Consider the following 113,818-nt stretch of genomic DNA (forward strand, 5'->3'; position numbering starts at 1 on the left):
CTTCCCCGCTGTCTCCAACACCAACTCAGCGAAATTGAACTCTCCGTGAAGATGCGGAGTACCCGCGGTCAGACGGAAAGACCCCGTGCACCTTTACTACAGCTTTGCAGTGGTGCTAGGGATCTCATGTGTAGGATAGGTGGGAGGCTAGGAAACCCGGGCGCCAGCTCGGGCGGAGCCATCCTTAAAATACCACCCTTGAGGTCTCTGGCATCTAACCGCGCTCCGTCGATCCGGAGCCGGGACCCTGCATGGCGGGTAGTTTGACTGGGGCGGTCGCCTCCCAAAGTGTAACGGAGGCGCGCGATGGTGGGCTCAGAGCGGTCGGAAATCGCTCGACGAGTGCAATGGCATAAGCCCGCCTGACTGCAAGACAGACAAGTCGAGCAGAGACGAAAGTCGGCCATAGTGATCCGGTGGTCCCACGTGGACGGGCCATCGCTCAACGGATAAAAGGTACGCCGGGGATAACAGGCTGATGACTCCCAAGAGTCCATATCGACGGAGTCGATTGGCACCTCGATGTCGGCTCATCACATCCTGGGGCTGGAGCAGGTCCCAAGGGTTCGGCTGTTCGCCGATTAAAGTGGTACGTGAGCTGGGTTTAGAACGTCGTGAGACAGTTCGGTCCCTATCTGCCGTGGGTGTCGGAGTTTTGCGAGGATCTGTCCCTAGTACGAGAGGACCGGGATGGACATACCTCTGGTGCACCGGTTGTCACGCCAGTGGCATGGCCGGGTAGCTAAGTATGGACGGGATAACCGCTGAAAGCATCTAAGCGGGAAACCCACCTCAAAACCAGAACTCCCTTGAGAGCCGTGACAGACCATCACGTCGATAGGAGGCATGTGGACGGGCGGCAACGCCTGAAGCTGAGCCTTACTAATCGCTCGATCGGCTTGATCCTTCCCAGCAGGATGCCCGCGCGCAGCGGCAAGCCCTGGGCGCACGAGCCAACACCGCAAGACCAAGAACGCAGACGTCCTCACTTAACGAAACCCGCCCGTCCGGTCCGGATGGTTCGCGTGTGCCTTGGTGACCTGGTGGTCATGGCGAGGCTCCCAACACCCGATCCCATTCCGAACTCGGCCGTGAAACGCCTCAGCGCCAATGGTACTGCGTCTTAAGACGTGGGAGAGTAGGTCGCCGCCAGGTCACCACGGCACACGCCAAGCCATCAAGGACTTGGATGGATGGGTTTCAATCGCTTGACAATCGGCTTCATGAACGGCAAGGCCGGCGCTTTCCCCCAACGGGAAGCGCCGGCTTTACGTTGTATTGGGGTGTTGCGGCCGGCCCCCTCCCTAGCCCTCCCCCGCCACCGGCGGGGGAGGGGACTGGTTGTTGGGACGGTGGTCGAGCTGGGTCAGGATCGTCTGAGCCTCCGTCAGCAGGGCGTCGCGGACGCGGATGTATTGGTCGAGGGAGGTCCCGGATCGTTGCCGCGCTCGCAAAGCGGCGATCTGGATGTCGAGCGCGTCGAGATCGCGGTCGATGCATTTAAGCGCGTCGCGCGCCCGTTGCTCTTCCTGCGCGTTCATGGCCACTCCTCCCGTGTCTGGTCTGGATTTCCGGCGAATCGCATCCGAACGAGGTACGGCTTTTCGTTTCGGTCTCCCTGGCACTGCTTTTGCTGAACGAGTTCCGTTCACGAGCGTCCGCTCGGCAAGCTGAGAGGGAGACTACGATGGCGTCACGCGGAATCAATGCCGGTTTGGTGATTACGGTCGCTCAGAGTGCCATCGATTTTCTGTGGTCGCATTGGGACGGCTCGTCCAAATCCGTCCGCTCGGCGCTGATGGCCTCGGAATTCTGGACACTGCAAGCCTATGGCCGGCATGGCCAGTGGGTGCAGTCGGTCACCCGCGACGCGCTGGTCGAGTTTCTCGGCAACTACATCGACCGGCGCATGGAGGTCGGCGACAGCGAGGACCGGGCGGTCGCCACCGCGGTTTACCGTCTCACGGGCAAGACGGTGGGTGCGGTCTGAGCGCAAGCCAAGGATTGGGCTGCCTGTTTTTTGTCCGGATGCCCATGGGGTGAGCAGTACTTCCCATGGGCGTCCGGGAAGCGGATGTCACTCGGGGTCGGACCACAGCTTGCCGCCGCTGGCCCAATCGCTCTTCTTCACGTCGTGGAAGATGACATCGACCGCCTCCGGGCTGCAGCCGAGCACCGCGACCGAGGCGTCGGTGAGCGCCTTGGCGTAGGCGCGCTTCTGCTCCAGCGTGCGGCCCTCGAAAAGCTGAACGTTGATCAGCGGCATAGTCGTTCCATCCCCTCTGTTGCGGACCGCGGTCCGGAAAGCTCAGTTCCTGTAGTCCGGGCAGCGCCGGTCCAGGCATCGCAGCAGCGCCAGCCATTCCAGTTCGCCTTCGGGCTCCGGATCGGCGGTGAGCTGCCGATAGGTCTTGTCGCACAGCTCCGGCGGCGGCGACACCAGTTCCGCGCCGGCCGCCTGCGCGGCGAGCTGCATCCGGCACGCCTTGTCCAGCATGTCCATCAGGCAGAAGGCCTCCGCCACCGTGCGCCCGGTCACCAGACTGCCGTGGTTGTGGAGCAGCATCGCCCGGCGGGTGCCGAGATTGGCGACGAGGCGGACCTTCTCGCTGTCGGTCAGGGCCAGCCCTTCGTACCGATGGTAGGAGAGGTCGCGGTAAAAGCGCAGGGCGTGCTGGGACAGCGGGAGGAGCCCGTCCTTCAGCATCGACACCGCCACCGCCGCCTCGTTGTGGAGATGCATGACGCAGCGCGCGTCCTCGCGCGCCGCATGGACGGCCCCATGGATGACGAAGCCGGTGGCGTTCACCGGGTGGGGGCTGTCGCCGATGATGGCGCCATGGATGTCGATCTTTACGAGGTTGGAGGCGGTCACCTCGTCGAAGGTCAGGCCGAAAGGGTTGATGAGGAAGCGCCCCGGCTCCCCCGGCACGGCCAGCGAGATGTGGGTGTAGATCAGGTCGTCCCAGCCGCGTTCGGCGACCAGACGGTAGGCGGCGGCGAGATCGACCCGCGCCCGCCATTCGGTGTCACTGATGCCGGTGTCGGCGATGCGCGGTCCGGCATGGACGAATGATCCGCTGGTGTCCGTCACGGTCGGCTCCCGGTCTGTGCGATGAGCGGGAGAGCGTCGCATGGCGCGGCGTGGTTGTCCAAGAGTGGTGCTGGGACTATTCCGGATTTCGGAAATCACTGGCCCGGCTTGGTTGCGGTCCCTTAGACTGTGGGGCTTTCCGCCGCCGAGTGCACACCGATGACCATCACCGCGCCAGTCTCCACCCCGTCCGACCGCAGCGCGCCGGAAGGGGGCCGAATGGAGGACCGGGCGAAGCCCTCCATCCTCGTGGTGGACGACGAGGAGGGCATTTGCAGCTTCCTGTCCCGCGCGCTGGAGCGGCGCGGCTGGCGGGTCGAGGTGGCGGGCAGCGCCGAGGAGGGCGCTCAGAAGCTGGAGCGCATCCACGCCGAGGTGATCATCCTCGACGTCGCCCTGCCGGGCCGCTCGGGGCTGGACTGGCTGAAGGAACTGATGGCCGGCGGCTACGCCGGCGAGGTGATCCTGGTCACCGCCTTCGCCGATATGGACACGGCCATCGACGCCTTGCGCTCCGGTGCCGCGGATTTCGTGCTGAAGCCCTTCCGGGTCGAGCAGATCCTGAATTCCATCGACCGCTGCGTCGAGCGCACCCGGCTGACCCGCGAGAACTATGTGCTGCGCCGGCAGCTGTCGAAGAAGGACAATGGGCGCGACGAGATCGTCGGGCGGTCGGACGCCATGGTGCGGCTGCGCTCGCTGGTGCAGCGGGTGGCGCCGACCCCGTCCACCGTGCTGATCCAGGGCGAGTCCGGCGTGGGCAAGGAACTGGTCGCCCGCGCGCTGCACGACCTGTCGCCGCGCGCCGACCGGCCCTTCGTGGCGGTGAACTGCGCGGCGATCTCCGCCGACCTGATCGAGGCGGAGCTGTTCGGCCACGCCCGCGGCGCCTTCACCGGGGCCAAGGACGCACGCAAGGGGCTGTTCTACTACGCCCACGGCGGCACGCTGTTCCTGGACGAGATCGGCGAGCTGTCGCTGACCCTGCAATCCAAGCTGCTGCGCGTGCTGGAGGAGCGGCGCATCCGCCCGGTCGGCAGCGAGCAGGAGGTGCCGGTGGACGTCCGCGTGGTCACCGCCACCAACCGCGACCTGAAGGCGGAGGCCGCGGCGGGGCGCTTCCGCCCGGACCTGTTCTACCGGCTGGAAGTGATGACGCTGACCATCCCGCCGCTGCGCCAGCGCGCGGTGGACGTGCCGGAACTGGCCGCGCTGTTCATGCGCTTCCTGCCGGCGCGGCTGGCCGTGCCGCCGCTGACCCTGACGCTGGAGGTGACGCGGGCGCTGATGTGCCATTCCTGGCCCGGCAACGTCCGGGAGCTACGGAATTTCGTGGAGCGGTCGCTGCTCCTCGGCGAATTCCCGCTCGACGATCTGGACACCGCCAACGCCGCAGCGGTGGAGGCCGGCCTGGCCGCTGACCCCAGCCTGTGCGCCGCCGCGGTGGCCGGCAACCCGCCCTGCGCCCCCTGTCCGGTCCGCCACGTCCGCATGGACGGCGACAGCGACGTGCTGCCGCTGGCCGAGGTGGAGAAGCGCCACATCCTGACCGTGCTGGCGCGCTGCGACGGCAGCAAGGCGCGCGCCGCCGATCTGCTGGGCGTGTCGCGCAAGACGCTGGACCGGAAATGCGTGGAATGGGGGGTGTGACGCCCCAGTCCCAGGAGGCTCGCCCCAACCCGCCCCGGCCCAACATGCTGAAGCGGCTGGCGGCGGCCTACGCGGAGTCGGTGCGGCTCAAGCTGCTGGCGCTGGTGCTGGCGCCGCTGCTGGTCGGCGCGCCGGTTCTGCTGATGATCGTCTGGGCCTGGGGGACGCAGGGCTATGACCAGCTTCTGGTCAACAAGGTCAGCTCCGACCTGGGGACGGCGCGGCAGTTCTTTGACCGGGTGCAGATGTCGCTGCGCAACGGGCTGGAGGGGGTGGCGACTTCCCACCGGCTGGCCCTTTTATTGGAGCGTGGGGTGCTGGAGCGCGGGACTCCCGCCGACCTGCGCCGGCTGCTCGACGAGGAGGCCGAGGAGCACGGGCTGGACTATCTGCTGCTGCTCGACGCCGGGGGCATGGTGCGGGCGGGCGGGTCCTTCGCCGTCCCGGCGGACCGCAGCGGCTGGTCGGTGGTGCGCGAGGCGCTGCACGGCTACGCGCAGCACGGGCTGGAGGTCTTCGCCCCGGCAGAGCTGGAGGCGCTGGACCCGGCGCTGCGCCGGGCCGCCCACACGCCGCTGGTGCCGACCCGCGCCGCCCGGCCCGATCCGCGCAATGTCGAAAATCAAGGGGCCGAGGACCGCGGACTGGTGGTCCAGGTCGCCATTCCCTTCGACGGGCCGGACGGCCGTCTGCTCGGGGTGCTGGAAGGCGGGGTGCTGCTGAACGGCAACCAGGGCATCGTGGACCGGCTGAACACCATCGTTTATCAGGACGCCTCGCTGCCGCTGGGCAGCCAGGGCACGGCCACGCTGTTCCTGGGCGACACCCGCATCGCCACCAACGTCCGGCTGTTCGAAGGGCAGCGGGCGCTGGGCACCCGGGCGTCGCAGGCGGTGGCGGACAAGGTGCTGGACCGCGGCGAACCGTGGCTGGGCTCGGCCTTCGTGGTCAACGACACCTATGTGTCGGGCTATCAGCCGCTGGCCGACACCGCCGGGCGGCGGATCGGCATGCTCTATGTCGGGTTCCTGGAGTCGCCGCTGCGCGACACGCTGTACAAGGCTTTGGCCGGGCTGTTCCTGCTGTTCCTGCTGGTGTCGGGGCTGGGGACGCTGGTGGGTCTGCGCGGCGCGCGGGCCATCTTCCGCCCGCTGGAGCGCATGGCCGGCGTCATCGCCCGCATCGAGGGGGGCGAGGATTCCGCGCGCATCGGCCCCACCGCCAGCCGGGACGAGCTGGGCCGGCTGGCCCGCGCCTTCGACCATCTGCTGGATTCCGTGGCGGCGCGGCGGTGGGAGCTCCAGCGCTCCGCCGAGGAGCTGGACCGCAAGGTGGCTCTGCGCACCGCCGCGCTGGAGGAGGCCAACGCCACCCTGCGCCGCGCCCAGCAGCAGCTGGTGATGAACGAGAAGCTGACCGCCATCGGCGAGCTGACCGCCGGGGTGGCGCACGAGATCAACAACCCGGTCGCGGTGATCCAGGGCAACCTGGATCTGCTGCGCGAGGTGCTGGGCGACGGGATCGAGCCGGTGCGCCAGGAGGTCCGGCTGATCGACGAGCAAACCCGGCGCATCCACGCCATCGTGACGAAGCTGCTGCAGTTCGCCCGGCCCGGCGACTTCGCCGGCTACGCCGAGCCGACCGACGTGAACGGCGTGCTGTCCGACTGTCTGGTGCTAACCCGGCACAACCTGAACCGGGCGCGGGTCGTGGTGACGCTGAAGGCGCAGGCGGGCGGCCCGGTGGAGATGAACCGCGGCGAGCTTCAGCAGGTGCTGATCAACCTGATCGTCAACGCCATGCAGGCGATGCCGGAGGGCGGCCGCCTGATTCTGGACAGCCGCGACATCGGTCCGGACGACATTGGCCCCGGGGACCGGTTGCCCGGGGCGGAGCCGTTCGAAGGCGTGCTGGTGGGGGTGGAGGACACCGGCCAGGGCATCGCGGCGGGCGATCTGGCCCGCATCTTCGACCCTTTCTTCACCACCAAGAAGCAGACCGGGACGGGGCTCGGCCTGTCGATCAGCTACGCCATCGTCCAGCGCTACGGCGGGCGGATCACGGTGGAGAGCGATCCGGGGCGCGGCACCCGCTTCACCCTGTGGCTGCGGCGGCAGGCCGTCTACTCCGACCAGCCGACCGCGCCCTTCTTCGCTGCCCAGCGGATCACCGCGGGGGGCTGATTCCCCTTTACCCGGCGTCTCTTTACCCAGTGACGGCCAGGAACGGGTTGACGCCGATGCGCCGGTAGTCCTCCTCGCCCAGCAGCAGGTCGAGCGCCAGGGTGGCGAGGTCGTCGGCCACCGGGTCGAGGCCCGGCGCCTTTTCCAGGAACAGCAGCTTCAGATAGCTGTGGCAGGCGTCGCAGGCCTCCGCCCGCACCGCGCCGTTAGCCTCCGTGCCGTCCGCCCCTTCGACGAAGCGCTGGGACACGTCCTTGCCGTCGCCGCAGGCCACGCAGGACGAGCGCACATGGTGCCAGGCGGTGTGGCAGATCCCGCAATGGAGATAGCGCAGGCCGCCGCTCTCCATGCCGACCTGCAACACGCCGGCGACCGGCGCGCCGCCGCAGACCGGGCAGGCGGTGGCGGTGGCGGTGGCGGTGGCGTGGGTGGTCACCGACGCCGGGTCGAGCGCCGCGGCATGGCGCGTCCAGGCGGTTTGGAAGGCAGCGGCCAGGAAGGGCGCGGCGGCGAGGTCGCCATCCTCCAGCGCGTCGCCGGCCCAGCGCCCGGCCAGCGCCTCCAGGGTATCCGGGTCGGACGCGGCGAGCGCGGTCAGGGCCTCGCGCGCGCCGCCGGGCAGGCTGTCCAGCCGAGCGGCCAGGGCGCGCAGGTCGGTGGCCCACTGCTCCTCCGGCGGCAGGGCGGCGGGGGTGGCGGCCACCGCCGCCTGGGCGTCGGCCAGCGTGGCGACGAAGCGCAGCCAGTCGCCCATGGCGTGCCCCTCCGCCAGCGCGCGCAGGCGCGCCGCCCGCCGGGCGAAGATCGCCGCATCGGGCAGGCGCAGCGGGGCCGGCGACTGGCCCGGCACCAGACCGGCGGCGGCCATGGCGGCGGCAGTCGCTTCGGACATCGCCGCTTCGGAAATCGGAGCGTCGGAGGAGGAGGCGGTCATGGTGGCTTTCCCGGTCACGGATCACGAACAGTAGGAAGGGATAGCACAGCGCAAGAACGGTGCCAGGGGCGGAACCCATGTCCCCTCTCCCCTCCGGGGAGAAGGTCAGGATGAGAGGGCGCCCACAAGGGCGGAGACGCACCGCATGATGGGAGCACTTACGGCCTGCGGCCGCCCCCTCACCCAGCGCCTTCGGCGCCACCCCTCTCCCTAGGGGAGAGAGGGGATCGATACCCCCCGACAGATTGTCCTCCACACAAACGTTAGGGACATTTTGTCCATCGCCGCCTGGACAAAATGTCCCTCGGCGCGGTGCGGGCATGGCCGTTCCGTCCGTTCGCCCCAGCAAACGCACCGCATTCCGCCATAGGCCCCGGCTGGCACGGAAACTGCCCTTTGGGGGATGCGCCACACCGGCCGGGTCACCCCGGACGCTGCGGCGCCACCGGCTCCAGGCGCTCAAGCGCCGGGCCGGCACATCCTGACACCAGGGCCGACATCAGGGAGGTTTCATGGCCATCACACCCATGCAGGTATCACGGCGGCATTTCTTGAAGGTCACGGCGGGCGGTCTCGCCGCCTCCAGCATGGGGGTTCTGGGCTTCCTGCCGTCCGAGGCGCTGGCCGAGGTGCGCCAGTTCCGCCTCGCCCGCGCCAAGGAGATCCGCAACACCTGCCCCTACTGCTCGGTCGGCTGCGGCCTGCTGATGTACAGCCTGGGCGACGGCGCCAAGAACGCCAAGGCCGAGATCATCCACATCGAGGGCGACCCCGACCATCCGGTCAGCCGTGGCTCGCTCTGTCCGAAGGGCGCCGGCCTGCTGGACTTCATCCACAGCCCGAACCGCCTGAAGTATCCGGAGGTCCGCGAGGCCGGCTCCAACACCTGGAAGCGCGTCTCCTGGCATGAGGCGATCGAGCGCATCGCCCGCCACATCAAGGACGACCGCGACGCCAACTTCGTCACCAAGACCGCCGACGGCGTGACGGTGAACCGCTGGCTGTCCACGGCGATGCTGACCGCCTCGGCCTCGTCCAACGAGACGGGCATCCTGACGCAGAAGGTCATGCGCGCGCTGGGCATCGTCGGCACCGACGCGCAGGCCCGCGTCTGCCACGGCCCGACCGTGTCGGCGCTGGCCTCGACCTTCGGACGCGGGGCGATGACCAACAGCTGGGTGGACATCTCCAACGCCGACTTCATCCTGATCATGGGCGGCAACCCGGCGGAGGCGCACCCGGTCGGCTTCAAGTGGGCGGTCGAGGCGAAGAAGCGCGGCGCGCGCATCGTCGTCGTCGACCCGCGCTACAACCGCTCCGCCGCGGTGGCCGACGAGTATCTGCCGATCCGCGCCGGCTCCGACATCGTGTTCCTGGGCGGCGTCATCAACTGGCTGGTCGCCAACGACAAGATCCAGTGGGACTATGTCCGCGCCTACACCAACGCCGCCTACATCGTGAAGGAGGGCTACGGGTTCGAGGACGGGCTGTTCAGCGGCTACGACGCGGCCAAGGGCCAGTACGACCGCTCAAGCTGGAACTACGAGGTCGAGGCGGACGGCGTCACGGCGAAGACCGACCCGACGCTGCAGCATCCGCGCTGCGTGTGGAACCTGATGAAGGCCCACTACGCGCGCTACACGCCGGAGCTGGTCGAGGACCTGACCGGCACGCCGAAGGACGGCTTCCTGCGCGTCTGCCAGCATCTCGGCTCCACGGCGGTGCGCGACCGGGTGGGCACGATCCTCTACGCGCTGGGCTGGACGCAGCACACGGTGGGCGCCCAGAACATCCGCACCATGGCGATGATCCAGCTCCTGCTGGGCAACATCGGCATGCCGGGCGGCGGCGTGAACGCGCTCCGCGGCCACTCCAACATCCAGGGCCTGTCGGACCTCGGTCTGCTGTCCACCAACCTGCCGGGCTATCTGACCCTGCCGTCGGAGAAGGCGCACCCGACCTTCGCCGACTACATTGCCAAGACCGCGCCGAAGGCGCAGGCGCCGGGCCAGCTCAACTTCTGGGCCAACACGCCGAAATTCTTCGTCAGCCTGCTGAAGTGGTTCTGGGGCGACAAGGCGACGGCGGAGAACAACTGGGGCTACGACTGGCTGCCCAAGTGGGACAAGATGTACGACGTGCTGCAGGTCATGGACCTGATGCACAACGGCAAGGTCAACGGCTTCATCGTCCAGGGCTTCAACCCGCTGACCTCCTTCCCCGACGCGCGCAAGACGGCGGCGGACTTCGCCAAGCTGAAGTACATGGTGGTGATCGACCCGATCGCCACGGAGACCGCCTCATTCTGGCAGAACCACGGCGAGGTCAACGAGGTCGACACCGCGTCGATCAAGACCGAGGTGTTCCGCCTGCCCTCCACCTGCTTCGCCGAGGAGGACGGCGCCATCGTCAACTCCTCGCGCTGGCTGCAGTGGCACTGGAAGGGCGCCAACCCGCCAGGAGAGGCGAAGACCGACCAGGAGATCCTGGCCGAGCTGTTCATGGCCGTCCGCACCCTCTACGCCAAGGAGGGCGGCACCGCGCCGGAGCCGATCCTCAACCTCTCCTGGCCCTATAAGAACCCGCTGGAGCCGACGCCGGAGGAGCTGGCGAAGGAGCTGAACGGCCGCGCGCTCGCCGACATCCCCGACCCCAAGGACCCGACCAAGTTCCTGGCCCGCAAGGGGGAGCAGATCCCGAACTTCGCCCTGCTGCGCGACGACGGCACGACGATGAGCGCCTGCTGGATCTTCGCCGGCTGCTGGACGCAGGCGGGCAACCAAATGGCTCGGCGCGACAACACCGACGCCGGCCTGGGCAACACACCGGGCTGGGCCTGGGCGTGGCCGGCCAACCGCCGCATCATCTATAACCGCGCCTCCTGCGACCCGTCGGGCAAGCCCTGGGACCCCAAGCGCAATCTGATCGCGTGGAACGGCACCGCCTGGGCGGGCGCCGACGTGCCGGACTTCAAGGTGGACTCGCCGCCGGCCGACGGGATGAACCCCTTCATCATGAACCCGGAGGGCGTCGGGCGGCTGTTCTGCACCGACAAGCTGGTGGACGGTCCCTTCCCCGAGCATTACGAGCCGATGGAAAGCCCGCTCGGCACCAACCCGCTGCACCCGAAGGTGGTCAGCAGCCCGGCGGTCCGCATCTTCAAGGCCGACCGCGAGCGCCTGGGCACCCATGACCAGTTCCCTTACGTCGGCACCACCTACCGCCTGACCGAGCATTTCCAGTTCTGGACCAAGAGCGTCCGGCTGAACGCCATCGCCCAGCCGGAGCAGTTCGTGGAGATCGGCGAGACGCTGGCGGCGGAGAAGGGCATCCAGGCCGGCGACTGGATCCAGGTCTCCTCCAAGCGCGGCCACATCAAGGCCAAGGCGGTGGTGACCAAGCGCATCAAGGCTCTGAAGGTGGCGGGCCGCACCGTCCACCAGATCGGCATCCCCCTGCACTGGGGCTGGGAGACGGTGGCCAAGAAGGGCTTCCTGTCCAACACGCTGCCGCCCGCCGTCGGCGACTGCAACACCCAGACCCCGGAATACAAGGCGTTCCTCGTGAACGTCGAGAAGATCGGAGTGGCGTAAGTCATGGCACTGCAATCCCTCGATATCCTGCGCCGGTCCGCCACCCCGACGCCGACGCCGCAGGCCCGCAACCCGCAGGAAGTGTCGAAGCTGATCGACACCACGGTCTGCATCGGCTGCAAGGCCTGCCAGGTCGCTTGCTCGGAATGGAACGAGCTGCGCGCCGAGGTCGGCACCTGCGTCGGCGTCTACGACAACCCGACCGACCTGTCCTCGCAGGCCTGGACGGTCATGCGCTTCAACGAGGTGGAGGAGAAGGGCAAGCTGGAGTGGCTGATCCGCAAGGACGGCTGCATGCACTGCGCCGACCCCGGCTGCCTGAAGGCCTGCCCGTCGCCGGGCGCCATCGTGCAGTTCAAGAACGGCATCGTGGACTTCCACCAGGAGAACTGCATCGGCTGCGGCTACTGCATTTCCGGCTGCCCGTTCAACGTGCCGCGCCTCAGCCCGGCCGACAGCAAGGCGTACAAGTGCAACCTGTGTTCCGACCGCGTGGCGGTGGGGCAGGAGCCGGCCTGCGTCAAGACCTGCCCGACCGGTGCCATCCAGTTCGGCAACAAGGAGGACATGATCGAGGTCGCCCAGACCCGCATCACCGACCTCCAGTCGCGCGGTTACGACCAGGCGGGCCTCTACGACCCTGCCGGGGTGGGCGGCACCCACGTCATGTACGTGCTGCACCACGCCGACAAGCCGGCGCTCTACTCCGGCCTGCCGGACAGCCCGTCGATCAGCGCCGTCGTCGGGGTGTGGAAGGGCATGCTGAAGCCGCTGGCCACGCTGGGCGTCGCCGCCGCCGGCCTGTTCGGCTTCTTCCATTACATCACGGTCGGCCCGAACCGCGCCGATGACGATGACGAGGCGGATCACGGCACGCCACCGGCCCCGCCCGCTCAAGGAACCAAGCATAAGGAACGGGAGAACGCGCTGTGAAGACGTCGGAAAAGCTGATCCAACGCTACTGCGCCGCGGAGCGCATCAACCACTGGATCGTGGCGGTCTGCTTCGTGCTGCTCGCCATCTCCGGGCTGGCCTTCTTCTATCCGGCCTTCTTCTGGCTGACCGGCGTGTTCGGCACGCCGCAGCTCGCCCGCATCGTCCATCCCTTCGTCGGGGTGGTGATGTTCCTGGCCTTCGCCCGCCAGTTCTTCCGCTACGCCCACCACAACCTCATCAACAAGGAGGATGTGAAGTGGATGATGTCGGTGAAGGAGGTGATGAAGGGCAACGAGGTCGGCGACATCGGTCGCTACAACGGCGGCCAGAAGGGCATGTTCTGGGTCATGGTGCTGTGCATGATCCTGCTGCTGGTGTCGGGCGTGATCGCGTGGCGGCCCTATTTCGCAGGCTATTTCCCAATCCCGATCATCCGCGTGGCGCTTCTGGTCCATGCCGCCAGCGCGCTGGTGCTGATCGCCAGCATCATCGTCCATGTCTACGCCGCGTTGTGGGTGCAGGGCACGATCCGGGCGATGGTCGAGGGCGTCGTCACCCACGCCTGGGCCCGCAAGCACCATCCGCGCTGGTTCCGTCAGGTGACCGGCAAGGAAACCGGGCACTGATCGCTTGAGGGCGCTCTTAGCCCTCTCCCCTCCGGGGAGAGGGTGGCCAGGAGGGCCGGTGAGGGGGATGCGCATGGCGGAACATTCGGCAAAAGCGCAACCCCCTCACCCTAACCCTCTCCCCAGAGGGGAGAGGGAACATCTTCCATAAGGACACCGCCATGAGCCTCGCCACGGACTTCGCTGCGCCCTCCACCACCCATCGCATGACCGTCCTGCGGCTGGGTCCGGACGCCGCCCAGCTCTGCGACGACGCGGTGGTGGAGGAGGTGCCCGTCGCCATTGCCTACAACGGCATCGTCCATGCGGTGATGCTGGCGACCCCCGACGACCTGGAGGAGTTCGGCCTCGGCTTCTCCCTGACGGAGGGGATCATCGCCGACGCGGAGGAACTGGAGAGCCTGCGGGTGGTGGAGGGTTGCGACGGGATCGAGGTCCGCATGGAGATCCCGATGGAGCGCTTCATGGCGCTGAAGGGCAAGCGGCGGAGCATTGCCGGGCGGTCGGGTTGCGGCGTCTGCGGCGTGGAGAGCCTCCAGGCCATCGCCCGGTCCGGCCAGCCCGTTCCCTCGGGCGGGCGGCTGTCGGTGGCGGCGGTGGAGCGGGCGCTGGCCCGCTTCGCCGAACGCCAGATCCTGCACCGCGCCACCGGGGCGGCCCACGGCGTCGCCTGGGTGGACGCGGCGGGGACCATCCTGGCGGTGCGCGAGGATGTCGGCCGCCACAACGCGCTGGACAAGTTGATCGGCTGGCTGGTGCGCACGGGCGTGGACCGGCGGGGCGGCTTCGTCCTGACCTCCAGCCGCGCCAGCTACGAGCTGGTGCAGAAGGCCGCCCGGCTGGGCATCAGCGGGCTGGTCGCCATCTCCGCCCCCACCGGCATGGCGGTGCGCATGGCGGAAAGCTGCGGCGTGTCGCTGGCCGGCTTCGCCCGCGGCGATCGGCTGGTCGTCTACAGCCACGGCGACCGCTGGGTGTGAGCGGCTCCGCGGCGGACGTCGCGGGGGAGGTCGGCTTACTCCCCCTCGCCCTTATCTTCACCCTTGTCCTCGCCCCCGCGCAGCCGCTCCAGGACCTGCCGCAGATCGCCGGGGTGGAGGGGCTTGTGCAGGAAGGAGCAGCCGCGGCGCTGGCCTTCCAGAAGCGCGCTCTGGGCCGTCTCGCCGCTGAGCACCACGGCGGGAATCTCCTGCCCGTACAGGCGGCGCACCCGGTCGATCACGTCGAAGCCGGACACCTTTCCAGGCAACCGCAGGTCGGTCAGGATGACCGACGGCGCGTCGGGCAGGCCGTCCAGCACCGCGAAGACCTCCCGCATGTCGCCCGCGGCGGCGACGGTGCAGCCCCAGCTTTCCAGGATCATCTGCAGGCCTGTCAGCACCATCGCCTCGTCGTCCACGGCCAGCACGGTCATCCCGGTCAGGGGCGGCGCCGAGGCGGTGGAGGGCGGCGGGGAAACGTGGCTGCACGGCGGTTCGGCCAGCGGGCTCGCGGCTTCCAGCGAGATGGAGAAGACGGTGCCGCGCCCGATGCGCGACCGCACCTCCACCTGAAGACCAAGAAGCTCCGCCAGCCGGCGCACGATGGCGAGGCCGAGGCCGAGGCCGCGGGTGGGGTCGCGGTTGGGGTTCTGGAGCTGGTGGAATTCGTCGAAGATGGCGGTCAGCTGCTCCTCGGGGATGCCGAAGCCGGTGTCCCACACATCGATGCGCCAGCGGTTGCCGCGCCGCCGCATGGCGAGGAGCAGGCCGCCGTGCCGGGTGTAGCGGATGGCGTTGGTCAGCAGATTGCGCATCACCCGGCCGAACAGCACCGGGTCGGTCTTCACCGTGCCGGGGCACAGGCGGGCGCGCAGGCGAAGGCCCTTCTCCTCGCTTTGGGGGCGGAACTCCTCGACGAGCTGGCCCAGAAGCTCGTCCAGGGAGACCGTCTGCGGGTCCGGCGTGACCGTGCCGGCGTCCAGCGTGGAGATGTCGAGCAGCGCGTTCAGCAGCCGCTCGCCCGCCGTCATGGCGTTTCCCAGCATCTCGGCCGTGCTCAGCGCCTTCTCGTCGCTGATCTGGCTGCACAGCGCGTCGAGGAACAGGCGCATCGCCTGGAAGGGCTGGCGCAGGTCGTGGCTGGCCGAGGCCAGGAAGCGGGAGCGCGCGGCGGTGGTCCGTTCGATCTCCGCGCGCATCTCCCGTTCCATGCGGGCGACGACCCGGTCGTCGGGCGCCGCCTGGGTGGCCAGGGCCAGCACGGCGACCGTCTGCCCGTCCTGGGTCAGCGGCACGCCCTCGAACGCTGCGGGGTCGGCGTCGCCCACGGGCAGAAGCTCGATGCCGACCGGCTCCCCGGTGTCGCCGGAGAACAGCGGATCGACGGCGCCCAGCACCGCCGGCCAGACCGGCCCGAACCAGGCCGGGGCCGGCTGCCCGCCCGCCGCCGGCTCCTTGCCGAGGAGGGCGCAGAGCGCGTCGTTGGCGAAGAGAGTGGCGGCGTGCGACGGCCCGGTCAGAACGAAGGCCGGCAACGCGGCGGCGCGGCAGACGCGCAGCGCGTTCTCCACGCACTCCGTCTCCGCTGGCGCGGTGTCGATGCTGGTCCTGTTCCTGTGCCGAGGCGTCACGTCGGTCTCTCTCTACCCGCTAGAGCTGAAGGTGTAGCACCTTAACCTTTGGTGCACTGGGGATGAAAGCGCCTGAAAGCCCTATACGCCTTCTATGCGGAAGGCATTGGGGGCGACAGGCGGGCGAGGTGGTCCTCCACCATGTATTTCCGGCGGAGCAGCGCCATCAGACGGATCTTCAGGATGTCCATCGGCTGCGATTTGCCGACGAAGTCGTCGGCGCCGGCGGTCAGGCTGGCGGTCAGGCGGTCGTCGCCCTCCTGGCTGGTCAGGATGACGATCTGGAAGAACAGGCCGCGGCGCCGGCGGAAACGGTCGAACCGCTCGCACAGCTGGGTGCCGCTGGTGCCCGGCATCACGAGGTCGAGGATTACGCAGTCCAGCCCGCCGTCCTCCAGCGCCGCCACCGCCTCGTCGGCGTTGCGCGCGGCGACGACGTGGCAGCCGTCCTCCTCCAGCTCGGCGCGCAGGAACTCGCGATAGGTCGCGCTGTCGTCCACCACCAGGATGCGCGCCCGCCGCAGGATCGGACACGGTCGGCGGCGCGTTGCGCCGGTCGAGCAGCGCCATGGCCTGCTGCACCACGCCCTGGGTATCGGCGGGGTCCACCCGATGCACGTCGGCGGGAATGCCGGCCTCCGCCGCCCGTTCCGCCGAACCCAGCAGCATGGCCGGGGCCGGGCAGCGCCGCCGCAGCTCCGTCAGGGTGCGGGCGGCCTCGCCGTCGGCCTCGACCATCAGCAGGTCGAAGGGACGGCGCGACAGTTCCGCGACCGCCGGCTCCACCGTTTCGACGCAGCTCGCCTCGATGCCCTGCTCCTCCAGCATCAGCTTCAGGAGAAGTCCCTGTGTCTGCGAAGCGATGACGATCAGCGCCCTGGGTCCACTCATGAGGGGCTCCACTCCCGTCGAAACCAGTTCCAGCAAACGGGCCGCCACCTTGTCGATGGGCAGCTCCTCGGTAACGCCTCCCAGCCTGACCGCGGTCCCCGGCATGCTGTGGATGACTGCGGTGGAGGCGTGCTCCGCGATGGTGTAGGCACCCGCGCGGTGCATGTCGGTGAGGCCGCGCGCCCCGTCCTCCCCCATGCCGGTCAGCAGCACGCCGATGGCGGCGGCGCCGAAGGCCGAGGCCAGGGAGGAGAACAGCACGTCCCCGGACGGCCTCTGGCCGCAGACCGGGGCGCCGTGGACCAGCCGCATCCCGCTGGGCTCGGCGGTCAGATGAAGCTCGCCGGGGGCGACATAGACGTGACCGGGCCGATGCGGCCCGTCGGAGGCCAGCGCCACCGGCAGCGGCGTGACCGACCCCAGCCAGGAGGCGAAGCCGGCCACGAAGGGCGCGCCGATGTGCTGCACGACGAAGACGGGCAGGGGGAAGTTGGTCGGCAGCCCGCGCAGCAGCTTCACCAGCGCCGCCGGCCCGCCCGTCGAGGCGGTGATCCCCAGCGCGCGGAACTGCCGCTTCACCACGGACGGCGGCAGGGGCGGCGGCGTCGGGACGCTGGCACCCCTGCGGCGGCCGTTGGTGCCGACGGGCTCCTCGTCGCCGTTGCGCGGGCGCCCGCGCTGCCGGATCACCTTCACCTGGCTCATGATGGTGAGCTGGGTGCAGAGATGACGGGCGACGGTCTGATAGTCGGCGCGGGCCATGCTGCCCGGCTTTTCCACCACGGCCAAGGCCCCGGCCTGGAGCGCCCGCATCGGGATGTCCAGGTCGCGCACGTCGGAGGCGACGACGACGATGGGCACGGGATGCTCCCGCATCAGCCGCTCGGTCACGGCGAAGCCGTCGATCCCCGGCAGGCGGATGTCCAGCGACACCACGTCCGGCTTCAGCGAGACGACCATGCGCAGAGCCTGCTCGCCCGACGCGGCGATGCCGGCCACCTCCAGCCGCGGGTCCTCGCCGATGACGTGGGCGAGGAGCTGCTGGACGACCGGCGAGTCCTCCACCACCAGGACGCGGATCTTGCGGGCGCCGGTCACAGCAGCCGCCGGATGCCGGCCAGAAGCTCGTTCTGGTCGAAGCGGGTCTTGACGATGTAGGCGTCGGCACCGAGGTCCAGCCCGCGCTCGCGGTCCTCGTCGCTGGCGCGCGAGGTGACCAGGATCACCGGCAGGTCGGAGGTCATGGGGTTGCCCTTGACGGCCTGGAGCAGGGCGAACCCGTCCATCCTCGGCATCTCCACGTCGCTGATGATCAGGTTCACATCCTCCAGCTCGCCGAGCGTTTCGACCGCCTCGCGCCCATCCACGCACAGCGTGACCCGGTAACCATGGGCCTCCAGGATGCTCTTTTCCAGAGTTCGCGTGGTGATGGAGTCGTCCACAACCAAAATGTGCGGCCGCCGCCGCGCCGACTCATCGACCGGACGGACCAGCGGCGGCAGGGCCATGCCGGGGCGCGGCGACAGGGCGGCGGGATTCAGCACCAGGGCCGGCGATCCGTCGTCCATCAACACGGTGCCGAGGAAGCGGGCGGCGTCGATTCCCACCTCCTCCGCCGGGGTGACCACCGAGTCGCGGGTGGCCAGCAGCGCGTCCACGACCAGGGCGACCCGCCGCCCGGCAGTGCGCAGGATGACGAGCGCCAGCGGCGCACCGTTGCCCTGCGGCATGGCGCCGTCGTAGCCGAGCAAGGCGGCCATTGGCGTCACCGGAATGTCCTCCTCCTCCAGCCGGATGGTCGGGGCGGCGAGGTCGGTGAACAGCGTGTCCGCCGGGACGCGCAGCACGCGCGCCACGTCGTTGCTGGGAATCGCCAGGATGTCGTCCTGGACCGCCACGAAGACCAGCCGCTGGCTGAGCAGGCTGAGCGGCACCTCCACCGTGACGACGGTCCCGCCGCCCTCGCGCGCGGCCAGCGTCACCGAGCCCTGGAGCCGGGTGACCTCCCGCCGCACGATGGCGAGGCCCATGCCGCGCCCGGCGTATTCGTTCGCGGTGGGGGCGGTGGAGAAGCCCGGCTCGAAGATCAGGTCGAGCAGCCGTTCCTCCGGGGCCGCCTCCGCCTCGTCGGCGCCCAGCAGGCCGCGCTCGACGGCGTGGCGGGCGATGGCCGCGCGGTTCGGGCCGCGCCCGTCGTCCTCGATGCGCAGGACGAGCCGGCGCCCGACGACCGAGGCTTCGAAGCGGACGGTCGCCGCAGCGCGCTTGCCCGCGGCCACACGCTCCTGCGGGGTTTCGACGCCGTGGCTGACGGCGTTGCGCGCGATGTGCAGCACCGGGTCCTTCAGCCGTTGCAGGACCACCCGGTCGGCCTGGGTCTCCAGCCCGCGGATGTCCGCCTCGACCTCCTTGCCCTGGGCGCGGCTGATGTCGCGGATCATGCGGCCGAGGTTGCTGAACTGGGACTCCGCCGGCAGCATGCGGAGCTGCCGCACCTCGTCCTGGAATCCGCTGCCCCAGCGGCGCAGCGACCAGAGATGCCGGTCATGGGCGCGGTGCGCCGCGTCCAGCGAGGCGCCGAGCGCGCGGAACCGCCGCTCGAAGGAGGACAGGCGCAGGGCCGTTTCATCGCCCGCGAAGCTGGTGGCGCCGGCCCCCGCGGCATCATGGGAGCCGCGGAGCAGGCGGGGCCGCATGGCATGCCAGCTCCGTTCCAGGGCGCGCCATTCGCCGCGCAGTTCGCGCAGCTCGGCGACCAGGGCGGACTGGTTCTCGATCTCCGGCAGGAGGCCGGCGGCGGCGGTGAACAGCCGTTCCAGCCCGGCGGCGCGGATGCGGACCAGCGCCGCGTTTTCGGCGGGACCGGTGGTTTGGGCGCGGCGCGGCGCGGCGGTGGGCGAGGCATCACGGGCGGCATCCGCGCCCGGAGCGGCGGGGGATGGGCCGGGAGAGGGGCGGCGCTGGACCGGTTCCGGGCCGCCGCCCTCACCGCCCATGCGGGTCAGTTCGGCCAGCACCTCGGCGATGTCCACCTCGCCGCCGCCGCGGGTCGCCCAGGCCACCACGTCCTCGATGGCGTCCAGCGCGCGGCGCACCACGTCGCGGGCCGCCGCGTCGAAGGGCACCGTGCCGCGCTGGATGGCGATGAAGGCGGCCTCCAGCCAGTGGGACAGCCGCTCGACCTCCGGCAGGTCCACGGCGCGGGCGGCGCCCTTCAGGCTGTGGGCGCGGCGGTGGATCTCCACCAGATCGGGGAGGTGCGCCGGGTCCTTCTCCACGGCGCGCAGGGCCTCGCGGATGGCCGCGAGATGCTCCTTGTGCTCCAGGTCGAAGGCGGCAAGCAGGCGCGCGCGGATGTCGTTCATGCCGCCGGCACCTTCCGTGCGTCCTTGTCCGTGCCCTCGCCGCCGCGTGCCGTCGCCATGGTCACACGCGGTAGTTCCGCACGGCCTCGACCAGACCCTGGCCGAGATCGTTGAGGTTGGTGGCGGCCCCTTCGAGCTGGCGGGTGCCGGCGGCGGTCTGGCTGCTCGCCTCGCGGATGTTCTGGAGCGCCTGGATCACCTGCTCCAGGCCGATCTGCTGCTGGTTGGTCCCGGCGACGATCTGCTGGAAGGCGAGCACGCTCTCCTGCACGCTCTCGGCGAGGTCGCGGATGGTCGACTGGGTGGCGTCGGTCTGCCGCTTGCCGGCGCCGACGCGCTTCACCGCCTCCTCCGTCAGCATGACCGAGGCGTTGATGCCGTGCTGGATCTCGCTGAGGTTGGAACGGACCTGGGCGGTGGCCTCCTTCGACTGGTCGGCGAGGCTCTTGATCTCGCTCGCCACGACGGCGAAGGTCCGGCCGTGCTCCCCGGCGGCGGCGGCCTCGATGGCGGCGTTCAGGGCCAGCAGATGGCAGCGCTCGGCGATGTCGTTGACGGTCAGGATGATCTCGCCGATCGCCTGGGTGCGCTCCGACAGGATGACGATGTTCTCGGCGACCGCCTCCGCCTGCTCGCGGATGGCGTCCATCGCCTGGTTGGTGTCCTCCACCGCCTTCAGGCCGGTCTCGGAGTTGGACGCGGCGACCTGGGCGTTCTGCGCCACGTCCTGGGCGCGGCGGTTGATCTGCGCGCCGGATTCGGTGATCTCGCTGAGCGTCGCGGTCGTCTCCTCCACGGCGGCGAGCTGCTGGGCGACGCTGGCCGCCTGCTGCTGGGTCGAGGCGCGGATCTGCGCGGTCGCGGCGTGCATGCTCTCCGCCGTGGCACGGGTGGTCCTGGCCATGTTGCGCAGGTTGCCGGTCATCTCGTTCAGATGGGTGCCCAGCTCGGCCAGCTCGTCGTCGCCGGGCACCACCACCGTCTTGGTCAGGTCGCCCTTGCCCACTTGGGTGACGTAGCCGATGGCTGTGCCGAGCCGCTTGGTGACCGAGCTGCCGATCAGGATGGCGATGGCGACGGCCAGGGCCACCACGATGATCAGCGCCAGGATCGAGGAGCGCACGGCGTCGTCGTAGAGTGAGCGGATGTTCTGGCGGCCGGCCTCCGACAGGCGGCTGATGTCGCTGTGCAGGCTGGCGAGCTGGTCCGCCATGGCCACCCGCATCTCCTCCACACGGGTCAGACGCGCCAGAGCCTCGGGCTCGGTCCCGGCGGCCACCCGCTCCAACAGCGTGTTGGCTTCCTCCAGCATGCGACGCGAATGCTGGTCGAAGCTGTTGATCTGGGCGACCAGCTCGCCCCAGATGCGACGGCGGTCCTCCGTGGTGCCGTCCTCGGCCCGCGCGCCGGCGATCCTCTTGAGCTTGTCGATCTGCTCGAACATCACCGCCGAACCGTCACGATAGCGCTGGCGCAGCTGCGTGATGTCCGGCGCAGCCGCGCCTTGGACCTGGGCCAGCGCCGCGGCGTGGGTCGCCGCCTCGCGGTAACTGCGCAGGTTGCTTTCGGTCACCTCGATCTCGCGCACCGCCTCCGACACCTGGATGTCGTAGGTGGCGATGCCCATCATGACCTTCATGCCGTCCGCGAACCGCATCATCTGGAACGCCGCCAGCAGCCCGGTCAGCAGGCAGACGACCCCGAAGCTGAGCATCAGCTTGTGCTTGACCTTCAGTTTCATTCTTCTTTCATGCTCCTCAGCGTCTCCAGGATCGCCGGCACGTCCAGCACGGCGATGCGGCTCCGGGTGATGGCGGTGACGAAGGTCCCGGCTTCCGGTGGGGCCTTCAGGTCGGTTCCATCCAGCTCCATCACCGTGTCCACGGTGCGTAGGCGCAGCGCCACCGGCCGCTCGCCACCGCGCAGCACGACGGCGAAGCCGCCGCCGGCGGGAACGGCGTTGCGTCCGCACAGCCGGTCCACGTCAAACAGGCGCATCACCCGCCCGTCGATGGCGATCAGCCCCAGCAGCTCCGGCGGTGCGTGGGGCACCCGCGCCACCCGCGGCAGCGGCACGATACGGGACAGGTGGCGCAGGTCCAGCCCGTAGGACCCGTCCGCGCCGCGCCCGGCCAGCAGGGTAACCGGCGCTTCCGCTGCGGCGTCGGTCTCGATGGAGGAGGGGACGCGCGCCAGATCCTCGGCGCGGCGCAACAGCAGCGCGTCGGCCCAGGCGCCGCCCGGCGCCGCGGCGGCTTCCGCCTCCCGGCCTTGGAGGGCCAGGCGCGCGCGGACGGCGGCCCAATCGATGGCGTCTTTCACTTCGGCTGCCTCTCCGGTTCCGGTCCGGTCGTCCATCACGGCTCCTCACCCGAGAACCAGAGGTCGATCATGCTCCGCAGTTCGGCCACGGTCAGGCCGCCGCCCTCGGCCACCAGTTCCGTCGCGTCGTGGGCGGCGACGGTGGCGCGGGCGTTGCGGAAATGGCGCTGCGCCGGGGCCAGCTTGCCGCGCCGCCAATAGGCCAGCGCCAGATGGTAGTCGGCCAGCGCGAAGTCGGAATCCAGATAGAGCGCCCGCTTGAAGGCGGCGATCGGGTCGCCGACGCCCAGCTCCTCCTCCAGCAGGCCCAGCCGGAAATGGACCACGGGGTCGAGGCGGTTGCGCTCGGCCAGGGCGATGCAGGCGTCCAGCGCCGCGGCCCGGTCGCCGTCGGCCACGGCGGGATTGCCGGCCGGGGATCCCGCCGGCGGCTGCGGGGTGGGCAGGGGGGCAGGCGCCGGCTTCGCCGCAGTGGCGCGCAGCCGCGCCACGGACTCCGTCGCCGTGCTGCGTTTCCTCGCCGATTTCGGCTCCGCGGCTTTTGGCTCGGCGGGCCTCGGTTCGACGGCGACGGATGGCGTGTAGGCGGGCAGCGCCGCCGCCACGGGGACGCTGCCGGGGCGCGGCTTGCGGTAGATCGTGGCGCCGGGAACCGGCACGGGGGTGAACAGGCTGTTGACCTGCTGCCCCGTCTCGGCATGGCCGACCACCAGCCAGCCGTTGGGAACCAGCACCTCGTGCAGGTTCTCCAGCAGCCGGGTGCGCGTCGGCTCGTCGAAATAGATCATGACGTTGCGGCACAGCACGACGTCCAGCGCGCCCAGGCCCCGCGGGTAGTTGGGCAGCGGCCCGTCCACGAGGTTGAAGACCGAGAAGCTCGTCCATTCGCGGAAGCGCGGCTTGACCGCCCACAGGTCGCCCTGCCGGTCGAAGCATTCCGCCAGGACGGCCGGGTCAAGCCCGCGCACCGCCCAGTTCCCGTAGACGCCGCGCCGCGCCGTCTCGATGAAGCTGGCGTTCAGGTCGGTGCCGACGATGCTGACCTGCCAGTCGCGCAGCTGGTCGGCGAAATGCCGCTTCAGCAGGATTTCCAGTGTGTAGGCCTCCGGCCCGATCGAGCAGCCGGCACTCCAGATGCGCAGCAGGCGGCTTTCCCGGTTGCGGCGCAGGCATTCCGGGATGGCGACGGCGCACAGCGCCTCGAACTGCTCGGCGTAGCGGAAGAAGAAGGTCTCGCCGACCGTCAGCTCGTTGATGAGCGCCTGATACTCCGGCCCGGTCGGCCCCTCCCCGGCGAGCTGCGCCAGATAGGCGGCGAGGCCGAGGGTCGGCTTGTCCGACAGGCGGCGGTTGATGCGCTCCGCCAGGGCGGCGTCCTTGTCGGCGTAATAGGCGAGCCCGGTCGCCCCGATGACGGCGGCCTTGATCCGGGGAAAGACCGGGTCGCGCAGGATGGCGTCGATGCGGTTCATCGGGCCTCCGCCCCGGTCTCTGAAGCGGGGGCGGCGAGCCGGGCCAGACGCTCGTCGGCCATGGCCTGGAAGGCGGCGAGCAGCCGGCCCTCCGCCTCGGTCAGCAGGCGGGACGGGTCGATCACGGTGGCCGTTCCGGCGCCGTGGGGGATGGTCGCCACGGCGCAGCCGTTGAAGGTCAGGCCGGGGTCGGCCGCCATCCGCTCCGCGTCGGGGATCGGCAGGATGTTGAACACCCGCTCGGCCAGCAGAGCGAGCGGACGTCCGTCCCATTCGGTCAGGAACAGCGGGGCGTACAGCTCCGGCGGCGCGGCATCGAAGCCGAACAGCAGGTCGAGCCGCAGGACCGGGACGGCACGGCCCTGGTAGCGGAACAGCCCGGCGACTACGGCGGGCGCTGCGGGCAGGCGGTCGAGCCGGGGCAGCGGCAGGAATCGGCGCACGGATTCCGCCGGCAGGGCCAGGATCCTGCCGGAGACGGAAAAGATCACGTACCGTGTCGCGGATGCCGTCGCAGCCATCGCGGGCGCACACCTTCCTGATTCGGTTGTCGGCCTATGCCGGTTGCCGGGTCCGATACGCGCAGCCGGACCTTGGATTCCATTATTGGGTGACGCCGGGGAGCTTGAAACCGGCGCAGAACATGCCGCATCGCACCCGGGATGGAAATACCACCAAAGGCAAAAGCCTCAGCCCAAGGTAGCGGTATGACGCCGGTCATACCGTGGGTGCCGGAACGCTTGCTGTTTTCGCAGTTGCGGTTACAAACATCCCCGGCCGCCTGATCAGAAGCCGCCGATCAACCGCCGCCGTCCAGCCGCACCGACCAGAGGGGATCATGATCAAGGTTGTCCGAGCGAAGCTGCACTGCCTGCGCGTCACCGACGCCAACCTGAACTATCAGGGGTCGATCACCCTCGATCCGGAGCATTGCGAGGCGGTCGGGATCTACCCGCTGGAGTTCGTGGAGATCTGGAACAAGAATTCCGGCGCGCGGATCAGCACCTACGTGATCTACGGCGAGCGCGGCTCGCGCAGCTGCGTGCTCAACGGCTCGGCGGCGCGGAGCTGCCAGCCGGGGGACGAGGTCATCATCGCCGCCTCCTGGTACTGCCAGCCGACCGAACTGGCGACGCTGCGGCCGCGGGTGCTGACCTTCAACGCCGACAACAGCATCGACCGCTCGCTGACCTACGACGTGACGGCGCTGGACGGCGGGCGCTTCGATTTCGCGATTCGCGAGGGCGCCTTCCTGGAGCCCGAACCGGCCTGACCCGCCGGATCCGGCGTCCCGCAAACAAAAGAAGCGGTCTCGGGCGAGTCCTCGCGCAAAGCGAGCGCATCGGCGATTTGCGCGTGTCTTGCGAGGGATAGGCCGTGAGTCCCACTTGAACGCGCGGCAATTTTTGCCTACTCTACCTGGGTGGGAGTGCGGACAGCGAGGAGTGCGTGTCATGGGCGTCAGCGGCATAGGGGGCTATCAGCAGCAGCCTTTCACGACACCGTTAAGCAGCGGGCCGGCGGCTCTGCAGCAGACACGGGGAACCGACGCGAACCAGCAGGCCCAGAAGGCCGAAGAGGATCGCCGTCAGCAGGTCCAGGCCCAGGATCAGCAGGCGCTGTCGTCGGGCGGCAACACCACCCCGACCCGCGGACAGAACCTCAACATCACGGTCTGATCGCGCGTCGTCCAATCGGGGCCCGCCCGGCTGGTCCGGGGCAGGGCCCGCAGGGGAAAGGCGGCCAGCCATGGACATCCGAAGCGTTTCCGGCATCCAGGCGAACCGGCCGACTCCGGCATCGGCGGTTCCGACGCCGCAATCCGTGGCCGATGCCGCGGCACCGACTTCCCAAACCGCGTCCAGCGTTGCGGACCAATCCGCCTCGGCGGCATCCGATCCCGTAGTGGTGGCCGGCGGCTACATCAGCCCGGTCCTGCGTTACGACCAGGGTGCCCGGCTGGCCGTCATCTACTTCCGCGACCGGTCCTCCGGCGAAACCCAGAACCAGATCCCGGCGCAACAGGTGGTGGAGGAATACCGCCGCACCGCCAGCCGCTTGGGCGTCGCGACCGATGCGATGGCCGAAGGCCACGACACCGGCAAGGGGACCGCGGCATCCGGCGGTACTGCCACACCGGGCGGCGCCGGGCGGAGCGTCGGATCGGGATACGGAGCCACCGCGTCGAGCGGCGCCCCGTCCACCGGACTATTGCCCGCGGCGGGTGGTGGTCCGGCGGGAACCGCCCCGGCCGCCGCTCCCCGTGTCGCGGGGTCCTACGGCGCCGGTTCGCCGGGCGCCATCGTCTCCGTCACTGTCTGATCCGGCAGCTCGAAGCGGGCGACCAGCGGCGCGTGGTAGCTTTCCGGGGAATGGCTGACCGTGGCGTGGGCGACCAACTCGTCGCCCAGCGCCTCGTTGTGGATCTCGGCGGAGCGGAACCAGCCCAGCAGGGCGCGCGACACCAGCAGATGATCCAGCATCACCGCGTCGCCGCCGTGCAGCACGGTGAAGCGCCGCTCCTCCGGGACGGAGCGTTCCAGCGGCACCAGCGACCGCCCGGCAAGGTGGCCGTTGCCGGTCTCGTCGAGGTCGGCGCGGATGATGCGGACGGGGGTCTGCTCAATCTCGGCGTTGAGGTCGCCGGCAACCAGGATCAGCGCCTGCGGGTCGGCGTCGAACACCCGCTCCACCGCCAGCCGGGCCTCCAGCGCCTGCCCGGCCCGCTTGATCGAGGCGAGGTAGAAGCCCTCCGCCCAGCCGCCGACGCTCTTCCAGGTGGAGGCGTTCTTCTTCTGCCCTGGCACCGGCGCGGCGATGGGCGCGCGCAGATGCAGGTTGAAGACATGCAGCCGCCGCCCGCCGGGCAGCTCGATCTCGCCATGCAGCACCGGGCGGTCCCAGGTCACGGCGTCGCCGCCGGGCTGGGCCGGGTCGGCGGTGACCATGCGGACCTGCGGGGAGGGCACCAGATCGTGCCGGTACTGCCGCGCCGCCAGGATCGGCCAGCGGCTCACCAGCACGAGGTTGTGACGGTCGGCCAGCTTCGTCCCCTCGCCGCCGGAGGTCCGGTGGAAAGCGGCGTAGGGGCCGCCCTCCAGCAGCCGGTTCAGCGCGCGCAGGGTTCGCGGTTCCCCCTTTGCCGCGCGCTGGCCGTTGACCTCCTGAAGGCATAGGATGTCGGCGTCCAGCCGCTCCAGCTGCGGGCGCAGGACGGCGGCGCGCTCCTCGAAGGACAGGTCGCCGGTGTCGTCCAGGCTTTCCAGGTTGAAGGTGGCGATGCGGATGCTGCTGCGGCTCATGACCCCTCCCCGGACGCCCGGCCCGCCGCGGCGCGCGGGCGCGCCAGGAACAGGTGGTTGCGGTTGATGCGCCGCCGCCGCCGCCGGTGTGCGCTCAGCATCGCCGTGGAGGCGACGAGCGTGGCGTCCAGCCCGGCCTCGGCCATGCGCTGGGGAGTATCCGTACCATAAATCCGGTAGTGATAGGGATGGCCGAAGGCGGCCAGCCGCTTGGCGGGGGTGTCCATCGCCGGGTCCTCCCGCGTCGGCCCCTTGGGGTCGTAGGGGAACAGCAGGACGGCGCGGCCGGAGGGCTTCAGGACGCGGGCGATCTCGCGCAGCGCGGCGCGATCGTCGGGGACATGCTCCAGCACGTGGCTGGACAACACGAGGTCGAAACGGCCGTCCGGGAAGGGCAGGTCGGTCAGGTCGGCCTGCACGTCGGCGGCCGGGTTGAAGCGGTCCAGCGTGACGTAGCGCCGGCCGTGCCGCGCCCGCAGCAGCGGTTCCAGGCAGGGTTCGGGGGCGGTGTGCAGGATGCGCAGCGACCGGCGCAGCACGTCCGTCCGCTCCGCCAGGAAGCTCCACAGGAAGCGGTGGCGCTCCAGCGACCCGCAGTCCGGGCAGCGGGCGTTGCGCCGTCCGCCCAGGCCGAAGGGGAGGAAGCGCGCCGCCTCCCGTCCGCAGAGTGGGCAGAGCAGGGGGCCGGCGGCGGGGATCAGGCCGTGGGCGCCCTCGTAGCGTGGACGCTCGTACAGCGACTCCTGCCGGTAGACGGCGGCCTCGTCGAGGTTCTGGTCCGCGATGGCGGGCAACAGGCGGGACAATCCATGAAGCATGGGGATCAGAACAGTTCCACGTCGCCATCGATCCCGGTCTTGCGCAGCCGGTCCATGAAGGAGGTCTCGGACCGCGCGATGTCCCGCACCGTCTCCTCCCCGATCAGGCGGCGCTGGGTGCGGCCCGAGGTGGGATAGAAGCGCACCGCGCGGGCCGTCGTGCCGCCGACGTCCCAGCTCATCGTCGGGATGCCTTCGGCCGCCAGATACTCCATGACGAATTCGACGTTGCGCTGGCCGATGCCGGCGCTGCGCGGGGCGCCGTTCACGCTGGCCCCGCCGAAGATCTTGGCGCGCAGCCGGTCGCGCCGCCCGGTCGCCGCCAGCAGCCGGTTGATGAGCTGCTCCATGGCCGCGCTGCCGTAGCGCGAGGAAATGGACAGCCGGTCGCCGTTGTGGTCGGGCAGCAGGAAGTGGTTCATCCCGCCGATCGCCGCGACGGGGTCGAACAGGCAGGCGGCGATGCAGGAGCCCAGCGTGGTGGTGATGACGACGTTCGGGTCCTCGCTGACCACGCAGCCGCCGACCACGATGTTGACCACCTCCGCGCCCAACTGCCGGTCATGGTAGCGGTTGGCCGCGATGTCCGGCGTGTCGGAACCCTGCTGATATCGGCGCGCGCGCGGGCTGATCGGCATCCAGAACCTCGGTGGGACATTCGGTCGCAGTGTACAACCGACCGTCGCCCTTCGCCAAGCGTTGTGGTTGCGGACCCCCGCAGTCGGCGGCCCTTACAAGCCGGCAATCCACAACTCAAGCAGATCGGCCTGGAGCTTGCGGGCGCGGGCCAGCCAGGCGCGGGCCTCCGCCGGGATCTCGGCGATGCGGCGGTCCATCGTTCGGTCCATGGCGGCGCGCTGCGGCTCGTCGGTGACGAAGAAGGCGAAGCCGAGCGTGCGCCCGCTCGCCGTGGTCAGCGTTCCGGCCAGCGCCTTGGCGTAGGCCAGCGTGCCCGATTTGGCGCGCACGCCGGGGGGCAGGACCTTGCCCTCGTCCTCGCCGGGCAGAAGGGCCAGCACCGCCGGGCCGGCGCCGCGGATCAGCGCCATGGTCTGGGCCGGGGTGATTCGCGACGCGGTGCTGAGGCCGGAATGGTTGAGCAGCCGCAGCCCCGTCCAGTCGGTGTGCGGGGCTGCCAGCATGGCCGGCGCCGTCAGCACCGCCGCCGACTCCGGCAGCGTCCGCACCGCCGGGTCCAGCCGCCGGGCGGCGGTCAGCCCGATCAGCTCCGCCGACAAGTTGTTGGAGTAGCGCAGGACCTGCCGGGCCAAGACCTCCAGCGGCTCGCTGCGGTGCAGGGCGGCGAGCGTGGCGGTCGGCGGCGCCGCGCCGGGGACCGGGGTGGGCAGGGCGATCCCCGCCTCCGCCGCCAGCCGGCGGAAGACGTGCGCCGTCGCCAGACCGGGCCGGGTGACCGGCAGCCACAGGCTGGCCGCCATGCCCGGCTGCGGGGCGAAGCGCCAGCGCTCGCCCTCCGGTTCTCCGTTGGCCAGTTGCCCGTCCGCGGCGACGAGCGGGGTGAAGGCGGCCCCGGAACCGGCGCCCAGTTGCACCGTCACGCTGTCCAGCGGCACGCGCCCGGTGTCGGACACCGACCACGCGCTGACCCGCACCGGCTGCCCGGCGGCGGCGGGGCGCGCCCAGTCGAAGCGGAAACGGTTGAAGTTCAGCGACAGCGCCCCGACCCCGGTGTTGTAGCCGGCGGTCCAGGGCTGGCCGGCGTCGATCTCCGGCATCTCGGGCAGGGCGGAGGTGTCGTAGAGGAAGCGCCCGGTCACCCGCGTGACGCCCAGCGCGCCGAGATCGCGCAGCAGCTCAGCCAGCCCTTCGCTGGACAGGGACGGGTCGCCGCCGCCCTTCAGGATCAGGTCGCCGTCCAGAACGCCGTTTCCCAACCGCCCCGTGATGTGCAGCGTGGTCTCGAACCGGTGCTCCGGCCCCAGCACCGCCAGGGCGGCGGCCATCGCCGGCAGCTTGGCGACCGAGGCCGGGGCGAAGGGCTTGGCCGGCTGCCGCTCCGCCAGGACGGCGCCGCTGTCCGGATCGAACAGCACGTAGCCGACGTCATCGGCGGAAAAGCCGTTGCGGGCGATCGCCGCCCGGTCGTCCGGACCGGTGGCGCCATAGGGGGACGCGCAGGCCGACACTGCGGTGACGCAGGCCAGCAGGAGCAGGATGGAGAAGGTCGGAATCCGCATGGCGGCCAGTCTAGCGCAAAGCCCCGGCCGGCATCCGCGTCAATCGATGGTCGGGCCGGGGACGGGCCAGGAATCTTGCTGCGCGGAAAATCCGCTTACCGTACGATGAAGTCCTCAAAAGACGCCACGCCTCTGGGGAAAGAGCTGAAAAGCCCATGATGTCACGGCGCCGCAGCCTCACGTTCGAAGTGGTCGTCGACCAAGGCGGAAAACCCAACATCGACGGGGTCTTTCCCGACGAGGCTGCGGCCCGGGAGCGCGCGGCGTATTTGCTTCGTCTTGCGAAATTTCCGGTTGTCCGGATTTTGAAGGTGAATCAGGCGGGCAAGGAAGAGGTCATCTTCCAGAAGTCCAGCGCCGGCGGCGGGAAGCCGACCACAATCTCCACCATCGACGAGATCGACGTCGGACCCGCCAGCCTCTGCACCGACGCGCTTCAGCTCTTCTCCTACGAGAGCCGGATGCTGCTGCTGCGCCTGCTGCGCGGCTATTGGGACGATCAGGCGGTGATTCCGGCCGAGCAGCTCCACCGCTACTACCCGCTGCGCTATTTCGAGCGGGAGGCCCTGCTGTTCAACCCGGCGGTCAGCCGGCTCGCCACCCTTCAGGCGCCCTTGCTGGGGGTGAAGCCGTTCGACCGCCACGACCAGCTCATGCGGATGTTCACGCGGCTGAAGGAGATGGCCCAGGCGTCGGACACGCTGGCGCCCTTCGACGCGGCGCTGGCCCGCGGCGGGGTCGGCGGCCTGCTGGCGGCGGCGGCGGAGCGCCCGCCGGAGGAGCGCGACCGGCTGGTCACCCACGCCTTCGCCGCGGTGCTGGAGCCCTGCCGCGACTGGCCCGGCAAGGTCAAGGCGCTGCTGCGCTTCCACCGCGAGGACGGGGAGGAGGAGGCGAACCGCCGCCTGCTCGACCAGATGCTGGCGGAAACGGTGGACGGGCGGGAGCCGGTGCGCGCGCTGATCGGCTACGCGCCCGACCTGGGGGCGGCGCTGCACAGCCTGATCGCGGCGGTGCACGGCGACCTCGACGACCGGCTGCCCCACACCGACGAACTGCTGGCCCTGTCCAACGCGCTGGGCGGCGGCGGCTTCGAGGAGACGCGCCGGGCGCTGCTGCGCCGCATCCAGGGCGGTCTGGCCGGCCTGACCCCGCTGACCCGCACCGGCACCGCCGCGGAGGGCAAGGCCTTCGGCGTCATCGTCGACCGGCTGACCAATTTCGACGGCTTCCTGGGCGGCGCCGGCATGGCGGAGGCGCTGACCCGGCGCGCCAAGACGGTGTGGAGTTCCGGCGGGCAGGACGCGTCCTTCGACACGGCGGTGCAGCGTCTGGCCACCCGCCTGCCGGCGCCGGCCCAGCGCATCGGCTATCTGCTGGACCTCGCCACCAGCCCCTTCGGGCGCAACAAGCTCAGCGTCCTGATCCGGCTGGTCGCCAGCGAGTTCGAGAGCATCACCTCGGCCCGTGAGCTGGTCGCCCCCGGCGTCAGCACGGACGATGTGCGCAGCGGCCTGGGCCGCCGCCTGCGCGCCGCCGGCATCCCACGCGCGCTGGCCGAGGGGCTGATCGCCAAGATCGCGGCGATTCCGGACGCCGAACGGTCGCTCGGCATTCCCTTGCTGGCTGCTCCTGTTGGGGAGGTCGTGACGCGGGCGACCGAGGAGACGATCCTGATCGACGCCCCGAAGGCGGCGGAGCGGCTGGTCCTGTTCTGGCGCGGCCATACGCGGGCGATTCCGGAGGACGGGGCCCAGCTCGTCATCGGGCGGTCGTCGCAGTGTCAGTTCGTCCTCGACATCGCCTCAGCCTCGCGCCGGCACGCCGCGGTGTCGCGACAGGACGGCGTCTTCGTGGTGGAGGATCTCAGCCGCAACGGCACCCAGATCGCCGTGCCGGGGGTGGCGGAGCCGCGACGGTTGAAGCCCGGCGAACCGTTGCCGCTGCCGCCGCGCGGCGAAATCGTCATCGGCTCCGCGGAGCTGGGCGAGGAGCCGGCGCGCATCGCCTGGGAAATCGTCAAGCGCTGAAGGCTTCGTCCAGCGGACGGAACACGGGGCGCCAGCCGTTGCCGCGCACCGCCAGCGCGCCGACCAGCCCCGGCGCCGGGCGCAGGTCGAACAGCGACCAGTCCAGAGCACTCCCGGCCTCCAGCGCGCCGTCCAGGCTGAGCAGGCGGGCGGGGCGGCCCGGCGTCAGCTCCACCGCGAAACGGTCGAGCGGCGTGGACAGCCCCTGGCCGGTCGCCTTGATGAAGGCCTCCTTGCGGGTCCAGCCGTTCAGGAACGCCTCGTCCCGCAGCGCCTCGGGCAGGGCGGCGAAGGCGTCGCGCTCCTCCGGCGCGAAGAAGCGCTCGGCGATGCCGGCGGCGTCCGCCACGGACCGCAGCCGCTCGACGTCCACCCCCAGCTCCACCGTCTCAAGGGGGGCGATGGCGATCAGCACGTGATCCTTGCAGTCGGCAAGGTTGAAGGCCGGGCCGTCGGGGAGGAAGGGCTTGCCCATCGGCCCGTAGGCGAAGACCAGACTCGCCGGGTCGCGGCCCATCACCCGCCCGAGACGATGGCGCAGCAGCCCGCGCCGCAGGACGCAGCGGGTGCGCAGCTCCTCCGTCGCGAAACGGGCGGCCCGCGCCGTCTCGTCGGGGGAGAGCAGGGCGCGGAACGCCTCCAGCCGGTGCGCCAGCCCGCGCAGGTCGGCATAACAGAGTTGAATTTCTTCCGTTTCCCGCATCGGATGTCCCCATTCCCCGGATTCGGGACTATAACCGCGCTGGCCCCGCGCGGCGATTGCGCTATCATGCGCCTCCCTTTTGCCGGATCTGGAACCATGGTCGATACCGCTCAGCTTGCTCCGCATCTGTCCAACGTCGTCAAGGACGCCGCCATTCCCGAGCTGCCCAACCACTACCGGGGCAAGGTGCGCGAGAATTACGACCTTCCCGACGGGCGGCGCATCATCATCGCCACCGACCGGCTGTCGGCCTTCGACATCATCCTGACCGCCATCCCCTTCAAGGGGCAGGTGCTGACCCAGATCGCCCGCTACTGGTTCGAGGCGACGAAGGACCTTTGCCCGAACCACGTCCTGGAATACCCGGACCCCAACGTCGTGGTCGCCAAACGGCTGACCATCATGCCGGTGGAGATCGTGGTCCGCGACTATCTGGCCGGCACCACCGGCACCTCGCTGTGGACGATGTACAAGAAGGGCCGTCGGGAGATGTACGGCCACGTCTTCCCCGACGGGCTGCGCGAGAACCAGAAGCTGCCGGAAACGATCATCACCCCGACCACCAAGGCGTTCGACGCCGGCCATGACGAGGAGCTGACCGCCGCCCAGATCGTGGAGCGCGGGCTGCTGACCCAGGCCCAGTGGGACGAGGTGACGGCGAAGGCGCTGGCCCTGTTCGCCCGCGGGCGCGAGATCGCGGCGGCGCGCGGCCTGATCCTGGTCGACACCAAGTACGAGTTCGGCTTCGATGAGGCGGGCAACATCATCCTGGCCGATGAGATCCACACGCCGGACAGCAGCCGCTACTGGTTCGCCGCCAGCTATCCGGAGCGGTACGAGGCCGGGCAGCGTCCGGAGAGCTTCGACAAGGATTTCGTGCGGAGCTGGGTGACCCAGCGCTGCGACCCCTACAAGGACGCCATCCCGGAAATCCCGGCGGAGGTCGTGCTTGAGGCCGCCCGCATCTACATCGAGGCGTTCGAGACCATCACCGGCCAGACCTTCCAGGTCCCGGCGGAGGTCACGCCGGCGGTGGAGCGCATCCGGGCCAATCTGGCGCCCTATTTCGCGAAGCCGTGATGAAGATCGCCATCCTCGACGATTACCAGAACGTCGCGCGCGATCTGGCGGAATGGCATCGCCTGCCCAACGGCAGCGCGCTGACGGTCTTCGAACGGCCGATCCCGGCGGAGGAGGTGGCGGGCACGCTCGCCCCCTACAGCGTCCTGGTGATCATGCGGGAACGCACGCCGTTCCCCGCGTCGCTGATCGACGCGCTGCCGAACCTGCGGCTTCTGGTCACCACGGGGGGCCGCAACAACGCCATCGATCTGGAGGCCTGCAAGGCCCGCGGCATCACCGTCTGTGGGACCGGCATGGTCGGCACCCCGACGGCTGAGCTGACCTGGGGGCTGATCCTGGCGCTGGTCAAGCGCATCCCGCAGGAGGAGCGCGGCCTGCGCGCCGGGCGCTGGCAGGCCGGCCTGACGCAGGGGCTGGCCGGCAAGCGCCTCGGCCTCGTCGGGCTGGGCCGGCTGGGCACCCAGGTGGCGCGGGTCGGCCAGGCCTTCGGGATGGAGGTCGCGGCCTGGAGCCCCAACCTGACCGACGAGCGGGCGGCGGCGGCCGGCGTGGTCCGGCTGGACAAGCGCGACCTGTTCGCCACCTCCGACATCGTCAGCGTCCATCTGGTGCTGGGCGAGCGGACGCGGGGCGTAGTCGGGGCGGACGACATCGACGCGATGAAGCCCTCGGCCTTCTTCGTGAACACCTCGCGCGCCGGTCTGGTGGATGGGGACGCCCTGCTGGCAGCCCTGCACGAACACCGCATCGCGGGCGCCGGGCTGGACGTCTTCCCGGTGGAGCCGCTGCCGGTGGACAGCCCCTGGCTGGAGGCACCGAACACGGTGCTGACGCCGCATCTGGGCTATGTCACCCGCGAGAACTACGAGGTCTTCTACCGCGACGCGCTGGATGACATCCTCGCTTGGCACGCCGGCGAGCCGGTGCGGATGCTCGCGTAAGGACGGGACGGCACCGCCCCGCCCTTTCCCCATGGCGCGGGGGAGGGCGGGGCGTCCCCCATGGGCGCAAGCCCTTGATAATTTTCAGGCTTCCGTGTCTTTCCCGGATCAGCCCTCCAGGCGGCGCCGTCTTGCCCCGCCCATCCGCTTTTTCGCCCCCGCAGCACGGATTGTGGGATTACAGCCGCGGCCAAGACGTAGATGGATGGCACCCCCGCCACTTGCGGGGCGCGATTCCATTCCCAAAATGGGTGTGGAGCCTGAGGCAAGGGTGGGAAAGGAACGAGGTGTGTTGCGAGGCGCGGGCCCTGCCGGCGCTGCGTGTCCGTGGGGTGGGGCGGCCACCGGTCCCGGCGGCGATTGGCGTCGTGGACAAGGCGTGCTGAATTTGATTGGAAGTCTGTTGGTTCACGGCCATCCCGGCACGGACCGCGGACGGTCGGGACAGGAGACGGAAGGTTTGCCACCCATGGAGACAGGAATGAACATCTCGGACCTCTTGTCCGCACACAACGTCATTCTCGATGCAGGGCCGGCCAACAAGGAAACCCTGCTCGACCTTCTCGCCACCGAGGCCTCCAGCCGCATCGGAGCCCCCAAGGAAGAGATTCTTAAGGCCCTGCAGGCGCGGGAGCACATCGGCTCCACGGCGCTGGGCAAGGGTGTGGCGCTTCCCCATACGGAGCTGCGTGGGACCGAAAGCCCGCTGGTGCTGTTCGCGCGGCTCCGCAAACCCATCGATTTCGAGGCCCGCGACGACGAGCCGGTGGACCTGTTCTTCCTCGTCCTCTGGCCGACCGCGACCCGCAAGGGCCTGCTTCCCGTCATGGGCGAGATCTGCCAGGCCCTGCGCGACCCGCAATCCCTGCGCAAGCTGCGTCAGGCGGAGACGCCCGACGCGGTGGTGCAGCTCGTCCGTCAGGCGCTTCCCCCCAACGCCGAACGGGAGCTTGACGACGACGATTTCTGACCTGACGACGTCCGGCCGGCGCGGCGAGGGACCTCCATCCTTCCTATATTCGTAAAGCCGCCAGTTCTCAGCATTTTGGCCCCTCCGATTGCCCGAGACCCCCTTTGTCACAGACCATGTCCGACGCCCTGTTGCTCCTGGCCGCCACCGGCCTTCCGTTTGTTGGCGCGATCGTCGCCGGGATGCTGCCGACGCACGCGCGCAACACCGCGGCGTGGCTGGCCGGTGCGATCGCGATCATCGGGCTGGGTCTGGTGTGGGCGGCCTACCCGACAGTGGCGGCGGGCGGGGTGATCCGCCATTCGATGGCCTGGATGCCGTCGCTCGGCCTCGACCTCACGTTGCGGATGGACGGCTTCGCCTGGCTGTTCGCCGGGCTGGTGTTCGGGGTCGGCGCGCTCGTCGTGCTGTACGCGCGCTATTACATGTCGGCCGACGATCCGGTCCCGCGCTTCTTCGCGTTCCTGCTGGCCTTCATGGGGTCGATGACGGGGGTGGTGCTCTCCGGCAACCTGATCCAGCTCGCCTTCTTCTGGGAGCTGACCAGCCTCTTCTCCTTCCTGCTGATCGGCTACTGGCACCACACGGCGGCGGCGCGCGACGGCGCGCGCATGGCGCTGACCATCACCGCGACGGGCGGGCTGTGCCTGTTCGCGGGGGTGCTGCTGCTCGGCCACATCGTCGGCAGCTACAACCTCGACGTCGTTCTGGCCTCGGGCGACAAGATCCGCGGGCATGCGCTCTACCTGCCGGCGCTGGTCCTCATCCTGATGGGCGCACTGACCAAGAGCGCGCAGTTCCCGTTCCATTTCTGGCTGCCGCACGCCATGGCGGCGCCCACCCCCGTTTCGGCCTATCTGCATTCGGCGACCCTGGTGAAGGCCGGCGTCTTCCTGATGGCCCGCCTGTGGCCGGTGCTGGCGGGAACGGAGGCGTGGTTCTGGATCGTCGGCAGCGCCGGTCTGGCCACCCTGCTGATCGGGGCCTATGTGGCGATCTTCCAGAACGACCTGAAAGGACTTCTGGCCTATTCGACCATCAGCCATCTCGGGCTGATCACGCTGCTGCTCGGCCTCAACAGCGAACTCGCCATGGTCGCGGCGATCTTCCACATCCTCAACCACGCCGCCTTCAAGGCGTCGCTGTTCATGGCCGCCGGCATCATCGACCATGAGACGGGAACCCGCGATCTCCGGCGCCTGTCCGGCCTGAACCGCTTCATGCCCTTCACGACGCGGCTGGCGATGGTGGCGGCGGCGGCCATGGCGGGCGTGCCGCTGATGAACGGCTTCATCTCGAAGGAGATGTTCTTCGCCGAGACGCTGACGGCCCAGGGGTCCGTGACCTTCCTCCTCGACATCCTGCCCTTCGCCGCGATGGTGGCGAGCGCCTTCGCCGTGGCCTACTCGTTGCGCTTCATCCACGGCGCCTTCTTCGGCCCCGACCCGGTCGACCTGCCGCACCTGCCGCACGAGCCGCCGGCCTGGATGCGGCTGCCCGTCGAGATCCTGGCGCTGGCCTGCATCATCATCGGGCTGCTGCCCGCGGCCACCGTGGGGCCGTACCTGAACATGGCGGCCCACGCCGCGCTCGGCGCCGCGACCCCGGAATACAGTCTGGCGGTCTGGCACGGCTTCAACACGCCGCTGGTGATGAGCCTGCTCGCCCTGGCGGCCGGCGTGACGCTCTACTTCCTGCTGCAGCCGCTGTTCCGGAACAACATCGAGGGTCCGCCCTTCATCAGCCGCCTGGAAGGCCGCCGCATGTTCGAGCGGAGCATGGTCTTCCTGTCCTGGCGCCTCGCCCGGACGCTGGAAGGCCTGCTGGGCACCCGGCGCCTGCAGCCCCAGCTGCGTCTGGTCGTCTGCGTCGCCATCCTGGCCGCGGGCTGGGCGGTCTACCGGCGCGGGCTCGGCCCCGGCAATCTGGTGCCGCAGGGTATCGACCCCGTGCTCGCCCTGATCTGGGCGATCGGCGCGGCCTGCGCGCTGGGAGCGGCGTGGCAGGCCAAGTTCCACCGCCTCGCCGCGCTGATTCTGCTCGGCGGCACCGGTCTGGTCACCTGCGTCACCTTCGTCTGGTTCTCCGCCCCCGACCTCGCTCTGACCCAGCTGCTGGTCGAGATCGTCACCACGATCCTGCTGCTGCTCGGCCTGCGCTGGCTGCCCAAGCGGCTTCCCGGCACCGGCACGTCGGAAGTGATGCGGACGGGGCGCCGCCTGCGCGACCTCGCCATCGCCATCACCGCCGGGATCGGCATGGCCGGGCTGGCCTTCGGCGTGATGACCCGCTTCCCGCCGGAAATCCTGGCGCAGCATTTCCTGGAGCGCGCCTACACCGAGGGTGGCGGCACCAACGTCGTCAACGTGATCCTGGTCGACTTCCGCGGATTCGACACGTTGGGCGAGATCGCTGTGCTGGGCGTGGTGGCGCTGACCGCCTACGCGCTGCTGCGCCGCTTCCGCCCGGCCCCCGACAGCGTGGACGTGCCGGAGCAGCAGCGCGACCAGAGCGCCTACGACATCGCCCGGCCGGAGCGGCGGGAAGGCGACACGGTGGCCGACTGGCTGCTGATCCCGTCGGTGATCGCGCGCCTGCTGTTCCCGGTGGTCGGCATGGTCGCGCTGTTCCTGCTGCTGCGCGGCCACGACCTGCCCGGCGGCGGCTTCGCCGCGGGGCTGATGGGCTCGATCGCGATGATCCTGCAATACATGCTGGGCGGCACGCAGTGGGTGGAGGCGCGGCTGCGCGTGCTGCCGCTGCGCTGGATGGGCCTCGGGCTCCTGCTGGCCGCCGGCACGGGCCTGGGCGCCCTGCTGTTCGGCCGGCCCTTCCTGACCACCTATTTCGCCTACGCGGACCTGCCGCTCATCGGGGAGATTCCCACGGCCAGCGCGCTGCTGTTCGACATCGGCGTGTTCGCGCTGGTCATCGGCGCCACCATGCTGACCCTGATCGCGCTGGCCCGCCAGTCGGTCCGCGGACATCGCGCCGCCGCGCCGCGCGCCGCGGCAGTGAGCGCACCGCCCGCGTCCGCTCCGGTCCCGACCGGTGCACAGACCGCCGCAACCGGAGACGATTGATGGAACTTATCCTCGCCCTCGGGATCGGGGTGCTGACGGGCTCCGGTGTCTGGCTGCTGCTGCGTCCCCGCACCTTCCAGGTCATCATCGGCCTGTCGCTGCTCTCCTATGCCGTCAACCTCTTCATCTTCTCGACCGGCGGCCTGCGCACGGGGGCGGCCCCGGTGCTGGAGCGCGGCATGGCCGGCAGCCTCGCCACCCACGCCGACCCGGTGCCGCAGGCACTGGTCCTCACGGCCATCGTCATCAGCTTCGCGACGACGGCGCTGTTCCTCGTCCTGCTCCTCGCCGCGCGGGGCCTGACGGGAACCGACCATGTGGATGGTAAGGAGAAGTCCCGGTGAACGGGTGGATGGATCATCTGGTGATCGCGCCGATCATCATCCCGCTGCTGGTCGGCGCGCTGCTGATGCTGATCGACGAGCGGCGGCGGACGCTGAAGGCCACGCTTGGCGTGGCGTCAGCGTCGGCGCTGCTGGCGCTGGCGGTGCTGCTGCTCTATCTGACGGACCACACCGCCACCGGGGCGGACGCCACCGTGCGCGTCTACCGGCTGGGCGACTGGCCGTCGCTGTTCGGCATCGTCCTGGTGCTCGACCGGCTGTCGGCGATGATGCTGGTGCTGACCGGCATCCTGGGGCTGTCCGCCCTGGTCTTCGCGTTGGCGCGCTGGCAGAAGGCGGGCGCCCATTTCCATTCGCTGTTCCAGTTCCAGCTGATGGGTCTGAACGGCGCCTTCCTGACCGGCGATCTGTTCAACCTCTTCGTCTTCTTCGAGATCATGCTGGCCGCCTCCTACGGGCTGGCGCTGCACGGCTCCGGCCTCGCCCGCGTCCGCGCCGGGCTGCACTACATCGCCATCAATCTGGCGGCGTCCCTGCTCTTTCTGATCGGGGTGAGCATGATCTACGGCGTGTCCGGCACGCTGAACATGGCCGAGCTGGCCGTGCGTATCGCCGGGATCGCTCCGGAGGACCGCGGGCTGCTGGAGGCCGGGGCGGCGATCCTCGGCGTCGCCTTCCTGATCAAGGCGGGCATGTGGCCGCTGGGCTTCTGGCTGCCCAACACCTACACCACGGTCGGCGCGCCGTCCGCCGCGATCATCTCGATCCTCAGCAAGGTCGGCATCTACGCCATCATCCGGATCTGGCTGCTGGTCTTCGGCGACAGCGCCGGCACCTCGGCCGGGTTCGGCGGGCACTGGCTGCTGATCGGCGGCGTCCTGACCATCGCCTTCGGCTCCATCGCGGTGCTGGCGACGCAGAATCTGGCGCGGCTGGCCGGGGCGAGCGTGCTGGTGTCCTCCGGCACACTGCTGGCCGCCGTCGGCGCCGGGCAGGTGGCGGTGACCGGCGGCGCGCTGTTCTACATGACCAGCTCCGTCCTGGCGATCGCCGGGCTGTTCCTGCTGATCGAGCTGGTCGAGCGCGGCCGCATGGTCGGCGCCGACGTGCTGGCGGTGACGCGCGAGGCCTTCGGCGAGGGCGAGGACGAGGAATCGGATGACGACGACGCCATCGGCGTGTCGATTCCGGCGATCATGGCGATCCTCGGCATCGCCTTCATGGCCTGCGCGCTTCTGCTCGCCGGCCTGCCGCCGCTGTCCGGCTTCCTCGCCAAGTTCGCCATCCTGGCGCCGATGCTGGCGCAGGGGGCGGAGGGGCTTCCCTTCACCACCTGGGCGCTGATGGCGGCGCTGATCCTGTCCGGTCTGGCGACGGTCGTCGCGATGAGCCGCACCGGCATCGACGTCTTCTGGGCGTCGCCCGCGGGCGATCTGCCGCGCGTGCGCCTCGTCGAACTCGGGCCGGTGATGATGCTTCTGGCGCTCTGCGTGGCGCTGACCGTCCAGGCCGGTCCGGTGATGCGCTACATGGAGGACACCGCCCGCTCCCTTCACGGGCCGGAACGCTACGTCCAGGGGGTGATGACGACCGCGGCGCCGGGGACCGGCAAGGGGGCCGCGCCATGAAGCGCTGGCTGCCCTATCCGCTGCTGACCGCCGCGCTCGTGGCGATGTGGCTGCTGCTGACCGAGAGCGTGGCGCTGGGCTCCATCCTGATGGGCGCCATCCTGGCGACCGTCACGGTCTGGGGATTCGCGGCACTCGACCCGCCGGGCGGCCGGCTGAAGCGGCCGCGCGCCGTCGTCGCGCTGGCCGTGCTGGTGATGGGCGACATCGCGCGCTCCAACCTCGCGGTCGTCAAGATCATCCTCAACCCGCGCAAGACGGAGCGGGTGTCCGGCTTCCTCCACATCCCGCTCGACATGCGGGCTCCCTACGGTCTGGCGACGCTGGCCTGCATCATCACGGCGACGCCGGGGACGATCTGGGTGGAGTACAATTCCGCGAACAACACGATCCTTCTCCACATCCTCGATCTGGTCGATGAGAGCACCTGGATCGACACCATCAAGGGACGGTACGAGAGGCGCCTGATGGAGATCTTCGAATGACCGCCACGCTGCTGCTCTGGTCGATCTTCCTGGCGCAGATCCTGCTGGTCGTCGCGATGGCCTGCGCGACCTATCGCGTGCTGCGCGGGCCGCGGGCGCAGGACCGCGTGCTCGGGCTCGACACGCTGTACGTCAACGCCACCATGCTGCTGCTGACCTTCGGCATCCGCACCGGCAGCACGCTCTATTTCGAGGCGGCGCTGATCATCGCGCTGCTCGGCTTCGTCGCGACGGCGGCCTTGGCGAAGTTCCTCATGCGCGGAGAGGTGATCGAATGACGCATCTGGCCGACCTGCCGGTCTGGGCGGCGATCCCGGTGGCGCTGCTCCTCCTGCTCGGCGCCTCGCTGGCGCTGATCGGGTCCATCGGGTTCGTGCGGCTGCGCAGCTTCTACGAGCGCGTCCACGCCCCGACGCTGGGCACCAGCATGGGCATCGGCTTCGTGCTGCTGGCCTCGATGCTGTGCTTCACCGTGCTGCAGTCGCGACTGGTGCTGCACGAGATTCTGATCGCGGTCTCCATGCTCGTGACCACACCGATCACGCTGATGCTGCTCGCCCGCGCCGCCCTCTACCGCGATCGCAGCGAGGGCAGCGGCGACGTGCCGGCGGCCCCGCCGGCCCCGCCGGTCCAGACCGCCGCGCCGGCGGCCCCGGACGCCGCTCCGCCGGTGTAGACTCTCCTTCAGTACGTCAGGTCACCTGGACCTTTGGCAATCAGGTCGCCTCGACCTGGGCGAACATGCCGGAGTCGTTGGTGAAGCTCTTGAACTCCAGCCCGTTTCCGGAGGGATCGAGGACGAAGAAGGTCCCCTGCTCCGACGGCTTGCCGGGGTAGCGGATCTGCGGCTCCAGAAGGAAGGTCGCCCCGGCGGCCTCCAGCCGTTCCCTCAGCGTGTCCCACACCGGGCGCGGCAGCACCGCCCCGAAATGATGCAGAGGCACCGCCTTGCCGTCGACCATGCTGGTCTCGGTCGAGCGCGGCTCGGACGAGCGGTGGGCGGAGATCTGGTTGCCGAAGAAGTCGAAATCGATCCACCGCTCGGTGGAGCGCCCTTCGCGGCAGCCCAGGACATCGACGTAGAAGCGGCGGGTTTCCTCGATGTCCCGGATGGGAAAGGCGAGATGGAACGCGAACACCGGCGCACCCTTTTGACGTTGGTTCGGGTGGCCAGGGTAGACCGCGGTCCGTGGTGCCAACAAACGGTTTAAGCGCGGGTCGAGTGCGCGAAAACGCTGCGGCCCCGGTCCGGAACGCGAACCGGGGCCGCCGTGTGCTCAGAAGGCCAGACGGGTGTCGAGCATCACGATGTGCGCGCGGTCCTTCAGGTCGCCGCCGTCGGGGCGGGCCGCCTGCAAGGCGGATTGAACGTAGTCGTACTCCAGCCCGGCGGTGAAGCCGGGGGCGACGGTCCAGGTGACGCCGCCCTGCCAGATGTCCGCCTTGCTCGGCGTGGACATGGTCGCGCTGTCGTTGCCCAGCGCCCGCAGGTAGTTGGCGGCGAACAGCAGCGGCCCGGCGCTGTACTGCGCGCCGAAGATCCAGTTCTGCTGCGCCCGCGTCTGGGCGAGGCCCTCGGCGTAGCCGCTGTCGCCGCTGTAGGCGTAGCTGGCGCCGACCTTCACCGGCCCATAGCCGACGTTGGCCCCGACATGGACGGAGTTCAGGTCCTCGAAGGACTGGCTGACGACGCCGTCGGTCTGGCGCACCGCCTTGCCGGTCGCGTAGAAGGCGCTGCCCTCGATGCTGAAGTCGCCGACCGCGGTCTGAAAGGCGGCGCCGGCTTCGACCACGTCACGGAAGGACAGCAGATCGCCCAGCGCGTCGGTCGTGCGGCGGTTGACCGACGTGTTGGAGTCGCCGCTGCGCGGCATGTAGGACACCGCCGCCGACAGGCCGCCGAAGCTCGGCGTGATGTAGACGAACTTGGTCCCAGTGTCATAGGCGATCAGCGTGCGCAGGCTGGTGGCGGCCAGCGGCAGGGCGCCAAAGGTCGAGGAGCCGTTCAGGAACAGGATGCCGTTGCTGTCCGGGCTGCCGGCCACGCCCTCGACGTTCGGGCCGATCATCCCGTATTCGTCCGACAGGCCGTTGATGACGCCGGCCTGGATCGTGCCGAAGGCGCCGTTGGCGAAGAGGAAGGCGCGGTCGTTCTCGATGTTGCGGGTCGAGACTGTGGGATCGCCGTTGCCCGCCACGATGCGCAGCCGCGCGCCGTAGGTCAGGCCGTTGTCGGCGGTGGCCGTCGGGGTGACGACCAGACGGTAGCGGTTGGCGAACTCGCGCGAGCGCAGGCCCTCGTCCTGCTGCTGGCGGATGTAGGCGCCCTGGAAATAGGCGTCGCCGCCGAGGATCAGGTCGAAGCTCGGCTCGGCCAGGGCCGGAGCCGACGTCAGGGCGGCGAAGGCGGTGCCGGCGAGAGCGGCGGCGCGAAGGGAGAAGGCGTTCATGGGCGTCGTCATTCCAGGGTCGAGGCTTGCGGGGGCGATGTCTTGGTATTCCCTCTCCCCTCCGGGGAGAGGGTTAGGGTGAGGGGGTTGCGCGTGTCAGACCGTTCGGCAAAAGCGCAACCCCCTCACCGGCCCTTCGGGCCACCCTCTCCCCGCTTTCGGCGGACCGAAGGTCCGCCTGTCGCGTCAGCGCAAACGGAGTTTGCGCGTGAGCGGAGGGGAGAGGGTTAGTACAGAACCAGCGGCGGCCGAAGGCGGTGAGATTGTTGTCCTGCAGCCGAGCGAGGCAGAGGATCTCCACGCTGTCGGCCCAGCGCGGGTTGATGCGGCGGAACTGGGCGACGGCCGGGCTGTCCAGCTTGGCCTCGCTGATGGCGCGGGCCTCCTCGGTCAGGCCGTAGCCCTGCCACTGCCAGTCCACGGTGCCGGTGTCGGCGTCGTAGTAGTGGGCGAAGCACTCCCGCCCGATGTGGTCGCGGAACGCCCGGTCAAGGTCATCGGGGGGCTGGTCCGGATGCGGCGTGTGGCGGACGAACAGCATCGGCATGTAGCGGTAGGAGCGGTAGCCGACCGCGCTGTAGCTCCAGTACCAAAGCCGTCCCGACCGGTCGGCGCGGGCGCGGGCGACCATCTCGGCGACCATCGAGCGCACCAGCTCGTTCGACCCCCAGAAGCGGCGCTCCAGGATGCAGTGAGCGGTGTGGAAGGCGCCGACGGCGGTACCGCCGATCTCCATCATCTGGCGGTAGACGGTGGCGAAGCCGACCAGTTCCCCGGTCCCGGCGTCCTCCTGCAACACGCAGTGGTCGAGGTCTTCCAGCTCCTCGTTGAAGTAGTCCTCGCCGTAACCTTCGAACCAGACGCTGAGCAGGGCGAACATCGCCGCCCGGCGCTCCGGCGTCAGGGCCGCCGGCTCGACGAAGCTTGTCCGCAGGGGAGGGCGCGCCGCGGGCGTGGTCATTCCCCCGCTCCGGCCCTGGCCCCGGTCAAATAGAGTGCCGCCCCGGCCTCGCGCACGTCGGCGCAGATGTCCTCATAGTTGCAGGTGATCTCCTCCCCGGCGGCGATGTCGCGGCGGGCGACGAAGCGCCGCCAGTCGCCGGGATCGGCCCGCCCGATGGACGGGCCGTCGGCGTGGTTGAGGAACCGGGCGTCGTCCCCCGGCAGAAGGACGCCGATCCCTTCGATCACGCAGCCGTGGAAGTCGACCAGCCGGGCGACCTGCGGAAACTCCGCCAGCACGGCGTCGTCGGGCTCCAGCAGGCGGTCGATGCGGGCGTCGAACGCCCACACCGGCGTGCCGGCGGCGACCGCCTCCTCGGCGAAGAGTCCCAGCCCATGGATCGGGCTGGAGGCGAGGCGGGTGGCGATGAGGAGCGGCATGGCGTCCTTCTCCGGCGATGGGGATCAGGCGGCGGCGGTGGCCGGCGACCCGGCCGGGGCCAGCGACTCGTCGAACTCGAAGCTGGCGGCGTCGTCCACGAACTGCTCGGCGATGGTCGTGCCGGGATTCGTCAGGCAGACGCCGATGTAGTCGGCGAAGCGCGGCGGCGGGGTGAAGCCCTCGGCCAGCAGGCGGCTGTTGTCGAAGGCGATGTCCTGCGCGGTGAAGCGGTGGTACTTGCGCCCGCCGGCCATCATCGTCCGGTGCAGGATGTCGCGCTGCGGGAAGGCCAGGCGGAAGGCGCGGTCGAAGGGCTTCCAGCCTTCCGGACCCTTCGGGTCGAAGAAGCTGTAGGGGCGGGTGCCCTCATGGCCGTGCGCGGCGAAGGCGGCCTGGAAGTCGCTCCACATGGTGCGGCTGCCGAGGCCGGCGGAGATGTGGTAGAGGTTGTGCTTCAGCTCGGGCTTGCGCAGCAGGTCGTGCAGCCGGGCCGAGGCCCAGTCCACCGGAACGATGTCGATGAAGCCGTCCGGCGAGCAGGGCAGGACGCCGGTGCGGTCGACCAGCCGGAAGAACCAGAAGATGCTGGCGCTCGGGCGCACGCCCATCGCGGTGTGGCCGACGACGATGGACGGACGGCAGACGACGATCGGCAGGTCGGGGAAGCCGGCGGCCAGGGCGCGCTCCGCCGCCGCCTTGCTGCGGGTGTACTCGACGATGTGCGGCGTGTCGTGGCCGGGGGCCGGGGCCTCCTCGACCATCTCCAGCCACGGCGTCTCGCCGCAGCAGAAGGCGGTGCCGATGTGCAGGAAGCGCTGCAGATGCTTCATGCGGCGGGCGCGGGCGGCCAGCGCCAGCGTGCCGTCGACGTTGATCTGCCAGACGGAATGGCGGCTGTCGAAGGAGGTGTCGGCGGCGACGTGGACGATGTGGGTCACCGCGTCCAGCCGCGGGTCGGCGCTGGTCGCCAGCGACTGCAGGTCACCCGGAATGATCTGGCAGAGATCGGCGTAGGCCTGGGCCGTGGCGCGGTCGACGCAACGCATCAGGTTGGTGGCGAGACGGGCGCGGCAGGCGGCCTCGTCGGCGCCGCGGATCAGCAGCAGGCAGTCCGCCGCGGTCCCGTTCTTGACGGCGTCGAGGTAGAAGGAACCACCGAGAAAGCCGGTGCCGCCGGTGAGAAGGATCATGGTGTGCCTCAGTCTCGCGTCTGGGGGAGGGGAGGGTTCGGTTGGTGGCTCCGATCCGCCGGCACCGATCCGCTGGTCTGGATCAGGCGGGCAGCAGGTCGGGGGCCGGAAGGGCGGGGGTGTCGAGCCGGCGGATACCGCCCTGCTCGACCTGGATCTGCACGTCGGCGGCGTCGAAATACGCGTCGTCGTGGGTCACGGCGATCACGGTGATGCCGCGCGCCTTCATCCAGGGAATGATCTCGCGGTAGAATTTCCGCCGGAAGTAGGGGGACTGGTCGGCCGCCCATTCGTCGAGCACCAGCACGGGCTTGCGCTCCAGCAGGGCGGCGGCCAGCGCGAGGCGCTTCTTCTGCCCCTGCGACAGGTCCACCGTCGTGAAGGCGCGGTCCTCGACCGCCACCTTGTCGGACATCTCCAGCAGGTCGAGCAGCTCGTTGGCGAAGCCGTCCTCCAGCGACACCGCGCCGTAGAGCTGGCGGGTGACGTGGTTGTCGGAGAAGACGACGGAGAACAGGTCGCGGTAGGAGCCCAGCGTTTCCGCCGTCACCACGGCGCCGTCCACCGTCAGGCTGCCACGTTGCGCCGGGTAGAGGCCGAGCAGCATGTGGATCAGCGTGCTCTTGCCGGCACCGTTGTGGCCGGTGACGAAGACGACATCGCCGCGCTCCACCGTCAGGTCGATGGGACCGACGGTGAAGGAGCCGGTGCCGTCGCGTCCGGGGTGGCGGTAGGCGGCACCGTCGAGCGCGATGGTGGCGAAGTCGGCGAAGCCGGTCGGCGGCGCGTCCTTGGCCCGACGCTGCGCGGGGCGCGGCGGCGCCTTCAGCTCGGCCTCCACCGCCAGATAGGAACGGGCGGCGGTCTCGGCGCTGATGTAGGAGGGGTAGGAGGCGACGATGGTGATGACCGGGTAGGCGATGAAGGCGGCGGCGTGGCCGGCCAGCACGACGGTCGCGATGTCGGTGCTGGTGACCGCCGGCAGCAGGAAGATGATCCCGGCCAGCGCCGCGTAGTAGGTCAGCTCGCTCAGCGTGAAATAGTGGCTGTACTCGGCACCGAAGCGATGGCGCTCCGTCCGCAGCGCCTCGGCGCAGGCGGTGGCGTCGGACAGCGCGTTGGCGGCGCGGCGTCGGTTCAGCTTGCACTCGCGCAGCGTCTGCAGGATGTGGTCCGACCGCTCCGACAGCGCGCCCTCGGCCTCGTGGATCGTCTCCGACAGCCGCTCCAGCCGCAGGACGGAGCGGGTGATCAGGATGCCGCCGACCGTCAGGAAGGCCAGCACGATCAGCACTGCGGCGTTCGACAGCGAGGCGAGGTAGAGCAGGCACAGCACGATGGCCGCAACCGACTGGAAGCTGATGACCAGCGTCGGCACCGCCTGGGCCAGCAGTTGCAGCTCCGGCCCGGCCACCTGGGCGAGGCGGCTGGACCCGACCGCCATGGCGTCGGGCAGGTCGGCGGCCACCGCGCGGCGCAGCAGGTCGACGCGCAGGATCGCCAGCGCCGCCTGCATCCGCTTGGACGCCGCGCTCATCATCCAGCCCTGTGCGAACCGCCAGGAGAAGGCCGACAGCAGGAAGATGAACAGCAGACGCTGCAACCCCTCCGGATCGTCCATGATGACCAGCGCGCTGTTCAGCGAGGTCAGCAGGGCGAGGTTAAGGGCCGCCGCCAGCACCGCCAGCAGCATCAGCGGCTGCATGTTGCGCAGGGCGTCGCGTCTCAGGATGCGCCAGAGGTCCATCGCCGGCTCACTTGGACTGGATGAGGTCGAGCAGGCGGGACGGCGACATGTTCGACAGGATGGGGGCCGCGGCGGCCTTTCCGTCCTTGGCCGGTCCGCTGGCGGCCCCCGCCGGCTCGGGCTTGACGCCGGGAACCGGCGCGGTCGGCGAGCGGTGGGTGGCGGGTTCGGCCCCGGCGGTGTTCAGGCTGGGCATCTGGGCGACCGGCACCTGTCCGGGGGTGCCGTCGCCGCTCAGCGAGGGGAGCTGCGAGACGGGCGGGACCGGCAGGCTGCTGGGCGGCAGGCTGGTCTGCGGCAGGGTCACGGTGCCCGGCGCACCCGCGTGCGGCGCGCCGGGGGCGGGGGCGCCCGGCATCGGGAGGGTGGTGCCCTGGCCCGAGGCCGCGTCGAGGATCAGCGGCAACCCGCCGCTGGCGGCGTTGCCGATGACGACGATCTTGGCGTTGGGCGAATGGGCCAGCTCCAGCGTCGCCTCGATGCCGCGCCAGCGCAGGTAGTTCTCGGTCAGGTTGGCCTGGACCGTCTCCTGGAAGGCGCGGATGCCCTGTCCTTCGAGCTGCTTGCGCTGGCTCTCGAACAGCTCGCGCTGGAGGCGGAACTGGTATTCCTGGGCGGCCTGGTCCTGCTGGATCTTGCGCTCGATCGACACCATGATCGCCTCGGGCAGCGAGACGTTGCGGATCAGGATGTCCTGGATCAGCAGGTAGCCGGTCTTGGTCCGCCCGTCCGGCTTCGGCGTGTCCTCGGCCCCGATGATCTGGGCGTACATCACGCGGTCGGCGACCTGCTCGAAGGTCTCGGTCTGAACGCGCAGGCGGCGATGGGCGTAAAGCTCGTCGGCCTTGAAGCGCGACACGATCTCGCGCGAGACCGACCCGACCTCCGGCACCAGCAGCACTTCCAGATAGTTCGGCCCGACGTTCTTGTGCAGGGCGGCCAGCATCTCCGCGTAGGGGCGGTAGCGCACCGTGATCTCGATGCTGACATTCAGGCCGTCGTTGGCGATGGCCGAGTAGGAGCGGGTGTCCTCCTGCAGGCGCAGGTCGTAGACCTCGATCTTGTCCCACGGGAAGATGACGTGCACGCCCTCGGCCAGGGCCGGACCCATCTGGGTGCCCTGGTGGAAGCGCTTCCACAGCACGCCGCCGTGACCGGCGGGGATGAAGACGACGATCGACGGCGCGAAGTAGAGGAAGATCAGGATACCGACCAGCAGCGTGCACAGCAGCGACCGGCGGTGCTCCTCGTACCAGTTGCCGAGCAGCGCGCGCAGGCGCGACTTCGGCTGCGGCGTCGCGTCGGCGTCGTCGTAGGTGAAGGCCTGGTCAGCCATGTCACGCGGTCTCCTGGAGCAAAGCCGTGGCGGGGCGGGACGCGGCCCTGTCGGCCGGCGTGTCCATCTGCCCGTTTGTCATGTGAATGGTGACGTCGCAGACCGACGAGGCGTTGCCGTCGTGCGACACGAAGATCACGGTGCGGCCGAGCGCCCGCAGCTTGCCGATGATCTCGTTGGTGAAGCGGGTGCGGAACTCGGCGTCCTGGTCGGACGTCCATTCGTCGAGGATGATGATCGGACGCCCCTCCGCGACCGCGACGGCCAGGGCGACGCGGCGCCGCTGGCCCTTGGAGAGGTCGCGGTTGAGCAGGCCGTCGCCGGTCTCCGGAACCAGATGGTCGATCTTCAGATAGGCCAGCATCTCGCGGAACAGCTCCGCGTCGAAGGTCGGCCCCTGCGGCAGGCGGGTGAACAGGTGGTGATCCTGGAACACCGCGCAGAACAGGTCGCGGTAGGACTCCAGCCGGTCGCCCTCCACCGCCTGCCCGTCGAGCAGCACCTGCCCCTCGTCCGGGCGGAACAGCAGCGGGATGACGCGCAGAAGGGTGGACTTGCCCGACCCGTTGGCGCCGACGATGCCGACGACACTGCCCGCCGGGATGGTCATGTCGATGGGACCGATCACGAAGGGCTCGGGCCGCAGCCCGGCGCGGTAGGCGAAGCGCACCCCACGCAGCTCGATAGCGGAGAAGCGGCGCGGCGCGCGGGCCAGCTTCGACGGCGCGTATTCCGCCGCCGGCATGGCGGCAAGGAGGGTGGTGAGCTGGTTCGCCGCATCCTCCGCTGCGATGTAGTCGGGCACGGCGTTGAGGAACTTCGACAGCGGCCGGGCGAGGAACAGGATGACCGAGGTCACCAGCGGAAGCTCCGCCGCCGACAGCGCGCCCATGCGTGGGAAGATGAAGACGAAGACCGCGGAGAAGCCGATGACGATGGTGGCGATCCAGGAGAACAGCTCGCCCAGATTGCGCCCGTGGCGCCGCTTCAGGTCCTCCCATTGGGCAACGTCGGCCTCGACCGCCTGGGCCAGCTCGTCGCGCCGCGCCTTGCCCAGCTTGATCTCGGCGTTGCCGCCGACGATCTCGGAGAAGCCCTGGAGCATCCGCACCTCGGACTCCTTGGCTTGGCCCAGCAGGGCACGGGTCCGCTGCGCCTCGCGCACGTACCAGCCGCCGATCATCGCGCCGGCCACCAGAAGCAGCGTGGCGCCCACCGTGGTCAGCGTCCACAGGTAGAGGTAGGCCACGACCGCCACCAGCATCATGTTGGCGGCGATCGACAGGTTGGGCAGCAGCGCCGCGATGCGCTCCAGATGGTGGTTGCCGAGGTCGAAGGAGCGACGGGCCTGCATGTCGAGGATGTCGGCGTGGTTGCCCAGCGTGACGGTCTGCAGGAAGCGCCGCCGTACCCCGGCCAGCGCGCTGAAGCCGGTGGTCAGCACCAGCCCGACGAAGCGCTTGCTGAAGGCGTAGGAGACCAGCAACGACAGGCAGAAGATCAGGAAGGGCGTGTCCAGCACCTCGCCGCGCATCCAGCCGTTCAGCTCCGCGCTGAGGCTCATCAGGCTGATGAGGTTGGCGGTGGCGGCGACGCAGCCGGTGACCACCAGCCGGGTCAGGATCTCACGGTCGGCCAGCCCGATCAGGGGCAGCAGAGCCGAGACGGGCCGGCTGGGGGCGACACGCTTGGTTGTCTTGCTTTTGCTCATCGGTCCGCCTCACTCCGCCAGCCAGGAGTCGAGGATGCGGGTGATCGTGCCGTTGTCGCGCAGCTTGACGAAGGCGGCCTGCAGCCGCTCGGCTTTCTCCTTGCGCGCCTTGGGCATGGCGATGTAGCGGGGGATCAGGCCGAGCGGCTTGGGCAGGACGCGCACGTCCTTCAGCCGCCCGTCCTGCTTGGCCATGTGGTTCAGCACATGCAGGTCGCCGACGATCACGTCCACCCGGCCCAGGATCAGGCGGCGGAAATTGACCACATTGCTGCTCGACGGAACCTTTTCCAGATAGGTCGCGGCGTCGAAGTCCGGCGCGTAGGCGAAGCCGTCGACCACGCCGATGCGGTAGGGGGTCAGGTCCTCCAGCCGCTCGAAGGCGATGGGGGAGTCCTTGCGCACCATGAAGACGGTCGTGCCGGTGCGGAACGGGCCGATCATGTTGTACTGCGCGAAACGGGCGGGCGAGGCGATGAACTGGAACCCGACGTCGGCGGTGTTCTCGTCCATCGACCGGACGACCTCGGTCCAGGACAGCGGCCGGTGGACCGGGGTGATGTTCATCTCCTTCAGCAGGGCGACGACGATCTCGGTGTCGATCCCCGTGCGGGTGCCGTTGAAGGAGTAGTTGTAGGGCGGGAAATGGTCTTCCGACGCGATGGTCCAGTATTCGGCGCGCGCCGGAAGGGCCGTGGCGAGCAGCGCCAGCAGGACCGGCAGAAGAATCCGCAGAACCGGGCGGAGGATGGACGCCGTCGCCGCCGTCATGCCTTCGCCCGCTTCTTGCCGCGGGTGGTCAGCAGGATCATCACGAGAAGAGCGCCGGGCGGCGTCAGAACCACCGCCAGGAAGGCGTAAAGCAGGAAGCCGCCGCGGCGGCCGATCCCCAGAAACCCGACCAGCAGGCAGAGACCGATGTAGATCAGCTCGAACACGGCGATGCTTCCTTCTTTGCCCGGCGCCCCGGCGTCGTGCCCTTAGCCGGCCTTCTGGACCGGCTGCTCTTCCATCTGCGGCGCGGCGGCGGGAGCCTCGCCGGCCTCGTTCTTGGCGGCGTCGTTCCGGGCGGCCTCGAACTCCTTGCGGAAATGCTCGCGCATCGTCTCGACGTCGAAGTCCAGCAGCGTGCCGCCGGTCTCGAAGTGCTGCGCGAACACGCGGCCGAGCGCCTGGGTGGCGGCCAGCGACAGGGCCGGCATGACGGCGACGCCCAGGGCGGTGCCGATGAACGGAACGGCCTTCACGGCGGAGCCGAGCACGCTGGAGCTCAGCGCGCCGGGCATGACGCCGCCCATCAGCGCGCCGATGATCGCGCGGGTGCGCTCCTGCGCGAACTCGATCTCATAGAGCTTGGCGAGCTTATGGATCAGGTTGAGCTGGGCCACGCTGACCGCGGCGACGTCCGCGCCGGGAACGGGGATGAGTCCGAAGGCACCCGAGGCGTAGCTGTGATACTTGATCAGTTCCTGGGCGCGCTTCTTGCGGTCTACCATGATCCGAAACCTTTCGAGGGACAGGTGAGGTTGATTTCAGGTGGAAACGGTAAGCTCGGACACACGTATTGGGACGTTATTCGTCGCAAATTTGGCATTCCGAAAGAAACAAAGCATCGCCAATCAACCGCCGCCTAAGCGATTGGTAAAAGAATGCCCCTATTGCCGCTGGTAAATTAGAGAGTGGTTCTCGGGACTGTCGTTGGGCAAAGAATGACTGCCCAACGATCCAATATGTCCCAACGACTTGATACATTTTCAGTAATTAACAACGCATTAAATGCCTATGACCACCGTCGGTGTTTTTGTTGGAAGCTGAGTCATCTTTCTGCGAATTGTAACAAAGTTCATCATCAGCTTTTCTTTGTGCACCGATCTCCACTACCTCTGCGGGAAACGCGCGGGCAGGTCGAGGGCGCGCGCCGTAAGCTCGTTGCGCGTCCCGGCGATGACCGCCGCGCCCAGCACCAGGACAGTGTCGCGCACCGGCTGCCCTTCGATGGTCTGCGTGGGCAGGGCGACGCGTATCAGCAGGCCGTCCCGCGACGATGACGGAGTGTGGCCTTTCAGCAGGCGCAGCAGCGCCCACGGTCCGCGCTCGGCCAGGGTGATGGTGTCGCCGGTCGCCGCGGCGGTTCCGCCCGCCGGCGCGCCCTTCGGACGGAAGGGCGACCCGGAGGCCCAGCGGGCGCTCAGCAGCACCGGCTGGCCCGGCGTCCAGGCGAGCGTCCCGCCGTTGGCCGTTGCCCCCACCGCGCTGGCGCCGGAACGCACCGACCAGTCGATGATGTGTTCCGCCCCGACCTCCTGCGCGCGGTTGGCGCCGTAGGTGAGGCGGACGCTGACGGGGGACGGGCGCGCGATGGCCTCCAGCAGGGGGCGGGCGGCCTCCATCCGCTCCATGAAGGCGGCGACCTCGGGGGTCGCGGTCCGCATCACCGCCGCCCGGTGCTCGTCCAACTGCCGGAAGAAGCGGCGGACGTCCTGCGGGTCGGCGTCGGACGCGCCGCGCGCCTGTTCGGAGCCGACGAAGGGGAAGCGTCCGGCGAGAGTCTGTGCAAAGGCGGTGGACAGCTTCGACAGGGCGACGTCGCCGTCCGGAACTGAGGTTTCCACCGGCATTCTGGGCGGGACCGGCAGATGCGCGACGACGGCCGACGCCTCTGCTGTGGCGGGCGGCGGCGCCGCGGGTTCCGGCGACGGGGCCGGCCGTGGAGGCGGAGGAGGGGCCGCCGCGACCGGCTTGGCCGGCTCCGCTTCGGGCGAAATGAGCTTTGGTTCCGCGGGCTTGGGCGTAGCGGGCTTGGCCTCGGCCGGCTTGACGGTTTCGGCGGGAGGAGCGTCGGGAACCGCTGCGGGCAGGGCGGTGGCCAGGGCGTCCGGCAGGGCGGTCACCGTCGGGTTGAGAACCAACGCTCCGCCGTCACCCACCGCGAACAAGGCGCCGGTCTGCGGCGCGCCCAGCGCCAGGACGGCGGCGCGGGCGCCGGTCGCGGCGGTGGACAGGGCCTCGGTGATGCGGTCGGTGGTGTCGCGGCCCGGCAGATCGGCGATGGCCGCCTTCTGGAGTGCCACCCGGATCGCGTCGGGCAGGCCGCGGGCGGGCTCCTGCAGGGCACCGGCGATGGGCCAGGAAACGGCTTCGGCGATGGCGCCGGTCAGGCGGCGGACGTCCTCGACATCCTCGGGGGTTGGCGTCTCCGGCAGGCCGCGCAGCCGTTCGGCCAGGGCCTCGGCGCGCTGGCGGAGCGGGTTGCGGCCGTACAGCTCCTCGGCCAACGGGGCGGCGAGCTGGACCGACTCCGCGCGCACCGCCGCGGCGATGGTCCGGGCGTCGAGGTTGGGCAGGTCGGCGCCGGCGGCGATGCGCGTGATGTAGCCGTCCGTCGCCGTCATGGGCGACCGGGGAACGGCGCCGTAGACGCTCTCGGCCAGCGCGTTCAGCTCGTCGAATCCGCTGTTGCGGCGGAAGCGGTCGTAGCGCTCCAGCGCGTCGCGTCGCCCGCCGATGCGGTCGAGCTGCTCGGCGAGCCGGCGGAAGGCGGGCAGGTCTTCGACCTTCTGCGGGTTGGCGACCGGCGGCAGGTCCGCCATGGTGGCGCTGGGCAGCAGGGCGTCGCGGATCGGCCGCAGCACCGAGCGGCGCAGCGTGACGGAGGCGAGCCGCTTCTTGTCCTCGTCGAAGGTGCTGAACAGCGAGGTCGGCAGCAGCGGCGTGGCAAGGGGACTGCGCTCCATCACCGCCGTGGCGGCGATCACCCGACCGGCCAAAGCCCCGTCGGTGACGGCGTCGCGCGCCAGCAGCGCCCGGCGCAGGTCGGCGGTGGCGGCGGCGACCGGCGGGCTGCCGGCGGACACGCTGGACACGCCCTGCCACGCGGCGACCGACAAGCCGGCGACCGAGGCGGCGAGCGCGGCCTGGGCCATCCGGCGGCGCTTGTGGGCCTGCTGGTAGGCGGCATCGGACGGCCGCCCGTAGCCGGCCTCGGCGAAGGCCCGGCCCGGCAGCAGGTTGCGCGCGAAGACCGGACGGCGCCCGCCGGTGGCCGGGGCGTAGGCGCCGGTCAGGGCGATGCCGCGCAGCGGGAAGGGCTCGGTCTGGTCGTCGCCACCCAGGGCGCCGTCGAGGAACAGCGCCAGCGGATGGCGCAGGGTGTCCAGGGATGCCGGCAGCAGCGGCAGCCGCACCCCGGCGGTGCCGGCGGCGAAGGCGTCGGCCTCCAGAACGGCGATGTCGGCGGCGATGGCCTCGAACGCCTCGTCAATGCGGCGCGGCTCGAAGGGCTTGGCCCAGTCCTGGGGGTTGGTCCATCCCAGCACGCCGTCCAGCAGGGCGGACGGCATGGCGGCGCAGAGGTCGGTGAAGCCGTCCAGGGCCTCAGCGCGGACCACGACCACATGCACAGGGCCGACCACGCCGACATCGTCGCGCAGAGTCCGCAGGCGTTCTCGCAGGGCGGCGCCCCGCTTGGCCAACGCGTCGCGCGGTCCGGGGCGTTCGGCGGCGGCGCGCAGCTCGTCGGCGCCGACCATCAGCAGGACGCCGTCCAGCGGGCGGCGCATCGGCCGCTTGCGCATCGCGGCGACCAGCGCCGGCCAGGACGCGCCCAGCCGGGAGCCGTCGGCGGAATCGGCGCCGGCGTGCAGGATCGCGGCCCCTTCGCAGAACCACCAGCAGCCGTTCTCGCCGTTGCCGTCCTCGGGCCAGCGGACATGGGTCGGGTCGGTGGCGAGCAGGGCGGGACCGCCGACGCCGAAGGCGAGGAACCACGGGATGTCGCCGCGGCGCAGGGGGCCGCGCATCTGCCGCGTCAGGATGTCCAGCCCCTCGCCGTAGATGCGGGCGTTGGGCGGCGTGTCGGCGGCGGCCTTCTTCGGCGGTGGCGCCTCGGCGCGGACGCGCAGCGGTGCCGGCGGGGCGGTCCGGCGCGCGGGGGCCTTCCGGCCGGCGGTCCTGGCGGCGGGCTTGCGCCGCCAGCCGCGCAGCTTCGGCAAGACCATCCGGCCGAGGCGGTAAAAGATGTAGAGCGGCAGCGCCAGCAGCGCGTAGGGCGCCAGCGTGACGGCGAAGGACAGCAGGTAGACGATGGCGGAGCCGATGGTGGAGAGCACCAGCTCCAGCGTGAGCATCAGTAGGACCATGACAGCCCCATGTCCTCGACCGCGGCGCGGGCGCCGCTCAGATCGCGTTGGATGCTGCCGATGGTGCCGGCCCACAGCAGGTGCGAGACCACGAGGAACAGCACGGCGGTCCCGCCGACCGCCCACCACCAGGGGCGTCCGGACGGCGCGAGGTAGCCGGGCACGGCGCCGTCGGGCGGTTCGCAGGCGCGCGGGCTGGGGTGGCTGGCCGCGGCGCGCTCGCCGACGACGATGCGGTGCAGGGCAGGGCGGCGGGCGGTCGCCTGGGCGTCGTCTGGAAAGCCCAGCGCCAGCGCGGCGAGATAGACGGCGGCCAGCCCGCGGTCGGCCTTGGCGCCCTGGCGGATCAGGTCGTCGGCCTGGACGAACAGGGTTTGCAGCGTGGCGTTCGCGCCGAACAGGCGGCTGGAGACCACGGCGTCGGCGGGCCGCGTCTGGGCCAGCGCGCGGTCGGCCAGCATGGCCATGGCGAAGACCGCCTTGACCACCGTGCCGTGCGCGCCCGGCCCTTGCGAGACGGCGGCGCCGCTCATTCCATGGAGCGTGGCGGTCAGACGGTCGGCCACCGTCCCCGCTGGGGCCTGCGCGTCGGCACAGCCGGCGAGCAGATCCTCCTGGAAGGCGCGGAACAGGGCCAGCGTGCCGGCGGGCTTGGCGCCGGCGGTTACGGCCTTCCGTGCAGGGGCGGATTGCGCCGTAGCGATTTGGGCGGTCACGGCGTTCCCTCGATCAGCGGAGCCACGGTGAAGGTCTCCCGTCCCAGCCGTACGTCCAGGGCGCCGGCACCGTCCAGCGTTTGCCGGTGGGCGCCGGGCACGCCGTACAGCGCGTAGACGAGTGTTTGGGTCGGGGTGGTGGCGAAAGGGGGCAGGCTGTGCAGGAGCACGCTCTGGCCCGGCACCATCTCCCAGGAGGCGATGGCGATGCGGTTGCCGGCCTCGGCGCTCAGCGCCTCGCGGTCGCGGAACCAGCCCGCGGCGTCGAGCCCGGCCAGCCGTCCGGCCAGCGCCGGGTCGGCCACCCGCACCACGTCGACCGCGACCGGGCGGCGCCCGTTGGCGTCGGGCTCGGCGACGATGCGCAGCACGGGGGCGTCGGCGCGTCCTGCGTCGGGGGCCGGGGCGCCCGCGGCACAGCCGGCGAGCGTCAGGGAGAGGATGATCGCGAGGCGCATCATGTCAGCCACCGCCGCCGGGTGCCGATTGGCCGACGCAGACATAGCCCGCCGGGGTGTGGCGGTACCAGTTGCCGGTCGCCTCGGCGCAAGGGGCGAGGACGCTGTCGTTGCGCTGCGGCTGCGCCACCACCGGGGCCGGGACGGTGTCCGCCTCGCGGGCGCCGGCCGGGCGGTTGGTCACGACGAAGCCGTCCTCGTCCTCCTCGACGATCATCACATAGCGGGCGCGCTTGGCGGGGTAGCGGATGCCGACGTCGTAGTCGCCGTCGGCCACCTTCTCCAGGATCGCGCCGGGACGCTCGCTGCCGAGCGGCGCGCAGCCCGTCCCGGCGAGCAGGACCGGCAGCAGCGCCGTCGCGGCGATCAGGGTTCGCATCTTCGGGGTGTTCCTGCTCATGCCGGAATCGCCTTGCGCTGGGCGTTGGTGGCGACCGCGGCGGGGCCGGCGGCCTCCATCAGGTCGGGCGGGGTCGGCTCGATGCCGGCCTCGGCCAGCGTGCGGTAGACGGACCGCCAGACCAGCTCCGGCACGACGAAGCTGGCGTCGTAGTCTTCGACCCAGAAGAACATGTTGTATTTGCACAGCCACTGGCCGTTGACGCCGCGGATGCCGTCGTAGCGGACGAAGGGGGGGCCGCCGGTGGCGCTGGACATCACCTTGTCGGCGTTCTGCAGGGCGGTGGTCAGCAGGCCGCCCATCTGGCCGGGGTCGTGGCGGGCGTCGGCGTAGTATTCCAGCTTCATCGACACCCGGTCGACCGCGCTGAAATTAATGACGGTCGCCTCCGACACCTTGGCGTTGGGCATGGCGACGATGAAGCCGGCGACGTTGCGTATCCGCACCGTGCGCCACGTCATGTCCACCACGACACCACGCACCAGATCGGTGATCTGGATGCTGTCGCCGATCTGGAACGGCCGTTCGATGTTCAGGACGATGCCGGAGAAGACGTTGGCGATGTTGGCCTGGATGGCGAGGCCGATGACCATGCCGACGAGGCCGGAGGCGGCGAGCAGGCTGGTGATCGGCTGCTTCAGCACGAAGGCGATGATGCCGCAGCCGGCGAAGCCGAAGACGATCAGGGTGGAGAAGCGGCGGACGATGCCGGGGATCTTGCGCTGGGTGCGGATTTCCAGCGGGGTCCAGACGAAGCGCTCCAGCGTGCGGTCGACCAGGATGGCCGGCACGATCCACCACAGCACGTTGACCCCGTTCACCACCATGGCGATCCCGCTCGGCGGCAGGGTCGCCACCGCCTGGTCCAGCACGATGTTGCCGGCGGACATCAGCAGCAGCGGCCAGGACAGGATGCGCATGAACAGTGTCTGGATCTTCCAGAACTGGCCGCGGTCACGGCGGTCCATGAACGCGGCGAAGACCGCCAGTACGGCGCTGAAGATGGCGATGTAGACGAAGAAGTCGCGGTGGATGAAGTCGCGGGCCGCCGGGGCGTCCGGGGTGGCGACCACGCCGAAATCGACCCGCGAGAAGTCCGGCTGCGGGCGTCCGAAGCCGACATAGTTGGGATCGCCCTCGCTGCCGACCGAGGCGACGTCCTGCGAGATCCAGGCGCGCGACAGCCGCCAGCCGGGCGACGGCGCCAGCACCCGCTTGGCGCGGAGCTGGTCGAGCAGGGTGGAGCTTTCGCTCTCGCCCTCCAGCGCGCGACGGAAGCGGTCGGCGAGGCCGGGATCGGCGGCGGACGCGGTCTCCGCCGCGGCCATCGCCTTCAGCTTCTCCACGAAGTCGTTGGTGTCGACCAGCGACATGCCGAGAACGTCGGTGACGAACATCACCGTGTTGCGGTTCTGCGTCCGGTGGCGGAAGCTGACGCCGACCGTCTGGCTGCCGTAGGGCGGGCGCTGGTCGAAGACGTTCAGGGCGAAGCGCCCCTCGATCCGGTAGGCGACGTAGGTGGTGACCTCGCCGCGCTCCTCGCGGTAGGGCTTGCCCAGCTCGACCGGCTTGACCGCGTTGGTGAAGACGACGTCCGCCGGGTTGAAGGCGCCGCGGTAGCGGAACCAGATCGTCAGGTTCAGCGTCGCCTCGTTGGCGTCCGGGTTCAGGTCGCGGATTTCGTGAAGCTGGACGCCGGTGTAGATGACGTCCGTCTTGTACATGAAGCGGTCGTTGACGTAGAGCGCCCGGCCCTTCGTGACCTCCTCCAGGAAGTTGGAGACTCCGGCCTCGCGGATCGGCTGGAGCTGGGTCAGCGCCGCCACCGGGTTCAGGCCGTTGTAGGAGGCCATCATCACCGGCAGGGTCGCTTGGCCCCGCGCGTCGAAGGTCCAGGTGCCGACCGTGCCCTGGAAGGCGGTCTCGGCGCGGTCGTGGTCGGCGATGGCGCGGCGGAGATCCTCGCCGTCCGGCTTGCCGGTGGCGGTGTTCGTTTTGGCGATGGCGCCGGCGATCAGGTCCACGCCGTCGGCGCCCAGCGCCGCCGCCCAGTCGGGCACCGCGTTGAAGCGCTTCACATACTGGCCGTAGAAGCGCTGCGCCCGCTCGTTCGCCGTGTCGAACAGCACGGGCGACGACACCAGCAGGCCGTGGCCGTAGGCCTCCGGGGTCAGCGCCTTCGGGTTGGCCTGCGTCTGGGCGACGATCTCGGTGCGGAAGGCCGACGAGGCCATCTCCGAGCTGCCGGCGATCAGGTTGCGCACCCCGGCGTCGCGCAGCGCCACCACCACCCGCGCGCTGTCCACCGCCGACCCGATGACGACGACGGCGCCGGTCGGCATCTTCTCCTTCACCGCCTGGGCCAGCGCCGGCAGGGCGGCCGCACCGCCGCGGCCCGGCGCGAAGGTCCACTGGCCGACCAGCTTGGTGCCGAAGCGCTGAAGGATCACGTCGAACTGGCCTGCCTGGGAGGCGGCCTGCTCGCTGTCCTCGCGGACGATGGCGACGGTCGGCTCGCCCACCACGTTGCGCACGTAGTTGGCGAGGAAGCGCGTCTCGTGCGTGCGGTCCAGCGTGATGCTGAACAGCCAGGGGCTGGGCGCGGCGTCCGCCGGGCGGACCAGCGGGCGCGGGGCGATCAGCGGGATCTGCCGCTGGGCGTAGATCGCCGTCGCGCTGTCGGTGGCGTCCGGCGTGTGGCCGATCACCGCGAGGACGGAGGGATCGTTGGAGACGCGCCGGGCGATCTCCAGCGACTTGCCCTTGTCGCCCTCGTCGTCGAAGGGCTTGACCACCACGGGACGGCCGGCGATGCCGCCCGCCGCGTTGATGGTGTCGGCGCGCAGCGCCGCCCCCTTGCGCAGGGCCAGCCCCAGCGCCGCGTCCGGCCCGCTGAGCGGCCCGACGACGGCGACGGTCAACGGCTCGCGCGCGCTGTCGCCGAGGAAGCCGGCGCGGACGACCAGGGAGACCAGCACGGTGACGAGCATCGCCGCCGCCAGGATCAGCGCGAAGCGCGCCTTCTTGGTCAGGTGCGACCAGCGCAGCGGCGGCCGGGAGCGGGGCTGGAGCGAGCTCAGCATGGGGTGGGCCTCGGGCGGTCCGTGTCGGGGTGGAGCAGGGCGAGGGGGATATAGCCCTCTCCCCTCTGGGGAGAGGGTGGCCCGGAGGGCCGGTGAGGGGGTTGCGCGTGGCGGTGCGTCCGGCAAAAGCGCAACCCCCTCACCCTAACCCTCTCCCCAGAGGGGAGAGGGGAAATGGCAGTCGGTCCGGCCATCCTCATTGCTCCTGCATCGCGTGCTGGAGGCCGTTGAGGACCGGCGAGAACACATAGTCGAGGATGGTGCGCCGCCCGGTCAGGATGCTGCAGGTCACGCGCACGCCGGGGAACAGCTCGTAGGTCTTGCCGCCGTAGTCGAAACGGGTCACCGGCAGCTCGACGCGGACCTTGTAGTAGGACTGCTTGTTGGCATCGAGCAGCGTGTCGGGGCTGATCGTCCGCACGCGCCCCTCGATGTGGCCGAAGCGCGAGGCGTCGCCGCCGGCCAGAGTCACCACCACCGGCTGGTCGGGGCGGACATAGCCGATGTCCTGCACCGGCAGGCGGGCGTCCACCACCAGCTTGCCGTCGCGCGGCACCAGCTCCACCACCGTCTCGCCGGCCTTGACGACGGCGCCCTTGGTGGAGACGGCCAGCGTCTTGACGATGCCGTCCATGGGTGCGCGCAGGCTGCTGCGGTCCAGGCTGTCCTGGTAGCGGGTCAGGCGCTGCGACAGCTCGTCGTGGTTGCGGCGGGCCTCGTCGAGGGCGTTGCGGCTCTCTTCCTCGTATTTGCGGCCGATCCACACCAGCTTGCTGCGCGCCTCGGCCAGCGCCGCCTCGGCTTGGGCCAGGGTGGCGCGGTCCTCGGCGATGGCGCTGCTGACGCGGGCGTCGTCGCGCAGCAGTTCCAGGTGCTTCATGCGGTTGGTGATCTCGCGCTTCAGCAGGGTCTCGCTGATGGAGAGCTGCTCGCGGATCAGGCCCTGCGCCACCTGGGAGCCGCCGATGCGCGCCCGCACGGCGGCCACCTGCTGCTCGCGCTGGGCGATGTCCTGGCGCTGGATGTCGAGGTCGGAGGCCAGCCGGTCGCGGCGGGCGCGGAACAGGTCGCGGGTCTGCGCCACCAGATCGGGCCGCTCGCGCAGCAGCCGCTCGGGGAAATCGATGGCCTCGCGGCGCCCGACCTCCGCCTCCAGCCGCGCGGTGTCGGCGGACAGCGAGCCGAGGCGCAGCTTCAGCTCCTCCAGGTCGGCGCGGATCTTGGTCTGATCCAGCTCGACCAGCGCCTGGCCGGCGGTGACCGAATCGCCTTCCTGCACCAGGATGTCGCGGACGATGCCGCCCTCGAAATGCTGGACCGACTGGTTGTAGGACAGAGGCACCACGTCGCCGGGCGCGCTGCTGGAGACGTTCAACTCGGCGATGGCCGCCCAGCCGAGTGCCGCGAGGAAGGCGGCGATGCTGACCGCGAACAGGCCGTCGCCGAAGCGGCTTTCGGTGTCCGCGGCCTGCGTTCCCATCAGGGCGGCCGGGATGGCTGTCGGAATGGCGGTCGGCGCGGATGCCGGGCCGGCGGCGGGCTTGCGGGTGAGCAGGGGAAGCGGCTTCATGGCGTCACCAGCCCCGCCGGCTCGCGGACGGTGGCCGCGCCGTTCGGCTGGTCGAGGTCGAGCACCAGCGAGGCGCCCTGGAGGATGCGCGGGTCGTGGGAGGCGATGATCACCGTGTGACCGCTCCGCGCCAGCTCGATCAGCGTGCGGTAGACGGTGGCGGTGCCCTCGGAGTCCAGCCCGTCGGTCGGCTCGTCGAGCAGGATCAGCCGACCGCCGACCGCCAGGGCGCGGGCCAGCGCCAGCCGGCGGCGGTGGCCGGTCGGCAGCTCATGGCCGAAGTTGCGCAGCGGCGTGTCGAGGCCCTGGGCGCAGTCGGCCACCGTGCGGTCGGCCCCGGCGCGGTGCAGGACGGCGTGAAGCTCTGTCTCCGACAGGCGCGGGTTGGCGAGCAGCAGGTTCTCGCGGATCGTGCGGTTGAGGAACACCGGCTCCTGCGGCAGCAGCCCGATCTGCTGGCGCCACCAGGAGGGGGCGAACTTGCGGATGTCCACCCCGTCGGCGAGTACGGCGCCCTCCTGCGGGTCGGCCAGACCGGCGATCAGGCGGATCAGCGTCGATTTGCCCGAGCCGTTGCGCCCCTTCAGCACCAGGATGTTGCCGGCGGGCACCGACAGGTTGAGACGGCGCAGCAGCGGCGTGACGCCGCCCGGCGGGGTGAAGGTCAGGTCGCGCAGCTCCAGCGTGCCGGCGTAGCGGGGCAGGCTGGTGCCGCCGGTCGGCTCGACCGCGGTGCGGGCGAACTGCTCCAGCCGGACCTGCGCCTGCCGGGCCATCGCCAGGGACTCGCCGATCTGGGCCAGCCGGGTGAAGGGCGCCAGCGCGCGGCCGACCAGCAGGTTGATGCCGATCAGCGACCCGACGTCCAGCTCGCCGCGCACCACCAGGACGGCGCCGGTGGCGATCACCGCCACGCCCTGGAGCGCCTGGAGGCTCTGCGCCGCCGACTGGGCGCGGCCCTGGCGCATCGACATGCGCTCGCGGACCACGCGCAGGGCCTTGGCCGCGCGCTGCCAGTCGCCGAGGAGCGGCTTGGCGCCACCGAACAGGGCGACCGCGTCACGCCCGACGATGGCGGTGGTGACCAGCCCCTGGGCGTCGGCGCCGGCCTGGGCGAGATCGCGCCCGACCGCGCGCATGTCCGCCTGGGCCAGCAGTCCGGCGGCGATGGCCAGCAGAGTGAAGACGAGGCAGATCGCCGCCAGCGGCCAGGAGATCAGCGCCACCACGAGGATGAAGCCGAGCGCGAAGGGCAGGTCGAACAGCGTCGCCAGATTGGCGGAGCCGAGCGCAGAGTCGATCTGCTCCGGCGCCCGCAGCGCCTCGCGCCGGGCCGCGTCGCCCTCCGCCGATCCGGCGCCGCTGCGCGCGGTCATCAGGATGCCGAAGGCCCCGGTGGTCAGACGCTCGTGCTCGGCCCGCCCGATGCGTCCGGCGATGCCCAGCCGGACGTGGCGGAACAGATGCTCGAAGGCGATGGACAGGACGACGCCGACGGTCAGCGCCGCCAGCGTGGAGTCGACGCCGTGCGTCACGTACCGGTTCAGCACCAGCATCGTGTAGAAGGACGAGGCCAGCCCGAGCAGGTTCGCCGCCAGCGACGCCGCGAAGACGCGGGCGGTCAGCCGCAGGTTGGCGCGCAGCCGCAGCACCAGCAGACCGATGGCGCCGCCGCTCATCGCTGGTCTCCCGTGCCGCGCCGGCCCGGATCGCGCTGACCCTGATCGCGGAAAGCGCCGCGGCCCGGCGCGGTCAGCTTCGGCATCGGCTTGGTCTGGATGTCGGTGGCCTTCAGCCGGCCCATGGCGGCGAGCAGGCGGTAGCCGGCCAGCACCAGCTCCGTCTCCGCCGCCGCGGCGTCGCTGCGCGCGTTGATCAGCGTCGTCTCGCCCGACAGGATGTCGATCAGCGACCGGGTGCCCAGCTCGCGCTCCGACCGCGCCACGTCGAGGAAACCGGCGGCGAGGCTCGCCTGATCGTTCAGCAGCTGCACCTGAGCGCGGGCGCTTTCCAGCCGGTTCCAGCTGTTGCGGACGGTCTCCAGCACCGTGCGCTCCTGGTCGGCCCAGGTGGCGTCGGCGGCCCGCAGGTCGGCCTCGGCCAGACGGATGCTGTTGAGCGCGGTCAGGCCGGTGTTCAGCGAGAAGGTGACCTGGAGCTTGAACAGAAGCTCGTTCTGCCGCCCGGACTGCCCGGCGACGTCGCGCTTGATGTTGTGTTCCACGAAGCCGTCGATCCGCGGGTAGAGGGTGCGGCCGCGCACCGAGGTCACCGCTTCCTGCGCCGCCGCGGTGGTCAGGGCCAATTCCTGAAGGCGCGGGTTGTGGCGGCGCGCCTCCTCCACCGCCGCGTCCATCGAGACGGGCAGGCCGGCGCGCGTCATCGCCAGGACTTGGGCGTTGCTGACCTGGAAGGGAACATGGCCGAAGAAGGCCTGGAAGCGGCTCTGCGCGTTCTGCGTCGCCTCCTCCGCCGCAACGCGGCGCGCCTGGGCGCCGGCCAGCTGGCTCTTGGCCTGGAGAACGTCGGTGGAGAAGCCGAAGCCCTCCTGAAGCCGCACCTCCTCCAGCCCGGTCTGACGCCGGATGTTGTCCTCGGACTGGCGCGCGAAGGCGAGGAGCTGATGGGCGCGGACGAGTCCGGCGTAGGCGGTGAGGCCCTCCACCAGCAGCTCCTGCCGGGTGCGCTCCACCGCGATGTCGGCGCGGACCAGCGTCACCTGGGCGCGCCGGATGTCGGCGTTGGTCGCGTCGAAATCCCAGATCAGCTGCGTCGCCCGCGCCGAAAACTGGGACGCGTTCATGTCCGTGTTGGGCAGGCCGGCCGGCTTGGTCGTGCTCTCGCGCCCGCCGTTGGCCGACAGGCTGAGCGTCGGGAACCAGCCGCCATGGCTGACCCGCAGGGCGTTGCGGGCCCCGTCGGCGGCGGCCTCCGCCCCGCGCAGGCGGTCGTGGGTCTCCGTCGCCTTGCCGATCAGCGCCACCACCTCGTCGCGCGGTGCTGCAACTAGAGATTGTGGTGCCCCGGTCAGGAGCGGAAGCGCAACCGTGGCGATAAGACAAAACTTGTGCATGAGGGTCCTGGAGATCGCCGCATGTCTAGGCTCTTTGGCCTACAGCGATGATGATCTTAGTCGAGAACTCTCATACTCATTTAGGACAAAACAGTATCCAAATACCTAAAAATGCGTCGAATTCTGTCAGTCGATCATGAATTTTCAGCGACCGGCACAATCGTCGATGCATGGGTTGTGGTGTGGTGTGTGTCCGCGGTGTGAAGCGCCATCGCCCAGTCTCCGCTGTGTGCATCAAGACTGCTTTGCACAACCGGAACGGTGTCCGGCAGGCCCAGGCCGGAGGAGAGAAGTGCTGCGTAGTCGAAGCGCCCGTGATCGGCCTGAGACGACGGAAATGGCGACGGAGATGGCGACGCGGCCAGCGGCTGGCTGTGCAGCTGCGCCGCGACGGTGGCCTGCGCGTCGAAGGCGACGCCGGCCACCAGGCGGCTGCTGCCGTCGGCCATGGTCATGCTGGTGGTGCCGAGGATGTGGTTGCCGGCCAGCGTCGTGTCTGTCGGGGTGGCCGTGGTGGCAATGGACAGGATTCCGGCGTCGGTCAGCGTGCGCAGTTCGCCCGGCTGGCTCACCCCGTCGCCGTCGGCGTCCTGCCAGACCTGGAGCGTGGCGAAGCTCTCGTCCGCGGCGTCCAACCGCCCGTCGTGGTTGGTGTCGAGCGAGGCGAGGGCCTCCAGGCTGCTGTTGAAGCCTTTTCCGAAATGCTCCGACACCAGCTCGCGCCCGTCGTCGATCTGCCCGTTGTGGTTGTCGTCGCGCACCAGAAGGGCGTTGCCCTTGCCGACCCAGCCGGTCCGGTCGGCCACGCCGTCGCCGCTGACGTCGAACAGGACTCCGTCGGTCAGCGCCCGCAGGGCCAGCCCGTCGCCGGCCATGTCCAGCACGATGGGGTCGCTGGCGACGGTGGTCAGCTTGACGTTGTCGACGCGCAGGATCGGGTTGACGCTGTTGTCGCTGGTGTCGGAGGTGCCGAAGCCCAGCGACAGGGTGCTGTTGGCCGCGATCACCACGCTGAATTTCCCGCTGGCGCTCGCGTCCTTGGCGAGCAGGGTCACCACCCCGTTGACGCTGACGAAGGCGAAGTCGTGATAGCCGGGGTCGGAGAAGATGAAGGTCCAGTCGAAGGTCAGCGTCGTGTCCTTCGTCACCGTGACGGTGGTGGCCAGCTTCATTGCGTTGCCGAAGGATGGAATGGTCCCGGTCGCCGTGGCGATGGAACCGTGGGCAAGGCCGAGGAAGTCCTCGAGCTGCGTCGGCGTCCGGCCGCCCGCGGAGGTCAGGGTGCCCTCATGCCCGTCGCCGGTCGCGCCCACCGTGGCGCCGCCGGTGTAGCTCCAGCCGGTTAGCCCCTTGTCGAAGGTGCCGTTGGGGATCAGCACGCCGGGATGCAGGGTGACGGTGTCCGTCGCGGCGGAGAAGGCGCTGCCGTCGCCGAGGGTGACGGCGACCTTGGATCCGGCGCTGCCCGTGGTCTGGTCCCAGGCGCGGATGGTCAGGGCGCCGTTGACGGTGGCCGGCACCGCGGCGCTGGGCTGGAAATAGAGCCGGTCGGTGGCGCGCAGCAGAAGGGCTGAGTCGCTGTCGTTGACCGCGCCGACGAGGCTCCAGGTCGCACCGTTGTCGGTGGAGAACCACCAGCGGCCATAGCTCTCGTTGGTGCCGGTCAGGGCGATGCCGACGACAGCCCCGGCGTCCGTGTCGGTGACGTTGGCGGGGCCGCTGCCGTTCAGCCCGACCAGCTTCGATACCGCGAAGCCGACCGTGCCCGCGGTGGGGGCGGCCAGGGCCTCCGCCGCCACGGCCACGTCGAGGTTGGTGTCGATCAGGACGGGGGAAGCGTTCGGCGGCGCCACGGTGACTCCGATGGTGGCGGTCGCGGTCAGCGGTCCGCCGGCCCCGCCGTTGCCCAGGTCGTTCACGACGATCCGGATGGCGTCGGCCCCGGTGTAGGAATTGGCCGTGTAGAGGAGCCCGTTGGCGGCGCCGAGCAGCCCGTTGATGGTGGCGAGGGTCGCGCGGACGGTGACGCTGTCCGTTCCGTTGCCGGTGATGACGGCGTCCCACCCGGCGTCGGCCAGGGTCAGCGTGCCGTGGCCGGCGGTCAGCGTGACCTGCATCGGCAGCGCGCCGGCGTCGACGTCGGACACCGACAGGCCGGTGACCGCCACCGCCACGCCCTTCATCGTCGCCAGCGCCGTCGTGCCGGCGGTGATCTGCGGCGCGTCGTTGACGGGGGTGACGGTGCCGGCCAAGGCGATGGTGTCGGCGCTGTAGACGGTGCTGCCGCCGACGCCGGCCGTCAGGTCGACGCGGCCGCCGGTGACGACGGGGGCGCCGCCGTCCTCGATCAGCCGGACGGTCAGGGCCGGGGTGGTGCCGTTCCAGTCGGCGGCGGGAACGAAGCGCAGCATCGCGTTGGCGGCGACGACCAGCGCCGCCCCCTCCGCCACCGCGCCCACGGTAATCCAGGCGGAACCGGACCAGTATTGCCAGACGCCCTGCCCGGCGGTCGCCGCGTTGCCGACGATGGCGACGCCGGCGAAGCCATTGGCGGAGGAGCCGCCCGCCACCGCGTCCGCCGGGTCGGAGAACAAATGGCCGAACAGGGCGGTGACGCTGGTGCCCGCGGGGTTGGCGGTGTCCTCGGCGATGGTCGGCAGGGTCGCCGCCGTGCCCGTCGCCACCGGGGCGTCGTTGACCGGAATGACGGTGCCGGTCAGCGCGATGGTGCCGGCGCTGTAGGCCGTGCTGCCGCCGACGCTCGTCGCGTCGACCCGCGCGCCGCTGGCGATCGGGCCTTGCGACGTGTCGACCAGCCGGACGGTCAAAGCCGGGGTGGTGCCGTTCCAATTGGCGGCGGGAACGAAGCGCAGCGCCGTGTTGGTGGCCAGCAGCAGGCCGTTGCCGCCGCTGACCGCGCCGATGTCGGCCCAGGCGGCGCCGGTCCAGTACTGCCACGCCCCTTGCGCCACGGTGGCGGCGTTGCCGACCACCACCACGCCGGCCAGTGTGTCGGCCGCCGACCCGCCGCTGACCGTGTCGGCGGCGTCGGAGAACAGGTGGCCGAACAGGCTGGAGACGGTGGTGCCCGCCGGGTTGGCGGTGTCCTCGGCGATGGTTGGCAGGGTGGCCGCAGGGCCGGTGGCGACCGGCGCGTCGTTGACGGGGGTGACGGTGCCGGCCAGCGCGACGGTTCCGGCGCTGTAGGCGGTGCTGCCGCCAACGCTTGTCAAGACAACCCGTCCGCCGCTGGTCACGGCCCCTTGCGAGTCGTCGATCAGCCGGATGGTCAAAGCCGGGGTGGTGCCGTTCCAGTTGGCGGCGGGAACGAAGCGCAACGCCGTGTTGGCGGCCAGCAGCAGGGCGTTGCCGTCCGAGGCGCCCCCCACGGCGGTCCAGCCCGTGCCGGTCCAGTATTGCCAGACGCCTTGCGAGGTCGCCGCGTTGCCGACGATGGCAATCCCGGCGAAGCCGTTGGCGGCGGACCCGCCGCTCACGGCGTCCGCCGGGTCGGAGAACAGGTGGGCGAACAGGTTGGAGACGGTGGTGCCCGCCGGGTTGGCGGTGTCTTCCGCGATCGCCGGCAGGGTAGCAGTCGCTCCGGTGACGACCGGCGCGTCGTTGACCGGGGTGACGGTTCCGGTCAGCACGATGGTCCCGGCGCTGTAAACCGTGCTGCCGCCAACGCTTGTCAAGACAACCCGTCCGCCGCTGGTCACGGCCCCTTGCGAGTCGTCGATCAGCCGGACGGTCAAGGCGGGCGTGGTGCCGTTCCAGTTGGCGGCGGGAACGAAGCGCAACGCCGTGCTGGCGGTCAGCAGCAGCCCGTTGCCGTCGCTCGCCGCGCCGATGCCGGCCCAGCCCGTGCCCGTCCAGTACTGCCACGTTCCTTGCGCAACGGTGGCGGCGTTGCCGACCACCACCACACCGGCGAAGCCGTTGGCGGTGGACCCGTCGCTTACCGCGTCGGCGGCGTCGGAGAACAGGTGACCGAACAGGGCGGAGACCGTCGCGCCCGCCGGGTTGGCGGTGTCCTCGGCGATGGTCGGCAGGGTGGCCGCCGTGCCTGTCACCACCGGAGCGTCGTTGATCGCGTTGACGGCGGTGCTCAGGGCGATGGTGTCGAGGCTGTAGCGACTGTCGCCGCCCGCGCCCGTCACGTCCGCCCGCTCGCCGCTGGTCACGGCCCCTTGTGAATCGTCGATCAGGCGAACCATCAGGCTCGGCGGCACGCCGTTCCAGTCGGCGGCGGGAACGAAGCGCAACGCCGTGTTGGCGGCCAGCAGCAGGGCGTTGCCATCCGACACCACCCCCACGGCAGCCCAGGCCGTGCCGGTCCAATACTGCCAAGCACCCTGCGCGGTCGCCGCGTTGCCGACGATGGCGATGCCGGCGAAACCGTCCGCGGCGGAGCCGCCCGCCACGGCGTCCGCCGGGTCGGAGAACAGGTGGGCGAACAGGCTGGTGACCGTGGCGCCCGCCGGGTCGGTGGCGTCTTCCGCAATGGTCGGCAGGGTGGCGGTCGTTCCGGTGACGACCGGCGCGTCGTTGACCAGGGTGACGGTTCCGGTCAGCGCGATGATGCCGGCGCTGTAGGCCGTGCTGCCGCCGACCCCACCGGTCAGGTCGACGCGGTTGCCAGTGACCAACGGCGCGCCGCCGTCCTCGACCAGCCGGACCGTCAGAGCCGGAGTGGTGCCATTCCAGTTGGTGGCGGGAACGAAGCGCAGTGCCGTGTTGGCGGCCAGCAGCAGCCCGTTGGCGTCGCTCGCCGCGACGATGTCGGCCCAGGCGGTGCCGGTCCAATATTGCCACGTTCCTTGCGCCACGGTGGCGGCGTTGCCGACCACCACCACGCCAGCGAAGCCATTGGCCGCCGCTCCGCCGCTCACCGCGTCGGCGGCGTCGGAAAACAGATGACCGAACAAGGCGGAGATGGTGGCGCCCGCCGGGTTGGCGGTGTCCTCGGTGATGGTCGGCAGGGTGGCCGCCGTGCCCGTCGCCACGGGGGCATCGTTGACCGCGCTGACGGCGGTGGTCAGGGCGATGGTGTCGAGGCTGTAGCGACTGTCGCCGCCCGCGCCCGTCACGTCCGCCCGCTCGCCGCTGGTCACGGCCCCTTGTGAATCGTCGATCAGGCGAACCATCAGGCTCGGCGGCACGCCGTTCCAGTCGGCGGCGGGAACGAAGCGCAGCTTGGCGTCGGCGGCCAGCAGCAGGGCGTTTCCGTCCGACACCGTTCCTACGGCGACCCAAGCGGTGCCGGTCCAATACTGCCATTGCCCCTGGGCGGTGGTTGCCGCGTTGCCGACCACCGCCACCCCGGCGAAGCCGTTGCCAGCGGAGCCGAACACCGCGTCGGTGGGGTCGGAGAACTGCCCGCCGAACAGCGACGCGACGCCGGCGCCCGCCGGATCGGCGCTATCTTCCGCGATGGGGGCCAGGACCGCTTGTGCGCCGGTCGCCACCGGGGCGCCGTTCACCGGGGTCACCTCCAGCGTCAACGGGGCGATATCCCCTGACAGCGGGGTGGTGCCGCCGACGCCGGCCAGCGTGAACAGCCGGTGCCCGGCGCCGCTGAAGCCCTCGGCCCATTCACTGTTCACCGCCCGCAGCCCGAGCGACGGCGCGGTGCCGTTCCAGTTGGCGGCCGGCAGGAAGCGCAGCAGGGCGCTGTCCGGAAGCACGAGCGCCGAGCCGTCGCCGACCGTGCCCACCGCCTGCCACACGTTGCCGTCCACGCTGTACTGCCAGACGCCGAATGGGGAGTCCGGGTTCGCCACCACGGCGACGCCTATCACGCTGCTGCCGGACTCGCCGGGCCGGAACATCGCCTCGATCAGGTGGAAGACGGCGAAGCCGGCCGGGGCCGCGGTGCCCTCGGCGATCGCCAGGGCCTTCGCGAAGGCCGCCGCGTCGAAGCCGGCCGAGAGGGTGGGGGCCGCCACCGGCGGCACCGTCGCGGGCAGGGTGGCGGCGGCCGCCTCGATGGCGCGGGCCACCTGCTGCTGGATCTGCGCGGCGACGGCAAAGGGGTCGCTGGTCAGCGCCTTGGTGACCGCCGGGGCGGCGGGCGGGGCGCTGGTGGTGGGCGTGGGGGCGGTGGCGCTCGGCGCGGCGGTGTCGGCGCTCTTGGCGGTTCCGGCCGCGTCGAAGCTGATCGGCTTCAACGCAGGTTCGCTTCCCATGCTGGATTTGGCCGCGGCCGGAGACGCCTCGCCCTCCGCCGAGGAGGCGTCGGTGGTCTTATCGGCGGCTTCGCCCTTCGCGTCCTCCTTGGCCCCATCCTCCTTGGCCCCATCCATCCTCCTTGGCCCCATCCTCCTTGGCGCCGTCCTTCTCGCCGCCCTCTTCCTTGCCTCCTTCCTTGCCCTCGGCCGGGGCTTCGGCGACTTGCTCGGCGGCCTTCTCCCCGCCGCTCTTGTCACCGTCTTCCTTGGCGCCGTCCTTGGCCGACTCCCCCGCGGGCGGCGGGTTGGCGAGATCGGCCAGCGCCTTGTTCTCGGCGGAAACGGGAACCTCGCTGCCCTGGGCATTCTGCTGCACCGTCTCCGCGGTCTGGCGGGCGGCGGCGAGCGCCTGTCCAGGGGCGCGCCCGTCCGCCAGCGCCTGACCCAGCGCGGCGTTGAAGGCGGCGCCGGAGCCGCCCAGCGCCTGCACCGCCTGCTGGACGTTCTGCCCGCTGGCGAGCGCCGCGATCAGCCCGTCGCTCTTGACGCCCTTCGCGGTTTCGGCGGACAGGGCCAGCGCGGTGGACACGGTCTGCTGCGCCGAGCCCAGCGCGCCGGACATCTCCTGCCCGCTGGACAGGGCCCGCCCCAGCGCCTCGCCGAAGCCGTCGGCCGCCGCGCCGTCGAGCCCGGCGGCGGCGGCGAAGGTCTTGACGGTGGCCGCCACATTCTGGCCGGACGACAGCGAGGCGACCAGCGCGTCCGCCGGCTTGGCCGGAACGGCGGCGGCCTCCTGCCGGGCCGCCATGTCCGTCTGCGCCCGGGCCGAGGCGCCGAGCGCCGCGTCGGGTGGCGCGCCCTGCGCCAGCGCGTCGTTCAGGACGCTGGTGAAGGCGGGGTTACCGGCCAGCGCGCCGCCCGCACCGTCCGTCTTTCCGGCGGCGAGGGCGCCGAGCAGTCGCGCGCCGTCGGTCTGTTCGACCGCGACGGAATTGGTCTGGACCGCGCCGGCGGCGCTCTGCGCCTGCGCCGCGGTGATGGCGCCGGCGGCGTCGGCGCCGCTGGACAGGGCGTGTTCCAGGGCTTCGGCGAAGTGACCACCCGATCCGGGGCCGAGCGCCGTCACCGCGTCCTGCACCCCCACGCCGGAGGCGAGCGCCGCGGCGAGCTTGTCGGACGGCGAGACGGGAGCGGCGTCCGGCATCGCCGGGGCGGTGGGGGGAGCGGTCAGAGCCTGCGACAGGGCGGCGATTGGGTCGGCGGCGCCCGCCGGGCGGGCCGCCGGGTCCATCACCCCGCTGAACAGCGCCGCCGACAGGTCGGCAGCCGTCTTGGAATCGTTCGCGCTGCTCGGCCCGATTCCCTGTCCCTGGGCCAGGGCGACGGCCAAGCGTTGCTCCCCGGTCAGTGCCGCGGTTTCCTGGGCGGCTTGCGCCATGCGCGCTGCGGTGCCCGCGGCGATCCGGCTCGCCTGGGCGATGGCGTCGTCGGGCGTGGCGCTGGCGCCGACCCCCGCCGCGACGTCGCGCATCCAGCCGTCCGCGACGCTGCCCGCGGCGCCTTCCGGCAGGCCCTGTCCGGTCAGCGCCGCCGCCAGCTTCTCCTGCACGGCCTTCAGCGCGCCGGGATCGCCACCCAGCAGCACCGCCGCCGCTTCGGACGCCAGGGCATCGGGGATGGTCAGGAGCGGGGCGGTGGCGTCCAGGGTGTCCGGCATAGTGGCCCTCTCGCCATCGCGGCGGTCGCGTATCGGGAAGGCCAATAACAAAGTGATTTGTTAAAGAAATTCTGAACGCTGCCGGTCTTTCGGCCGATCGGAAGTTAATTCTGCTTGGGTCGGTGGTCATACAACAACGAAATCCCCGCAGGGCGGGGATGGTTACTGCATGAATTTTGACTCATGCAGAAGAAAATTGTCGATTATTGATGCATTTGAGACTTCGGTTGTAAAAGAGAGGAAGGCACCTTTCTGAAAAGTGGTGTTCAAGAACGGCGCCGCCTTTGTCATTCCACCTGGGGATGCAGAGGCGGCGCCGTCCGTGCGGATCGCGTCAGGAGGCCGTCCGGATGGTGCCGACGCGCCCGCCGGCCAGGAAGTCCTCCGCGGCCCGCCCGCCGACGCGGAGGCCGCTGTCCTTCTCGAACAGGGAGAAGTCCTTCAGCAGGCAGTCGATGCCGACCGCCTCGCCGACGCGCAGCTCGCTGTAGCCGGGGACGGAGACCATCACCTCGTCCGTCAGGCCGCCGTCGTCGTCGTGGGCGGTGTGGACGCCGGATAGCTTCACCGAGATCAGCGATTCCGCCCCCACATGCTCGACCAGGGTGACGGTGCCCGGCAGGCTCTTGCCCTGGCCCGGCGGGACGACGGCGAGCGCGCCGGGGCGCAGGCCCAGCCACACCTTCATGCGGCTGCTGCCGCCCACCCGCTCGGTCCCAGGGCGCTCGGCCTTGTCGGGCAGCGGCAGGACGCTGTTGCCGATGCGCACGGTCATGCCCTCGACCTCGGCGTCGATCAGGTTCATCGGCGGCGTGCCGATGAAGCGGGCGACGTAGGTGTTGGCCGGCTTCTCGTAGATCTCGCGCGGGGTGCCGTACTGCTGGAGATGTCCGTCGCGCATCAGCGCGATGCGGGTGCCCATGGTCATCGCCTCGATCTGGTCGTGGGTGACGTAGACGAAGTTGCCGCCGACCCGCTGGTGGAGCTGGGTGATCTCCGCCCGCATGGCGGTGCGCAGCTTGGCGTCGAGGTTCGACAGCGGCTCGTCCATCAGGAAGGCCGACGGCTCGCGCACCATGGCGCGGCCGAGCGCCACGCGCTGGCGCTGGCCGCCCGACAGGGTGCGCGGGTGGCGGTCCAGCACCTTGGTCAGGGCCAGCGTGTCGGCGGTGCGCTCCACGAGGTCGCGCACCTCCGGCGAGTTCTCGATGCGGCGCTTGAAATAGTCGCCAATGAAGGGGATGTGGAACCACCAGCGGAACTGCCGCATGATCAGCGGGAAAGCGATGTTCCGGCGCACCGTCATGTGCGGGTAGAGCGCGTAGGACTGGAAGACGAAGGCCATGTCGCGGTCGCTGGGCGGCAGCTCGTCCACCCGCTTGCCGCCGAGATGGATCTCGCCGCTGGTCACCGTCTCAAGCCCCGCGATCATGCGCAGGATGGTGGACTTGCCGCAGCCCGACGGGCCGAGCAGCACCAGGAATTCGTCGTCGCCGGCCTCCAGGCTCACGTTGTCGATCACGGTCAGGGAACCGAAGGACTTCGTGACGTTCTGCAGTTTGATAGCCATGGGCTTTTCCCTTTTATCTCTCGGGCGTGTCGGTGCAAGGGGGGGCGGGATCGGCCCACGGTCAGCCCTTGACGCCGCCGGTCGTCATGCCGGCGACCACGTAGCGTTGGACGAACAGGTAGAAGACGACCGCCGGCAGCGTGTAGATGAAGCCGACCGCCATGACCGTGTGCACCGGGGTGCTCAACTCGCCCACGAAGCTGGCGAGGCCGACCGAGGCGGTGCGCAGGGCGTCGTCGCTGATGAAGGTCTGGGCGAAGACATACTCGTTCCAGCCGTGGAAGAAGGCGATCACCGCCGCGGCGGCCAACGTCGGCGCGATCAGCGGAACCACCACCGCCAGCACGATGCCGAGGCGGGAGCAGCCGTCCACCCTTGCGGCCTCCTCGATCTCCGACGGCACGCCGTCGATGGCGCCCTTCAGGATCCAGGTCACCACCGGCACGGTGAAGGCCGTGTTGGCCAGGATCAAGCCGAGCAGCGTGTTGAGCAGCGACAGCTTGGTGAAGATGTCGTAGAGCGGCACCACCAGCATCGCTTCCGGCAGCATCTGCGTCATGAACAGCGCGAAGCCGAGCAGCAGCTTGCCGTTGAAGGTCAGCCGCGACAGCGCGTAGGCCGGCAGCACCGACAGCAGGATGCTCAGCACCGTCGTGCCGACCGCGACGATCAGGCTGTTGATCAGCCATTGGCGCAGCGAGGTCTCGGTGAAGGCGTCGGCGTAGGTGCCGATCTGCGACAGCGTCGGCAGCAGGTTCGGCGTGTCGTCGAACAGCCGCTCCGACGGGGTGAGCGAGGTCACCAGCATCCAGTAGAGCGGGAAGGCCGCCACCCCGAGGAGGACCAGGACGGCGAGCGTGCGGGCCGTGGAATTGTGCTTCATGGGGATCACCGTTTCCCGGCGGCCTTTTCCGCCCGCGTCGACAGCCAGAAATAGACCAGCGTCACCAGGATCGCGACGACCAGCCCGATGATGCCGACCGCCGCCGCGCGGCCGAGGTCGAGATAGACGAAGGCGCGGCGGTAGAGGTCGATGACCAGCGTGTTGGTCTCGCCCAGCGGGCCGCCCTGGGTCATCAGCCAGATCACGTCGAAGCGGCGCAGCGACCACACCGTGATGAGCAGGGTCAGCAGGGCCACCGACGGGCGGATGGTCGGCCAGGTGACGGCGCGGAAGATGCTGAGCCGGTCGGCCCCGTCGATCACCGCCGCCTCGCGCAGCTCCGACGGCACGCCCTGGAGGGCGGCCAGGATGACGACGGAGGAGAAGGGGAAGATCTGCCAGATCGTGGTGATCAGGATGGCCGGCAGGGCGAAGGACGGCTCGTCCAGCCAGTTCACCCCGCCGTCGGCGAAGCCCAGGAACTGGGCGAGGTGGCTGAACAGGCCGTACTGCGCGTTGAACATCCACACGAAGATCAGCGCCGCGGCGACCGGCGGGGCGGCCCAGGGGATGGTGACCAGCGCGCGGGCGATGCCGCGCCCCCGGAAGGTGCCGTCGAGCAGCAGCGCCGCCAGCAGGCCGAGCCCGATGGAGGCGACCACGCAGACCAGCGTGTAGACCGCGGTGACGCGCAGGACCTGATGGAACTCCGGGTCGAAGACGAGCTCGCGGTAATTGTCCAGCCCGACGTAGGTCTGCTGGCCGGGCGAGAGCAGCGAGGTGGAGGTGACGCTGAGCAGGAATTCCTGCACCAGCGGGTAGCCCTGGAAGACCAGGAGGTAGAGCGCCACCGGGGCGACGAAGAGTGCGGGAACCCAGCGGCCATGGTCGATCGGCGCGCGCCGCGCGGCGGCCCTGGGCTGGCTCACGGTCCTGCTCATCATGATGCGGTATCCGGAGTTGGGACCGGCGGCGCCGGGGCGCCGCCAGTGAAAACCTTACTTCTGGGCGAGCACGCGGGCGGTGATCAGGCGCTGCGCCTCGTCCATGGCGGTCTGCGGGGCGACGCCGCCCTGGAGCACCTTGAGGAGCTGCTGGACGATGATCTGCTGGATCTCCGGCGCCTTGGTCTCAAGCCCCTGCGGCAGGGCCGGCACGCTGTTCGGGGTCTGCGCGTCGTAGACCTTCAGCCAGGGCATGGCCTGAAGCTCCTCCGGCGTGCGCTCCACCGTCGTCGCGACGTTGGCGGCGCCGAGCAGGGTCTGGAGTTCCTGCTGCTGCTGGGGCTGGAGCGCCCATTGCAGGAACTTGCCGGCGGCGTCCTTCACCTTGGTGTTGGCGTTGATGGTCACCGGAGCCAGGATCATGCCCTGCTCCTTGTGCGGGAAGGGCGACGGGGCGGCGGCGATGGGGTGCGCCTTGCCCTGCGAGGTCAGGATGGTGGCAACGCCGCCGTTGTCGATCTCCATGGCGACCTTGCCTTCCCAGAACATCCGCCGGTAGGTGGCGGCGTCGGTGCCCTTGGGGATCATGCCGGCGTCATAGACGGTCTTGTAGGCGGCGACACCCGCCACGACCTCCGGGCTGTTGAAGGTCGGTGTGCCGTCCGGCTTGGACCAGCGCCCGCCGAAGCCATAGACGAAGTTGGTCAGGTCGTACCAGACGCCGCCGCGTTCGGCCATCGTGGCGCGGAAGGCGAAACCGTAGTTGCCGTCCTTCGTCGCCTCCTTGCCGAGCTTCACGAACTCCTCGAAGGTCTTGGGCGGCGTGCCGTTGGGCAGCAGCGCGGCGTTGTAGACCATCGCGTAGTTGGCGGTGTCGAAGGCGAAGCCGTAGCGCTTGCCCTCGACCTTCATGTACTGGTCGGCGGCGGTGAAGGGATAGGCGCCGTCCTTCACGATGTCGTCGATCGGCAGGACCGACTTGGCGGCCACCGCGGCGTAGAACTCCGGTAGGTCGAAGCGGATCACGTCGGGGCCGCCGTTGCCGCCCATCTGCGTGAAGATGGTGGTGGCGAAGGAGGAAAAGGGGATGGTGACCGGCTTGACCTCGATGTCGGGCTGCGACTGGTTGAACTTTTCCACCCAGGCCTTCAGCCGGTCGCCGCGGCCGACCTCGGCGAAGTGGGACGCAGCGAAGGTCACCACCGTCTTTCCGGATGACTGGGCCAGGGCGACCGACGCGGTGCCCAGCGCCAGGGCCGCGGCCAGCCCGCCGGCCAGAAGGGGGGTAATGCCCGTGATTGCGCTCAGAAACGGCTTCATGCTGCGTCCTCCTCTGAATTTGTTCGTTTGCTGTCTTTTTTTGGTTGGTTTAGCCCGCAATCCCGGAACCATACCAGAGTATGCGGGCCGGTGATCGGGGTTCAGTGCCGGCCCAACGCTCCGTCGACCCGGCGCCACAACCCCAGCGGGTTGCCGTCGCGCAGGGCCTCCGGCAGCAGGTCGGCCGGGATGTCCTGGTAGCAGACGGGCCGCAGGAACCGCTCGATGGCCGCCGTGCCGACCGAGGTGGTGCGGCCGTCGGACGTGGCCGGGAAGGGGCCGCCATGGACCATGGCGTGGCAGACCTCGACGCCGGTCGGCCAGCCGTTCGCCAGGATGCGGCCGGCCTTGCGCTCCAGCGTCGGCAGCAGGACCGCCGCCGCCTTCGTGTCCGCCGTGTCCATTTGCAGGGTCGTTGTGAGCTGGCCGTCCAGCCTTTCCGCCACGGCGCGCAAAGACTCCAGATCCGGGCAGCGGATGAGCAGCGAGGCGGCACCGAACACCTCCTCCCGCAGGGCCGGGTCGTCGAGGAAGGCGTCGGCGGTCGTGGCGAACAGCGCCGCCCGGCACCGGTTGGGAGCGTCGCCATCCAGCCCGCGCGCCAGCGTCTTCACGCGGGCGTTGCCGGCCAGGGCCGCCACCCCGGCGTCGAAGGCGGCGTGGATGCCCGGCGTCAGCATGGTCGGCGCCGCGCTGCCGCCCAGCGCCTCCACGGCGGCGCTGACGAAGCGGTCGAGGTCCGGCCCGTCCACCGCCAGTAGGATGCCGGGGTTGGTGCAGAACTGCCCGGCGCCCATGGTCAGCGAGGCGACGAAGCCCCGGCCCAGAGCCTCCGCCCGCGCAGCGAGCGCCGCCGGCAGCAGGAAGACCGGGTTGATGCTGCTCATCTCCGCGTAGACGGGAATCGGTTCCGGCCGCTTGGCCGCCACCTCCATCAACGCCACGCCGCCGCGGCGCGACCCGGTGAAGCCGACCGCCTTGATGCGCGGGTCGGCGACCAGCGCCGTGCCCACCGACGAGCCGGCGCCGAAGATCAGCGAGAAGACGCCCTCCGGCAGGCCGCACTCCGCGACGGCGGCCTGGACGGCGCGGCCGACCAGCTCCGACGTGCCGGGATGGGCGGAGTGGGCCTTGACCACCACCGGGCAGCCGACGGCGAAGGCCGAGGCGGTGTCGCCCCCGGCCACCGAGAAGGCCAGCGGGAAGTTGCTGGCGCCGAACACCGCGACGGGGCCGAGCGGGATACGGCGCTGGCGCAGGTCGGGGCGGGGCAGCGGCGCCCGCTCCGGCAGGGCCGGGTCGATGCGGGCGCCAAGCCAGCTTCCCTCCCGCACCACCGCGGCGAAGAGGCGGAGCTGGCCGACGGTGCGGCCCCGCTCCCCCTCCAGCCGGGCGCGCGGCAGGCCGCTTTCGGCCATGGCGCGGACGATCAACTCGTCGCCGAGGTCGAGGATGTTCCGGGCGACCGCCTCCAGGAAGACGGCCCGGTCCTCCGGCGCGGTCTCGCGGAAGCGGTCGAAGGCGTCCCAGGCGAGCTGGCAGGCGCGGTCCACCTCCGCCGTCCCGCCGCCGCCGAAGGCGGGTTCCAGCTTTGCCCCGGTGGACGGGTCGATGGCGTAGATCTCGCCGATGCGGCCGCGGTGGCTCTCGGCGCCGATCAGCATCATGCCGGTGAGGGTCACGGGCGGGTCCTTTCCTGGTCTCGGTGCTCTTGGTCTCGGGGCGGCATCAGCCGAGCAGGCCGCGGCCCGCGAGGTTCCGCATCAGCGCGGCGGCGCCGAAGTCCCAGGGCGCGCAGTCGGCGCAATGGCGGACCCGGTTGGTCAGGCTGCCCAGCGCCGGGGCGGTGATGGTCACCACGTCGTCCAGCTTGTGGGTGAAGCCCTCGCCCGGACGGTCGCGGTCCTCGACCGGCGCGAACATGGTGCCGAGCAGCAGGACGAAGCCGTCCGGATACTGGTGGTTCTCCCCGATGGTGGCCTCCACCAGCTCCACCGGGTCGCGGCTGATCTGCGACATGGAGCTGGAGCCCTCCAGCCGGAAGCCGTCGCTGCCCTCGACCACCAGCCCAAGCTCGGCGCTGCGCACGCCGTCGAGCGTGAAGCGGTCGTCGAACAGGCGGATGAACGGACCGATGGAGCCGCTGGCGTTGTTGTCCTTCGCCTTGCCGAGCAGCAGGGCGGAGCGCCCCTCGACGTCGCGCAGGTTCATGTCGTTGCCGAGCGTCGCGCCGACGATGTCCCCGCGGCTGGAGGCCAGGACGGCGATTTCCGGCTCCGGGTTGTTCCACACGGAATAGGGCGGGATGCCGACATGGGCGCCGGTGCCGACCGCCGACATCGGCTGGCCCTTGGTGAAGATCTCGGCGTCGGGGCCGATGCCGACCTCCAGATACTGCGACCACACCCCGCGGGCGATCAGCGCCTTCTTGACCTCCATGGCCTCCGGCGAGCCGGGCTTCAGGCTGGACAGGTCGCGCCCGATCAGCGCGTCGATGTCGGCGCGGATGGCCAGCGCCTTCTCCGGGGCGCCGCGCGCCTGCTCCTCGATGACGCGCTCCAGCAGGCTGACCACGAAGGTCACGCCGGACGCCTTCACCGCCTGGAGGTCGATGGGGGCCAGCAGCCAGGGCCGCTCCGGGTCGCGCCGGTCCTCGTCGGAGTTGGCGAGAAGCGTTGCAGCGGTGCCGATCCATTCACCGGGCAGGTCGCGGGCGATGGCCGCGGCGGCGCCGGTCTCCACCAGATCGCGCACGGTGGGCGCGTCGCGGCTGGTGATGTCGAAGACGTCCCGGCCGCGCACGGCGATGACCGAGGGGCCGACGCCCGGGCGCCAGGCGCGCCCGACCAGCAGCGCGCCCTCGTCCGCCGGCAGGGCGGCGGCGGGGTCGAGGGGAAGGGGTCGCTTGCTCATGATTTCCTCTCCTCTTGCTTGCGCCGGGTCGTCACTTGCGCCGGAAGACCGGGCTGCGCTTTTCCTTGAAGGCGGCGCGCCCTTCGGCGGCGTCCGCGGTGGCGAAGCAGATGGTCTGCAGGTCGCGCTCGTACTCGATGGCCTTTTCCACCGGCATGGTGTGGGCGGCCTTCAGGTTCAGCTTCGCCGTCTCCGCCGCGATGGGCGCGCGGCTGGCGACGATGGCGGCGATCTCCTGCGCGCGGGCGAGCAGACGGTCGGCGGGCACGACCTCGCTGACGAGGCCCCAGGCCAGCGCCTTGTCCGCCGGGATCGGGTCGCCGGTCAGGATCATCATCGCGGCGTTGGAGGTGCCGATGGAGTGCGAGAGGAAGGCCGCCACGCCGCCGCCGCCGATCCAGCCGAGCTTGATCTCCGGCGCGCCGAACTGGGCGTTCTCCGACGCGATGCGGATGTCGCAGCTCATCGCCGTCTCCAGCCCGCCGCCGAAGGCGTAGCCGTTGACCGCGGCGATGCTGGGCTTGCGCAGGCCGCGGATGGCGTCGCAATAGTCCTCGCGGTTGCGGAAGTTCCAGGCGGTGTCGTAGCGGTCCAGCTCGCGGATGTCGGAACCGCAGCAGAAGGCGCGCGGCCCGGCGCCGGTCAGCACGACGCAGCGGATGTCGTCGTCGGCGTTGCAGCGGGCGACGGCGGCGACCAGCTCCGCGGCCATCTCCGGGGTCACCGCGTTCAGCTTCTGCGGGCGGTCGAGGGTGATGGTGGCGACGAAGCCGTCCACCGTGACGGTGACCGCGCCAAGCGCCGGATCGGGGGTGTTGAGCGAGTCCATGGGATGGGCCTTATCGTTCGGCGCCGCCCGGTCCGGACGTGTCCGGGCGGCTGGCGGCGTAGCGGTGTTGCAGACGGTCGAGCAAGGCGGCGTGCGGCGTGCCGTCGGCCAGCGCGTCGCGGATCATCGCGGCGGCTTCGGCCTGGAAAGCGATGTAGCCGGCGTGGCGCGGGCGGACATAGGCGGCCTCCAGCGTCGCGGCGGTGTTGCGGTAGAAACCGCCCCAGCGGGTGTTCACCGCCGCGTCCGCCCAGGCGTCGCGGCGGCTCGGCTGGCCGTCATGGGCCGGGATGAAGCTCCGTTGCGCCTCGGCGCCGAGCAGCCAGCGCAGATGGTTGAGCAGGGCGGGCGTTACCTCGCAGCGCACGGAGACGCCGATGCCGGTGCCGCCCAGCGTCGAGCCGGGGCGCCCGTCCGCCGTGGCGCGCGGCGCGTCGGCGAAGGTCAGCGGCTTCTCGCCCGCTGCGGTGGGGGCCGCGTAGTTGACGTAGCCGTAGACCAGCGGGCAGAGCGCCACGTCGTCGGTGCGGGCCATGTGGCCGAGCAGCCCGATGGGGTTCAGCCCGCGCACCGCCGCCGGCACCCGCCCGGCCAGCGTCGCCATGAGGTCGAGCGCCTGCGTCCCCACCTCTGCCGAGACCAGCCGGTCGGGATCGGCCACCGCGGGCGGATCGCCGAAGGCCGTGGCCATGGACAGGAAGGTCAGGCAGGCGTGCGGCCCGGCCAGCGACAGGGCGACCGGCGCCCGCTCGGACAGGCTGGCCACCTCCGCCCAGGTGACGGGGATCGGCCCGTCCAGAAGGTCGACGCGGCAGGCCGTGACCTGCGTCGCCGCGTCGAGCGGCAGCGCCCAGTGCCGGTCGGCGAAGCGGTAGCTGGCGAGGCTCGGCCCGATGCTGTCGCGCTGCCAGCCGGCGAGGTCCCCGGCGGTGAACAGATCCTCCAGCGGGATCAGGCCGCGCTCCGCGACCGCCTCCCCGACATGGGGGTGGTCGAGGACGATCAGGTCGTAGCGGGCGCAGAGGTCACCGATCGGATGGGCCTCGAAGCCTTCGAGCGGCTGCTTGTCCCAATCGATCGCGAGCCCGTCGCGCGCCTCGTCCAGCCCGGCGGCGGCTGCCGCCAAGGCGTTGTAGCCGCGCGGGTGGTCCCAGGTCAGCGCGCGGTAGCGCATGCCCGAACCTCCTCTTCCTCCGCATCCGGCTCGGTGGCGGCGACGACGCCGGCGGCCAGCAGGCGGTCGATGACCTCAGCGGTGAAGCCGGCGGCCTCCAGCACCTCACGGGTGTGCTCGCCGGTCAGAGGGGCGCCGCGCTCGACCTCCGACGGGGTCTTGGAGAACCGGATGGGGAAGCCCGGCGTCTTGACGCGGCCCTCGGTCGGGTGGTCGTACTCGACGAAGGTGCCGTTGTGCTTGATCTGCGGGTCGTTCACGAGGTCGGCGTAGCCGTAGACCGGCCCGGCCCAGACCCCGGCGGCGTTGAACAGTTCCAGCCATTCCGCGGAAGTCTTCGCGGTCAGCCGGGCGCGGGTCTTGGCGAAGATCTCGTCACGGCGCGACCAGCTGTCGGTCTCGTCCTCCATGTCGAGGAAGGACGGCTCGCCGATCAGTTCGCCCAGCAGCTTCAGCGGCGGGAAGGCCACGATGATGAAGCCGTCGCTGGTGGCGAAGGCGCCGTAGGGGGCGCGGATGTAGACATGGGCGTGCGGCTCGGCGGAGCGGGTCTGCGGCTTGCCGCCGACCGTGAAGACCGACAACTCCTGCATCTGGATCGTCGTGATGGCGTCCAGCATGTTGACCTGGACGAGTTGGCCCTCGCCGGTGCGCTCGCGGTGGAGCAGAGCGGCCAGCACGCCTTCGAAGGCGGTGTAGCCGGTGATCGCATCGACCAGATATTGGCCGGCGGGGGTCGGGGCCTCGCCCTCGCGGCCCGCCGACAGCATGGCGCCGGACATGCCCTGCAACAGCAGGTCCTGGCCCGGACGCTGGACGTAGGGGCCGGTCTCGCCATAGCCGGAAATCGACAGGTAGATCAGGCGCGGGTTGATCGCCGACAGCGATTCATAGTCCACGCCCAGCCGCTTGGCGACGCCGGGCCGGTAGTTCTGGAGGAACACGTCGGCGGTCTTGACCAGCTCCATCAGCAGGGCCTTGCCCTCGGTGTTCTTCAGGTCGACGGCGAGCGAGCGCTTGTTCCGGTTCAGCGACAGGAAGGAGACGTTCACCTTGTTGCCGGTGATGCCGCCGGCCGCGGTGTGGCGCTGCCACTCGCCGGTCACCGGCTCCACCTTCACCACGTCGGCGCCGAGGTCGCCCAGGCGCTGCGCCGCCAGCGGGCCGGCCATGGCGATGGAGCAGTCGAGCACACGGTAGCCGCTGAGGATGTTGCGTTTCTTGTCCATGATGTCCGGGTCTTGTTGCCGTGGATCCGCCGGCCATGGCGGAAGGATGGGGCGGAAGGATAGGTTGGTCAGCCGTTGGTCGCCGGGGCTTGCGCGAAGAAGGCGCGGTTCCAGACGGGGCTGATGAGGATTTCGTTGACGCAGACGTGGGGCGGCATCTCGGCCACGAAGCGGATGGTGCGGCCCAGATCCTCGGGCTGGAGCAGGCGCGCCATCTCCTCCGCCGGAGGCGGGGAGGGGCGCTGGCCCAGCAGGTCGGTCGCCACCTCGCCCGGCATGACCACGCAGGAGCGCAGGCCGTTGCGCCATTCCTCCATGTTCAGGCTGTGGCTCAGCGTCACCAGCGCCTGCTTCGTGGCGTTGTAGCCGGGTCCGCCGAGGACGAGCGCGTGCCGCCCGACCCAGGAGGACACGATGATGACGGTGCCGGACCGGCGGTCCCGCATGGCGGGCAGCACCGACTGGATGGCGTGCATGGTGCCGTTGAGGTTGACGTCGACCAGCCGCCGCCAGCCCTCCGTCCCGAGGTCGCGGAAGCTGCGGTTGGGCAGGTTCATCCCGGCGCTGGCGACCAGCGTGTCGATTCGCCCGTGGCGATCGAGGATCGCCGCCGCCACGCGCCGCACCGCCGCCTCGTCGGCCACATCGAGGACCGCGGTCTCGGCCCTGCCGCCGGCGTTGCGGATGGACTCCGCCACGCGGTCGAGCGCGTCTTCGCGCCGTCCGGACAGGACGACGGTGGCGCCGCCCTGCGCCAGCGCCCGCGCGCCGGCCTCCCCGATTCCGCTGCCGCCGCCGGTGACCCAGGCGACGCTGTTCGCAAGAACGCTCATGTCTTGCCTGCTTCGTTGCTTGTCTTTGTTGCTTGCCCGCCGTCCGGCCATCGGGCCGCCGCGGTGTCCCTCCCAGCGCCCCCCGGAACGTCCGCCTTCGCGTCCGTTCCGAGTGACCGCTAACGTGACCGGTAACATGATTGGTTGGGGCAATCAAGCATCTTCGGCGAGCGATAACGTTAGCGTTCGCGTGACCGCTAACATGAAATGCGCTATGGATTGTGGAAATGGCGCCGCGCCCGGCTTGCAACGGCGGGCGCGGCCATGCACAAGAAGGCGGCCGGTTCGTGCCCGAAGGCGGGCCGGCGGAGGCAGGAAAGAGGTCATCCCAGGTGTCGGACGAAGGACAGCTTTCGCTCAGAAAGGCGGAGTCACGGCGGCGCTCCGCGACCCGCGCGGTGACGATGGCCGATGTGGCGCAGGCCGCCGGCGTCTCCACGCAGACGGTCTCGCGCGCGCTCCGCGATCCGCGCAGCGTCGGCCCGGACACGCTCGCCCGCATCGAGGAGGCGGTTCGCGAAACCCGCTACGTGCAGAACCTGGCGGCGAGCCACCTCGCCTCCAACCGCAGCATGACGGTGGCGGCGATCATCCCGACCATCTCCGCCTCGATCTTCGCGGAAACCATCCAGGGCCTGACCGACGTCCTGCTGCCGGAGGGCTATCAGGTCTTCCTCGGCCACACCGACTACATGGCCGGGCGGGAGGAGTCGCTGGTCCGCAGCTTCAGCGGGCGGCGCCCCGACGGCTTCTTCATCATCGGCACCCGCCACACCCAGGAAACCACGGCCCTCCTGAAGCGCACCGGGGTTCCGGTGGTCGAAAGCTGGAGCTGGACGAACCGCCCCGTCGACATGCTGGTCGGCTTCTCCAACCACGCCGCCCTGATGAGCGTGGTCGACCATCTGGTGGGGCGCGGCTACCGCCGGTTGGCCTTCACGGGTGTCATGAAGCCGGGCGACCACCGCGCCAAGGAGCGTCTGAAGGGCTTCCAGGACGCCCATGAGCGTCATTTCCCGGGCGTGACGCCGCGCGTCGTCACGGTCGCCAGCGGACCGATGGTAATGGCGACCGGCGTGGAGCTGCTGAAGCTGGTCCGGGAACAGCATCCCGACACCGACGCCGTGGTGTTCGTCAGCGACGTGCTGGCCTCCGGCGCCCTGCTGGCCTGCAGCGGCCTGGGAATCTCGGTGCCGAAGGATCTGGCGATCACCGGTTTCGGCAATTACGACATCGCCGGGCAACTGACGCCGGGCCTGACCACCATCGCCATCGCCAGCCGCAAGATCGGCACGGAATCCGCCAACCTCCTGTTGCGGCGGATGCAGGGCGGCGAGGTGGAGAACCGCACCCAGGACGTGGGGTTCGAACTGCTGGTGCGGGGCAGTGCCTGAGCCTGTCGGCGCGTCGGTCAATCCTTCTCCCGCATCTCGCGCCCGCATGCGGGCGCTGACGTCGCCCGCGAAATTCCCCTAAAGAATTCACGGACATAAAGGCGCAAACGATCACCAGGACGGTGACGTTGCCCCCTTGCGCAATCCGTCGGCTGATGCTTAGAATGAAAATCATTCGCATTCACGCGATCAGCGCAGATGTTCGGCTTATTTGAAACGGACAGGGTGCCGGTCGCTGACGCTACGCCACATATACACCTTTTGGTAGAGGAACTGGCTCAATGTCTCAATCTTGCGGCAAGGACGCTCTGCGCCTGACCGTCCGCCGCCGCGGCGCCGCGCATGACGTCTTCGCACCGGGTCTGCGCCCGGTCGCCATGGCCGTTTGCTTTGCCAGCGCCGTCCTCGCGGGCAGCCTTCCCTTCGCGCCGGCCGCGCAGGCCCAGACGGCGGCGGCCCGCACGGTCGACGCCAACGTGCCGGCAGGGCCGCTGGACGCCGCGCTGCGCAGCTTCGCCGCCCAGGCCGGGGTGAGCATTGCCGTGGACCCGGCGCAGGTCCGGGGCAAGACCTCCCAGGGGCTGCGCGGAACGACGACGGTCGAGGACGGCTTCCGCCGCCTGCTGGACGGCAGCGGTTATCAGCTCGCGGGCACGTCCTCGGGGTACGGCCTCGTCGCGCAAGGGTCCTCGCCGGTTGTGAACGCCCCGGCCGGGGCAACGGTGCTGCCCTCCGTCCAGGTTTCGGCCAGCGCCGGCACGCTGCCGGGCGAACCGCCGCCGCCCTACGCCGGCGGTCAGGTGGCGCGCGGCGGGACGCTGGGCCTGCTGGGCACCAGGAACACGCTGGACACCCCGTTCAGCACGACCAACTACACCTCCGAGCTGATCGAGAACCAGCAGGCGCGCACCGCGGCCGACACGCTGGTCAACGATTCGTCGGTGCGCACGACCACCGGCGGCAACGGCTTCGACGACACGTTCCAGATCCGCGGCTTCGCGGTTCCGTCCGGCGACGTCGGCTTCAACGGCATGTACGGGCTGGTGTCCTCCAACCGCGTGCCGTCGCAGATCATCGAGCGGATCGAGCTTCTGAAGGGGCCGGGCGCGCTGATGAACGGCATCGCCCCCGGCGGCAGCATCGGCGGCGGCATCAACATCCTCAGCAAGCGGGCCGGCGATCAGCCGCTGACCCGCGTGACCGGGCTCTACCAGAGCGATGCCAATTTCGGTGTCCATGTCGACACCGGGCGCCGCTTCGGCGAGAACAACGCCTGGGGCGTGCGCTTCAACGGCCTGCTGCGCGGCGGCGAAGCCTCGATCGAGGACGGCGACGTGAAGACCGGCCTCGGCTCGCTGGCGGTGGATTACCGGGGCGAGCGGCTGCGCTGGTCGCTCGACGGCATCATCCAGCGCGACGACACCGACAATTTCCGCCCGCAGATCAGCATCCTGTCCACGACGACGGCCATCCCGTCGCCGCCCGACGCGCGGAGCAACTGGTACCCGAACACGACGCTGGTCCAGAAGGACAAGACCATCGCCTCGAACATCGAGTTCGACGTGACGGACTGGCTGACCGCCTACGCCGGCATCGGCTACCGGGACGGCACGAACGATCAGGTGTTCCCGCAGTCCAACCCCGCCGTGAACGCGCTCGGCAACTTCACGGTCCGCAACTCCTACTACGACTCCTACAGCGAGACGGTCAGCGGCACGGCCGGTGCGCGCCTGCGCTTCGAGACGGGTCCCGTCCGCCATCAGGTCAACATCGGCTACACCGGCTTCCAGCGGGAGGAGGGCAACGCCTACATCCAGGCCGCCGGCTCGGCCCCGTCAAACATCTACAACCCGGCGCCGCTGCCGGTCATCACCGCGCCGCGCACCGACCCGCGCAAGTCGGCCGAGACGACGCTCAGCAGCATCGCCATCGCCGACACGCTGTCCTTCGTCAACGACCGCGTCCTGCTGACGCTCGGCGTGCGCGACCAGACGGTGAAGGTGAAGGGCTACAGCACCACGACCGGCGCGCAGACCAGCAACTACGACGCCAGCGCCACGACGCCGCTCGCCGGTCTGGTCGTCAAGCCGCTGGAGAATGTCGCGGTCTACGGCAACTACGCCGAGGGCCTGTCGCGCGGCACCATCGTCGGCGCCGGCTACGCCAACACTGGCGCGGTGCTCGAACCCTACAAGTCGAAGCAGCTCGAGGGCGGCGTCAAGGTCGATTGGGGCACCATCACGACCACCGCCGCGGTGTTCCAGATCACCCGCCCCAGCTCGATCCGCACCGCGTCCAACGAGCTGGCCTATGACGGCGAGCAGCGCAACCGCGGCCTGGAGCTGTCCGCCTACGGCGAGATCCTGCCCGGCCTGCGCGCCATGGCCAGCGCGACCTTCCTGAAGCCGGAGCTGACGAAGACCGCCGTCGCCTCGGAAGAAGGCAACGACGCCGCCGGCGTGCCGGACAAGAGCTTCTCCGCCAGCCTGGACTGGGACACCCCGTGGGTCGAGGGTCTCGCCCTCAACGGGCGCGTGATCCACACCTCCGGCTCCTACCTGACCAACGCCAACACGCTGCGTTTTGACGGCTGGACCCGCTTCGACATCGGTGCCCGCTACACCACCGACGTGTCGGGCAAGCCCGTCGTGCTGCGCGCCAGCGTCGAGAACCTCTTCGACAAGGAGTACTGGCTGACCACCGGCACCTACGTGACCGTCGGTTCGCCGCGGACCGTGCTGCTGTCCGCCACCGTCGATTTCTAACTCCGCCAAGCCATTCCTTTGGATGACGTCATGAACAAACTGTCGCTCGCCTTCATCGCCGCGCTGGGCTTCGCCATGCCCGCCCAGGCCCACCAGATCTGGATCGAGCAGCCCGACCAGGGCAACGCCACGATCCGCTTCGGGGAGTTCGGCGAGAACCTGCGCGAAGTCTCGCCCGGCCTGCTCGACAAGTTCGGCAAGCCGGCCGGCACGCTGCTCTCCGCCAAGGGAGAGCAGAAGGTCGAGGCCGCCAAGACCGCGGACGGCTTCGCGCTGCCCTTCAAGGCCGCCAACGGTGAGAGCATCGTCGCCGAGGACACGCTCTACCCGCTCTACACGTGGAAGCAGGGCGACAAGGAAACCACCAACTGGTTCCACCCCGCTGCGCGCCTGATCACCGGCTTCGCCGAGCAGACGCCGAAGCTGACGCTGGATCTGGTGCCCACCGGCAAGCCGGGCCAGTTCAAGCTGGTCTTCCAGGGCCAGCCCAAGGCCAAGACCAAGGTGATGCTGGTCACCCAGTCCGGCTGGGCCAAGGAGGAGCACAGCGACGAGCAGGGTCTGGTCACCTTCGACCTGCCGTGGAAGGGCACCTACGTGGCCGAGGTCAGCCTGAACGAGCGCACCCCCGGCGAACGCCAGGGTGCCAACGGCGCCGAGAAGTATGACGGCGTCAGCTACGTCACCACGGTGACCTACGTCCACCCCGAGGGTCTGGCGCCGGTCCCCGCCGGCCCGGCGGCGACGCCCAACAAATGACCTCCGTGGCCGGACGGGTCCGTTCTGTCGGTCCGCTCGTCTCGCGCATAGCCGCCGCCCTGTTCGGCGGCTATGCGCTGGCCGCGCTTGCCAGCGTGGCGGTGCTGGCGCTTCCCATGAGCACGCCGCAGGCGGTGCTCACCGGCGAGATGGCGAGTTTCCTCGTCTACGCCGCCGCCGTGATCTGGGTCTTCGCGGTCCGCAGCGCGCTGCGCGCCTGGGCGGGCCTTCTTGTCGTGGCCGCGCCGCTGCTGCTGGCGGCGTGGTCGGTCTGGTGATGGGGAGCCGAGCGTGAAGACGGATCAGGAAGCGCGCCCCGACGGCCGCGGCCTCCGCCAGAGCATGTCCGACCTGCACAGCTGGGTCGGGCTGCTTCTCGGCTGGGTGCTCTACGCGATGTTCCTCACCGGGACGGTGTCCTACTTCAAGGACGAGCTGTCGCAATGGATGCGTCCCGAACTGCCGGCGCAGAGCGGGGTTCCGGATCAGGCCATGGTCGCCCAGCGCGTGGCCGACGAACTCGTCGCCCTGGTGCCGGGCAGCCCGCAATGGAGCCTGCGCCTGCCGGACGCCCGCAACAACAGCGTCTACGCCTTCTGGCGCACCGCCGGGGCGGCTCCCGGCCAGCGCGCCTTCGGCGAGGGCAACTTCGACCCGGCGACCGGGCAAACGGTGTCGTCCCGCGCGACGCTGGGCGGCGACTTCTTCTACCGCTTCCATTTCCAGTTCCATTACATGCCGGTGGTGTGGGGACGCTGGATCGCCGGCATCGCGGCCATGTTCATGCTGGTGGCCATCGTCAGCGGGGTCATCACCCACAAGAAGATCTTTGTCGATTTCTTCACCTTCCGCTGGGGCAAGGGGCAGCGCTCCTGGCTCGACGCGCACAACGCGCTGTCGGTGTTCGGGCTGCCGTTCCACGCCATGATCACCTACACGGGGCTGGTGACGCTGATGGCGCTCTACATGCCCTGGGGCCAGCAGGCAGGGATCAAGACCGCGGCGGATCGCCAGCAGCTCAACGCCGAACTCAGCGCCTTCATCCAGCCGGGCAAGCCCAGCGGCGAGGCGGCCCCGCTTGCCTCGATCGAGGAGATGGTGCGCCACGCCCAGGAGCGCTGGGGCCGCGACGGCGTCGGGCGGGTCACCGCCACCCATCCCGGCGACGCGGCGGCGCGGGTGGCGGTGGCGCGCGGCGACGGCGGGCGCGTCTCGATGAGCCCGCAATATCTGGAGTTCGAAGGGACCACCGGCAAACTGCTGGCCGTCCATGAAGGGGTGGGACCGGCGGCGGAGACCCGCGGCGTGCTCTACGCCCTGCATCTGGGGCGTTTCAGCGACTCGGTGACACGCTGGCTCTATTTCCTCGTCAGCCTCGCCGGCACCGCCATGGTGGGGACCGGTCTGGTGATGTGGACGGTGAAGCGCCGGCAGAAGCTGCCCGATCCGGCCCGGCCCCATGTCGGCTTCCACGTCGTGGAGCGGCTGAACATCGCCAGCATCGCCGGTCTGTCGGTCGCCATGGCGGCCTTCCTGTGGGCGAACCGCCTGCTGCCGGAGACCCTGGCGGACCGCGCCAACTGGGAGATCCACAGCTTCTTCATCGTCTGGGCGCTGACTCTGCTGCATGGCGTGCTGCGTCCCGCGAAGAAGGCCTGGGTCGAGCAGTTGTGGCTGGCCACCGCGCTGCTGGCGCTGCTGCCCGTTCTCAACGCCGCGACCACGCAGCGCCCGTTATGGCGCAGCCTGGCCGAAGGCGATTGGGTGTTCATCGGCATGGACCTGATGTGCTGGGCGCTGGCGGCGCTTCACGCCGTCCTGGCGGTCCGCACGCTCCGCCACCAGCCCAAGACGCGGCCCGCCCGCAAGCCGGCCCCCGAAACCGTTAAGCAACCCGTCAATAAGCCGGCCGGCGGCGCCGTTCTGCGCGAGGGATGAGCATGATCCATCTGTCGTCCTTCATCCTGTGCCTGACGGGCTTCGCCGCGCTGGCCTTCGCCATGGACCGCCCGCAGCACGACCTGTTCGGACGGTCCCTGCCGGCCCCCGCGACGGCCGCCCTGCGCGTCGGCGGGGCGGTTTCCCTGCTGGGGGCGCTGGGCCTCCTCGTGACGTGGCAGGGCTGGGGACTCGGCCTCGTCATGTTCAGCGGCCACACCAGCCTGGGCGCCGGAGTCGTCCATGGCACCCTGATCGTTCAACGGCGGTGGGCTGCCCGCCCGAATTGAGGGTACGCCTTATTTTTGACCCATTTTGTCGCGACCGGCGAGTTTGCTCTTCCCGTTCGGGCGTGATGAGAGGATGATTCTCCATCGTTTTCATCAGGTTCATCGTGCTTTTCAACGATTGCGAATCGTTTGGGAGGAGTACGCATGCCCCGCATCCTCAATCACGCGCCGTGGCTGGTCCTCGCCGTGCTGGGCGCCTTTGCGCTCGGCACCGTCGCCCTGGCGCGCGGCGAGACCATCAACGCCCTTTGGCTGGTCGTGGCCGCCGTCTGCACCTATCTGGTGTCCTACCGCTACTACAGCCTGTTCATCGCCACCCGCGTCATGCGGCTGGACCCGGCGCGTCCGACTCCGGCGATGCGCCACAACGATGGGTTGGATTACGTCCCGACCAACCAGTACGTCCTGTTCGGCCATCACTTCGCGGCCATCGCCGGCGCCGGCCCGCTGGTCGGCCCGGTGCTGGCGGCCCAGATGGGCTATCTGCCGGGCATGCTGTGGATTCTGGCCGGCGTGGTGGTCGCCGGGGCGGTGCAGGACTTCATGATCCTGTTCGTCTCGATGCGCCGCGACGGGCGGTCGCTCGGTGAGCTGATCAAGGCCGAACTGGGGGACATCCCCGGCGTCATCGCGCTGTTCGGCACCTTCATGATCATGGTCATCATCCTGGCGGTGCTGGCCCTGGTCGTGGTCAAGGCGCTGACCAACAGCCCGTGGGGCTTCTTCACGGTCGCCGCCACCGTGCCGATCGCCCTGTTCATGGGCGTCTACATGCGCTTCCTGCGCCCCGGCCGGATCGGCGAGATTTCCATCATCGGCTTCTTCCTGCTGATCGCGGCGATCCTGCTCGGCGGGCAGGTGGCGCAGAGCGAGACCTGGGCGCCGGTCTTCACGCTGACCGGCGTGCAGATCACCTGGATCCTGATCGGCTACGGCTTCGTGGCGTCTGTGCTGCCGGTGTGGCTGCTGCTGGCGCCGCGCGACTATCTGTCGACCTTCCTCAAGGTCGGCACCATCGTGATGCTGGCGCTGTGCATCCTGCTCGTCGCACCGCCGATGAAGATGCCCAGCGTGACCCGCTTCATCGACGGCACCGGCCCGGTGTGGTCGGGCAGCCTGTTCCCGTTCCTGTTCATCACCATCGCCTGTGGCGCGGTGTCGGGTTTCCACGCCCTGATCTCCTCCGGCACCACGCCTAAAATGGTGGAGAACGAGGTCCACACCCGCTTCATCGGCTACGGCGGCATGCTGACCGAGTCCTTCGTCGCCGTCATGGCGCTAGTCGCCGCCTCCTGCATCGAGCCGGGCATCTATTTCGCCATGAACAGCCCGCCCGCATTGCTTGGCACCACGGCGGAGTCGGCGGCCCAGGTCATCAACAACTGGGGCTTCGTCATCACGCCGGAGATGATCACCCAGACGGCGCAGGACGTCGGCGAGGTGAGCATCCTGTCGCGGGCCGGCGGCGCGCCGACCCTGGCGGTCGGCATGGCGCAGATCTTTTCCGAGCTGTTCGGCGGCAAGGGCATGATGGCCTTCTGGTACCATTTCGCCATCCTGTTCGAGGCGCTGTTCATCCTGACCGCCGTCGACGCCGGCACCCGCGCCGGGCGGTTCATGCTCCAGGACCTGCTGGGCGTCTTCTTCAAGCCGCTGCAGCGCACGGCGTCCTGGGCCGGCAACCTGATCGCCACCGGCCTGTGCGTCGCCGCCTGGGGCTACATCCTCTACCAGGGGGTGGTCGATCCGCTGGGCGGCATCAACACCTTCTGGCCGCTGTTCGGCATCTCCAACCAGATGCTGGCGGGGATCGCGCTGATCCTGGCGACGGTGGTGCTGTTCCGGATGAAGCGGGAGCGCTACGCCTGGGTGACCATGGTGCCGGCGGCGTGGCTGCTGATCTGCACCCTGACCGCGGGCGTGCAGAAGGTCTTCCACAGCAACCCGGCGATCGGATTCCTCGCCCACGCCGAGCGTTTCAGCACCGCCGCCAACGAGGGCCGGCTGCTCGCCCCGGCGACCTCGATGGAGCAGATGCGGCAGGTGATCTTCAACGATTACCTGGACGCGGCGCTGGCCTCGCTGTTCGTTCTGGTGGTGCTGGCGGTGCTGGTCTTCGGCGTCCTGTCCTGTCTGAAGGCGCTGCGCAGCGACCGCCCGACCACCCGGGAAATCCCGACGGGCGGCGCCACCGCGCGGGCGGGGGATTGAGTAGGGGCACACCGTTCCCTCACTCCTTCGGGAGTGAGGGAACGGCATATTGGAAAAGGACAACCGATGAGCGGCTTGAAAAGCAACCTCAGCCGGTTCCGCGGTTACTTCGAACAGACGGCCAAGCTCATGATCGGGGTGCCGGATTACGACACCTATCTGGAGCACATGCGGACCCGGCACCCCGACCAGCCGGCGATGACCTACACCGAGTTTCTCGACAACCGTCTGCAGGCTCGTTACGGCGCCGGCAAGGCGGGGTGTTGCTGAACTGGAAGTGCTATTTCGTTGCCCCCTCTCCCCCTGGGGAGAGGGTTTAGGGTGAGGGGGGTGCGCGTGGCGCTACGTCCGGCAAAAGCGCAACCCCCTCACCGGCCCTTCGGGCCACCCTCTCCCCAGAGGGGAGAGGGGTATTCATGCTAATTCGCCCCTGCGGGTTCGAAGCGCAGGATGGCCGGGGTCCGCATGTCGGCGGGGATCGGGGCGTCCTTGGCCGCGCCGCGCATGGCGGCGGGCGGGCGCGGCAGGCCGGTGCGGTCACTGTAGTCAGGGGGCGGCGTCCAGGCCGTCGCCTCCTCCCGGTGCAGCATCGCCGTGCACAGCACGTCGAGCGCCGTCACCGCCGCGACCGCGCCCAGCGCCGTGGCGACATTCTCCCGGCGCGGGTTGCCATCGTGATGCGCCGACGCCAGCGTGGCGAGGTCCAGCGCGTCCCCGGCGACCCGCCCCCACATCCAGGGGCGGGCGTCGCCCATCGCAAGCAGCCCGACGCCGGTCGCCACCTCGCGCGCGCCGTAGGCCCGGATCAGACCGGCCTGCTCCTCCATCCCCATCCAGCGGGCAAGGCGGCGGGCGGCCACCAGTTCGGCGACACCCAGCCCGATGCTGAACCAGCCCAAACCACGGGCCATCCGGTCCGCCGACGAATTCCTGCGGTAATACGCCATGGTGCGCCTCCCTGTTACGGCTTGAGCACGACCTTGATGCAGCCGTCCTGCTTGTCCCGGAAGGTCTGGTACATGCCCGGCCCGTCGGCCAGACCCACAGTGTGGGTGATGACGAAGGACGGGTCGATCTGGCCCTCCTGGATGCGGCGCAGCAGGTCGTCGGTCCAGCGGTTGACGTGGGTCTGGCCCATGCGCCAGGTCAGGCCCTTGTTCATCGACATGCCGAAGGGGACCTTGTCGATCAGCCCGCCATAGACGCCGGGAATCGACAGCGTGCCCGCCGGGCGGCAGACATACATCATCTCGCGCAGCACATGCGCGCGGTCGGATTCCAGCATCAGCGCCTGCTTGGCGCGGTCGTAGATGGAATCGAGCGTGGCGGTGGCGTGCGCCTCCATGCCGACGGCGTCGATGCACTTCTCCGGACCCTTGCCGCCGGTCAGCTCGTTCAGCCGTTCGACGACGCTTTCCTCCTCGAAATTGATCGTGATGGCGCCGCCGGCCTTGGCCATGGACAGGCGTTCGGGCACGCGGTCGATGGCGATGACCTGCTTGGCGCCCAACAGGATGGCGCTGCGGATCGTCATCTGCCCGACCGGGCCGCAGCCCCAGATCGCCACCGTGTCGGTCGGCTGGATGTCGCACTGCGCCGCCGCCTGCCAGCCGGTGGGGAAGATGTCGCCGAGGAACAGCACCTGCTCGTCGCTCAGCCCGTCCGGGATCTTCACATGGGTGCGGTCGGCGAAGGGGACGCGCACATATTCCGCCTGCCCGCCCGCATAGCCTCCGGTCAGGTGGGTGTAGCCGAACAGCCCGGCGGTGGCGTGGCCGAACAGCTTGTCGGCCATCGCCTTGTTGCGGTTGGAGCGCTCGCAGACCGAATAATTGCCGCGGCGGCACTGGTCGCACTCGCCGCACCAGATGGTGAAGGGAACGACGACGCGGTCGCCGACCTTCAGGGCGCTCTTGGCCTCGGCCCCGACATCGACGACCTCGCCCATGAACTCGTGGCCCATGATGTCGCCCTTCTCCATGCCGGGCATGAAGTGGTCGTAGAGATGCAGATCCGAACCGCAGATGGCGCAGGACGTGACCTTGACGATGGCGTCGCGGGGCTGCTCGATCTCCGGGTCGGGGACGGTGTCGTAACGGATGTCAGCGGTGCCGTGCCAGACCAGGGCTTTCATGGGAAGCTCCTCCGTGGGGGTGGTGGAAGGGGGCCGGGCGGGTATCGATCAGTGGTGGCCGGAACCGGGCTCGGCCTGCTTGCGGTGCTGCTCGGCCAGCACGCCGGAGGGCGTCACGGCGGCCATGGCGGTTTGCAGCTTGTTCTTCCAGCCGGCCACCACGTCGCCGTCGCCGCGCATCATCGCGTCGAAGCCAACCTTGGCGACCATCGCCGGGTCGTCCTTCTTGCCCTGGCCGATCTTGGTGTCCTCCATGCCGGCGCGCTCGAAGAACTCGGTGTCGGTGGCGCCCGGCATCAGGCAGGTGACCGTCACCCCGGAGTCCTTGATCTCGTGGCGCAGCGCGAAGGAGAAGGAGTCGATGAAGGCCTTGGTGCCGTTGTAGACCGCCTGATAGGTGCCGGGCATGAAGCCGGCGATCGAGCCGGTGATCAGGATGCGGCCCTGCTTGCGGTCGCGCATGCCGCGCCCGACCTTCTGGATCAGGTACAGCGTGCCGGTGATGTTGGTGTCGATGACGTGGCGGGCCTCCTGGAAGTCCTGGTCGAGGAAGCCGTGGCCCAGCCCGTGGCCGGCGTTGGCGAGCAGGGCATCGACCGGCCGGCCCTTCACCGCTGCGAGGAGTTTGTCGACGCCGTCGAGGGTGGCGAGGTCCGCCTGCAGCGTCTCCACCGTGACGCCGAGCGTGCGCAGTTCCCTGGCGGCCTCCTCGATGGCCGGGTCGTCGGCGGCGATCAGGAGGTCGAAGCCATTCCGGGCGCATTGCCTGGCGAGTTCGAGGCCGATGCCGGTGGACGCGCCGGTGACGATGGCAAGGGAATGGGTGGCTGCACGAGCCATGGGAACGGTCCTCTTTACAAAGCGGGAGAGTCCCTCAACCCAACTGGCACCGGCAGGCGTTGGTTCCGCCTTTTCCGCCGTCGTCTCTCGCCATTCGGAGCAAGCGCAACGAAGCGGTGCTGCAGAAAAGTGCATAAGGCTTAATCAGGTCGTCTCGATGCCCAATTTTTGATCGAAACAAGAGGCGGACCCCAGCGTTTCCGCGCCTTTCCGGTTGGCACGCCGCTTGCTCAACAGTCTTGTATACAAGATTGGTGCGGCAGCCTGATGACCCAGCTTCCCGACAGCATCGAAGACAGCGTGATCTCCGCCATCCTGGGCGGCCGGCTGCGGCCCGGCACCCGGCTGGGGGAGGCGAAGCTGGCCGAGGTCTACGGTGTGTCCCGCACCCGCGTGCGCGAGGCGATGATGCGGCTGGAGACGCGCGGCATCGTCCATGTCAGCGCCCGGCGCGGCTGGTTCGTCGTCGAGCCCTCGGCGACGGAGGCGCGGGCCGCCTTCCAGGCGCGGCGGGTGATCGAGACCGGGATGCTGCGCGATCTGCACACGCTGCCCGGCGACGCCGTCGCCCACCTGCGCGCCCATGTCGAGGAGGAGCGCGAGGCGCTGCACACCGGCCATGTCGGGTCGCGCACCTGCCTGCTCGGCGACTTCCACATCCACCTTGCCCACGCCTTCGGCAACGCCTTCCTGACCGACATCCTGCGCGACCTGACCGCGCGCACGACGCTGGTCTCGATGCTCTACCAGTCCGACCAGGACGCCGCGGCGTCCAGCGACGATCACGCCGGCATCGTGACGCTGCTGGCCGACGGCGATTTCGCCGGGGCGGCGCGGCTGATGGACGAGCACATCCGGCGCGTCGAGGACGGCCTCGACCTCGCCGCCGCCCCCGATCCCCTGGCCGGCCTGCGCGAGATCCTCTCGCCCGGCGCCCCCGCCTGACCCCTTTCAAGCAACCCATTCCATCCAGAACCGGAGGAGTTAGAGACATGAAGCGCAGGACCCTGCTCGCCCTGGCCGTCGCCGCCGTCGCCGGCCTTTCCATCGCCCAGGCCCCTGCCGCGCGGGCCGACGCCCTTCAGGACATCACCAAACGCGGCACGCTGCGCGTCGCCGTCCCGCAGGACTTCCCGCCCTTCGGCTCGGTCGGCCCGGACATGACCCCGCTCGGCTACGACATCGACGTGGCGAAGCTGATCGGCGCCAAGATGGGCGTGAAGGTGGAGCTGGTGCCGGTGACCAGCGCCAACCGCATCCCCTTCCTGCAGACCAACAAGGTCGATCTGGTCATCTCCAGCCTCGGCAAGAACGCGGAGCGCGAGAAGGTCATCGACTTCACCGACGCCTACGCGCCCTTCTTCAACGGCGTCTTCGCCCCGGCCGGCGTCACCGCCGCGAAGCCGGAGGATCTGGCCGGCAAGACCGTCGGCGTGACCCGCGGCGCCATCGAGGATCTGGAACTGACCAAGATCGCCCCGGCCGACGCGGTCATCAAGCGCTACGAGGACAACAACGGCACCATCTCCGCCTTCCTGTCCGGTCAGGTCGAGGTGGTGGCGACCGGCAACGTCGTGGCGGCGGCGATCCTCGCCCGCAACCCGCCGAAGCGGCCGGAGCTGAAGTTCCTCATCAAGAACTCCCCCTGCTACATCGGCCTGAGCAAGGAGCAGCCGGCCCTGCTGGAGAAGCTGAACGGCATCCTGGCGGCGGCCAAGGCCGACGGCTCGCTGAACGCCATCGCGCAGAAGTGGCTGTCCGCCGACCTGCCGAAGGACCTCTGACGATAGCAGGGCCGGGGCGCCGCGGGTGGCTTCGGCCCCCACGGCGGCCCGGCGTGTGGAGGGCTGACCGGAGGGCCGCATGACCTACCGCTTCGATTATTCGTGGATCGCCGAATACTGGCCCGTCATCCTGAAGGGGCTGGTGACGACGGTCGAACTGACCCTGATCGGCACCCTGTTCGGGGTGGCGTTGGGCATCGCCTGCGCCTGGACGCGGTCGCTCGGGCCGCGCTGGCTGCGCCCGCCGGTCGTCGCCTATATCGAGCTGATCCGCAACACGCCCTTCCTGATCCAGCTCTTCTTCATCTTCTTCGGCCTGCCGTCGCTCGGCGTGCAGATGACCGAGTTCCAGGCGGCGGTGCTGGCGATGGTCATCAACCTCGGCGCCTACAGCGGCGAGATCATCCGCGCCGGCATCGAGGCCACCCCGCGCGGCCAGTTCGAGGCCGGGGCCAGCCTCGCCATGACGCGGTTCGAAACCTTCCGCCACGTCGTGCTGATCCCGGCGCTGCAACGGATCTGGCCGGCGCTGTCGTCGCAGATCGTCATCGTCATGCTCGGCTCGGCGGTGGTGTCGCAGATCGCGGCGGAGGACATCACCTTCGCCGCCAACTTCATCCAGTCGCGGACCTTCCGCGCCTTCGAAAGCTATTTCCTGACCACCGGCCTCTATCTGCTGCTGGCTCTGGCGCTGCGGCAGGCGCTGCGCGGCGTCGGGATGCTGCTGTTCCCGCGGAGGGCCGCGCGATGATGACCTTCACCCTGTGGGACATCCTGCGCAACCTGCTGCTGGCGGCGCGCTGGACGGTGGTCCTCTCGCTGGTCTCCTTCATCGGCGGCGGGCTGCTGGGGATGGCGCTGCTCTATCTGCGGATCGGCAAGGCGCAGGCCGGACGGATGTTCGTCCAGGGCTATGTCGAGCTGTTCCAGGGCACGCCGCTGCTGATGCAGCTCTTCCTCGCCTTCTTCGGGCTCGGCCTGTTCGGCATCGACGTCCCGGCCTGGCTGGCCGCCGGGCTGGCGCTGATCCTGTGGACGGCGGCCTTCCTGGTGGAGATCTGGCGCGGTTGCGTGGAATCGGTCGCCCGCGGCCAGTGGGAGGCGTCGGCCAGCCTCGGCATGGGCTACGTCCAGCAGATGCGCTACGTGATCCTGCCCCAGGCGGTGCGCGTCGCCGTCCCGCCGACCGTCGGCTTCTCGGTGCAGGTGGTGAAGGGCACGGCGCTGACCTCGATCATCGGCTTCGTCGAGCTGTCCAAGGCCGGCACGGTCGTCACCAACGCGACCTTCGAACCCTTCACCGTCTACGGGCTGGTCGCCCTGATCTACTTCGCGCTGTGCTGGCCCCTGTCCAAGAGCAGCCAGATTCTGGAAAGGAAGCTCAATGTCGCTCATCGCAATCACTGAGGTGAAGAAGCGCTTCGGCGACGTCGAAGTCCTGAAGGGGATCAATCTGGACGTCGAGCGCGGCGAGGTCGTTGCCATCATCGGCAAGAGCGGATCGGGCAAGAGCACGCTTCTGCGCTGCGTCAACGGGCTGGAGATGATCGACGACGGCTCGATCATGGTGGCCGGCGCCCAGCTCATCAACGATGACCTGCACCTGAAGGCGCTGCGGCTGAAGGTCGGCATGATCTTCCAGCAGTTCAACCTGTTCCCGCACCTGTCGGCGGGGCGCAACGTCATGCTGTCGCAGATGGTCGTCAAGAAGACCCCGGCGCGCGAGGCGGAGGCGATGGCCCGCCGCATGCTGGAGCGGGTGGGCTTGGGCCACAAGTTCGACGCCTACCCCGATCAGCTCTCCGGCGGGCAGCAGCAGCGCGTCGCCATCGCGCGGGCGCTGTCGATGCAGCCGATGGCCCTGCTGTGCGACGAGATCACCTCGGCGCTGGACCCTGAGCTGGTGAACGAGGTGCTGGCGGTGGTGAAGGAGCTGGCCGCCGACGGCATGACGCTGATGATGGTGACCCACGAGATGCGCTTCGCCCGCGAGGTCTGCGACCGCGTCGTCTTCATGCACCAGGGCCGCGTGCACGAGATCGGCCCGCCCGAGGAGGTGTTCGGCAACCCCCGCACCCCGGAACTCCGGCAGTTCCTGGGCGCGCAACTGGTCGTCTGATAGTAAAAGGGTGCCGATGGCATGACCACCGGCGCCCCTTCCTGGGAATGGATGATGCGGGCTCAGCGCGCCGCGGTCTTCTCGCTCACCACCCGCGGGGTGTCGATCATGTCGGCGACGAACTCCGCCAGGCAGCGGTAGCTGAGGTCCTTCAGGTGCAGGCCGTCGGTGCTCAGCACCTGATCGGCGGCGAAGTGCCGGCTCTCCAGCCACCACGCCATGATGCGGTAGCGGTCGAGCACCGGCACGTCGAGTTCGCGGCCGAGCGCCACCACGGTCGACGCGTAGGCGGGATAGGACTCGACCTTGGCCTCGCCGGGGAAGGACTGCGGGTTCATCAGGATGACGTCGGCGCCGGTCTTGCGGATCCGGGCGATGCCGTCGCGAACGGTGGCGGCGAAGGCGTCGAGCGGCACCTTCTGGAAACTGTCGTTGGTCCCGACCTGCCAGATTACGAGGTCCGGCTTGGCGGCCAGCACGTCCTTGTCGAAGCGGACGAGGTTGGCCCCCGCCGTCTCGCCGCCGATGCCCTTGTTCAGGACCTGGATGGCCGAGGTGGCGTGACGCTGCTCCAGAATGGCGTCGAGCTGGGCGGGGTAGGTGGCGGTGATGGTGGTGGCCCCGACGCCTTCCGTGCTTGACGACCCCATCGCGACGACCGTCAGCGGGTGCCCGGCGGCCAGGGCGGCCCGGCTGTGCATCAGTCCGGCGGCGGTTGTATCGGCACCGGGCGGGACCGGGCACAGCGCCGACGCGGCGGCGGCACCGCTCCACAACACCCAAGCGGCCAACACTCCGCCAAGCACCCGTCCCGTCATGAGCCACGCTCCCCTGGTTCGCCTCGTCGAGGCACGCTGTCAGAGGGCATGGTCGGGCGGTCATGGTTAATGCATCGCTAAGCGGGGAAGCGGCTAACCCCTCTTCGCTCCTCGTCAAAAGGGATGCCGCGGCGCGGCGCCCCGGGGGCAGGAGCCGCCGCCGCTCGGCAATGTAACCGCGAAACCAAGCCGCCGTGGTGCTGTTCATCAGGATGGGCATCCTGCCCCTGTCCGTCGCTTCGCGTGGTTGAAGGCATGCATCTGGCTGATCTGTTCGTTGCGCTGCGGCACCAACTGGATCGAGACCCGAAAGAGACCGAACGCGCCGCACAGCGCCTGGAATTCGCGCCGGACGATGCGGGCAGTGTGCTGCGTCGTCTGGCAGAGTTGTTGGATGCTGACGACGGCGCCGATGCGCTCAGGGCTTGGGTCGGCTCGCCCGATGAGAAGACACAGGCGGAACGGCGTGTGCTGGCGGCCCAGGCCATCGACCTGTGGTTCGCGCCGCTGGCCTCGCGCTTCCTGGCGCGACGCGCGCTGTCCAATGGTCATCTGCGGGCACGGCAATGGTACAAGCGGCACGGGCGTCTCAACGGCGACGCCGCAGAGGGTCAGCTCATCCTGCGGCCCGGCCTGTTCGACCGCTCGGTGAACGTCCGGGAGGTCACGCCCCTGCGCGAGTCCTTCGACGCGGCCGACCTGTTCCACACCCTGCTTCTGCTGCCGCCGACCCTCGCGGCGGAGTGCCCCCATGGGGAGGACGGCGAGCGGCCCGTCTCGCTGGCCTTCCATCGAATCGCCGAGGTCGCCGACCAGTGCCCCAGCGATCCCGACTGGGCGCCGGTCGTCGGCGTCGTCCCGCTCGCCCTCGCCGAGGACGACCTCGCCCTGCGGACCTTTTTCAAGGATGGCGCGGACTGGTACGCCGCCGTTCCCGGCGATCTCGGCGCCCGCGCGGCGGCGGCCATCGACGCGTTGGCCGCCGAAGGCGCGACCATCGTCGTCTTTCCCGAGGTGACCGCCGATCCTGCCACGCTCGACGCCATCAAGGCGGCGGTGCGGCGTCACGCCGTGGACGGCCCGCTTCGCTACGTTCTCGTCGGCGTCCGGCAGGATCGGAAGGAGGGCGGCAAGCCGCGCAGCACGGCGGTCCTGCTCGACCGGACGGGAGCCGAGATTTTCCGCCAGACCAAGCTGCACTGCTGGGACCTCGATGCCGACCAGTGCCGCTCCTACGACGTGCGCGGCCCGGATGGACGGCTGCTCGACGCGGCGAAGGAGTTCATCGCGCCGGGGGACGGCGTCACCATCGTCGAGCTGCCCAACATGGGCCGGCTTGCGGTGATGATCTGCGAGGATCTCGGGCGCGAGCAGCCGGCGGCGTGGCTGTGCCGGGCCAAGCTGTTGGACTGGATCGTCACCCCGGTGATGGACGCCGGCCTGACGGAGGAGCGGTGGCAGGCCCAGGCCGGCGACGAATCCTCCCGCGCCGGGTCGTGCCGTGTGGTGGTGGCGAACAGCATGTCCTTCTCGCACCGCTTCAACCGTGTCTGCGACGCCGATGGGGAGGATGACAAGCGCATCACCGACTGCGGGGTCGCGCTGTTCTTCCAGCCGCGCGTCGACCCGGCGCAGAGTTCGCGCATCCGGCGGCTGTCGCTTCCCATCGACGCGCCGGAGCCCGGCTGCGTCGCGGCGCGCTGGGAGCCACAACGTTGGCCGGAGCTGAACACGGAGGGCTGTCCATGAGTGGGGAGGCGTATCGGGCTCTGGCCGACGATATCCGGGACGCCGTCGCGGCCGGCCGCTGGGACGAGGCCGACGCGGATATCGATACCTTTGCGGAAGAGGCGGCTCTTTGCCTCGTGCAGGATCGCGCCGCCGACCTCGCCGCCCTGGCGCGGGAGGTTGCCCGCTGCCACACGGCACTGACATTGCGCGAGGACCGCGGCCCCGAGGCGATGCACCGGCTTGGGCAGCTCCGTGCCATCGCCTCCATGGTCGCCGCCGGCCGGGCAAATCGGCCCGCCCGCAGCGAGGTGGTGCTCGCCCAGGCCGGAACACCGACCGCGGCGGTGCTGCACGCCCTGGAGGGTGGTGCGAAATCCGGGCCGGCGCTGGTCGAGGCGACCGGCCTGTCGCACGACGCGGTGGCCCGCGCCTTGCCGGAGCTGCGCGCCGCCGGGCTGGTCCGCTCCTGGCCGGCCGGGCGGCTGGTGATGAACGAACGGACCGGCTCGGCGGGGTAGCGGTTACTCCTTGGGCACCTCGCGCTCCAGTTCCTCCAGCCAGATGCGGGCGTTGCCGTCGGACGGCGCGCGCCAGTCGCCGCGCGGCGACAGGGAGCCGCCCGCCGTCACCTTCGGTCCGTTGGGCATGGCTGAGCGCTTGAACTGGCTGAAGCCGAAGAAGCGCTGGATGAAGACGCGCAGCCAGGAATGGATTTCGGCCAGCGTGTAGGCGCTGCGCTTCTCCACCGGATAGCCCGCCGGCCAGTCGCCGCGCGCCGGATCGGACCAGGCGTGCAGGGCGAGGAAGGCGATCTTCGACGGGCGCAGCCCGTAGCGCAACGTGTGGAACAGATGGAAATCCTGAAGCTCGTAGGGGCCGACGACAGCCTCCGAACTCTGCAGGGCGCGGTCGCTGCCGGCGGGGACCAGCTCGGGCGAAATCTCGGTCGCCAGGATGTCGCCCAGCGTGTGCAGAACCTCGTCCTGGAACTGGCGGGAGCCGATGACCCAGCGGATCAGATGCTGGATCAGCGACTTCGGGACGCCCGAATTGACGTTGTAATGGGCCATCTGGTCGCCGACGCCGTAGGTGCACCAGCCCAGCGACAGCTCGGACAGGTCGCCGGTCCCCAGCACGATGCCGCCCCGCTGGTTGGCGAGGCGGAACAGGTAGTCGGTGCGCAGACCCGCCTGGACGTTCTCGAAGGTCACGTCGTACACCGCCTCGCCACGGGCGAAGGGGTGGTCCATGTCCTTGAGCATCTGGTTGGCGGCGGGGCGGATGTCGAGTTCGTGGTGCGACACCCCCAGCGCGCTCATCAGGCGGAGCGCGTTGCCCTTGGTCTTGTCGCTGGTGCCGAAGCCCGGCATCGTGAAGGCCAGGATGTCGGTGCGCGGTCGGTCGAGCAGGTCCATGGCGCGGGCGGCGACGATCAGGGCGTGGGTGGAATCCAGCCCGCCCGACACGCCGATCACGATGCGCGGCATGCCCGTGGCCCGCAACCGCTGGACCAGCCCGGCGACCTGGATGTTGTAGGCCTCGTAGCAGTCGAGTTCCAGCCGCTCCTGCGCTGCCGGAACGAAGGGGAAGCGGGGGACGTTGCGGCGCAGCCCCAGGTCCCCGTCGGGCGGATCGACGCGGAAGGCAACCCGGCGGAAAGCCGTTCCGTGCAGGCGGCGGTTGTCGTCGAAGGTGCCCATGCGCAGCCGTTCCTGGCGCAGCACGTCGAGGTCGACGTCGGCGACGGCCATCTGGGCGCCCTTGGGGAAGCGTTCGGTCTCGACCAGCGTCTCGCCGTTCTCGAAGATCGACGCCTGCCCGTCCCAGGCCAGATCGGTGGTCGATTCCCCGGCCCCGGCGGAGGAATAGAGATAGGCGGCGATGCAGCGCGCCGATTGCGACTTGCAGAGCAGGCGGCGGGTTTCTGCCTTGCCGATGGTGATGTTGCTGGCCGACAGGTTCGCCAGCACCGTCGCCCCGGCCAGCGCCGCCCCGGAGCTGGGCGGGACGGCGACCCAGAGATCCTCGCAGACCTCGGCGTGGACCACCAAACCTTCCAGGTCGTCCGCCTGGAACAGCAGGTCGGGGCCGAAGGGGGCGTCGTAGGCGCCGATGCGGATCGTCCCGCCCTCGGTGCCCACACCGGACGCGAAATGGCGGCGCTCGTAGAATTCCCGGTAATTGGGAAGATGGACCTTCGGCACCACGCCCAGCAGCCGGCCGCGATGCACGGCGACCGCCGTGTTGTAGACGCGGCCCGCGTGGCGCAGCGGCGCGCCGACGAGGATCAGCGGCATCAGGTCGCGCGACCGCTCCACCAGATGGGCGACGGCCTTCTCCACGGCGTCGAGCAGGCAGTCCTGAAGGAACAGATCGTCGATGGCGTAGCCGGACAGCGCCAGCTCGGGGAACAGCGCGACGGCGACCGCCTGTTCGTCGCACTCCCGCACGCTGTCCAGCACCGCGGCGGCGTTCGCCATGGGGTCGGCGATCGTGCAGGGCGTCGTGCAGGCGGCGACCCGGGCCATCCCATGGCGATAGAGTGATCCAAAGCTCAGGGTCCGAGCCGCGCCGTCAACCGTCATCGTGATCCTCTCCCAACCGGTCCCGCGGTAAATCCCACAGGAGGGAAACCGGCGGAGGCCGCCGGTCGTCTCGCCCGCCGCATTCTGGCGGTTGCCGGCGCGCCGCTCAACCCATTGATCTGACCGATCGGCTATGGAGGATGGATTGCGTAAGGTTCAGGCCGTCTTCACCTCGGCGATGAAGGCGTCGACGCTGCCCTTGAGGGCCACGGCGCGGCCGGCCACCTCGCGGGCGGATTGCAGGACCTGCACCGATCCGGCGGCGGTCGATTCGGAGGCGACGCGCAGCGTGCCGATGGTCCCGGTCACCTCCGCCGTGCCCTGCGCCGCCTGAACGGCGTTGCGGCCGATCTCGGCGGTGGCCGCACCCTGCTGCTCGACGGCGGCGGCGACGGCGGTCGCCATCTCGTTCAGGCGGTAGATGACCGTGGCGATCGTCTGGATGGCCGACACAGCGCCGCCGATGGTCTCCTGCATGGCGCCGACCTGACCGCGGATCTCGTCGGTCGCCTGCGCCGTCTGGTTGGCGAGCTGCTTGACCTCGCTCGCCACCACGGCGAAGCCCTTGCCGGCCTCCCCGGCACGGGCGGCCTCGATGGTGGCGTTCAGCGCCAGCAGGTTGGTCTGGCTGGCGATGCCCTGAATGAGGTCGATCACCTCGTTGATGCGCTGGCCGGACTCGGTCAGGGCGCCGACCCGCTCCTGGGCTTGCTGGGCCTGCCGCGTCGCCTCGTCGGCGAAGCCGCGCGCCTCGTTCATCTGGCGCGACACCTCCTGAACGGTGGAGGTCATCTCCTCCGTCGCGGCGGCGACCGTCTGGACGTTGGCGGCGGTCTGTTCGGCGGCCGCGCCGACGACGGTCATCCGCTCCGACGCCTGCTCCGCCCCGGCGGACAGGGAGTTGGCGGTGGCCTCCAGCGCGGCGGCGGCGTCCTTCATGACGTGCAGGGCCTCGCCGACCTCGCGGTCGAAGCGCAGGATCGTCGCGCCGACCGCCTCGGCGCGGTTGAGCTTGTGCCGGGCCTCGGCCTCCTGCTCCGCCTGGATGCGCTGGCGGTCGAGCGCGTTGTCCTTGAAGACGGCGAGCGCCCGCGCAATGTCGCCGACCTCGTCGCGGCGGTCGGCGCCGCTGATGACCACCGTCAGGTCGCCGCCCGACAGGCGGCGCAGGCAGGACACCGCCTCCACGATGGGGCCGACGATGCCGCGCGCCGACAGCCAGCGCCCGATCAGCCCGCTGGCGAGAATGCCCAGCAGGGCGACCGCGGCGATCAGCCACGTGGTCCGGTCGGCCAGCGCTTCCGCCTCCTCGGAGATCCGCGCCGTCTTGGCGACGGTGAGGCCGTTGTAGTCCTGAACGGCGCGGATCAGCGCCTCCACCTGCTCCTGGCTGCCGGACACGTTGTTCAGCACCTCGCGCCGGGCGTAGGTGATGCCCATGTCGGCGTGCTTCTTCGCCGCCGCCACCGTGGCGTCCAGGCTGCTGACATAGGCGGCGTACTGCGTCTCGATGCCGTCCAGCAAGGGGCGTTGCTGAGCGTCGGCGGCGTCGCGGGCGTGCTCCAGATGGGCGCGGACCTCGGCCTTGCGGTCGGCGACGACGGCCTCGATGGTGGCGACGCTGGCCGGGTTGGCGCCCATCTGGTACTCGGCGCGGCTCAGCTCGACCAGATAGCGGTTCAGCCGGGCGCCCTGCGTCGCCTCGCGGCCCGCCCCCTCGACCCGGTTCAACTCCCCGCCGAGCGTGGCGAGGCCGTAGCCGCTGACCAAGGCGGTGGACACCGAAACGGCGCCCAGCACCACGACGATGCCGAGAATCTTCCCGGCGATGCGCACATTTTTCAACTGCATGTCGGCCTCGGTCGCGCCCTCTTGCGGGTCAGCGCGCTAAATCGATGCGGTGGATGGGTAAGCCGGCGTCGCCGGCGTCGGTGTGTGCGGCGCGGACGGCCCAGGCGGCGATCGCCAAGTCCTGGATGCCCATGCCGGTGGAATCGAAGACGGTGATCTCGTCCGCGCCGGCGCGGCGGGGCGCCTTGCCCTCCAGCACGTCGCACAGCGTGCCGCGGATGGACTCGCGGGTCAGGCCGTGCGCCAGCGCGTGCTGGCATTCGCCGAGTGCCGAGGCCTGCGCCCAGTCGTCCACCCAGACGGCGGCGCCGAGCAGGATCGCCGGGTCCAGCTCCTGCTTGCCGGCGGTGTCGGCGCCCATGGCGCAGATGTGCGTGCCGGGGCGGACCCAGCCGGCCTGGACCACCGGTTCGCGCGCCGTGGTCAGAGTGATGAGCACGTCGGCGTTGCGCGCCGCGGTCTCTGCGTCCACGACCTCGACGGGCAGCCGCCCGGCGAAGGAGGCCGCCAGCTCCTCGGCCCGCGCGCGGTCGCGGTTGGCCACCAGGATGCGGTCGAAGCCGCGCACCAGCAGCGCCGCCTCCAGATGGTGCGCCGCCTGCCCGCCGGTGCCGATCAGGGCGAGCACCCGCGCGTCGGGCCGCGCCAGCTCGCGGATGCCGATGGCGCAGGCGGCGGCGGTGCGCAGCCCGGTCAGGTGGTTGGAGCTGACCAGCGCCGTCGGGCAGCCGGTCTCCGGGTCGGTCAGCACGGTGGTGGATTGGTGGTTGGTCAGGCCGCGGGCGCGGTTGCCCGTCCAGTAGCCGCCGATCTTCAGTCCGAGCAGCCCGATGGCGAGGTCGCCGCCGGCCTTGATGCCGTAGACGTCCGGCCCCGGCAACAACCGTTCGCGGACCACCGGGAAGTTGCGCGCCTGCCCGCGGGAGACTTCGCGGAAGGCCATGTCCATGGCCTCGATCGCGTCGGCGGGAGACACCAGACGGCGGGCGGCGGTTTCATCAATGACGATCATTCTTTTGCTCCAGCCGCATCCAGCACCAGACGCGACAGCGCGTCGTCCGGTGTTTCCATCCGTGCCATGATCGAGAAGTGATCCTCCCCGGCCAGCGTGTGATAGGAGCAGCGCGAGCCGCGGCCCCGGCACAGCGTGGCGAAGTCGCGCGACTGGGCGATCCAGGCGGGCGTCTCCGCCGAACCGACGACGACCGTCAGGGCCGTGGCGGTGGACGGCGGGTGGCGCATCGGGCTGACCCCGTCGACCATCTCCGGGCGCAGCCCGATGGTCTCGTTGACGGTGATGCCCAGCACCGGCGCCAGCTCGTAGATGCCGCTGATCAGGACGGCGGCCTTGATGGCGCCATCCTCCAGCCGGTCCGCCCCGGCGTCGTCGGCCAGCGCCATGGCGATCAGATGCGCCCCGGCGGAATGGCCCGACACGGTGAGGCGGTCGGGATCGCCGCCCAGCGACGCCGCGTTGCGGTGAATCCAGCGCAGCCCCTCGCGGGTGCGCCGCGCGATCTCCGGCAGGGTCGCCGCCGGGCACAGGTCGTAGTTCATGACCACGGTCGTCACCCCGCGCGGCACGAGCGCGTCGGCGACGTAGCTGTAGTCGGCCTTGTCCCGCCCGCGCCAGTAGCCGCCGTGCAGGAAGACGTGCAGCGGGGCGCCGGGTGCGGCCGCCGGAAACACGTCGAGCGTCGAGAGCGGGCTGTCGCCGTAGGCGACGTCGTAGCGCGCGGCGTGGCGCTCGCGGACGGTCCGGCTCAGCGCGGCGGCGCGCTCGGCGTGGCGCGCGAAGTCGGGAACGGAATGGCGGGGGTTGTACTGCCACTCGTGATCGTCAGGAACGACTGACACGATGGGACCTCCTGGGTTCCGGAGAAGGGGGGCGCTCAGACCAGATCCATCAGCTGGGTCCACAGCTGGTGCCGCTTGGCGACGTATTCCGGCGTGTCGCGCAGCGCCTCGCCCAGGCTGGCGCGCGGGCGCGGGATGTCGATGGGCACGATCTCGCGGATGCGGCCGGGGCGGGGCGACATGACCACCACCCGGTCGGCGAGGCAGACGGCCTCGTCCACGCTGTGGGTGACGAAGAGGATCGTCTTGCCCATGCGCTCGGTCAGGCCGAGCATCTCGTTCTGCAAAATCTCGCGGGTCAGCGCGTCGAGCGCGCCGAACGGCTCGTCCAGCAGCATGATCTCCGGCTCGATCGCCAGGGCGCGGGCGATGCCGACGCGCTGCTGCATGCCGCCGGACAGCTGGTGCGGGAAACGGTCGCCGAAGCCCTTCAGCCCGACGGTGGCGAGCACGCGCTCCGTCGTCTCGCCGTGGCGGGCGGCGGGGATGCCCTTGGCCTCCAGCGCGAAGCCGATGTTCTGGGCGGCGGTCAGCCAGGGCAGCAGACCATATTGTTGGAAGACGAAGCCGCGGTCGTGGCCGGGGCCGGTGACCGGCTTGCCGTCGATGCGGATCTCGCCGCTGGTCGCCGTCTCCAGCCCCTGGATGATGCGCAGCAGCGTGGTCTTGCCGCAGCCGCTGGGCCCGACGAAGGCGATGAACTCACCCTCCTCCACGTCCAGGTCGACGCCGTCGAGCGCCGTCATCGACGGCCCTCCGGACACCGGGAAACGCTTGGTCAGGTTGCGGACGGACAGCTTGGGCATGGGACGGCACCGGGTCTTGAAGCGGGACGGCGGGCGGAATGGGGCAAAGCGGGGGAGGGGGCCGGCGGTGCGGCGCCGGCCCCGACGGGATTACGGCTGCTTGTAGGTGCCGATCTCCGCCAGCACCTCCTGGACGATGCTGGTGTCGAGCACCTTCTCGGCCGGGTGGACGGCCTTCTGCAGGCCGCCTTCGACGTTCAGCTCCTGCATGTACTTGGCCTGATCGGCGGTGACGGTGCCGTTCGGGTTCCAGATGCCGCCGACCTTGTAGAACTCGTAGAATTCGGCGAGCTGCTCGTCGTTGTAGTCGAAGTGCTTCTTCGCGACGTCCAGCGCGCCCTTCTCGTTGTCGAAGATCCAGCGGGTCGCCTCCAGCTCCGCCTTGACGAAGCGCTTCAGCACGTCGCGCTTCTTGGCGATGGTCTGGTCGTTCACGTCCCAGGGGGTCATCACGTAGTTGGGCAGCTTCTTGGAAACGACGAACAGCACCTTGGCGTTCTTGTCGTGCGCGGCCTTCGGGTCGTAGTTGGAGACGGTCGCGTCGATGGTGCCGGTCAGGATGCCGTTGATGCGGGCCGAGGAGCCCTTCAGCGAGACCCACTGGACCGACTTGATCTGCTCCTCGCTCATGCCGGCCTGACGCATCAGGGCGGTGATGACGACGTGCGGCAGCGAGCCGGGGGAGGAGATGCCGACCTTCTTGCCCGGCAGGTCGGTGACGTCCTTCACGCCCGACGCGGCGTTGGCGTAGAAGGCGTAATGCAGGCCGGTGTGGACGCCGCCGATGGTCTTGAGCGTACCGCCCTTGTCGGCCGCCGCCAGCGTCTCCGACATGCCGGCCTGGCTGATGTCCAGCTCCCCGGCGATCAGGGAGCGCACGGGGATGGAGCTGTCGGCGATGTGCACCAGCTCCACCGTCAGGCCGTTCTTCTCGTAGAAGCCCTGGTCCTGCGCGACGAACTCGACGAGGTTCAGGAACATCTTGGCCGGCATGCCGATCTTCAGCGCGTCGGCGGCGAGCGCGGCGGTGCTCATCGCCACGGAGAAGGCACCCGCCAGCAGGGCGGCCTTCAGCGAACGGGACATCATGCTCATGATCCCTCTTCCTTCCTCAATCCGGTGTGGTGTGGGGCGCGTGTGGTGCGGGGGGAGGCGGGCCGGTCAGCGGCGGCGCCAGCGGCCGAAACGCTCTTCGACCTTTTGAACGAGAACCGTCAGCGCGTTGGCGAGCAGGGCCACCACCAGGACCGGGGCGAAGGCCTTGGCCGTCTCGAACGCGTTGGTGTAGTTGATGATCAGGCCGCCGAGGCCGGAGATGGAGGTCAGGAACTCCGCCACGATCATCGCGATGATGCCGCGGCCGAGCGCGATGCGCAGGCCGCTCGCCACGTAGGGCAGGGCGTAGGGTGCGATGATCTGGCGGTAGACCATGAACCGCGAGGCCATGAAGGCCTTGCCGATGTCCAGATAGTGCCGGTCCACATTCTTCACGCCGGTGACCGTGTTGATGATCACCGGGAAGACCGCGAACAGGATGATGATCGTGATCTTGGCCAGGAAGCCGATGCCCACCCACAGCATCAGGATGGGGATCAGCGCCACCAGCGGCATGGCGTAGAGCGCGTTGATGTAGGGATCGAGGATCACCTCCACCGTGCGGTTCGTGCCCATCGCGAAGCCGACCACGATGCCGATGACCGAGGCGATGACGAAGCCCAGGACGAAGGTCGACATGCTGTCCAGCGTCGCCGAGAGCAGCTCGCCGTTCAGCAGCAGCTCCCAGGTCGCCACGGCGATGTCGCTGGGCACGGCGACCAGCAGCTTGTTGGCGTCGCGCGCCGCGAATTCCCAGACGGCGAGCAGCAGGACCAGCGTGCCGATTTGAAGCAGCCGCTCGCGGCGCCTCTGCCGGTTGGGGTCGGACGCGGCCTCAGGCTCGCCGGCGCTTTTTGAAACGGCGCTCGCTTGTGCACTCCGCTGCACGCCTGCCTCCTGTGTGCGAGGTGATGGTATGGTGTGGTGGGTGTGGCGTTTGGCCCTCTGGGCCGCCGCCTTGGACCGTCGTTGATACGTATGCTAATCGAAGGTGGTAGTGTGGCGCAAGCAGATCGTCATACTGTCTGACAAGAAGAGAAATTTTATGTCAAATTTGCCGATAAATATTGTCCGCGTCGCCGCTCCCCTGCGTCAGCAGGTGATCGACCTGTTGCGCGCGGCCATCGCCGACGGGCGCTATTCGCCCGGCGACCGGCTGGTCGAGCGCGAGCTGTGCGAGACGTTGCAGGTCAGCCGTCCGATCCTGCGGGAGGCGCTGCGCCAGTTGGAGGCGGAGGGGCTGGTCCACAACGTGCCCCAGCGCGGGCTGGAGGTGGTGACCCTGACGGCGGAGGATGTCCGGCAGATCTACCAGGTGCGCGGGGCGCTGGAGAGCCTGGCGGCGGCGGAGTTCATCGCCCAGGCCAACCCGGAGCAGTGGGCGATCCTCGCCGACGCCATGGCGGCCTTCGAGGCGGCGGCGGCGGAAGGCGTGCCGTCGCGCATCCGCACGGCGAAGACCATGTTCTACGACACGCTGATCGCCGGTTGCGGCAACCCGACGATGGCGCAGATCCTCAAGGCGCTGCACAACCGCATCCAGCTGCTGCGCGGGGTGTCGCTGGCCGAGCCGGGGCGGCTGCCCAACACGATCCGCGAAATCCGCGAGATCTTCGAGGCGATGACCGCCCGCGACACGATGCGCACGCGCCAGCTCTACGACGAGCACATCGCCAGCGCCGCCCGCGTGACCATGCAGGCTTTAGCCGCCGGACGATAATGTCTGGGCGATAAGGGCGAT

Annotated in this window: 95 protein-coding genes, 2 rRNA genes and 1 pseudogene (2 of these 98 running past the window's edge); 38 read left to right on the forward strand and 60 right to left on the reverse strand. The window is 70.0% G+C overall.

What is annotated here, in order from left to right:
* Both H1Q64_RS21010 and rrf read left to right on the forward strand, forming a co-directional pair.
* Positions 1-907 (forward strand): 23S ribosomal RNA (locus H1Q64_RS21010); it begins 1,840 nt to the left of the window's first position.
* Positions 908-1,039: 132 nt separating this feature from the next.
* Positions 1,040-1,155: ribosomal RNA gene (rrf, locus tag H1Q64_RS21015) — 5S ribosomal RNA — on the forward strand.
* Between the two features lie 149 nt (positions 1,156-1,304).
* On the opposite strand, the gene H1Q64_RS21020 is transcribed toward rrf, so the two are convergent.
* On the reverse strand, positions 1,305-1,541 hold the full coding sequence (locus H1Q64_RS21020; protein WP_237905459.1) for a hypothetical protein: 237 nt from the start codon (positions 1,539-1,541) through the stop codon (positions 1,305-1,307).
* A gap of 146 nt (positions 1,542-1,687) precedes the next feature.
* Here H1Q64_RS21020 and H1Q64_RS21025 point away from each other — a divergent pair, with 146 nt between their 5' ends.
* Positions 1,688-1,990: a hypothetical protein gene (locus H1Q64_RS21025; protein ID WP_014197964.1), complete on the forward strand. Its 303-nt coding sequence runs from the start codon at positions 1,688-1,690 to the stop codon at positions 1,988-1,990.
* Between the two features lie 87 nt (positions 1,991-2,077).
* Here the strand turns inward: H1Q64_RS21025 and H1Q64_RS21030 are convergent, their stop codons facing one another.
* Both H1Q64_RS21030 and H1Q64_RS21035 read right to left on the reverse strand, forming a co-directional pair.
* Positions 2,078-2,266: a 4-oxalocrotonate tautomerase gene (locus H1Q64_RS21030; RefSeq protein ID WP_014197963.1), complete on the reverse strand. Its 189-nt coding sequence runs from the start codon at positions 2,264-2,266 to the stop codon at positions 2,078-2,080.
* Positions 2,267-2,308: 42 nt separating this feature from the next.
* The gene (locus H1Q64_RS21035) at positions 2,309-3,136 is read right to left on the reverse strand and encodes a class II aldolase/adducin family protein (RefSeq protein ID WP_419468839.1); all 828 of its coding nucleotides are present in this window, start codon (positions 3,134-3,136) and stop codon (positions 2,309-2,311) included.
* Positions 3,137-3,253: 117 nt separating this feature from the next.
* Between H1Q64_RS21035 and H1Q64_RS21040 the strand changes: the two genes are divergently transcribed.
* Both H1Q64_RS21040 and H1Q64_RS21045 read left to right on the forward strand, forming a co-directional pair.
* Positions 3,254-4,744, forward strand: a complete 1,491-nt coding sequence (locus H1Q64_RS21040; RefSeq protein WP_419468840.1) for a sigma-54-dependent transcriptional regulator — start codon at positions 3,254-3,256, stop codon at positions 4,742-4,744.
* A 44-nt stretch (positions 4,745-4,788) separates the two neighbouring features.
* Positions 4,789-6,927 (forward strand): cache domain-containing protein, encoded by a 2,139-nt coding sequence (locus H1Q64_RS21045; protein ID WP_237906482.1) that lies wholly within the window; start codon positions 4,789-4,791, stop codon positions 6,925-6,927.
* A 22-nt stretch (positions 6,928-6,949) separates the two neighbouring features.
* Here the strand turns inward: H1Q64_RS21045 and fdhE are convergent, their stop codons facing one another.
* A complete protein-coding gene (fdhE, locus tag H1Q64_RS21050) occupies positions 6,950-7,861 on the reverse strand; it encodes a formate dehydrogenase accessory protein FdhE (protein ID WP_237905461.1) in 912 nt (303 codons plus the stop codon).
* A 527-nt stretch (positions 7,862-8,388) separates the two neighbouring features.
* On the opposite strand from fdhE, the gene fdnG reads away from it, so the two are divergent.
* The 4 genes from fdnG to fdhD all read left to right on the forward strand — a co-directional run bounded on the left by fdnG (position 8,389) and on the right by fdhD (position 13,996).
* A complete protein-coding gene (gene fdnG, locus H1Q64_RS21055) occupies positions 8,389-11,454 on the forward strand; it encodes a formate dehydrogenase-N subunit alpha (RefSeq protein ID WP_237906483.1) in 3,066 nt (1,021 codons plus the stop codon).
* 3 nt (positions 11,455-11,457) lie between these two features.
* Entirely contained in the window at positions 11,458-12,387 is a 930-nt protein-coding gene (fdxH, locus tag H1Q64_RS21060; RefSeq protein ID WP_237905462.1) for a formate dehydrogenase subunit beta, read from the forward strand.
* Positions 12,384-13,016, forward strand: coding sequence for a formate dehydrogenase subunit gamma (locus tag H1Q64_RS21065; RefSeq protein ID WP_040134720.1), 633 nt, complete (start codon positions 12,384-12,386; stop codon positions 13,014-13,016). Before fdxH ends, H1Q64_RS21065 begins: the two co-directional genes overlap by 4 nt.
* A gap of 161 nt (positions 13,017-13,177) precedes the next feature.
* Positions 13,178-13,996: a formate dehydrogenase accessory sulfurtransferase FdhD gene (gene fdhD / locus H1Q64_RS21070; protein WP_237905463.1), complete on the forward strand. Its 819-nt coding sequence runs from the start codon at positions 13,178-13,180 to the stop codon at positions 13,994-13,996.
* 35 nt (positions 13,997-14,031) lie between these two features.
* On the opposite strand, the gene H1Q64_RS21075 is transcribed toward fdhD, so the two are convergent.
* From H1Q64_RS21075 to H1Q64_RS21110, 8 genes and pseudogenes are all read right to left on the reverse strand, one after another.
* Positions 14,032-15,627 carry a hybrid sensor histidine kinase/response regulator gene (locus H1Q64_RS21075; protein ID WP_014197954.1) on the reverse strand — a complete coding sequence of 532 codons (1,596 nt, stop codon included), beginning with the start codon at positions 15,625-15,627 and terminating at the stop codon, positions 14,032-14,034.
* 92 nt (positions 15,628-15,719) lie between these two features.
* Positions 15,720-16,130: a response regulator gene (locus tag H1Q64_RS21080; protein WP_330874567.1), complete on the reverse strand. Its 411-nt coding sequence runs from the start codon at positions 16,128-16,130 to the stop codon at positions 15,720-15,722.
* Between the two features lie 391 nt (positions 16,131-16,521).
* Positions 16,522-17,616: pseudogene (locus H1Q64_RS21085) on the reverse strand (chemotaxis protein CheB); the annotation flags it as partial.
* A complete protein-coding gene (locus tag H1Q64_RS21090) occupies positions 17,613-19,883 on the reverse strand; it encodes a hybrid sensor histidine kinase/response regulator (RefSeq protein WP_237905464.1) in 2,271 nt (756 codons plus the stop codon). The gene H1Q64_RS21090 and the pseudogene H1Q64_RS21085, both read right to left, overlap by 4 nt.
* A gap of 61 nt (positions 19,884-19,944) precedes the next feature.
* On the reverse strand, positions 19,945-21,624 hold the full coding sequence (locus H1Q64_RS21095) for a methyl-accepting chemotaxis protein (protein WP_237905465.1): 1,680 nt from the start codon (positions 21,622-21,624) through the stop codon (positions 19,945-19,947).
* Positions 21,621-22,241, reverse strand: a complete 621-nt coding sequence (locus tag H1Q64_RS21100; protein ID WP_237905466.1) for a chemotaxis protein CheW — start codon at positions 22,239-22,241, stop codon at positions 21,621-21,623. The genes H1Q64_RS21095 and H1Q64_RS21100 overlap by 4 nt, the downstream gene beginning before the upstream one ends.
* On the reverse strand, positions 22,241-23,677 hold the full coding sequence (locus H1Q64_RS21105; protein WP_237905467.1) for a CheR family methyltransferase: 1,437 nt from the start codon (positions 23,675-23,677) through the stop codon (positions 22,241-22,243). The genes H1Q64_RS21100 and H1Q64_RS21105 overlap by 1 nt, the downstream gene beginning before the upstream one ends.
* Complete coding sequence (locus H1Q64_RS21110; RefSeq protein ID WP_237905468.1) at positions 23,674-24,198, reverse strand: chemotaxis protein CheW; 525 nt, start codon at positions 24,196-24,198, stop codon at positions 23,674-23,676. Before H1Q64_RS21110 ends, H1Q64_RS21105 begins: the two co-directional genes overlap by 4 nt.
* 317 nt (positions 24,199-24,515) lie before the next feature.
* On the opposite strand from H1Q64_RS21110, the gene panD reads away from it, so the two are divergent.
* The 3 genes from panD (at position 24,516) to H1Q64_RS21125 (ending at position 25,999) form a co-directional block, all read left to right on the forward strand.
* Positions 24,516-24,950 carry an aspartate 1-decarboxylase gene (gene panD, locus H1Q64_RS21115; RefSeq protein ID WP_237905469.1) on the forward strand — a complete coding sequence of 145 codons (435 nt, stop codon included), beginning with the start codon at positions 24,516-24,518 and terminating at the stop codon, positions 24,948-24,950.
* A 181-nt stretch (positions 24,951-25,131) separates the two neighbouring features.
* Positions 25,132-25,356 carry a hypothetical protein gene (locus H1Q64_RS21120; RefSeq protein WP_237905470.1) on the forward strand — a complete coding sequence of 75 codons (225 nt, stop codon included), beginning with the start codon at positions 25,132-25,134 and terminating at the stop codon, positions 25,354-25,356.
* 70 nt (positions 25,357-25,426) lie between these two features.
* Positions 25,427-25,999: a hypothetical protein gene (locus tag H1Q64_RS21125; RefSeq protein ID WP_237905471.1), complete on the forward strand. Its 573-nt coding sequence runs from the start codon at positions 25,427-25,429 to the stop codon at positions 25,997-25,999.
* On the opposite strand, the gene H1Q64_RS21130 is transcribed toward H1Q64_RS21125, so the two are convergent.
* From H1Q64_RS21130 to dacB, 4 genes are all read right to left on the reverse strand, one after another.
* A complete protein-coding gene (locus tag H1Q64_RS21130; protein WP_237905472.1) occupies positions 25,954-26,979 on the reverse strand; it encodes an endonuclease/exonuclease/phosphatase family protein in 1,026 nt (341 codons plus the stop codon). The genes H1Q64_RS21125 and H1Q64_RS21130 overlap by 46 nt on opposite strands.
* Positions 26,976-27,773 carry a class I SAM-dependent methyltransferase gene (locus H1Q64_RS21135; protein WP_237905473.1) on the reverse strand — a complete coding sequence of 266 codons (798 nt, stop codon included), beginning with the start codon at positions 27,771-27,773 and terminating at the stop codon, positions 26,976-26,978. The genes H1Q64_RS21130 and H1Q64_RS21135 overlap by 4 nt, the downstream gene beginning before the upstream one ends.
* 29 nt (positions 27,774-27,802) lie before the next feature.
* Complete coding sequence (locus H1Q64_RS21140) at positions 27,803-28,435, reverse strand: chemotaxis protein (protein WP_237905474.1); 633 nt, start codon at positions 28,433-28,435, stop codon at positions 27,803-27,805.
* 93 nt (positions 28,436-28,528) lie between these two features.
* On the reverse strand, positions 28,529-29,995 hold the full coding sequence (gene dacB, locus H1Q64_RS21145) for a D-alanyl-D-alanine carboxypeptidase/D-alanyl-D-alanine-endopeptidase (RefSeq protein WP_237905475.1): 1,467 nt from the start codon (positions 29,993-29,995) through the stop codon (positions 28,529-28,531).
* Between the two features lie 311 nt (positions 29,996-30,306).
* Between dacB and H1Q64_RS21150 the strand changes: the two genes are divergently transcribed.
* Complete coding sequence (locus H1Q64_RS21150) at positions 30,307-32,025, forward strand: FHA domain-containing protein (RefSeq protein ID WP_237905476.1); 1,719 nt, start codon at positions 30,307-30,309, stop codon at positions 32,023-32,025.
* Here H1Q64_RS21150 and H1Q64_RS21155 read toward each other — a convergent pair.
* A complete protein-coding gene (locus H1Q64_RS21155) occupies positions 32,015-32,728 on the reverse strand; it encodes a 4'-phosphopantetheinyl transferase family protein (RefSeq protein WP_237905477.1) in 714 nt (237 codons plus the stop codon). The genes H1Q64_RS21150 and H1Q64_RS21155 overlap by 11 nt on opposite strands.
* A 96-nt stretch (positions 32,729-32,824) precedes the next feature.
* Between H1Q64_RS21155 and H1Q64_RS21160 the strand changes: the two genes are divergently transcribed.
* The 9 genes from H1Q64_RS21160 (at position 32,825) to mnhG (ending at position 41,938) form a co-directional block, all read left to right on the forward strand.
* The gene (locus H1Q64_RS21160) at positions 32,825-33,808 is read left to right on the forward strand and encodes a phosphoribosylaminoimidazolesuccinocarboxamide synthase (protein ID WP_237905478.1); all 984 of its coding nucleotides are present in this window, start codon (positions 32,825-32,827) and stop codon (positions 33,806-33,808) included.
* Positions 33,808-34,752 (forward strand): D-2-hydroxyacid dehydrogenase family protein, encoded by a 945-nt coding sequence (locus H1Q64_RS21165; RefSeq protein ID WP_237905479.1) that lies wholly within the window; start codon positions 33,808-33,810, stop codon positions 34,750-34,752. Before H1Q64_RS21160 ends, H1Q64_RS21165 begins: the two co-directional genes overlap by 1 nt.
* Before the next feature lie 481 nt (positions 34,753-35,233).
* Positions 35,234-35,722, forward strand: coding sequence for a PTS sugar transporter subunit IIA (locus tag H1Q64_RS21170; RefSeq protein WP_237905480.1), 489 nt, complete (start codon positions 35,234-35,236; stop codon positions 35,720-35,722).
* Between the two features lie 116 nt (positions 35,723-35,838).
* Entirely contained in the window at positions 35,839-38,805 is a 2,967-nt protein-coding gene (locus tag H1Q64_RS21175) for a monovalent cation/H+ antiporter subunit A (protein ID WP_237906485.1), read from the forward strand.
* Complete coding sequence (locus H1Q64_RS21180) at positions 38,805-39,149, forward strand: Na+/H+ antiporter subunit C (protein ID WP_014197933.1); 345 nt, start codon at positions 38,805-38,807, stop codon at positions 39,147-39,149. The genes H1Q64_RS21175 and H1Q64_RS21180 overlap by 1 nt, the downstream gene beginning before the upstream one ends.
* A gap of 8 nt (positions 39,150-39,157) precedes the next feature.
* Entirely contained in the window at positions 39,158-40,777 is a 1,620-nt protein-coding gene (locus H1Q64_RS21185; RefSeq protein ID WP_237906486.1) for a monovalent cation/H+ antiporter subunit D, read from the forward strand.
* Positions 40,774-41,262 carry a Na+/H+ antiporter subunit E gene (locus H1Q64_RS21190; protein ID WP_237905481.1) on the forward strand — a complete coding sequence of 163 codons (489 nt, stop codon included), beginning with the start codon at positions 40,774-40,776 and terminating at the stop codon, positions 41,260-41,262. Before H1Q64_RS21185 ends, H1Q64_RS21190 begins: the two co-directional genes overlap by 4 nt.
* Positions 41,259-41,540: a K+/H+ antiporter subunit F gene (locus tag H1Q64_RS21195; protein WP_237905482.1), complete on the forward strand. Its 282-nt coding sequence runs from the start codon at positions 41,259-41,261 to the stop codon at positions 41,538-41,540. The genes H1Q64_RS21190 and H1Q64_RS21195 overlap by 4 nt, the downstream gene beginning before the upstream one ends.
* The gene (gene mnhG / locus H1Q64_RS21200) at positions 41,537-41,938 is read left to right on the forward strand and encodes a monovalent cation/H(+) antiporter subunit G (protein ID WP_237905483.1); all 402 of its coding nucleotides are present in this window, start codon (positions 41,537-41,539) and stop codon (positions 41,936-41,938) included. The genes H1Q64_RS21195 and mnhG overlap by 4 nt, the downstream gene beginning before the upstream one ends.
* A gap of 40 nt (positions 41,939-41,978) precedes the next feature.
* Here mnhG and H1Q64_RS21205 read toward each other — a convergent pair whose 3' ends face one another.
* The 31 genes from H1Q64_RS21205 to H1Q64_RS21355 all read right to left on the reverse strand — a co-directional run bounded on the left by H1Q64_RS21205 (position 41,979) and on the right by H1Q64_RS21355 (position 85,100).
* Complete coding sequence (locus H1Q64_RS21205) at positions 41,979-42,401, reverse strand: VOC family protein (protein WP_237905484.1); 423 nt, start codon at positions 42,399-42,401, stop codon at positions 41,979-41,981.
* Positions 42,402-42,539: 138 nt separating this feature from the next.
* Positions 42,540-43,724: a porin gene (locus H1Q64_RS21210; protein ID WP_237905485.1), complete on the reverse strand. Its 1,185-nt coding sequence runs from the start codon at positions 43,722-43,724 to the stop codon at positions 42,540-42,542.
* 61 nt (positions 43,725-43,785) lie between these two features.
* Complete coding sequence (locus H1Q64_RS21215; protein WP_237905486.1) at positions 43,786-44,673, reverse strand: hypothetical protein; 888 nt, start codon at positions 44,671-44,673, stop codon at positions 43,786-43,788.
* Positions 44,670-45,095 (reverse strand): SET domain-containing protein, encoded by a 426-nt coding sequence (locus H1Q64_RS21220; RefSeq protein ID WP_237905487.1) that lies wholly within the window; start codon positions 45,093-45,095, stop codon positions 44,670-44,672. Before H1Q64_RS21220 ends, H1Q64_RS21215 begins: the two co-directional genes overlap by 4 nt.
* A 24-nt stretch (positions 45,096-45,119) precedes the next feature.
* Entirely contained in the window at positions 45,120-46,286 is a 1,167-nt protein-coding gene (locus tag H1Q64_RS21225; RefSeq protein WP_237905488.1) for an SDR family oxidoreductase, read from the reverse strand.
* An 82-nt stretch (positions 46,287-46,368) separates the two neighbouring features.
* Positions 46,369-48,033: an ATP-binding cassette domain-containing protein gene (locus tag H1Q64_RS21230; RefSeq protein WP_237905489.1), complete on the reverse strand. Its 1,665-nt coding sequence runs from the start codon at positions 48,031-48,033 to the stop codon at positions 46,369-46,371.
* A 7-nt stretch (positions 48,034-48,040) separates the two neighbouring features.
* On the reverse strand, positions 48,041-49,369 hold the full coding sequence (locus tag H1Q64_RS21235) for an SPFH domain-containing protein (RefSeq protein WP_237905490.1): 1,329 nt from the start codon (positions 49,367-49,369) through the stop codon (positions 48,041-48,043).
* Position 49,370: 1 nt separating this feature from the next.
* The gene (locus H1Q64_RS21240) at positions 49,371-51,080 is read right to left on the reverse strand and encodes an ATP-binding cassette domain-containing protein (RefSeq protein ID WP_237905491.1); all 1,710 of its coding nucleotides are present in this window, start codon (positions 51,078-51,080) and stop codon (positions 49,371-49,373) included.
* Between the two features lie 9 nt (positions 51,081-51,089).
* Complete coding sequence (locus H1Q64_RS21245; protein WP_237905492.1) at positions 51,090-51,851, reverse strand: substrate-binding periplasmic protein; 762 nt, start codon at positions 51,849-51,851, stop codon at positions 51,090-51,092.
* Entirely contained in the window at positions 51,848-52,018 is a 171-nt protein-coding gene (locus H1Q64_RS21250; RefSeq protein WP_014197919.1) for a hypothetical protein, read from the reverse strand. Before H1Q64_RS21250 ends, H1Q64_RS21245 begins: the two co-directional genes overlap by 4 nt.
* Positions 52,019-52,060: 42 nt before the next feature.
* Positions 52,061-52,576: a YcjF family protein gene (locus tag H1Q64_RS21255; RefSeq protein ID WP_014197918.1), complete on the reverse strand. Its 516-nt coding sequence runs from the start codon at positions 52,574-52,576 to the stop codon at positions 52,061-52,063.
* A gap of 381 nt (positions 52,577-52,957) precedes the next feature.
* Complete coding sequence (locus H1Q64_RS21260) at positions 52,958-56,218, reverse strand: type VI secretion system protein (protein WP_237905493.1); 3,261 nt, start codon at positions 56,216-56,218, stop codon at positions 52,958-52,960.
* Positions 56,206-56,934 (reverse strand): hypothetical protein, encoded by a 729-nt coding sequence (locus H1Q64_RS21265; RefSeq protein WP_237905494.1) that lies wholly within the window; start codon positions 56,932-56,934, stop codon positions 56,206-56,208. The genes H1Q64_RS21260 and H1Q64_RS21265 overlap by 13 nt, the downstream gene beginning before the upstream one ends.
* Positions 56,931-57,395, reverse strand: coding sequence for a hypothetical protein (locus H1Q64_RS21270; RefSeq protein ID WP_237905495.1), 465 nt, complete (start codon positions 57,393-57,395; stop codon positions 56,931-56,933). The genes H1Q64_RS21265 and H1Q64_RS21270 overlap by 4 nt, the downstream gene beginning before the upstream one ends.
* Before the next feature lies 1 nt (position 57,396).
* Positions 57,397-57,792 (reverse strand): hypothetical protein, encoded by a 396-nt coding sequence (locus H1Q64_RS21275; protein WP_237905496.1) that lies wholly within the window; start codon positions 57,790-57,792, stop codon positions 57,397-57,399.
* Complete coding sequence (locus tag H1Q64_RS21280; protein WP_237905497.1) at positions 57,789-60,875, reverse strand: ABC transporter substrate-binding protein; 3,087 nt, start codon at positions 60,873-60,875, stop codon at positions 57,789-57,791. The genes H1Q64_RS21275 and H1Q64_RS21280 overlap by 4 nt, the downstream gene beginning before the upstream one ends.
* Positions 60,876-61,071: 196 nt before the next feature.
* Positions 61,072-62,445, reverse strand: coding sequence for an HlyD family type I secretion periplasmic adaptor subunit (locus H1Q64_RS21285; RefSeq protein WP_237905498.1), 1,374 nt, complete (start codon positions 62,443-62,445; stop codon positions 61,072-61,074).
* Complete coding sequence (locus tag H1Q64_RS21290; RefSeq protein ID WP_237905499.1) at positions 62,442-64,124, reverse strand: ATP-binding cassette domain-containing protein; 1,683 nt, start codon at positions 64,122-64,124, stop codon at positions 62,442-62,444. The genes H1Q64_RS21285 and H1Q64_RS21290 overlap by 4 nt, the downstream gene beginning before the upstream one ends.
* Positions 64,121-65,518, reverse strand: coding sequence for a TolC family protein (locus H1Q64_RS21295; protein WP_237905500.1), 1,398 nt, complete (start codon positions 65,516-65,518; stop codon positions 64,121-64,123). The genes H1Q64_RS21290 and H1Q64_RS21295 overlap by 4 nt, the downstream gene beginning before the upstream one ends.
* A 134-nt stretch (positions 65,519-65,652) precedes the next feature.
* Positions 65,653-71,823, reverse strand: coding sequence for a brain acid soluble protein 1 (locus H1Q64_RS21300; protein WP_237905501.1), 6,171 nt, complete (start codon positions 71,821-71,823; stop codon positions 65,653-65,655).
* Positions 71,765-73,405 (reverse strand): hypothetical protein, encoded by a 1,641-nt coding sequence (locus H1Q64_RS21305; protein WP_237905502.1) that lies wholly within the window; start codon positions 73,403-73,405, stop codon positions 71,765-71,767. Before H1Q64_RS21305 ends, H1Q64_RS21300 begins: the two co-directional genes overlap by 59 nt.
* Before the next feature lie 334 nt (positions 73,406-73,739).
* Positions 73,740-74,975: an ABC transporter ATP-binding protein gene (locus tag H1Q64_RS21310; RefSeq protein ID WP_237905503.1), complete on the reverse strand. Its 1,236-nt coding sequence runs from the start codon at positions 74,973-74,975 to the stop codon at positions 73,740-73,742.
* A gap of 61 nt (positions 74,976-75,036) precedes the next feature.
* Positions 75,037-75,858 (reverse strand): carbohydrate ABC transporter permease, encoded by an 822-nt coding sequence (locus tag H1Q64_RS21315; RefSeq protein WP_237905504.1) that lies wholly within the window; start codon positions 75,856-75,858, stop codon positions 75,037-75,039.
* 5 nt (positions 75,859-75,863) lie between these two features.
* Positions 75,864-76,802 (reverse strand): carbohydrate ABC transporter permease, encoded by a 939-nt coding sequence (locus H1Q64_RS21320; RefSeq protein ID WP_104675440.1) that lies wholly within the window; start codon positions 76,800-76,802, stop codon positions 75,864-75,866.
* Between the two features lie 54 nt (positions 76,803-76,856).
* Positions 76,857-78,122 carry an ABC transporter substrate-binding protein gene (locus tag H1Q64_RS21325; RefSeq protein WP_237905505.1) on the reverse strand — a complete coding sequence of 422 codons (1,266 nt, stop codon included), beginning with the start codon at positions 78,120-78,122 and terminating at the stop codon, positions 76,857-76,859.
* Positions 78,123-78,223: 101 nt separating this feature from the next.
* Positions 78,224-79,804 (reverse strand): aldehyde dehydrogenase (NADP(+)), encoded by a 1,581-nt coding sequence (locus tag H1Q64_RS21330; RefSeq protein WP_237905506.1) that lies wholly within the window; start codon positions 79,802-79,804, stop codon positions 78,224-78,226.
* A 46-nt stretch (positions 79,805-79,850) separates the two neighbouring features.
* Positions 79,851-81,035 carry a fumarylacetoacetate hydrolase family protein gene (locus tag H1Q64_RS21335; RefSeq protein WP_237905507.1) on the reverse strand — a complete coding sequence of 395 codons (1,185 nt, stop codon included), beginning with the start codon at positions 81,033-81,035 and terminating at the stop codon, positions 79,851-79,853.
* Positions 81,036-81,066: 31 nt separating this feature from the next.
* Positions 81,067-81,864, reverse strand: a complete 798-nt coding sequence (locus tag H1Q64_RS21340; RefSeq protein WP_051140522.1) for an enoyl-CoA hydratase/isomerase family protein — start codon at positions 81,862-81,864, stop codon at positions 81,067-81,069.
* Positions 81,865-81,874: 10 nt separating this feature from the next.
* Complete coding sequence (locus H1Q64_RS21345) at positions 81,875-83,038, reverse strand: extracellular solute-binding protein (RefSeq protein ID WP_237905508.1); 1,164 nt, start codon at positions 83,036-83,038, stop codon at positions 81,875-81,877.
* A complete protein-coding gene (locus tag H1Q64_RS21350; protein WP_237905509.1) occupies positions 83,020-84,267 on the reverse strand; it encodes a CaiB/BaiF CoA transferase family protein in 1,248 nt (415 codons plus the stop codon). Before H1Q64_RS21350 ends, H1Q64_RS21345 begins: the two co-directional genes overlap by 19 nt.
* A 68-nt stretch (positions 84,268-84,335) precedes the next feature.
* Positions 84,336-85,100, reverse strand: coding sequence for an SDR family oxidoreductase (locus H1Q64_RS21355; RefSeq protein WP_237905510.1), 765 nt, complete (start codon positions 85,098-85,100; stop codon positions 84,336-84,338).
* 332 nt (positions 85,101-85,432) lie between these two features.
* On the opposite strand from H1Q64_RS21355, the gene H1Q64_RS21360 reads away from it, so the two are divergent.
* From H1Q64_RS21360 to H1Q64_RS21395, 8 genes are all read left to right on the forward strand, one after another.
* Positions 85,433-86,494 carry a LacI family DNA-binding transcriptional regulator gene (locus H1Q64_RS21360; RefSeq protein ID WP_237905511.1) on the forward strand — a complete coding sequence of 354 codons (1,062 nt, stop codon included), beginning with the start codon at positions 85,433-85,435 and terminating at the stop codon, positions 86,492-86,494.
* Positions 86,495-86,775: 281 nt separating this feature from the next.
* Entirely contained in the window at positions 86,776-89,259 is a 2,484-nt protein-coding gene (locus tag H1Q64_RS21365; RefSeq protein WP_237905512.1) for a TonB-dependent receptor, read from the forward strand.
* 30 nt (positions 89,260-89,289) lie between these two features.
* Positions 89,290-90,018 (forward strand): DUF4198 domain-containing protein, encoded by a 729-nt coding sequence (locus H1Q64_RS21370; protein WP_237905513.1) that lies wholly within the window; start codon positions 89,290-89,292, stop codon positions 90,016-90,018.
* Complete coding sequence (locus tag H1Q64_RS21375) at positions 90,015-90,296, forward strand: DUF3649 domain-containing protein (protein ID WP_014197892.1); 282 nt, start codon at positions 90,015-90,017, stop codon at positions 90,294-90,296. The genes H1Q64_RS21370 and H1Q64_RS21375 overlap by 4 nt, the downstream gene beginning before the upstream one ends.
* 64 nt (positions 90,297-90,360) lie before the next feature.
* Complete coding sequence (locus H1Q64_RS21380) at positions 90,361-91,956, forward strand: PepSY-associated TM helix domain-containing protein (protein WP_237906487.1); 1,596 nt, start codon at positions 90,361-90,363, stop codon at positions 91,954-91,956.
* Positions 91,957-91,958: 2 nt separating this feature from the next.
* The gene (locus H1Q64_RS21385; protein WP_237905514.1) at positions 91,959-92,246 is read left to right on the forward strand and encodes a DUF3325 domain-containing protein; all 288 of its coding nucleotides are present in this window, start codon (positions 91,959-91,961) and stop codon (positions 92,244-92,246) included.
* A 144-nt stretch (positions 92,247-92,390) separates the two neighbouring features.
* Positions 92,391-94,457: a carbon starvation CstA family protein gene (locus H1Q64_RS21390; RefSeq protein ID WP_237905515.1), complete on the forward strand. Its 2,067-nt coding sequence runs from the start codon at positions 92,391-92,393 to the stop codon at positions 94,455-94,457.
* 66 nt (positions 94,458-94,523) lie between these two features.
* Entirely contained in the window at positions 94,524-94,727 is a 204-nt protein-coding gene (locus tag H1Q64_RS21395; RefSeq protein ID WP_014197888.1) for a YbdD/YjiX family protein, read from the forward strand.
* Between the two features lie 149 nt (positions 94,728-94,876).
* Here the strand turns inward: H1Q64_RS21395 and H1Q64_RS21400 are convergent, their stop codons facing one another.
* The 3 genes from H1Q64_RS21400 to H1Q64_RS21410 are packed head-to-tail and all read right to left on the reverse strand — an operon-like array spanning position 94,877 to position 97,431.
* Entirely contained in the window at positions 94,877-95,404 is a 528-nt protein-coding gene (locus tag H1Q64_RS21400) for a cyclase dehydrase (protein WP_237905516.1), read from the reverse strand.
* 14 nt (positions 95,405-95,418) lie between these two features.
* The gene (locus H1Q64_RS21405) at positions 95,419-96,591 is read right to left on the reverse strand and encodes a zinc-dependent alcohol dehydrogenase (protein WP_237905517.1); all 1,173 of its coding nucleotides are present in this window, start codon (positions 96,589-96,591) and stop codon (positions 95,419-95,421) included.
* A gap of 48 nt (positions 96,592-96,639) precedes the next feature.
* Positions 96,640-97,431 carry an SDR family NAD(P)-dependent oxidoreductase gene (locus H1Q64_RS21410; RefSeq protein ID WP_237905518.1) on the reverse strand — a complete coding sequence of 264 codons (792 nt, stop codon included), beginning with the start codon at positions 97,429-97,431 and terminating at the stop codon, positions 96,640-96,642.
* 267 nt (positions 97,432-97,698) lie between these two features.
* Here H1Q64_RS21410 and H1Q64_RS21415 point away from each other — a divergent pair, with 267 nt between their 5' ends.
* The 5 genes from H1Q64_RS21415 (at position 97,699) to H1Q64_RS21435 (ending at position 101,334) form a co-directional block, all read left to right on the forward strand.
* Complete coding sequence (locus tag H1Q64_RS21415) at positions 97,699-98,376, forward strand: GntR family transcriptional regulator (protein WP_145627020.1); 678 nt, start codon at positions 97,699-97,701, stop codon at positions 98,374-98,376.
* A gap of 47 nt (positions 98,377-98,423) precedes the next feature.
* A complete protein-coding gene (locus H1Q64_RS21420) occupies positions 98,424-99,215 on the forward strand; it encodes a transporter substrate-binding domain-containing protein (RefSeq protein WP_035677591.1) in 792 nt (263 codons plus the stop codon).
* 79 nt (positions 99,216-99,294) lie between these two features.
* Positions 99,295-99,966, forward strand: a complete 672-nt coding sequence (locus H1Q64_RS21425) for an amino acid ABC transporter permease (RefSeq protein WP_237905519.1) — start codon at positions 99,295-99,297, stop codon at positions 99,964-99,966.
* Positions 99,963-100,622 (forward strand): amino acid ABC transporter permease, encoded by a 660-nt coding sequence (locus H1Q64_RS21430; RefSeq protein ID WP_237905520.1) that lies wholly within the window; start codon positions 99,963-99,965, stop codon positions 100,620-100,622. The genes H1Q64_RS21425 and H1Q64_RS21430 overlap by 4 nt, the downstream gene beginning before the upstream one ends.
* Positions 100,600-101,334, forward strand: coding sequence for an amino acid ABC transporter ATP-binding protein (locus tag H1Q64_RS21435; protein ID WP_014197879.1), 735 nt, complete (start codon positions 100,600-100,602; stop codon positions 101,332-101,334). Before H1Q64_RS21430 ends, H1Q64_RS21435 begins: the two co-directional genes overlap by 23 nt.
* A 62-nt stretch (positions 101,335-101,396) precedes the next feature.
* Here H1Q64_RS21435 and H1Q64_RS21440 read toward each other — a convergent pair whose 3' ends face one another.
* Entirely contained in the window at positions 101,397-102,152 is a 756-nt protein-coding gene (locus H1Q64_RS21440) for an SGNH/GDSL hydrolase family protein (RefSeq protein ID WP_237905521.1), read from the reverse strand.
* A gap of 255 nt (positions 102,153-102,407) precedes the next feature.
* Here H1Q64_RS21440 and H1Q64_RS21445 point away from each other — a divergent pair, with 255 nt between their 5' ends.
* Positions 102,408-103,901, forward strand: coding sequence for a hypothetical protein (locus H1Q64_RS21445; protein WP_237905522.1), 1,494 nt, complete (start codon positions 102,408-102,410; stop codon positions 103,899-103,901).
* Positions 103,898-104,401, forward strand: a complete 504-nt coding sequence (locus tag H1Q64_RS21450; protein WP_237905523.1) for a hypothetical protein — start codon at positions 103,898-103,900, stop codon at positions 104,399-104,401. The genes H1Q64_RS21445 and H1Q64_RS21450 overlap by 4 nt, the downstream gene beginning before the upstream one ends.
* Positions 104,402-104,404: 3 nt before the next feature.
* Here the strand turns inward: H1Q64_RS21450 and H1Q64_RS21455 are convergent, their stop codons facing one another.
* The 7 genes from H1Q64_RS21455 to H1Q64_RS21485 form a co-directional block, all read right to left on the reverse strand.
* A complete protein-coding gene (locus H1Q64_RS21455; RefSeq protein ID WP_419468852.1) occupies positions 104,405-106,441 on the reverse strand; it encodes an NAD(+) synthase in 2,037 nt (678 codons plus the stop codon).
* Between the two features lie 183 nt (positions 106,442-106,624).
* The gene (locus H1Q64_RS21460) at positions 106,625-108,319 is read right to left on the reverse strand and encodes a methyl-accepting chemotaxis protein (RefSeq protein ID WP_237905524.1); all 1,695 of its coding nucleotides are present in this window, start codon (positions 108,317-108,319) and stop codon (positions 106,625-106,627) included.
* A 28-nt stretch (positions 108,320-108,347) separates the two neighbouring features.
* Positions 108,348-109,331 carry an ornithine cyclodeaminase family protein gene (locus tag H1Q64_RS21465; RefSeq protein WP_237905525.1) on the reverse strand — a complete coding sequence of 328 codons (984 nt, stop codon included), beginning with the start codon at positions 109,329-109,331 and terminating at the stop codon, positions 108,348-108,350.
* A complete protein-coding gene (locus H1Q64_RS21470; protein ID WP_237905526.1) occupies positions 109,328-110,176 on the reverse strand; it encodes an alpha/beta hydrolase in 849 nt (282 codons plus the stop codon). Before H1Q64_RS21470 ends, H1Q64_RS21465 begins: the two co-directional genes overlap by 4 nt.
* Before the next feature lie 35 nt (positions 110,177-110,211).
* On the reverse strand, positions 110,212-110,982 hold the full coding sequence (locus H1Q64_RS21475; RefSeq protein ID WP_014197869.1) for an ABC transporter ATP-binding protein: 771 nt from the start codon (positions 110,980-110,982) through the stop codon (positions 110,212-110,214).
* A gap of 90 nt (positions 110,983-111,072) precedes the next feature.
* Positions 111,073-112,077 carry an ABC transporter substrate-binding protein gene (locus tag H1Q64_RS21480; RefSeq protein ID WP_237905527.1) on the reverse strand — a complete coding sequence of 335 codons (1,005 nt, stop codon included), beginning with the start codon at positions 112,075-112,077 and terminating at the stop codon, positions 111,073-111,075.
* 66 nt (positions 112,078-112,143) lie between these two features.
* A complete protein-coding gene (locus tag H1Q64_RS21485) occupies positions 112,144-112,965 on the reverse strand; it encodes an ABC transporter permease (RefSeq protein WP_103040514.1) in 822 nt (273 codons plus the stop codon).
* Positions 112,966-113,122: 157 nt separating this feature from the next.
* Between H1Q64_RS21485 and H1Q64_RS33870 the strand changes: the two genes are divergently transcribed.
* A complete protein-coding gene (locus H1Q64_RS33870; RefSeq protein ID WP_269145383.1) occupies positions 113,123-113,797 on the forward strand; it encodes a GntR family transcriptional regulator in 675 nt (224 codons plus the stop codon).
* Positions 113,798-113,817: 20 nt separating this feature from the next.
* On the opposite strand, the gene H1Q64_RS21500 is transcribed toward H1Q64_RS33870, so the two are convergent.
* On the reverse strand, position 113,818 holds a 1-nt sliver of the coding sequence (locus H1Q64_RS21500; RefSeq protein WP_175429719.1) for a hypothetical protein. 176 nt of this gene lie beyond the right edge of the window; a 1-nt sliver of its 177-nt coding sequence is all that appears in the window; the start codon falls outside the window, past its right edge — the gene reads right to left on this strand; its stop codon straddles the right edge of the window (only 1 of its three bases is visible, at position 113,818).

The organism is Azospirillum brasilense, assembly GCF_022023855.1.
Classification (GTDB): domain Bacteria; phylum Pseudomonadota; class Alphaproteobacteria; order Azospirillales; family Azospirillaceae; genus Azospirillum; species Azospirillum brasilense_F.

Excerpts from the sequence above, each read along its gene's own strand:
- H1Q64_RS21020 (WP_237905459.1), bottom strand. The coding sequence starts at position 1,541 with ATGAACGCGCAGGAAGAGCAACGGGCGCGCGACGCGCTTAAATGCATC.
- H1Q64_RS21025 (WP_014197964.1), top strand. The coding sequence starts at position 1,688 with ATGGCGTCACGCGGAATCAATGCCGGTTTGGTGATTACGGTCGCTCAG.
- H1Q64_RS21030 (WP_014197963.1), bottom strand. The coding sequence starts at position 2,266 with ATGCCGCTGATCAACGTTCAGCTTTTCGAGGGCCGCACGCTGGAGCAG.
- H1Q64_RS21035 (WP_419468839.1), bottom strand. The coding sequence starts at position 3,136 with ATGCGACGCTCTCCCGCTCATCGCACAGACCGGGAGCCGACCGTGACG.
- H1Q64_RS21040 (WP_419468840.1), top strand. The coding sequence starts at position 3,254 with ATGACCATCACCGCGCCAGTCTCCACCCCGTCCGACCGCAGCGCGCCG.
- H1Q64_RS21045 (WP_237906482.1), top strand. The coding sequence starts at position 4,789 with ATGCTGAAGCGGCTGGCGGCGGCCTACGCGGAGTCGGTGCGGCTCAAG.
- fdhE (WP_237905461.1), bottom strand. The coding sequence starts at position 7,861 with ATGACCGCCTCCTCCTCCGACGCTCCGATTTCCGAAGCGGCGATGTCC.
- fdnG (WP_237906483.1), top strand. The coding sequence starts at position 8,389 with ATGCAGGTATCACGGCGGCATTTCTTGAAGGTCACGGCGGGCGGTCTC.
- fdxH (WP_237905462.1), top strand. The coding sequence starts at position 11,458 with ATGGCACTGCAATCCCTCGATATCCTGCGCCGGTCCGCCACCCCGACG.
- fdhD (WP_237905463.1), top strand. The coding sequence starts at position 13,178 with ATGAGCCTCGCCACGGACTTCGCTGCGCCCTCCACCACCCATCGCATG.
- H1Q64_RS21090 (WP_237905464.1), bottom strand. The coding sequence starts at position 19,883 with ATGAACGACATCCGCGCGCGCCTGCTTGCCGCCTTCGACCTGGAGCAC.
- H1Q64_RS21095 (WP_237905465.1), bottom strand. The coding sequence starts at position 21,624 with ATGAAACTGAAGGTCAAGCACAAGCTGATGCTCAGCTTCGGGGTCGTC.
- H1Q64_RS21100 (WP_237905466.1), bottom strand. The coding sequence starts at position 22,241 with ATGGACGACCGGACCGGAACCGGAGAGGCAGCCGAAGTGAAAGACGCC.
- H1Q64_RS21105 (WP_237905467.1), bottom strand. The coding sequence starts at position 23,677 with ATGAACCGCATCGACGCCATCCTGCGCGACCCGGTCTTTCCCCGGATC.
- H1Q64_RS21110 (WP_237905468.1), bottom strand. The coding sequence starts at position 24,198 with ATGGCTGCGACGGCATCCGCGACACGGTACGTGATCTTTTCCGTCTCC.
- panD (WP_237905469.1), top strand. The coding sequence starts at position 24,516 with ATGATCAAGGTTGTCCGAGCGAAGCTGCACTGCCTGCGCGTCACCGAC.
- H1Q64_RS21120 (WP_237905470.1), top strand. The coding sequence starts at position 25,132 with ATGGGCGTCAGCGGCATAGGGGGCTATCAGCAGCAGCCTTTCACGACA.
- H1Q64_RS21125 (WP_237905471.1), top strand. The coding sequence starts at position 25,427 with ATGGACATCCGAAGCGTTTCCGGCATCCAGGCGAACCGGCCGACTCCG.
- H1Q64_RS21130 (WP_237905472.1), bottom strand. The coding sequence starts at position 26,979 with ATGAGCCGCAGCAGCATCCGCATCGCCACCTTCAACCTGGAAAGCCTG.
- H1Q64_RS21140 (WP_237905474.1), bottom strand. The coding sequence starts at position 28,435 with ATGCCGATCAGCCCGCGCGCGCGCCGATATCAGCAGGGTTCCGACACG.
- dacB (WP_237905475.1), bottom strand. The coding sequence starts at position 29,995 with ATGCGGATTCCGACCTTCTCCATCCTGCTCCTGCTGGCCTGCGTCACC.
- H1Q64_RS21155 (WP_237905477.1), bottom strand. The coding sequence starts at position 32,728 with ATGCGGGAAACGGAAGAAATTCAACTCTGTTATGCCGACCTGCGCGGG.
- H1Q64_RS21160 (WP_237905478.1), top strand. The coding sequence starts at position 32,825 with ATGGTCGATACCGCTCAGCTTGCTCCGCATCTGTCCAACGTCGTCAAG.
- H1Q64_RS21165 (WP_237905479.1), top strand. The coding sequence starts at position 33,808 with ATGAAGATCGCCATCCTCGACGATTACCAGAACGTCGCGCGCGATCTG.
- H1Q64_RS21170 (WP_237905480.1), top strand. The coding sequence starts at position 35,234 with ATGAACATCTCGGACCTCTTGTCCGCACACAACGTCATTCTCGATGCA.
- H1Q64_RS21175 (WP_237906485.1), top strand. The coding sequence starts at position 35,839 with ATGTCCGACGCCCTGTTGCTCCTGGCCGCCACCGGCCTTCCGTTTGTT.
- H1Q64_RS21180 (WP_014197933.1), top strand. The coding sequence starts at position 38,805 with ATGGAACTTATCCTCGCCCTCGGGATCGGGGTGCTGACGGGCTCCGGT.
- H1Q64_RS21185 (WP_237906486.1), top strand. The coding sequence starts at position 39,158 with ATGGATCATCTGGTGATCGCGCCGATCATCATCCCGCTGCTGGTCGGC.
- H1Q64_RS21190 (WP_237905481.1), top strand. The coding sequence starts at position 40,774 with ATGAAGCGCTGGCTGCCCTATCCGCTGCTGACCGCCGCGCTCGTGGCG.
- H1Q64_RS21195 (WP_237905482.1), top strand. The coding sequence starts at position 41,259 with ATGACCGCCACGCTGCTGCTCTGGTCGATCTTCCTGGCGCAGATCCTG.
- mnhG (WP_237905483.1), top strand. The coding sequence starts at position 41,537 with ATGACGCATCTGGCCGACCTGCCGGTCTGGGCGGCGATCCCGGTGGCG.
- H1Q64_RS21210 (WP_237905485.1), bottom strand. The coding sequence starts at position 43,724 with ATGACGACGCCCATGAACGCCTTCTCCCTTCGCGCCGCCGCTCTCGCC.
- H1Q64_RS21215 (WP_237905486.1), bottom strand. The coding sequence starts at position 44,673 with ATGACCACGCCCGCGGCGCGCCCTCCCCTGCGGACAAGCTTCGTCGAG.
- H1Q64_RS21220 (WP_237905487.1), bottom strand. The coding sequence starts at position 45,095 with ATGCCGCTCCTCATCGCCACCCGCCTCGCCTCCAGCCCGATCCATGGG.
- H1Q64_RS21225 (WP_237905488.1), bottom strand. The coding sequence starts at position 46,286 with ATGATCCTTCTCACCGGCGGCACCGGCTTTCTCGGTGGTTCCTTCTAC.
- H1Q64_RS21230 (WP_237905489.1), bottom strand. The coding sequence starts at position 48,033 with ATGGACCTCTGGCGCATCCTGAGACGCGACGCCCTGCGCAACATGCAG.
- H1Q64_RS21235 (WP_237905490.1), bottom strand. The coding sequence starts at position 49,369 with ATGGCTGACCAGGCCTTCACCTACGACGACGCCGACGCGACGCCGCAG.
- H1Q64_RS21240 (WP_237905491.1), bottom strand. The coding sequence starts at position 51,080 with ATGAGCAAAAGCAAGACAACCAAGCGTGTCGCCCCCAGCCGGCCCGTC.
- H1Q64_RS21245 (WP_237905492.1), bottom strand. The coding sequence starts at position 51,851 with ATGACGGCGGCGACGGCGTCCATCCTCCGCCCGGTTCTGCGGATTCTT.
- H1Q64_RS21255 (WP_014197918.1), bottom strand. The coding sequence starts at position 52,576 with ATGGTAGACCGCAAGAAGCGCGCCCAGGAACTGATCAAGTATCACAGC.
- H1Q64_RS21260 (WP_237905493.1), bottom strand. The coding sequence starts at position 56,218 with ATGGTCCTACTGATGCTCACGCTGGAGCTGGTGCTCTCCACCATCGGC.
- H1Q64_RS21270 (WP_237905495.1), bottom strand. The coding sequence starts at position 57,395 with ATGATGCGCCTCGCGATCATCCTCTCCCTGACGCTCGCCGGCTGTGCC.
- H1Q64_RS21275 (WP_237905496.1), bottom strand. The coding sequence starts at position 57,792 with ATGAGCAGGAACACCCCGAAGATGCGAACCCTGATCGCCGCGACGGCG.
- H1Q64_RS21280 (WP_237905497.1), bottom strand. The coding sequence starts at position 60,875 with ATGCTGAGCTCGCTCCAGCCCCGCTCCCGGCCGCCGCTGCGCTGGTCG.
- H1Q64_RS21285 (WP_237905498.1), bottom strand. The coding sequence starts at position 62,445 with ATGAAGCCGCTTCCCCTGCTCACCCGCAAGCCCGCCGCCGGCCCGGCA.
- H1Q64_RS21290 (WP_237905499.1), bottom strand. The coding sequence starts at position 64,124 with ATGAGCGGCGGCGCCATCGGTCTGCTGGTGCTGCGGCTGCGCGCCAAC.
- H1Q64_RS21295 (WP_237905500.1), bottom strand. The coding sequence starts at position 65,518 with ATGCACAAGTTTTGTCTTATCGCCACGGTTGCGCTTCCGCTCCTGACC.
- H1Q64_RS21300 (WP_237905501.1), bottom strand. The coding sequence starts at position 71,823 with ATGGATGGGGCCAAGGAGGATGGGGCCAAGGAGGACGCGAAGGGCGAA.
- H1Q64_RS21305 (WP_237905502.1), bottom strand. The coding sequence starts at position 73,405 with ATGCCGGACACCCTGGACGCCACCGCCCCGCTCCTGACCATCCCCGAT.
- H1Q64_RS21310 (WP_237905503.1), bottom strand. The coding sequence starts at position 74,975 with ATGGCTATCAAACTGCAGAACGTCACGAAGTCCTTCGGTTCCCTGACC.
- H1Q64_RS21315 (WP_237905504.1), bottom strand. The coding sequence starts at position 75,858 with ATGAAGCACAATTCCACGGCCCGCACGCTCGCCGTCCTGGTCCTCCTC.
- H1Q64_RS21320 (WP_104675440.1), bottom strand. The coding sequence starts at position 76,802 with ATGATGAGCAGGACCGTGAGCCAGCCCAGGGCCGCCGCGCGGCGCGCG.
- H1Q64_RS21325 (WP_237905505.1), bottom strand. The coding sequence starts at position 78,122 with ATGAAGCCGTTTCTGAGCGCAATCACGGGCATTACCCCCCTTCTGGCC.
- H1Q64_RS21335 (WP_237905507.1), bottom strand. The coding sequence starts at position 81,035 with ATGAGCAAGCGACCCCTTCCCCTCGACCCCGCCGCCGCCCTGCCGGCG.
- H1Q64_RS21340 (WP_051140522.1), bottom strand. The coding sequence starts at position 81,864 with ATGGACTCGCTCAACACCCCCGATCCGGCGCTTGGCGCGGTCACCGTC.
- H1Q64_RS21345 (WP_237905508.1), bottom strand. The coding sequence starts at position 83,038 with ATGCGCTACCGCGCGCTGACCTGGGACCACCCGCGCGGCTACAACGCC.
- H1Q64_RS21350 (WP_237905509.1), bottom strand. The coding sequence starts at position 84,267 with ATGGACAAGAAACGCAACATCCTCAGCGGCTACCGTGTGCTCGACTGC.
- H1Q64_RS21355 (WP_237905510.1), bottom strand. The coding sequence starts at position 85,100 with ATGAGCGTTCTTGCGAACAGCGTCGCCTGGGTCACCGGCGGCGGCAGC.
- H1Q64_RS21365 (WP_237905512.1), top strand. The coding sequence starts at position 86,776 with ATGTCTCAATCTTGCGGCAAGGACGCTCTGCGCCTGACCGTCCGCCGC.
- H1Q64_RS21370 (WP_237905513.1), top strand. The coding sequence starts at position 89,290 with ATGAACAAACTGTCGCTCGCCTTCATCGCCGCGCTGGGCTTCGCCATG.
- H1Q64_RS21375 (WP_014197892.1), top strand. The coding sequence starts at position 90,015 with ATGACCTCCGTGGCCGGACGGGTCCGTTCTGTCGGTCCGCTCGTCTCG.
- H1Q64_RS21380 (WP_237906487.1), top strand. The coding sequence starts at position 90,361 with ATGTCCGACCTGCACAGCTGGGTCGGGCTGCTTCTCGGCTGGGTGCTC.
- H1Q64_RS21385 (WP_237905514.1), top strand. The coding sequence starts at position 91,959 with ATGATCCATCTGTCGTCCTTCATCCTGTGCCTGACGGGCTTCGCCGCG.
- H1Q64_RS21390 (WP_237905515.1), top strand. The coding sequence starts at position 92,391 with ATGCCCCGCATCCTCAATCACGCGCCGTGGCTGGTCCTCGCCGTGCTG.
- H1Q64_RS21395 (WP_014197888.1), top strand. The coding sequence starts at position 94,524 with ATGAGCGGCTTGAAAAGCAACCTCAGCCGGTTCCGCGGTTACTTCGAA.
- H1Q64_RS21400 (WP_237905516.1), bottom strand. The coding sequence starts at position 95,404 with ATGGCGTATTACCGCAGGAATTCGTCGGCGGACCGGATGGCCCGTGGT.
- H1Q64_RS21405 (WP_237905517.1), bottom strand. The coding sequence starts at position 96,591 with ATGAAAGCCCTGGTCTGGCACGGCACCGCTGACATCCGTTACGACACC.
- H1Q64_RS21410 (WP_237905518.1), bottom strand. The coding sequence starts at position 97,431 with ATGGCTCGTGCAGCCACCCATTCCCTTGCCATCGTCACCGGCGCGTCC.
- H1Q64_RS21415 (WP_145627020.1), top strand. The coding sequence starts at position 97,699 with ATGACCCAGCTTCCCGACAGCATCGAAGACAGCGTGATCTCCGCCATC.
- H1Q64_RS21420 (WP_035677591.1), top strand. The coding sequence starts at position 98,424 with ATGAAGCGCAGGACCCTGCTCGCCCTGGCCGTCGCCGCCGTCGCCGGC.
- H1Q64_RS21425 (WP_237905519.1), top strand. The coding sequence starts at position 99,295 with ATGACCTACCGCTTCGATTATTCGTGGATCGCCGAATACTGGCCCGTC.
- H1Q64_RS21430 (WP_237905520.1), top strand. The coding sequence starts at position 99,963 with ATGATGACCTTCACCCTGTGGGACATCCTGCGCAACCTGCTGCTGGCG.
- H1Q64_RS21435 (WP_014197879.1), top strand. The coding sequence starts at position 100,600 with ATGTCGCTCATCGCAATCACTGAGGTGAAGAAGCGCTTCGGCGACGTC.
- H1Q64_RS21440 (WP_237905521.1), bottom strand. The coding sequence starts at position 102,152 with ATGACGGGACGGGTGCTTGGCGGAGTGTTGGCCGCTTGGGTGTTGTGG.
- H1Q64_RS21445 (WP_237905522.1), top strand. The coding sequence starts at position 102,408 with ATGCATCTGGCTGATCTGTTCGTTGCGCTGCGGCACCAACTGGATCGA.
- H1Q64_RS21450 (WP_237905523.1), top strand. The coding sequence starts at position 103,898 with ATGAGTGGGGAGGCGTATCGGGCTCTGGCCGACGATATCCGGGACGCC.
- H1Q64_RS21460 (WP_237905524.1), bottom strand. The coding sequence starts at position 108,319 with ATGCAGTTGAAAAATGTGCGCATCGCCGGGAAGATTCTCGGCATCGTC.
- H1Q64_RS21465 (WP_237905525.1), bottom strand. The coding sequence starts at position 109,331 with ATGATCGTCATTGATGAAACCGCCGCCCGCCGTCTGGTGTCTCCCGCC.
- H1Q64_RS21475 (WP_014197869.1), bottom strand. The coding sequence starts at position 110,982 with ATGCCCAAGCTGTCCGTCCGCAACCTGACCAAGCGTTTCCCGGTGTCC.
- H1Q64_RS21480 (WP_237905527.1), bottom strand. The coding sequence starts at position 112,077 with ATGAGCATGATGTCCCGTTCGCTGAAGGCCGCCCTGCTGGCGGGTGCC.
- H1Q64_RS33870 (WP_269145383.1), top strand. The coding sequence starts at position 113,123 with ATGTCAAATTTGCCGATAAATATTGTCCGCGTCGCCGCTCCCCTGCGT.